Source organism: Planktothrix tepida PCC 9214, assembly GCF_900009145.1.
In the GTDB taxonomy this organism is placed as follows: Bacteria; Cyanobacteriota; Cyanobacteriia; order Cyanobacteriales; family Microcoleaceae; genus Planktothrix; species Planktothrix tepida.
The window spans coordinates 1-115,343 of record NZ_LN889803.1; the positions used below are offsets into that span (position 1 = coordinate 1).

At 38.6% G+C, this 115,343-nt stretch carries 122 protein-coding genes, 1 tRNA gene and 1 pseudogene; 63 read left to right on the forward strand and 61 right to left on the reverse strand.

Annotated features, from left to right (window positions below):
* Positions 1-133: 133 nt before the first annotated feature.
* Complete coding sequence (locus PL9214_RS17720; protein WP_245824284.1) at positions 134-1,045, reverse strand: alpha/beta hydrolase family protein; 912 nt, start codon at positions 1,043-1,045, stop codon at positions 134-136.
* 50 nt (positions 1,046-1,095) lie between these two features.
* Positions 1,096-1,878 (reverse strand): TIGR01548 family HAD-type hydrolase, encoded by a 783-nt coding sequence (locus PL9214_RS17725; protein ID WP_072720108.1) that lies wholly within the window; start codon positions 1,876-1,878, stop codon positions 1,096-1,098.
* A gap of 157 nt (positions 1,879-2,035) precedes the next feature.
* Between PL9214_RS17725 and PL9214_RS17730 the strand changes: the two genes are divergently transcribed.
* Entirely contained in the window at positions 2,036-2,335 is a 300-nt protein-coding gene (locus PL9214_RS17730; RefSeq protein ID WP_072720109.1) for a 30S ribosomal protein PSRP-3, read from the forward strand.
* Positions 2,336-2,548: 213 nt separating this feature from the next.
* Positions 2,549-3,244, forward strand: a complete 696-nt coding sequence (locus PL9214_RS17735; RefSeq protein ID WP_072720110.1) for a Mo-dependent nitrogenase C-terminal domain-containing protein — start codon at positions 2,549-2,551, stop codon at positions 3,242-3,244.
* 401 nt (positions 3,245-3,645) lie between these two features.
* Here PL9214_RS17735 and PL9214_RS17740 read toward each other — a convergent pair whose 3' ends face one another.
* Both PL9214_RS17740 and PL9214_RS17745 read right to left on the reverse strand, forming a co-directional pair.
* Positions 3,646-3,855, reverse strand: a complete 210-nt coding sequence (locus PL9214_RS17740; RefSeq protein WP_072720111.1) for a hypothetical protein — start codon at positions 3,853-3,855, stop codon at positions 3,646-3,648.
* Positions 3,856-3,935: 80 nt separating this feature from the next.
* On the reverse strand, positions 3,936-4,541 hold the full coding sequence (locus PL9214_RS17745; RefSeq protein ID WP_072720112.1) for a superoxide dismutase: 606 nt from the start codon (positions 4,539-4,541) through the stop codon (positions 3,936-3,938).
* A gap of 286 nt (positions 4,542-4,827) precedes the next feature.
* On the opposite strand from PL9214_RS17745, the gene PL9214_RS17750 reads away from it, so the two are divergent.
* Together PL9214_RS17750 and PL9214_RS17760 are read left to right on the forward strand one after the other, a co-directional pair.
* Positions 4,828-7,059: a hybrid sensor histidine kinase/response regulator gene (locus tag PL9214_RS17750; protein WP_437126735.1), complete on the forward strand. Its 2,232-nt coding sequence runs from the start codon at positions 4,828-4,830 to the stop codon at positions 7,057-7,059.
* Between the two features lie 184 nt (positions 7,060-7,243).
* Complete coding sequence (locus PL9214_RS17760; RefSeq protein WP_072720115.1) at positions 7,244-8,620, forward strand: response regulator; 1,377 nt, start codon at positions 7,244-7,246, stop codon at positions 8,618-8,620.
* Between the two features lie 110 nt (positions 8,621-8,730).
* On the opposite strand, the gene PL9214_RS17765 is transcribed toward PL9214_RS17760, so the two are convergent.
* Positions 8,731-10,617, reverse strand: coding sequence for a methyl-accepting chemotaxis protein (locus PL9214_RS17765; protein WP_072720116.1), 1,887 nt, complete (start codon positions 10,615-10,617; stop codon positions 8,731-8,733).
* A 345-nt stretch (positions 10,618-10,962) separates the two neighbouring features.
* Between PL9214_RS17765 and PL9214_RS17770 the strand changes: the two genes are divergently transcribed.
* The 8 genes from PL9214_RS17770 (at position 10,963) to PL9214_RS17805 (ending at position 18,141) form a co-directional block, all read left to right on the forward strand.
* The gene (locus tag PL9214_RS17770) at positions 10,963-13,368 is read left to right on the forward strand and encodes a dynamin family protein (RefSeq protein WP_072720117.1); all 2,406 of its coding nucleotides are present in this window, start codon (positions 10,963-10,965) and stop codon (positions 13,366-13,368) included.
* A 186-nt stretch (positions 13,369-13,554) separates the two neighbouring features.
* A complete protein-coding gene (locus tag PL9214_RS17775) occupies positions 13,555-13,971 on the forward strand; it encodes a KGK domain-containing protein (protein WP_072720118.1) in 417 nt (138 codons plus the stop codon).
* Positions 13,972-14,262: 291 nt separating this feature from the next.
* The gene (locus PL9214_RS17780) at positions 14,263-14,751 is read left to right on the forward strand and encodes a hypothetical protein (RefSeq protein WP_072720119.1); all 489 of its coding nucleotides are present in this window, start codon (positions 14,263-14,265) and stop codon (positions 14,749-14,751) included.
* A gap of 125 nt (positions 14,752-14,876) precedes the next feature.
* Positions 14,877-15,122, forward strand: a complete 246-nt coding sequence (locus PL9214_RS17785; RefSeq protein WP_072720446.1) for an HNH endonuclease — start codon at positions 14,877-14,879, stop codon at positions 15,120-15,122.
* 67 nt (positions 15,123-15,189) lie between these two features.
* Positions 15,190-15,462 carry a hypothetical protein gene (locus tag PL9214_RS17790; protein ID WP_072720120.1) on the forward strand — a complete coding sequence of 91 codons (273 nt, stop codon included), beginning with the start codon at positions 15,190-15,192 and terminating at the stop codon, positions 15,460-15,462.
* Positions 15,463-15,473: 11 nt separating this feature from the next.
* Entirely contained in the window at positions 15,474-15,731 is a 258-nt protein-coding gene (locus PL9214_RS17795) for a cytotoxic translational repressor of toxin-antitoxin stability system (RefSeq protein WP_072720121.1), read from the forward strand.
* A 168-nt stretch (positions 15,732-15,899) separates the two neighbouring features.
* Positions 15,900-17,123 (forward strand): geranylgeranyl reductase, encoded by a 1,224-nt coding sequence (gene chlP, locus PL9214_RS17800; RefSeq protein ID WP_072720122.1) that lies wholly within the window; start codon positions 15,900-15,902, stop codon positions 17,121-17,123.
* Positions 17,124-17,265: 142 nt separating this feature from the next.
* Entirely contained in the window at positions 17,266-18,141 is an 876-nt protein-coding gene (locus PL9214_RS17805; protein ID WP_072720123.1) for a sensor histidine kinase, read from the forward strand.
* 14 nt (positions 18,142-18,155) lie between these two features.
* Here the strand turns inward: PL9214_RS17805 and PL9214_RS17810 are convergent, their stop codons facing one another.
* Both PL9214_RS17810 and PL9214_RS17815 read right to left on the reverse strand, forming a co-directional pair.
* Positions 18,156-18,710, reverse strand: a complete 555-nt coding sequence (locus tag PL9214_RS17810; protein ID WP_072720124.1) for a Uma2 family endonuclease — start codon at positions 18,708-18,710, stop codon at positions 18,156-18,158.
* Positions 18,711-18,794: 84 nt separating this feature from the next.
* Positions 18,795-20,192 carry a helix-turn-helix domain-containing protein gene (locus PL9214_RS17815; RefSeq protein ID WP_072720125.1) on the reverse strand — a complete coding sequence of 466 codons (1,398 nt, stop codon included), beginning with the start codon at positions 20,190-20,192 and terminating at the stop codon, positions 18,795-18,797.
* Positions 20,193-20,610: 418 nt separating this feature from the next.
* Between PL9214_RS17815 and PL9214_RS31365 the strand changes: the two genes are divergently transcribed.
* The 4 genes from PL9214_RS31365 (at position 20,611) to PL9214_RS17835 (ending at position 21,990) form a co-directional block, all read left to right on the forward strand.
* Positions 20,611-20,769: a hypothetical protein gene (locus PL9214_RS31365; protein ID WP_186440395.1), complete on the forward strand. Its 159-nt coding sequence runs from the start codon at positions 20,611-20,613 to the stop codon at positions 20,767-20,769.
* A gap of 96 nt (positions 20,770-20,865) precedes the next feature.
* Positions 20,866-21,267 carry a type IV pilin protein gene (locus PL9214_RS17825; RefSeq protein ID WP_072720127.1) on the forward strand — a complete coding sequence of 134 codons (402 nt, stop codon included), beginning with the start codon at positions 20,866-20,868 and terminating at the stop codon, positions 21,265-21,267.
* Positions 21,268-21,497: 230 nt separating this feature from the next.
* On the forward strand, positions 21,498-21,740 hold the full coding sequence (locus PL9214_RS17830; protein WP_072720128.1) for a DUF4160 domain-containing protein: 243 nt from the start codon (positions 21,498-21,500) through the stop codon (positions 21,738-21,740).
* Complete coding sequence (locus PL9214_RS17835) at positions 21,715-21,990, forward strand: DUF2442 domain-containing protein (protein WP_072720129.1); 276 nt, start codon at positions 21,715-21,717, stop codon at positions 21,988-21,990. Before PL9214_RS17830 ends, PL9214_RS17835 begins: the two co-directional genes overlap by 26 nt.
* 648 nt (positions 21,991-22,638) lie before the next feature.
* Here the strand turns inward: PL9214_RS17835 and PL9214_RS17840 are convergent.
* The 5 genes from PL9214_RS17840 to PL9214_RS17860 form a co-directional block, all read right to left on the reverse strand.
* Positions 22,639-22,935, reverse strand: a complete 297-nt coding sequence (locus PL9214_RS17840) for a type II toxin-antitoxin system RelE/ParE family toxin (protein ID WP_072720130.1) — start codon at positions 22,933-22,935, stop codon at positions 22,639-22,641.
* The gene (locus PL9214_RS17845) at positions 22,932-23,162 is read right to left on the reverse strand and encodes an addiction module protein (RefSeq protein ID WP_072720131.1); all 231 of its coding nucleotides are present in this window, start codon (positions 23,160-23,162) and stop codon (positions 22,932-22,934) included. Before PL9214_RS17845 ends, PL9214_RS17840 begins: the two co-directional genes overlap by 4 nt.
* Positions 23,163-23,294: 132 nt before the next feature.
* Entirely contained in the window at positions 23,295-23,906 is a 612-nt protein-coding gene (locus PL9214_RS17850; protein WP_072720132.1) for a PIN domain-containing protein, read from the reverse strand.
* Entirely contained in the window at positions 23,903-24,526 is a 624-nt protein-coding gene (locus tag PL9214_RS17855) for a hypothetical protein (RefSeq protein WP_222425250.1), read from the reverse strand. The genes PL9214_RS17850 and PL9214_RS17855 overlap by 4 nt, the downstream gene beginning before the upstream one ends.
* Before the next feature lie 37 nt (positions 24,527-24,563).
* Complete coding sequence (locus PL9214_RS17860) at positions 24,564-24,815, reverse strand: UPF0175 family protein (protein WP_072720133.1); 252 nt, start codon at positions 24,813-24,815, stop codon at positions 24,564-24,566.
* 354 nt (positions 24,816-25,169) lie between these two features.
* Here PL9214_RS17860 and PL9214_RS33080 point away from each other — a divergent pair, with 354 nt between their 5' ends.
* On the forward strand, positions 25,170-25,313 hold the full coding sequence (locus PL9214_RS33080) for a hypothetical protein (RefSeq protein WP_367400304.1): 144 nt from the start codon (positions 25,170-25,172) through the stop codon (positions 25,311-25,313).
* Between the two features lie 42 nt (positions 25,314-25,355).
* Here the strand turns inward: PL9214_RS33080 and PL9214_RS17870 are convergent, their stop codons facing one another.
* Positions 25,356-25,610: a DUF433 domain-containing protein gene (locus tag PL9214_RS17870; RefSeq protein WP_367400305.1), complete on the reverse strand. Its 255-nt coding sequence runs from the start codon at positions 25,608-25,610 to the stop codon at positions 25,356-25,358.
* Between the two features lie 740 nt (positions 25,611-26,350).
* On the opposite strand from PL9214_RS17870, the gene PL9214_RS17875 reads away from it, so the two are divergent.
* The 5 genes from PL9214_RS17875 to PL9214_RS17895 all read left to right on the forward strand — a co-directional run bounded on the left by PL9214_RS17875 (position 26,351) and on the right by PL9214_RS17895 (position 32,118).
* Positions 26,351-27,094, forward strand: coding sequence for a LamG domain-containing protein (locus tag PL9214_RS17875; RefSeq protein ID WP_072720134.1), 744 nt, complete (start codon positions 26,351-26,353; stop codon positions 27,092-27,094).
* Between the two features lie 127 nt (positions 27,095-27,221).
* Positions 27,222-28,010 carry a hypothetical protein gene (locus PL9214_RS17880; RefSeq protein WP_072720135.1) on the forward strand — a complete coding sequence of 263 codons (789 nt, stop codon included), beginning with the start codon at positions 27,222-27,224 and terminating at the stop codon, positions 28,008-28,010.
* A gap of 788 nt (positions 28,011-28,798) precedes the next feature.
* Positions 28,799-29,698, forward strand: coding sequence for a LecA/PA-IL family lectin (locus PL9214_RS17885; protein ID WP_072720136.1), 900 nt, complete (start codon positions 28,799-28,801; stop codon positions 29,696-29,698).
* Positions 29,699-29,795: 97 nt separating this feature from the next.
* Positions 29,796-30,875, forward strand: a complete 1,080-nt coding sequence (locus tag PL9214_RS17890) for a LamG domain-containing protein (RefSeq protein WP_072720137.1) — start codon at positions 29,796-29,798, stop codon at positions 30,873-30,875.
* A gap of 136 nt (positions 30,876-31,011) precedes the next feature.
* Positions 31,012-32,118, forward strand: a complete 1,107-nt coding sequence (locus PL9214_RS17895; RefSeq protein ID WP_072720138.1) for a LamG domain-containing protein — start codon at positions 31,012-31,014, stop codon at positions 32,116-32,118.
* Positions 32,119-32,187: 69 nt separating this feature from the next.
* Here PL9214_RS17895 and PL9214_RS17900 read toward each other — a convergent pair whose 3' ends face one another.
* A complete protein-coding gene (locus tag PL9214_RS17900) occupies positions 32,188-32,742 on the reverse strand; it encodes a hypothetical protein (RefSeq protein ID WP_072720139.1) in 555 nt (184 codons plus the stop codon).
* A gap of 126 nt (positions 32,743-32,868) precedes the next feature.
* On the opposite strand from PL9214_RS17900, the gene PL9214_RS17905 reads away from it, so the two are divergent.
* The 3 genes from PL9214_RS17905 to PL9214_RS17915 are packed head-to-tail and all read left to right on the forward strand — an operon-like array spanning position 32,869 to position 36,643.
* Positions 32,869-33,966 carry a polyprenyl synthetase family protein gene (locus PL9214_RS17905; protein ID WP_083580075.1) on the forward strand — a complete coding sequence of 366 codons (1,098 nt, stop codon included), beginning with the start codon at positions 32,869-32,871 and terminating at the stop codon, positions 33,964-33,966.
* 26 nt (positions 33,967-33,992) lie between these two features.
* Positions 33,993-35,579: a hypothetical protein gene (locus PL9214_RS17910; protein ID WP_072720140.1), complete on the forward strand. Its 1,587-nt coding sequence runs from the start codon at positions 33,993-33,995 to the stop codon at positions 35,577-35,579.
* Positions 35,576-36,643, forward strand: a complete 1,068-nt coding sequence (locus PL9214_RS17915) for a hypothetical protein (protein WP_072720141.1) — start codon at positions 35,576-35,578, stop codon at positions 36,641-36,643. Before PL9214_RS17910 ends, PL9214_RS17915 begins: the two co-directional genes overlap by 4 nt.
* 7 nt (positions 36,644-36,650) lie before the next feature.
* Here the strand turns inward: PL9214_RS17915 and PL9214_RS17920 are convergent, their stop codons facing one another.
* Both PL9214_RS17920 and aroA read right to left on the reverse strand, forming a co-directional pair.
* Positions 36,651-37,970: a glycosyltransferase gene (locus PL9214_RS17920; RefSeq protein ID WP_072720142.1), complete on the reverse strand. Its 1,320-nt coding sequence runs from the start codon at positions 37,968-37,970 to the stop codon at positions 36,651-36,653.
* 116 nt (positions 37,971-38,086) lie between these two features.
* Positions 38,087-39,436 (reverse strand): 3-phosphoshikimate 1-carboxyvinyltransferase, encoded by a 1,350-nt coding sequence (gene aroA / locus PL9214_RS17925; RefSeq protein WP_072720143.1) that lies wholly within the window; start codon positions 39,434-39,436, stop codon positions 38,087-38,089.
* A gap of 104 nt (positions 39,437-39,540) precedes the next feature.
* On the opposite strand from aroA, the gene PL9214_RS17930 reads away from it, so the two are divergent.
* Entirely contained in the window at positions 39,541-40,026 is a 486-nt protein-coding gene (locus PL9214_RS17930; protein ID WP_072720144.1) for a hypothetical protein, read from the forward strand.
* 131 nt (positions 40,027-40,157) lie between these two features.
* Here the strand turns inward: PL9214_RS17930 and PL9214_RS17935 are convergent, their stop codons facing one another.
* Positions 40,158-42,476: a dynamin family protein gene (locus PL9214_RS17935; protein WP_072720145.1), complete on the reverse strand. Its 2,319-nt coding sequence runs from the start codon at positions 42,474-42,476 to the stop codon at positions 40,158-40,160.
* 554 nt (positions 42,477-43,030) lie between these two features.
* Here PL9214_RS17935 and PL9214_RS33085 point away from each other — a divergent pair.
* Both PL9214_RS33085 and urtE read left to right on the forward strand, forming a co-directional pair.
* A complete protein-coding gene (locus tag PL9214_RS33085; protein WP_072720146.1) occupies positions 43,031-43,285 on the forward strand; it encodes a WD40 repeat domain-containing protein in 255 nt (84 codons plus the stop codon).
* Positions 43,286-43,441: 156 nt separating this feature from the next.
* A complete protein-coding gene (gene urtE / locus PL9214_RS17945; protein WP_072720449.1) occupies positions 43,442-44,143 on the forward strand; it encodes an urea ABC transporter ATP-binding subunit UrtE in 702 nt (233 codons plus the stop codon).
* 254 nt (positions 44,144-44,397) lie between these two features.
* Here the strand turns inward: urtE and PL9214_RS17950 are convergent, their stop codons facing one another.
* A complete protein-coding gene (locus PL9214_RS17950; RefSeq protein ID WP_072720147.1) occupies positions 44,398-44,718 on the reverse strand; it encodes a DUF433 domain-containing protein in 321 nt (106 codons plus the stop codon).
* A 119-nt stretch (positions 44,719-44,837) separates the two neighbouring features.
* Between PL9214_RS17950 and PL9214_RS17955 the strand changes: the two genes are divergently transcribed.
* From PL9214_RS17955 to PL9214_RS17965, 3 genes are all read left to right on the forward strand, one after another.
* A complete protein-coding gene (locus PL9214_RS17955; RefSeq protein WP_072720148.1) occupies positions 44,838-45,485 on the forward strand; it encodes an ABC transporter ATP-binding protein in 648 nt (215 codons plus the stop codon).
* 22 nt (positions 45,486-45,507) lie between these two features.
* Positions 45,508-46,314: an ABC transporter permease gene (locus PL9214_RS17960; RefSeq protein WP_072720149.1), complete on the forward strand. Its 807-nt coding sequence runs from the start codon at positions 45,508-45,510 to the stop codon at positions 46,312-46,314.
* 150 nt (positions 46,315-46,464) lie between these two features.
* The gene (locus PL9214_RS17965) at positions 46,465-47,811 is read left to right on the forward strand and encodes a glycosyltransferase family 4 protein (RefSeq protein WP_072720150.1); all 1,347 of its coding nucleotides are present in this window, start codon (positions 46,465-46,467) and stop codon (positions 47,809-47,811) included.
* A 249-nt stretch (positions 47,812-48,060) separates the two neighbouring features.
* On the opposite strand, the gene PL9214_RS17970 is transcribed toward PL9214_RS17965, so the two are convergent.
* The 6 genes from PL9214_RS17970 to PL9214_RS17995 form a co-directional block, all read right to left on the reverse strand.
* Entirely contained in the window at positions 48,061-48,804 is a 744-nt protein-coding gene (locus PL9214_RS17970; protein ID WP_072720151.1) for a HEAT repeat domain-containing protein, read from the reverse strand.
* A 108-nt stretch (positions 48,805-48,912) separates the two neighbouring features.
* Positions 48,913-49,386 carry a GNAT family N-acetyltransferase gene (locus PL9214_RS17975; RefSeq protein ID WP_072720152.1) on the reverse strand — a complete coding sequence of 158 codons (474 nt, stop codon included), beginning with the start codon at positions 49,384-49,386 and terminating at the stop codon, positions 48,913-48,915.
* Positions 49,379-49,558 carry a DUF8624 family small hydrophobic protein gene (locus tag PL9214_RS17980; RefSeq protein WP_072720153.1) on the reverse strand — a complete coding sequence of 60 codons (180 nt, stop codon included), beginning with the start codon at positions 49,556-49,558 and terminating at the stop codon, positions 49,379-49,381. Before PL9214_RS17980 ends, PL9214_RS17975 begins: the two co-directional genes overlap by 8 nt.
* 100 nt (positions 49,559-49,658) lie before the next feature.
* Positions 49,659-50,528, reverse strand: a complete 870-nt coding sequence (gene lipA / locus PL9214_RS17985) for a lipoyl synthase (RefSeq protein ID WP_072720154.1) — start codon at positions 50,526-50,528, stop codon at positions 49,659-49,661.
* 111 nt (positions 50,529-50,639) lie between these two features.
* Positions 50,640-50,981 carry a hypothetical protein gene (locus tag PL9214_RS17990; protein WP_072720155.1) on the reverse strand — a complete coding sequence of 114 codons (342 nt, stop codon included), beginning with the start codon at positions 50,979-50,981 and terminating at the stop codon, positions 50,640-50,642.
* A 230-nt stretch (positions 50,982-51,211) separates the two neighbouring features.
* On the reverse strand, positions 51,212-52,117 hold the full coding sequence (locus PL9214_RS17995; RefSeq protein WP_072720156.1) for an MBL fold metallo-hydrolase: 906 nt from the start codon (positions 52,115-52,117) through the stop codon (positions 51,212-51,214).
* A gap of 238 nt (positions 52,118-52,355) precedes the next feature.
* On the opposite strand from PL9214_RS17995, the gene PL9214_RS18000 reads away from it, so the two are divergent.
* Positions 52,356-53,306: a hypothetical protein gene (locus PL9214_RS18000; protein ID WP_072720157.1), complete on the forward strand. Its 951-nt coding sequence runs from the start codon at positions 52,356-52,358 to the stop codon at positions 53,304-53,306.
* On the opposite strand, the gene PL9214_RS18005 is transcribed toward PL9214_RS18000, so the two are convergent.
* Complete coding sequence (locus PL9214_RS18005) at positions 53,248-53,838, reverse strand: hypothetical protein (RefSeq protein WP_139295100.1); 591 nt, start codon at positions 53,836-53,838, stop codon at positions 53,248-53,250. The genes PL9214_RS18000 and PL9214_RS18005 overlap by 59 nt on opposite strands.
* Positions 53,839-54,251: 413 nt before the next feature.
* On the opposite strand from PL9214_RS18005, the gene PL9214_RS18015 reads away from it, so the two are divergent.
* From PL9214_RS18015 to purC, 5 genes are all read left to right on the forward strand, one after another.
* Complete coding sequence (locus tag PL9214_RS18015) at positions 54,252-55,160, forward strand: alpha/beta fold hydrolase (protein ID WP_072720160.1); 909 nt, start codon at positions 54,252-54,254, stop codon at positions 55,158-55,160.
* A gap of 39 nt (positions 55,161-55,199) precedes the next feature.
* Complete coding sequence (locus tag PL9214_RS18020) at positions 55,200-55,385, forward strand: PCP reductase family protein (protein ID WP_072720161.1); 186 nt, start codon at positions 55,200-55,202, stop codon at positions 55,383-55,385.
* A gap of 234 nt (positions 55,386-55,619) precedes the next feature.
* Positions 55,620-56,345: a triose-phosphate isomerase gene (gene tpiA / locus PL9214_RS18025; protein WP_072720450.1), complete on the forward strand. Its 726-nt coding sequence runs from the start codon at positions 55,620-55,622 to the stop codon at positions 56,343-56,345.
* Between the two features lie 160 nt (positions 56,346-56,505).
* On the forward strand, positions 56,506-57,387 hold the full coding sequence (gene folP / locus PL9214_RS18030) for a dihydropteroate synthase (RefSeq protein ID WP_072720451.1): 882 nt from the start codon (positions 56,506-56,508) through the stop codon (positions 57,385-57,387).
* A gap of 96 nt (positions 57,388-57,483) precedes the next feature.
* Positions 57,484-58,215, forward strand: a complete 732-nt coding sequence (purC, locus tag PL9214_RS18035) for a phosphoribosylaminoimidazolesuccinocarboxamide synthase (protein WP_072720162.1) — start codon at positions 57,484-57,486, stop codon at positions 58,213-58,215.
* A gap of 140 nt (positions 58,216-58,355) precedes the next feature.
* On the opposite strand, the gene PL9214_RS18040 is transcribed toward purC, so the two are convergent.
* A complete protein-coding gene (locus PL9214_RS18040) occupies positions 58,356-59,129 on the reverse strand; it encodes a class I SAM-dependent methyltransferase (RefSeq protein ID WP_245824285.1) in 774 nt (257 codons plus the stop codon).
* Between the two features lie 784 nt (positions 59,130-59,913).
* Between PL9214_RS18040 and PL9214_RS18045 the strand changes: the two genes are divergently transcribed.
* From PL9214_RS18045 to PL9214_RS18055, 3 genes are all read left to right on the forward strand, one after another.
* Complete coding sequence (locus PL9214_RS18045) at positions 59,914-61,254, forward strand: bile acid:sodium symporter family protein (RefSeq protein ID WP_186440396.1); 1,341 nt, start codon at positions 59,914-59,916, stop codon at positions 61,252-61,254.
* A gap of 106 nt (positions 61,255-61,360) precedes the next feature.
* The gene (locus PL9214_RS18050; protein WP_072720165.1) at positions 61,361-62,302 is read left to right on the forward strand and encodes a spermine/spermidine synthase domain-containing protein; all 942 of its coding nucleotides are present in this window, start codon (positions 61,361-61,363) and stop codon (positions 62,300-62,302) included.
* Positions 62,303-62,566: 264 nt separating this feature from the next.
* Positions 62,567-63,163 (forward strand): M23 family metallopeptidase, encoded by a 597-nt coding sequence (locus PL9214_RS18055; RefSeq protein ID WP_072720166.1) that lies wholly within the window; start codon positions 62,567-62,569, stop codon positions 63,161-63,163.
* A 243-nt stretch (positions 63,164-63,406) separates the two neighbouring features.
* On the opposite strand, the gene PL9214_RS18060 is transcribed toward PL9214_RS18055, so the two are convergent.
* From PL9214_RS18060 to PL9214_RS32735, 3 genes are all read right to left on the reverse strand, one after another.
* A complete protein-coding gene (locus tag PL9214_RS18060) occupies positions 63,407-63,871 on the reverse strand; it encodes a VOC family protein (protein WP_072720167.1) in 465 nt (154 codons plus the stop codon).
* Positions 63,872-63,875: 4 nt separating this feature from the next.
* On the reverse strand, positions 63,876-64,253 hold the full coding sequence (locus PL9214_RS18065; RefSeq protein WP_083580076.1) for a hypothetical protein: 378 nt from the start codon (positions 64,251-64,253) through the stop codon (positions 63,876-63,878).
* A gap of 207 nt (positions 64,254-64,460) precedes the next feature.
* On the reverse strand, positions 64,461-64,586 hold the full coding sequence (locus PL9214_RS32735) for a hypothetical protein (RefSeq protein WP_281250340.1): 126 nt from the start codon (positions 64,584-64,586) through the stop codon (positions 64,461-64,463).
* A 207-nt stretch (positions 64,587-64,793) separates the two neighbouring features.
* Here PL9214_RS32735 and PL9214_RS18070 point away from each other — a divergent pair, with 207 nt between their 5' ends.
* Entirely contained in the window at positions 64,794-66,263 is a 1,470-nt protein-coding gene (locus tag PL9214_RS18070) for a CIA30 family protein (RefSeq protein WP_072720168.1), read from the forward strand.
* A gap of 161 nt (positions 66,264-66,424) precedes the next feature.
* Positions 66,425-67,312, forward strand: coding sequence for a carbohydrate ABC transporter permease (locus PL9214_RS18075; RefSeq protein ID WP_072720169.1), 888 nt, complete (start codon positions 66,425-66,427; stop codon positions 67,310-67,312).
* Positions 67,313-67,357: 45 nt separating this feature from the next.
* On the opposite strand, the gene PL9214_RS18080 is transcribed toward PL9214_RS18075, so the two are convergent.
* On the reverse strand, positions 67,358-67,744 hold the full coding sequence (locus PL9214_RS18080; protein WP_072720453.1) for a winged helix-turn-helix transcriptional regulator: 387 nt from the start codon (positions 67,742-67,744) through the stop codon (positions 67,358-67,360).
* A gap of 425 nt (positions 67,745-68,169) precedes the next feature.
* Between PL9214_RS18080 and ppsA the strand changes: the two genes are divergently transcribed.
* Positions 68,170-70,713, forward strand: coding sequence for a phosphoenolpyruvate synthase (gene ppsA / locus PL9214_RS18085; RefSeq protein WP_072720170.1), 2,544 nt, complete (start codon positions 68,170-68,172; stop codon positions 70,711-70,713).
* Positions 70,714-70,843: 130 nt separating this feature from the next.
* On the opposite strand, the gene PL9214_RS18090 is transcribed toward ppsA, so the two are convergent.
* The 3 genes from PL9214_RS18090 to PL9214_RS31370 form a co-directional block, all read right to left on the reverse strand.
* Complete coding sequence (locus PL9214_RS18090) at positions 70,844-71,620, reverse strand: RloB family protein (protein ID WP_072720171.1); 777 nt, start codon at positions 71,618-71,620, stop codon at positions 70,844-70,846.
* Between the two features lie 11 nt (positions 71,621-71,631).
* Entirely contained in the window at positions 71,632-73,035 is a 1,404-nt protein-coding gene (locus tag PL9214_RS18095) for an AAA family ATPase (RefSeq protein ID WP_072720172.1), read from the reverse strand.
* A 117-nt stretch (positions 73,036-73,152) separates the two neighbouring features.
* Positions 73,153-73,311 (reverse strand): hypothetical protein, encoded by a 159-nt coding sequence (locus PL9214_RS31370; protein WP_186440397.1) that lies wholly within the window; start codon positions 73,309-73,311, stop codon positions 73,153-73,155.
* 78 nt (positions 73,312-73,389) lie between these two features.
* On the opposite strand from PL9214_RS31370, the gene PL9214_RS18100 reads away from it, so the two are divergent.
* Together PL9214_RS18100 and PL9214_RS18105 are read left to right on the forward strand one after the other, a co-directional pair.
* Positions 73,390-74,322 (forward strand): restriction endonuclease, encoded by a 933-nt coding sequence (locus PL9214_RS18100; protein WP_245824286.1) that lies wholly within the window; start codon positions 73,390-73,392, stop codon positions 74,320-74,322.
* Positions 74,323-74,386: 64 nt separating this feature from the next.
* On the forward strand, positions 74,387-75,604 hold the full coding sequence (locus PL9214_RS18105) for an alpha/beta hydrolase family protein (RefSeq protein ID WP_072720173.1): 1,218 nt from the start codon (positions 74,387-74,389) through the stop codon (positions 75,602-75,604).
* A gap of 29 nt (positions 75,605-75,633) precedes the next feature.
* Here the strand turns inward: PL9214_RS18105 and PL9214_RS18110 are convergent, their stop codons facing one another.
* Positions 75,634-76,449 carry a carbohydrate ABC transporter permease gene (locus PL9214_RS18110; RefSeq protein ID WP_072720174.1) on the reverse strand — a complete coding sequence of 272 codons (816 nt, stop codon included), beginning with the start codon at positions 76,447-76,449 and terminating at the stop codon, positions 75,634-75,636.
* A gap of 277 nt (positions 76,450-76,726) precedes the next feature.
* On the opposite strand from PL9214_RS18110, the gene PL9214_RS18115 reads away from it, so the two are divergent.
* Together PL9214_RS18115 and PL9214_RS18120 are read left to right on the forward strand one after the other, a co-directional pair.
* Positions 76,727-77,422 (forward strand): aldehyde oxygenase (deformylating), encoded by a 696-nt coding sequence (locus tag PL9214_RS18115; RefSeq protein WP_072720175.1) that lies wholly within the window; start codon positions 76,727-76,729, stop codon positions 77,420-77,422.
* A 128-nt stretch (positions 77,423-77,550) separates the two neighbouring features.
* Complete coding sequence (locus PL9214_RS18120) at positions 77,551-78,576, forward strand: long-chain acyl-[acyl-carrier-protein] reductase (protein ID WP_072720176.1); 1,026 nt, start codon at positions 77,551-77,553, stop codon at positions 78,574-78,576.
* Between the two features lie 148 nt (positions 78,577-78,724).
* Here the strand turns inward: PL9214_RS18120 and PL9214_RS18125 are convergent, their stop codons facing one another.
* From PL9214_RS18125 to PL9214_RS18135, 3 genes are all read right to left on the reverse strand, one after another.
* Positions 78,725-79,195, reverse strand: coding sequence for a DNA phosphorothioation-associated protein 4 (locus tag PL9214_RS18125; protein WP_072720177.1), 471 nt, complete (start codon positions 79,193-79,195; stop codon positions 78,725-78,727).
* Between the two features lie 17 nt (positions 79,196-79,212).
* Positions 79,213-79,899, reverse strand: a complete 687-nt coding sequence (locus tag PL9214_RS18130) for a hypothetical protein (RefSeq protein WP_139295102.1) — start codon at positions 79,897-79,899, stop codon at positions 79,213-79,215.
* A gap of 71 nt (positions 79,900-79,970) precedes the next feature.
* Positions 79,971-80,300, reverse strand: a complete 330-nt coding sequence (locus PL9214_RS18135; protein WP_072720179.1) for a nucleoside triphosphate pyrophosphohydrolase — start codon at positions 80,298-80,300, stop codon at positions 79,971-79,973.
* A gap of 241 nt (positions 80,301-80,541) precedes the next feature.
* Between PL9214_RS18135 and PL9214_RS18140 the strand changes: the two genes are divergently transcribed.
* The 4 genes from PL9214_RS18140 to PL9214_RS18155 all read left to right on the forward strand — a co-directional run bounded on the left by PL9214_RS18140 (position 80,542) and on the right by PL9214_RS18155 (position 84,532).
* A complete protein-coding gene (locus tag PL9214_RS18140; protein ID WP_072720180.1) occupies positions 80,542-81,294 on the forward strand; it encodes a class I SAM-dependent methyltransferase in 753 nt (250 codons plus the stop codon).
* 124 nt (positions 81,295-81,418) lie between these two features.
* Positions 81,419-82,867, forward strand: coding sequence for a glutamate--tRNA ligase (gene gltX / locus PL9214_RS18145; RefSeq protein ID WP_072720181.1), 1,449 nt, complete (start codon positions 81,419-81,421; stop codon positions 82,865-82,867).
* 19 nt (positions 82,868-82,886) lie between these two features.
* Positions 82,887-84,017 (forward strand): CAAD domain-containing protein, encoded by a 1,131-nt coding sequence (locus PL9214_RS18150; RefSeq protein ID WP_072720182.1) that lies wholly within the window; start codon positions 82,887-82,889, stop codon positions 84,015-84,017.
* A gap of 17 nt (positions 84,018-84,034) precedes the next feature.
* Positions 84,035-84,532, forward strand: a complete 498-nt coding sequence (locus PL9214_RS18155; RefSeq protein WP_072720183.1) for a hypothetical protein — start codon at positions 84,035-84,037, stop codon at positions 84,530-84,532.
* Between the two features lie 88 nt (positions 84,533-84,620).
* On the opposite strand, the gene PL9214_RS32740 is transcribed toward PL9214_RS18155, so the two are convergent.
* The 13 genes from PL9214_RS32740 to PL9214_RS18215 all read right to left on the reverse strand — a co-directional run bounded on the left by PL9214_RS32740 (position 84,621) and on the right by PL9214_RS18215 (position 96,151).
* Positions 84,621-84,749 carry a hypothetical protein gene (locus tag PL9214_RS32740; RefSeq protein ID WP_281250341.1) on the reverse strand — a complete coding sequence of 43 codons (129 nt, stop codon included), beginning with the start codon at positions 84,747-84,749 and terminating at the stop codon, positions 84,621-84,623.
* A 51-nt stretch (positions 84,750-84,800) separates the two neighbouring features.
* Positions 84,801-85,445, reverse strand: coding sequence for a Uma2 family endonuclease (locus tag PL9214_RS18160; RefSeq protein ID WP_072720184.1), 645 nt, complete (start codon positions 85,443-85,445; stop codon positions 84,801-84,803).
* Between the two features lie 160 nt (positions 85,446-85,605).
* A complete protein-coding gene (locus tag PL9214_RS18165) occupies positions 85,606-87,051 on the reverse strand; it encodes a mechanosensitive ion channel family protein (protein ID WP_072720185.1) in 1,446 nt (481 codons plus the stop codon).
* A gap of 75 nt (positions 87,052-87,126) precedes the next feature.
* Positions 87,127-89,229, reverse strand: coding sequence for an adenylate/guanylate cyclase domain-containing protein (locus PL9214_RS18170; RefSeq protein WP_222425251.1), 2,103 nt, complete (start codon positions 89,227-89,229; stop codon positions 87,127-87,129).
* A gap of 318 nt (positions 89,230-89,547) precedes the next feature.
* Positions 89,548-90,807 (reverse strand): aspartate aminotransferase family protein, encoded by a 1,260-nt coding sequence (locus PL9214_RS18175; RefSeq protein WP_072720187.1) that lies wholly within the window; start codon positions 90,805-90,807, stop codon positions 89,548-89,550.
* Positions 90,808-91,028: 221 nt separating this feature from the next.
* Entirely contained in the window at positions 91,029-91,403 is a 375-nt protein-coding gene (locus PL9214_RS18180; RefSeq protein ID WP_072720188.1) for a hypothetical protein, read from the reverse strand.
* 17 nt (positions 91,404-91,420) lie between these two features.
* Positions 91,421-91,942 carry a crossover junction endodeoxyribonuclease RuvC gene (gene ruvC, locus PL9214_RS18185; protein ID WP_072720189.1) on the reverse strand — a complete coding sequence of 174 codons (522 nt, stop codon included), beginning with the start codon at positions 91,940-91,942 and terminating at the stop codon, positions 91,421-91,423.
* A 132-nt stretch (positions 91,943-92,074) separates the two neighbouring features.
* Positions 92,075-93,166: a magnesium chelatase ATPase subunit I gene (bchI, locus tag PL9214_RS18190; protein WP_072720190.1), complete on the reverse strand. Its 1,092-nt coding sequence runs from the start codon at positions 93,164-93,166 to the stop codon at positions 92,075-92,077.
* A gap of 152 nt (positions 93,167-93,318) precedes the next feature.
* The gene (locus PL9214_RS18195) at positions 93,319-93,528 is read right to left on the reverse strand and encodes a type II toxin-antitoxin system HicB family antitoxin (protein ID WP_072720191.1); all 210 of its coding nucleotides are present in this window, start codon (positions 93,526-93,528) and stop codon (positions 93,319-93,321) included.
* The gene (locus tag PL9214_RS18200; protein ID WP_072720192.1) at positions 93,525-93,743 is read right to left on the reverse strand and encodes a type II toxin-antitoxin system HicA family toxin; all 219 of its coding nucleotides are present in this window, start codon (positions 93,741-93,743) and stop codon (positions 93,525-93,527) included. Before PL9214_RS18200 ends, PL9214_RS18195 begins: the two co-directional genes overlap by 4 nt.
* Before the next feature lie 60 nt (positions 93,744-93,803).
* Positions 93,804-94,202: a helix-turn-helix domain-containing protein gene (locus tag PL9214_RS18205; RefSeq protein WP_072720193.1), complete on the reverse strand. Its 399-nt coding sequence runs from the start codon at positions 94,200-94,202 to the stop codon at positions 93,804-93,806.
* A 116-nt stretch (positions 94,203-94,318) separates the two neighbouring features.
* On the reverse strand, positions 94,319-94,621 hold the full coding sequence (locus PL9214_RS18210; protein WP_072720194.1) for a type II toxin-antitoxin system HigB family toxin: 303 nt from the start codon (positions 94,619-94,621) through the stop codon (positions 94,319-94,321).
* A gap of 300 nt (positions 94,622-94,921) precedes the next feature.
* Positions 94,922-96,151 (reverse strand): molybdopterin molybdotransferase MoeA, encoded by a 1,230-nt coding sequence (locus tag PL9214_RS18215; RefSeq protein ID WP_072720195.1) that lies wholly within the window; start codon positions 96,149-96,151, stop codon positions 94,922-94,924.
* Positions 96,152-96,548: 397 nt separating this feature from the next.
* Between PL9214_RS18215 and PL9214_RS18220 the strand changes: the two genes are divergently transcribed.
* Both PL9214_RS18220 and PL9214_RS18225 read left to right on the forward strand, forming a co-directional pair.
* The gene (locus tag PL9214_RS18220) at positions 96,549-96,812 is read left to right on the forward strand and encodes a hypothetical protein (RefSeq protein ID WP_072720196.1); all 264 of its coding nucleotides are present in this window, start codon (positions 96,549-96,551) and stop codon (positions 96,810-96,812) included.
* 338 nt (positions 96,813-97,150) lie between these two features.
* Positions 97,151-97,294 carry a CAB/ELIP/HLIP family chlorophyll-binding protein gene (locus tag PL9214_RS18225; RefSeq protein ID WP_072720197.1) on the forward strand — a complete coding sequence of 48 codons (144 nt, stop codon included), beginning with the start codon at positions 97,151-97,153 and terminating at the stop codon, positions 97,292-97,294.
* Positions 97,295-97,451: 157 nt separating this feature from the next.
* On the opposite strand, the gene PL9214_RS18230 is transcribed toward PL9214_RS18225, so the two are convergent.
* From PL9214_RS18230 to PL9214_RS18255, 6 genes are all read right to left on the reverse strand, one after another.
* Positions 97,452-97,673 (reverse strand): hypothetical protein, encoded by a 222-nt coding sequence (locus PL9214_RS18230; RefSeq protein ID WP_072720198.1) that lies wholly within the window; start codon positions 97,671-97,673, stop codon positions 97,452-97,454.
* A gap of 177 nt (positions 97,674-97,850) precedes the next feature.
* Positions 97,851-98,234, reverse strand: coding sequence for a response regulator (locus PL9214_RS18235; RefSeq protein ID WP_072720199.1), 384 nt, complete (start codon positions 98,232-98,234; stop codon positions 97,851-97,853).
* Positions 98,235-98,285: 51 nt separating this feature from the next.
* On the reverse strand, positions 98,286-100,277 hold the full coding sequence (locus PL9214_RS18240; protein WP_072720200.1) for a PAS domain S-box protein: 1,992 nt from the start codon (positions 100,275-100,277) through the stop codon (positions 98,286-98,288).
* 83 nt (positions 100,278-100,360) lie between these two features.
* The gene (locus tag PL9214_RS18245; RefSeq protein ID WP_072720201.1) at positions 100,361-102,223 is read right to left on the reverse strand and encodes a response regulator; all 1,863 of its coding nucleotides are present in this window, start codon (positions 102,221-102,223) and stop codon (positions 100,361-100,363) included.
* A gap of 121 nt (positions 102,224-102,344) precedes the next feature.
* Positions 102,345-102,584: a NifU family protein gene (locus PL9214_RS18250; protein WP_072720202.1), complete on the reverse strand. Its 240-nt coding sequence runs from the start codon at positions 102,582-102,584 to the stop codon at positions 102,345-102,347.
* A 113-nt stretch (positions 102,585-102,697) separates the two neighbouring features.
* Positions 102,698-103,348, reverse strand: a complete 651-nt coding sequence (locus PL9214_RS18255; RefSeq protein ID WP_072720203.1) for a DUF3386 domain-containing protein — start codon at positions 103,346-103,348, stop codon at positions 102,698-102,700.
* Between the two features lie 153 nt (positions 103,349-103,501).
* Between PL9214_RS18255 and PL9214_RS18260 the strand changes: the two genes are divergently transcribed.
* Positions 103,502-104,665 (forward strand): IscS subfamily cysteine desulfurase, encoded by a 1,164-nt coding sequence (locus tag PL9214_RS18260; RefSeq protein WP_072720204.1) that lies wholly within the window; start codon positions 103,502-103,504, stop codon positions 104,663-104,665.
* Between the two features lie 49 nt (positions 104,666-104,714).
* On the opposite strand, the gene PL9214_RS18265 is transcribed toward PL9214_RS18260, so the two are convergent.
* Positions 104,715-105,143: a hypothetical protein gene (locus PL9214_RS18265; RefSeq protein WP_072720205.1), complete on the reverse strand. Its 429-nt coding sequence runs from the start codon at positions 105,141-105,143 to the stop codon at positions 104,715-104,717.
* Between the two features lie 349 nt (positions 105,144-105,492).
* Between PL9214_RS18265 and PL9214_RS18270 the strand changes: the two are divergent.
* From PL9214_RS18270 to PL9214_RS18275, 3 genes and pseudogenes are all read left to right on the forward strand, one after another.
* A pseudogene (locus PL9214_RS18270) lies at positions 105,493-105,834 on the forward strand (glycosyltransferase family 2 protein); the annotation flags it as partial.
* A 122-nt stretch (positions 105,835-105,956) separates the two neighbouring features.
* Positions 105,957-106,082: a hypothetical protein gene (locus PL9214_RS30700; RefSeq protein ID WP_139295104.1), complete on the forward strand. Its 126-nt coding sequence runs from the start codon at positions 105,957-105,959 to the stop codon at positions 106,080-106,082.
* Between the two features lie 230 nt (positions 106,083-106,312).
* On the forward strand, positions 106,313-107,395 hold the full coding sequence (locus PL9214_RS18275) for an ATP-dependent 6-phosphofructokinase (protein ID WP_072720206.1): 1,083 nt from the start codon (positions 106,313-106,315) through the stop codon (positions 107,393-107,395).
* Between the two features lie 118 nt (positions 107,396-107,513).
* Here PL9214_RS18275 and PL9214_RS18280 read toward each other — a convergent pair.
* Positions 107,514-107,594, reverse strand: a tRNA-Leu gene (locus PL9214_RS18280).
* A gap of 169 nt (positions 107,595-107,763) precedes the next feature.
* Between PL9214_RS18280 and accC the strand changes: the two genes are divergently transcribed.
* A complete protein-coding gene (accC, locus tag PL9214_RS18285) occupies positions 107,764-109,116 on the forward strand; it encodes an acetyl-CoA carboxylase biotin carboxylase subunit (protein WP_072720207.1) in 1,353 nt (450 codons plus the stop codon).
* Between the two features lie 77 nt (positions 109,117-109,193).
* On the opposite strand, the gene PL9214_RS18290 is transcribed toward accC, so the two are convergent.
* Positions 109,194-109,946: a histidine kinase gene (locus PL9214_RS18290; RefSeq protein WP_072720208.1), complete on the reverse strand. Its 753-nt coding sequence runs from the start codon at positions 109,944-109,946 to the stop codon at positions 109,194-109,196.
* Between the two features lie 578 nt (positions 109,947-110,524).
* Here PL9214_RS18290 and psb35 point away from each other — a divergent pair.
* From psb35 to PL9214_RS18310, 4 genes are all read left to right on the forward strand, one after another.
* Entirely contained in the window at positions 110,525-110,695 is a 171-nt protein-coding gene (gene psb35 / locus PL9214_RS18295) for a photosystem II assembly protein Psb35 (protein ID WP_437126754.1), read from the forward strand.
* 116 nt (positions 110,696-110,811) lie between these two features.
* Positions 110,812-111,162, forward strand: a complete 351-nt coding sequence (locus PL9214_RS18300) for a hypothetical protein (protein WP_245824287.1) — start codon at positions 110,812-110,814, stop codon at positions 111,160-111,162.
* Positions 111,163-111,467: 305 nt separating this feature from the next.
* Positions 111,468-111,677: a hypothetical protein gene (locus tag PL9214_RS18305; protein WP_072720210.1), complete on the forward strand. Its 210-nt coding sequence runs from the start codon at positions 111,468-111,470 to the stop codon at positions 111,675-111,677.
* Positions 111,678-111,780: 103 nt separating this feature from the next.
* Positions 111,781-112,137, forward strand: coding sequence for a hypothetical protein (locus tag PL9214_RS18310; protein ID WP_072720211.1), 357 nt, complete (start codon positions 111,781-111,783; stop codon positions 112,135-112,137).
* A gap of 121 nt (positions 112,138-112,258) precedes the next feature.
* On the opposite strand, the gene mnmE is transcribed toward PL9214_RS18310, so the two are convergent.
* Both mnmE and PL9214_RS18325 read right to left on the reverse strand, forming a co-directional pair.
* Positions 112,259-113,668 carry a tRNA uridine-5-carboxymethylaminomethyl(34) synthesis GTPase MnmE gene (gene mnmE / locus PL9214_RS18315; protein WP_072720212.1) on the reverse strand — a complete coding sequence of 470 codons (1,410 nt, stop codon included), beginning with the start codon at positions 113,666-113,668 and terminating at the stop codon, positions 112,259-112,261.
* Between the two features lie 204 nt (positions 113,669-113,872).
* Positions 113,873-114,754, reverse strand: coding sequence for an alpha/beta fold hydrolase (locus PL9214_RS18325; RefSeq protein WP_072720214.1), 882 nt, complete (start codon positions 114,752-114,754; stop codon positions 113,873-113,875).
* A gap of 147 nt (positions 114,755-114,901) precedes the next feature.
* On the opposite strand from PL9214_RS18325, the gene PL9214_RS18330 reads away from it, so the two are divergent.
* Positions 114,902-115,336 carry a GNAT family N-acetyltransferase gene (locus tag PL9214_RS18330; protein WP_072720215.1) on the forward strand — a complete coding sequence of 145 codons (435 nt, stop codon included), beginning with the start codon at positions 114,902-114,904 and terminating at the stop codon, positions 115,334-115,336.
* Positions 115,337-115,343 lie beyond the last annotated feature (7 nt).

Here is a 115,343-nt window from a genome sequence, read left to right on the forward strand (position 1 = left end):
TGGAGAATGGAGAATGGAGAATGGAGAATGGAGAATGGAGAATGGAGAATGGAGAATGGAGAATGGAGAATGGAAAGGAAAAGACAGGTGTACTTTAGGTTTGAGGATTAATCACGCTGGCGATCACCATAAATCAAATATTTTGTAATTGCTCCAAATTGATTATATCAACAACAGGAGAATGACGATTTAATATAATATCATTATGTCTTTTAAGCAAGATGATCTGAGCTATAAATACCCAAAATAGTTGTGATAGATTACGAGATTTAACATGATTTTTAAGATCTGAAAGTTTGGCTTTTAAAATTATTTTATTTTCGAGTTTATAAACCCAATTCCTTCCCCGTTTAGAAATTTGAAAACAATAACCCGGAAGATAACCGCCTCGATTTGCCCAAAAGGCATAACGTTCTCCTAATGTAAAATAGTGAAAAATGTTATTAATTCCAGCAATTTTTGCTAATTCCGGTGAAATTCCTAATGAATTATAAGTCACCGTTGAGCGAATATAATCTGAATATTTAATCACAATTTGTTGAGCTACTTTTCCTCCTAAACTTTCTCCAATCATATCGGGTTTTTGTCCTTGTTGGGTATGATTTTTTAACCAAGCGATCGCACCTTTTTTTTCAGCCGATTTTAATTGCCCTTCCCAACTAGCAATAAACACATCGGGCGTATCTTCTATAACCCGATAAAAGGGATACCATGACCCATAGCCGCGAATCACTAAAACAGGAGGTTGATTAGCTTTTAAAGGCAGACGACCCTCGGCATAAAACCCGGTTTTTTTATCTTCAAATACTTGATCAATAATATAATCTCCTAAAACCTTTTGTCCGATTTTATGGTTAATATAAATAGACGGAGCATCGGGTTCAAAAAGTCCTTTAACTTGGGGTTTTGCAAATTGTTCATAGAGACGATCCAAACTATGCCGCCCTGTTACTGGATCAATAAAACCCTCTTTCAGAATAGCAGAAGAATTTGAACCTTGATTTTTAGAGAAGAAATTAAACCAATTTTTGATCAGAAATTTCACCGCACGTTAAACCCATTGTGACGCTAATTTTTAATAAAAGGGAAATTAGATTAAGAAATTAATTCCTTAATTTTTGCTGGAGTTAATTCTTCTAACTGATTTAATACAATGGTTGCTCCCGCCTTTTCTAAGTTTTGCTGATACCCTTGACGACGTTCTAAATCAGCTTGTTGAATATGGGGCGGAAGCACCCCAACACCGACCCAAAGACGCTCAGGTTGCAGTTGTTTGGCTTGGGTTACGGTGTATAAATCTGCTACGGTATCTCCAACATAAAGAACGGGAGTGTGTTGATGTTCTTCGGGCTCTAATTCTGCAATGACTTCAAATAATCCTGTTGGGTCAGGTTTCCCCGGAACATCTTCCATCGCCCTTAAAACAATAGAACTTAAATTCAGTTTACCCTGCAAAACATAGAGAGCTTCATCTCGCATCGCCCCACTAAAGAAACCCCAAAGGATCTGATTTTCAGTCAAATTTTTAAAATAATTCGGGGTACAAAGTAAGGGTTCTGAGCAAATATAACCTGTCCATTCTTCGGGGTCTAGCCCTCGATAACGGGACTGGAAAAAATCGATTAGCTGTTGATAATTAAGGGAAATGTCAGTTCTTGTTTTCCCTTGGGCTTCAAAATAACGATAAACTAATTCTTGAGACGCTTCCCAATCATTATTCCAAATTCCCTCAGCTTTGAGATAATCAATATCGGTCAGGGTCGGACGATAGGCGCCGTTTGTAAACTGTTCGACGGTATCAGCAATAGCCCGTCGATAGGAACCTCCCACATCCCGAATGACTCCATCAATATCAAAAACAACAATAGCGGTTTTCATCATTGAGTCCGTTGAGCTTATGTCATGCTCAAGGCTACACCCGAACTGGGTACTCCGGCAAATCTCAATCAAAGTATTGGCGGATTTGGAAAAACATAAGGTATTATAGAGGATTGTAATATTTTTAATTAAGCCTGGGATAGACCTGGAGGTGTAATTGTCAAGGTTCGTACTAAAAGTTCTCTGGCTGGATGAGAATGTTGCGCTGGCGGTGGATCAAGTGGTGGGTAAAGGCACAAGTCCTTTAACCTCTTACTTTTTCTGGCCTCGCAACGATGCTTGGGAACAACTGAAAACAGAAATGGAATCCAAACGTTGGATTTCTGAAGGTGATCAAGTTGAGTTGCTCAATAAAGCAACCGAGGTGATCAATTATTGGCAAGAAGAGGGCAGAAATCGCCCCATGAGCGAAGCCCAAGGCAAATTTCCTGAAGTTATCTTCACCGGGAGTAGCTGATCTCCTTCTCGTTGATTTAATTTTTGATTGTGTGAAGTCTCCAACGCCATAGCGACTGCTGGGCGTTGGTTTTGCATGGATAAAATTTGCTGGGTTCCTTTGAGTTGCAGCTAACATAGAAATAAGCAAAAAAGCTTAGTCTTGTTTTTCCGCATAACCCAACGGAAAATAACAGGGACTGAACCATAGGAGATTTGGCGAAGAGGAAAACCTATGACGAGCACATCTCGAATTTCATACACCACAGAACAAAGTCTGGCGTGGATGCGGGGACTGTTAACCCTGGCTTGGGCGGATGGAAGTTTTGGCGAAGAAGAACATGAGTTAATTGATGCGTTAACCCATGATGAATTAGTCGCGGTCACGGATGTTGATAGTTTAGATCCCATTTCACCGGAGGAATTAGGGGCTGTTTTAGGAACCCATCCTAAACTGGCTGAAAACTTCCTGAGAACGGCGGTAATGGTGGCTTTAGCTGATGGGATTTATTCAATTTGTGAGGATGATTTACTCCATCAATTTTGTCAAGCGTTAAACCTGAAAATAGAAGCCTTAGATACCTTACGCAAAACCTTACAAGATTTATCCCAAATTCAATCGGGGGAGTTAGGGGAAATTTGCATAAGTCACAATAGCCATGATGATCATCATCTGGATGTTCTCTCTCCGGTTAAACATTGGTTAGATGACTTAGAAATTCATGATTCTAAAGTTGCCCATGCGGTGTGTAAATTAATTCCGCCTCAGTGTCCTTTTGAACGAGATCTCACCATATTTGGGCGCAAGATTGTTCATATTCCCCCGATGTGCAAATTGAATCCTTTATATGAACAATTTGTCGGGTTACGTTTCCGGGCGTTGTGTTATTTAGCAGATGAATGTCACGAAGATATCTCTAAATATTGTTAGGAAATAGCCGAAGGGAAAGTTGTATAGCACTACTTGAACAGGGAACAGGGAACAGGGAACAGGGAACAGGGAACAGTAAGCAGTGAATCCTTTTGCTGTATTTAGAAATGTCCTAACTGTAATGCGTAGCACTATAGTAGAGATGCGCTAAAAGCCTTGAAATAAATTTCAGGCTGTAGAGACGCGCCATGTAACCCCCTCTACGTCATCTAAAGATGACTGAAGGCTTGCCTTTCTTAACCCGTTTGAACGGGTTTGAGCTTTTAGCCCGAACTTTAGTTCAGGGCATTATGACTTAAGTAAAGACCAATACATGGCGCGCCTCCACTACATTCAGCAAACTATTCCCTGTTCCCTGTTCCCTGTTCCCTGTTCCCTATTCCCTACCCGAAAAATAGAGTTTAACCAAACACTTCATCTTCTATTCCTAACCACCATTCGCCCAAATTCATTAACTCTTGATGCAGTTGGGCTAACTCTTGAATATACTCTTCGTGGGAAATTTCAGATCGACGCTCTTGAAGCTTTTTTAAGCGCAATTGAACTAATAACCAAGGTTTAGAAATACTATCCGTGCTTTCAATATATCGGGCTAGTTCTTGACTATTCATAACTCGGATTTTAATCCATTAATCGGAAATTATAAACCGGGAATAGGGAAAAAATCATCCCTTCCCCACTCCCAGCTTTTCTATGATGCAGAAGCTAAATTGCTGGCTACAAAGTCCCAATTCACCAAGCTACTCAGGAAGTTGTCAATATAACCCGGTCTAGCGTTTTGGAAGTCGAGATAATAGGCGTGTTCCCAAACATCTAAGGTTAATAACGGAGTCGCCCCATCCACCATTGGGTTAGCCGCATTAGCCGTTTTGGTGACTTTCAGTTTGCCATTTTCCAGCACTAACCAAGCCCAACCACTCCCAAATTGAGTCGCCGCAGCGTTTTTGAATTCTGTTACAAATTTGTCAAACCCACCAAAATCGTGATTAATTTTGTTGGCTAAATCTCCTGTGGGTTCACCCCCCCCACCGGGTTTCATACAATTCCAGAAGAAAGAATGGTTCCACACCTGGGCGGCGTTGTTGAAGATTCCGACTTTGGCGGGGTCATTGGCCGTGGCTTTGATAATTTCTTCTAAGGATTTATTCGCCAGGTCAGTGTCTTTGATCAGATTGTTTAGATTCGTAACATAAGCTGCATGGTGTTTACCATAATGGTAGGAAAAGGTCTGCGCCGACATTTTGCTTCCTTCTAAAGCATCAGGAGCATAAGGTAAAGGCGGAAGTTCAAAAGCCATTGTGTTCTATCCTCTTTAAGTAGGTTCCAGTAACTCTAAACAAATCTTTACATCGTTTTGATTTTATATCAAAAATTACAAAATTTTGCGATTGTGCCTCGGATTTTCTGAGAAAATAGAGTTATCGTTGACTGTTGGCTATTGACGGTGAATGGTTGAGCCACTACTCAAATCTGCTTTGGCTCTTCTCGGCTCTAATATCGTTAAGATTTGTTACATTATTTTTATCCACCCTAATCCAACCTAATTGAGTCCGGCTTCCCCCAGAAACACCATGATTGAAGAGATGAGTAATAGCGAGCAACCGCCATTGGCAATGGATGTCCACCAGTTGCGGGAAGAGCAAGAATTAATTCTGAACCAGATTGATAATGCGATCGCTTTATTTAATTCTTCGCATCATTTAGTTTTATTTAATCAAAAATTAGCTGAAATTTGGGGATTATCTCTCAATTTTTTAACTCAACATCCTCCCTTAGAAAGGATTTGTTCAGAAGTGGTTGCTCAGGGCTATTGGAGTGAACAACAATGTCAGCAACTCACGGCTTGTTTACAGCAAACAGAAATTCCTAATTTATCTTTTTGTATTCAGCAAAGTAACGGCATTTATTTAGAAGTTGAAAGTACCTTAACTTCCCAGGGCGGTCGGTTATTCACGTTTCGAGATGTAACTTATTATCGAAATTCTCAAACCCACTTAAATACAGAAGTTCAGCGATTAAAATTTTTATTAGGGTTAAATGAACGTTTACAAGATTCTGATAATTTACAAGAGGTGGCTCAGTTTGCCTTGAATTATTTAGTTTCCGTTATCAATGCGGCTTTTGGGGATGTGAAAGTCATTTATGGAGAGGGAAGAAATCGCCAAGCTGAAACGATTATGAATCAAATTTCGGGTCAATTTATTGCCACCTATGGAGAACCTGCCATTGCTTTAATGCAGGAAATCTTAAAGGATGGAATTCCCTATGGTCAAGGTTTATTATGGGATGTGGTGGCAACGGGTCAACCTATTTTTGTGCAAAATTATGCTCAACATCCTAAATCCGTTCCTGCATTTCGCTCTCCCGGAATTGGTCAGTTAGGAATTTTCCCCATCCCGGCGACTAATGGAAATATTATTGGGGTTTTAACTTTAGAATCACGGGACTTAAATCGATTTCAACAATATCCTCAACGGGATATGTTAGATGCAGCTTGTCGGACGCTGGGTGCGGCGATTGAACGGACACAAGCACAAACTCGCCTGCGTCAAATTAACGAAGATTTAGAACGAGCTTCTCAACTAAAATCCGAGTTTTTGGCGTCCATGTCTCATGAACTGCGAACTCCCCTCAATAGTATTTTAGGGTTTTCCGACTTACTTAAACGCCAGATTGGAGGGATTTTAAATGAACGGCAACTGCATCACGTTCAACTGATTGAAAAAAGTGGTCAACATCTCTTACAACTGATTAATGATATTCTGGATTTATCCAAAATTGAAGCCGGAAAAACCGAACTTGATTTAACAATTGTCGATGTTCACCGCCTGTGTACTGAAGGCTTAAGAATGATGCAGCCTCGTGCTGACAAAAAACGGTTGGCGATGTCTTTAGAATTAGATTATCGATTCAATCAAGCCTTTTTAGATGAGCGACGGGTGCGACAAATTATTATTAATTTACTGTCTAATGCGGTGAAATTTACACCGGAGGGAGGAAGCATTAAACTCAGTGGATTTTTAGCTTATGGCAGCCAAATTGATCAAGATTATCGACCGGATTGTTCCCCAGTAAATTCCAGTACACCTTATCTTTGTTTAGAAGTAAAAGACTCAGGGATTGGGATTCCAGAAGAACGTTGGCATCTTTTGTTTCGTCCCTTTCAACAAGTAGATTCTTCTTTAACCCGTCGCCATGAAGGAACCGGATTAGGATTAGCATTAGTTAAACGACTGGCAGAGTTACATGGCGGCACGGTTTCCTTCCGTTCAACGGTGAATCAAGGCAGCTTATTTCGGGTGTGGTTGCCTTTAACAGAAATGCGTGAAGAATTCAGTCTGAATCGGCAACCTCAAGCTTTATCTAAAGATCAAAAATCTGATGCTTCTGATAGTTCTAATCTGAATTATCCCAATATTCCTCGAATTTTAGTCGTGGAAGATCAACCCTTTAATCAATTATTAGTTTCTGAAATTTTAGAGTTAGAGGGATATCGAGTTGAATTAATTAGTGATGGTCAAACTATGTTAGAAGCCATTCATTCTCCCCTAGTAACTGAAAAATCCTTACCCGATTTAATTTTAATGGATGTGCAGTTACCAGAGATAGATGGGATAGAACTGATGCGTCAACTTCAAAACCATTCTCTGTGGCAATCTGTTCCGATTATTGCGCTGACAGCAATGGCAATGGCAGGCGACCGAGAACGCTGTTTAGCTGCGGGTGCATCTGCCTATTTAAGTAAACCTTTAGATTTAGACTTAATGCTGTCTCTGGTGAAATCTTTTCTGGGGTCTTCATCGAAGAGGGGATAGACAAAATCTATACAATGACGGATGAAAAGCAGGATTCTGATTCGTTGTAATGATAACATCAGGGTGATGTTCAGAGCGACCAGTTTTTTCTTGAGTTTTGCGGAAACCTAATATTAAAAGTAGGGGCAGCAACCTATCAGCAGGTTGGTTTTTTAAACGTTCAATTTTGATTAAAATTAATCTCATGTCCAACCCATCGCCGTGTATTCTTCTCGTCGATGACGAACCGATGAATCTCCGTTTATTAGAAAACTTACTGGCATCAGCAGGCTATCAAACCCAGTCAGCAACATCGGGAATAGAAGCCATACAGTTAACTCAAACCTGTATTCCTGATTTGGTTTTGTTAGATGTGATGATGCCAGAAATGAACGGATTTGAGGTTTGCCATTATTTTCGACAACAAGAATTCTTAAAAACCATTCCGATTATTTTTTTAACTGCTTTAGATGATGAAGAATCGAAATTGAAAGGAATGGAACAAATGGCAGATGATTATATTACTAAACCGTTTAAGAGTCGATTACTGTTAGCAAAAGTTGCGAATTTGCTTCAGTTACAAGAAATTCGCCAAGCTTCGCACCAGACTTTAATGAAGCGGCGGATTCAAGAAACTACAAAACGTCAACTTTCTGTAGCTTGGCAAATTAATGAAGATTTATCAGAAAAATTTCGTTTATTTGTTCCTGAACAATTTTTAAACCGCATCGCCCCTGAAGGGGTTGAATCGATTCGCTTAGGAAATGTTACCGAAGAAGAATTGACGATTTTATTTTGTGATATTCGAGATTTTACCGCCATTGCAGAATCCCAAAATCCTCAAGAAACCTTTGAATGGTTAAATGCTTTTTTTAATAAAATGAGTGGCTGTATTACCTCCCATCATGGATTTATTGATAAATATTTAGGGGATGCCATCATGGCTGTTTTTGACCGACCTCAATTACAAAGCCAGGATGCACTTAACGCTGCATTAATAATGAAAAAAAGTTTACAAGAATTTAATCATCCTCACTTTAAAAAAAGGCAACATCCGATAAACATTGGGATTGGAATTCATACCGGAAAGGGAATGATTGGGACATTAGGTTCAGAAGAGAGAATGGATTCAACGGTGATTGGAGATGTTGTTAATACCGCTTCTCGATTGGAAGGACTCACGAAAGTCTATGGTTGTACGATTATTGTAAGTCAATCGACTTTAGAACACCTGAATAAAGCAACAACTTGGGTGGAGACCGTTTCGGATTCCTTAGTTACTCAATACCCTGTAACACCTGATTTATTTTATTGGCGGTGGATTGATTGTGTTATCCCTAGAGGGAAACAAAATGCGATTGAAATTTATGAACTTTTGGGAACTCTTTCCTCCGCCTTTTCCACCTCAGAAGTTTTAATTTTATCACAATTTGATCAGGGAATTCAAGCGTGGAAAAACCAAAACTATGAAGAAGCATTAGGATATTTCCAAACCGTTCTACAACATAACCCCAACGATACCATTACCTCTTTATATATTCAACGTTGTCATGAGCAATTAGGGTTAACCGTTTCGAGTTAAAGCAAGATGGGGAAAAAGATTACATAGCACTACACAGTACAGTTAGTACACGTCTAAATCCAGCAAACCCTTTCACTCCTTACTGTTCCCTGTTCCCTGTTCAAATAGCACTATAACACTTCTTTTAAGTTATGAGTTGCATCACTGAGTTTTGCACTTCCGTTTTTAATTTGGTTGACACCGAGAGCCGTTTCATTAGCACCTCGTGTGAGATTATTCATAGCTTGATTAACCTGTTGAATAGCGACGGCTTGCTGTTTAGATGTTAAGGCAATTTGTTGACTACTTTCAACGATTTGTTCCATTGATTTTGACACATCGGAAAAGACTTGAGCCGTTTGGTGAGCGACATGAACCCCAGATTCAACATTTTTTGTTCCTTCTTCAGTCACCACAACTGTTGTTTGAATCATCCGTTGAATATCATTGACTAAGGTATTAATTTTTTGGCTGGATTTTTGACTCGCATCGGAGAGTTTTCTAATTTCAGACGCGACAACAGCAAATCCCTTTCCATGTTCTCCAGCGCGTACCGCTTCAACGGCGGCGTTTAACGCTAACATATTGGTTTGATTTGATAAATCACTGACCACATCAGAAACACTACCAATTTGATGGGTTTGTTCACTTAACTGCACAATTTTTTCAGCAATAGATTCTACTTTGATTTTCAGGGTTTCCATTTCTTGTAACGCTTTTTGAATGGCGACTGTCCCCTGTTCTACCCGAATTAAGGCTTGTTGAGCCCCAAAAACAGCCCCTTCTGCTTGTTGAGAAGATTGTTGAGAGGAAGCACTTAATTCATCCATTGTTACGGTTGTTTCTTGAACTGAAGATAATTGTTGATTGGTAATCCGTTCTTGTTCATTAATTGTGGACACAATCTGACTGGAAAAGGAAGTCACAACCCCGACAACTTCCAAAATAGAATTGACTAATTTCTTTAACAGAATGACTCCCAAAAATACAAAAAATCCCCCAATCAAAAAGGTAACAATTACAGCTATCCGAATAAACTGATTGATGGGTTCTAAAACAACAGATTTGGGTGTTTCATAGACTAAAATAAAAGGATTTTTGCGATTAACTGAATCGGGAAAGATGGTATTATAAGTCATAATTGAGTTAGATATATCTGTAATCAAGCCATTTCCTCCTGATAGCACTTGCTTAACAATAGGTTCTGAAAAATCATTTTTGAGATTATAATTTTTATTTAATTCAAACCCCCACTGTTTTTCGGGAAGGGGATGGCTTAAATAATATCCATCTTGATTAACTACAAAAAATTGTTGTTGCAATTCCGAACTTAAATTATCATTATCAGCAAGCTCAAACAACCGTTCAATTAAAATATTAGCAACTAAAACGCCTCGTTTCTCACCAGCTTGATTATAAATGGGAACTCCATACCGAACAATGGGTTTATAAGGAATTTCAATTTGATCATTCTCTCGACTCAAGTTTATAGGAGAAACATAAACTTGTCCTGGTTTTAAGCTTAAAGTTTCCCGAAAGTATTCTGATGAAGTTCTGTTTTTTAACTCTTTGCTGGGAACCACTATAACTTGACCATTAGCAACTTGGACTCTCACCAGTTCATTTCCATCTTCATCCAGATATCGTAATTGATCATAATAGGGACGATTTCTTAAGAACGAAGAAAAAATAATCGTTAATCGATTTATCCAGTTTTCATAGCTAGATTTATCTTGAGGATCAATCCCTTTGTTTTCCCGGGCTCTAACAATGCCTTGAATCGGGGGAGTTTCACTTAAATATAAAATATCAGATTTGAAATTGCTCATGAAAAGATTGATGGTTTCCCCACTATTTTGTTCCTCATTTTTCATCGAGCGAGCAACGGAATCAATTAGATATTGGCGGGAGTTAATAATATTGAATGAACTGACAGCAAGTACGGGAAAAAGAATACTGGCAATCAATAAATATAAAAACTTGTTTTGGGATTTTCCCGGCCATCGAAAGTTAAACATACGTTTTTTGGAACTGGATATTTTTGAAACCCTTTATGAGAGTATTATATCATAGTTTTCACTAACCTCTAAAAGTTTAAAAATTATTTACATCTGTTCTTATAACTCCCTTTTTTGTTAAACAACAAATGTAATAAAACCCACTTTAAAGCCTCTCTAGCTTAATTAAACATAAATTAATTGTCCAAAAATTAGCTAACAGAAGTTAAAATCAACAAATTACCTCAAAATTTGATAGCCACTTAGACTGAAACTGTAAATTAAAGTAAAGTTTGATACCCAAGCTATCGCTTTTGAGGGATAATCTAAACTGAGATATTTTTTATCTAAATTAGAGTTTTACACATGAATACTCCACTCTCGCCTCAGTGCCAAAATCTACAACATCAGGTTGAAGGCTTAGTCAAACTTCTGCATCAAGAACCGTCCCTGCGACAACAGGATATTACGGCGGTGCGTGCATCTTTGAATAAAGTAATCTCCCCCAAGTTTGAAATTGTGTTTGCGGGGGCGTTTAGTGCTGGAAAATCAATGTTAATTAATGCCCTTTTAGAACGGGAATTATTATATAGTGCAGAGGGACACGCCACCGGAACCGAATGTTATATTGACTATGCTGAACCGGATCAAGAACGGGTGGTTTTAACCTTTTTAAGTGAAGCCGAAATTCGCGAACAAGTCGCGGCTTTATGTCAGCTTTTAGGATTAAGTTCTAATGTTAATATTAATCGCAATGATGTGATTGATTTGCTTTTAGAAGGCTGTGACAAAATTATTCAGCAAGAAGGAGGAGTTAATAAATCTGAACGGGCAAAACAAGCCAAAGCGTTAGATTTATTAATGAAAGGGTTTGTGGAAAACCGCGATCGCATTCACACCCTGAATAATGCGACTTATTCTATGGAACAGTTTAACTTTTCTAACCTCAAAGAAGCTGCCAGTTATGCCCGTCGAGGCAGTAATAGTGCAGTCTTAAAACGGATTGAATACTATTGCTATCATCCCCTATTACAAGATGGAAATGTCATTATTGACACCCCTGGAATTGATGCGCCTGTAGAGAAAGATGCTCAATTAACTTATCAGAAAATTGAGAATCCCGATACCTCGGCGGTGGTCTGTGTTTTAAAACCTGCATCGGCGGGAGAAATGACAATAGAAGAAACGGAACTCTTAGAACGAATTCGTCAAAATCCCAGTATCCGCAATCGCGTTTTTTATGTGTTTAATCGCATTGATGAAACGTGGTATAATGCCCAACTGCGTCAACGATTAGATAACTTAATTTATTCGGATTTTCAGGATACTACCAGAGTCTATAAAACCAGTGGATTATTAGGGTTTTATGGAAGCCAAATTAAATCAACAACGGGACGCGATCGCTTTGGGTTAGATAGTATTTTTGCCGAAAGTATTAAAGGATTTGGGGGAGAAGAAGAAACCCCTCAATTTGTCTATGCTTTTAATAACTATTGTGGCAGTTCCCGCAAACTTCCGATTCAATTCCGAGTCACAATTAACGGGTTTGAATCTCCCAATCAAAACTATGTCAGGATTTTAGCAGATTGGGGACAACCCCTGATTGATCAGTTAATTAAAGATAGCGGAATTGAAGATTTCCGTACCGCCATTACTTACTATTTAACCCAAGAAAAACGTCCCCAACTGTTTAAGAATCTAGCCGATGATTTAGAAGATATTTGTATTCCCCTGCGAAAGTATTACGAATCAATTCAACGGGAATTAGACAGTCAACCGCGTGAAATTGAATCGATGAAAGCCCAGGAATTACAACTGCTGAATCAACAATTGCAAGAAGCCGGACAGGAATTTCGAGATCATATTGCGGAAGAAGTGAATCGAATTATTACCAGTAAATGTGATGGCTTTGAACAGGATTTTAATCAATTACAATCTCGGATGGTGAGGCGTTTAGATGAATTATTGGATAGTTTTTCTGTAAAAGAAGCTTATAGTCGTGCGACCTTCAGCCATCCTCGGAATGCAACTGCGCCGTTATTAGCGGTTTTAGTGGAAGCATTATATTTTTTAGCGAACCAATTAGAGGATATTTTAGTGGAGGCGGTTCAATCTGTAAATGCAGGGTTTTTCCGTCGTTTAGTTGAACGAGTTCGTAAGACCGAATATTATCGCAAACTCAATCGTTTATTAGGAAATGATGGCGGAATAGAACTGCGGTTAAAACGGTTAGAAGAAGAGGTTAATCAAGCGTTAGTTGCGATGGCTAAAACGGAATGCGATCGCTATGTGCGAGAAAGTCCTAAATTCTATGATGAAGGCACATTTTCGATTTATCAATTTCGCCAAACTTTATTACAAACCTCATCCAGTTATGACTGTACAACAATGGTGGATGCAGAACCCGCTATCCGTCAATTGTTGAAGTTAGATTTTGAACCCAAAGTCTCAAAAACCATTAATCAAACCTTCCGCCAAACGGTTAACCAAACCCTGAAAACTCAATTATTACCGATGACGGAAATTCAAGGGGAAGAAATTATGCAGCAATACAGTCAAGCGCGAGTTTATTTAGAGAATACCTTAGCACAGGAAGCGGAGGAGAAAATCAAAACGAATGCTCGATTTCAGTCTGAAGTCAACCAAAAAATTGAGGAATACAATCAATTTGTTTCAGCGATTAATAGTTGTTTACAGTCAATGCAACTATTTGAACATTTATTACCAACCATCTCTAATTCTAAGATTAGTGATGAGCGTTTCGATTTTTAACCTTTAGACTCGTTACCTCTCTAAAAACCCGGTTTCTCGCAGAAACTGGGTTTTTGGAAAGACTGAATTTTAATGTATACTGTCATCAGTAATTTTATGCTCAATACTCTAATATTTTGAGATTGACGAATTAATTTTATAACTCTATAATAAATTTATGGATATTTTATGAGGCTAATAATCAATATGAGCGATGTTGTTAATTCAGAAAATTGTGAAGATTATGAAGTTCTATTGTTTGGAAATCATACTTGTCTTGTTGAAAAACTGAAACAAGATATTGAGTTTGCTTTGAAAAAGTGTGCAAATCGAATTATAGAATTACTTGTTAGTAAACAATCTAATCAATCATTGTATGTGATTAAAGGTGACAGTCGTTATGATTGGCAATGGTTTGAAGAAGGAAAAGAGTGTAAACTTTTAAAGTTAGGGACGAAGGAATGGCAACCCGGAAAAGTTAGAATTAAAGTTACTCTCGAATTTTGTCCCGATGAACCGGAAGAAGTAGAAGTTCAAGAGGAAGAAAAAATAGACGAAATGGATAAAGTAGCAAAATCCTTAGATGATATTCGTCAAAAATTAAACCGAGAAAATAATAGTTAAATAGAAACAGGATTTCTTCATGAGATATCTTAGTTTTACCCTCTATATAGCAAGTCTAAATCAGTTGTATAAACGTCTTAAAATCCTATTCATCATAGGGGCGAGGCGCGCCTAAAGTTTATCAAAAATCACGCTAAAAGCCTTGAAATAAATTTCAGGCTAAAAGCTAAAACCCGTTAAAACGGGTTAATGATCTTAGTTATATTTAGATGACGTAGAGACGTGCCATGGCGCGTCTCTACAGCCCGAAATGCAAGTTCAGGGCATTATGACTTAATTTTAACAAAAACCATGAACAATACAGCCAAAGTATACACCTTATATTTTGCAATTGACGATATTACAACTTCAATGTGCAATATTATTAATAATCGACAAAATTCAAAAAAAGTTAATAGTGATGAACTGTTTAATAAATTCTGGACTAAGGGTAGAAATAAATATTCTGAGTTAAACTATGATCTAGTAGCCGAAATTGGAATAGCTAATTTCAAAGCAGAACAAGAATTTGGCAGAATTGCATCAGCGATAGAAAATGCTTTAGGAAAATTGGAAAATGATCAGAATTGCTACTTTATTTACTGTCTGTGGTTTGCCTTAAATATTGCTATTGTTGAGTATTCTTTTGTCAACCCATCAGTCAACCAACATAACCTATATTTGGAGATAGAAAATCAGTTAAGATTAGCTCATGAGAAATATCTTTTGTCGTCCCAGTCAAGTCTGGAAAAGTGGCAGAATATTGAGGCGATAGTCAAATCAAAGTTGGGAAATTTTTAAAAGAGTTTTCAGTAAGGCTAGAAGATAATTATTTGAGAAAGGGTAAGTATATAAGCTGATTTTTTTATCATAGAACATGATCTATAATAAAAAAATAGAAGCTTGATTACAGGATGGTTAAATTAATGAAACCTACCCCCAGAATTGTCATTCCTCAAGAAGTTAGAAGATATGTATTTTTACGAGATAATTATCAATGTAAAAGCTGTGGTAAAACCGAAAATGAAACCCAACTGACAATGGATCATATTATCCCATTAGCAAAAGGAGGTTCTAACGATATTAGTAATTTACAAACCTTGTGTTCTCAATGTAATCAGAAAAAGAAAGCTGATTTTGATCTTCGTTTCAAGCGAAACTTTACAATTTAAAAATTGCAACTAAAAATGATATAATAGTAGAATTAAACGACCGAGTTAGGGATTTTTAGTTCTACAAATGATAAATCCTCTTAGAAAAAAACTGCATTACTTAGTTGATCAGATCTCCGAAGAAGACTTAGGAAAAGCCTGGAAATCCTTGCAAACCCTATTTTATGATACCTATATGCTCAAAGCGATTCAAGAAGCCAAGGAAACTTTAACACCAGGAGACTCTTTAACCTATGATGAAGCCCTAGAACTGTTGCATTTTGAGTATAGTAGACCCAGTGCCTCCCATTCAGAACATCACCATCCCACCTATCGTCCTATCCCCCAAATGAATGACTGAGTAACCCCATCGTGACGCTTGATGTCCGCTATGGTCGATCTTTTATTCATGACCTAATAAGCTTAGAACCATCCGCTTATTCTAAGGTCTATCATTTTGTCTTTGTTGAATTTAAACAGATTAAAACTCTCAAAGACTTACCCGAACTTAAGCCATTAGGTTCAAGTGCTATTTTTTATCGCTTTACTTTAGAAAATTATTTAATTGGAATAGAAGTAACCGGTCAAATTGTTAAATTCGTCCGAATTCTACCCAAACCCAAGATTTAGAGTAGAAGCAGGGGGAGACAAGCAACCCTCAACCGCCCCTACTTTATTACAAACTGTTAAGGTGTATTGCAAAGCGTCACAACTGACGGGGGAGAAATGGTTTCCAGGTGAGTGTCCGTGATACCATCACAAATTAGTAAAAAGACGAGATAGATTGGGAGAAGACCGTTGACACTACGGGTTGCTGTTGTTGGTTCTGGCCCTGCGGGTTCTTCCGCAGCCGAGACGCTAGTTAAAGCAGGCATTGAAACCTACCTGTTTGAACGGAAGCTGGATAACGCCAAACCCTGTGGTGGGGCGATCCCGCTTTGTATGGTGAGTGAGTTTGACTTACCTGCTCATGTCATTGATCGGCGGGTGAGAAAAATGAAAATGATCTCTCCCTCGAACCGTGAGGTTGATATTTTCATTGAAAAAGAAGACGAATATATTGGAATGTGCCGTCGGGAAATTCTCGATGGGTTTATGCGCGATCGCGCCGTCTCTCTAGGGACAATTTTAATAAATGGTACTGTTCATCAATTAGAAATTCCTAAAACCAGTTCCGAGCCTTATGTGATTCATTATCATGATCATGCAACGGCTGAAGGTGGCGTGGGTACACCCAAAACCCTAGAAGTGGATGTGGTGATCGGGGCGGATGGAGCTAACTCCCGCATTGCTAAAGCCATTGATGCTGGGGATTATAATTATGCGATCGCCTTCCAAGAACGCATCCGTATCCCTGAAGATAAAATGGCCTATTATGAAGATCGGGCGGAAATGTACGTTGGTAACGACGTTTCCCCAGACTTCTACGCCTGGGTATTCCCCAAATATGATCACGTTGCGGTGGGAACTGGAACCATGAAACCCAACCAAGCGCTGATCAAACAATTGCAAGCGGGAATTCGCGCCCGGGCAGCGAGCCGCATCGAAGGCGGTAAGATTATTAAAGTAGAAGCTCACCCCATTCCCGAACATCCCCGTCCTCGTCGGGTTGTGGGACGAGTGGCGTTAGTCGGAGATGCCGCCGGAACAGTTACGAAGTCCTCTGGAGAAGGCATCTATTTCGCCGCCAAGTCAGGGCGGATGTGTGCCGAAACCATTGTGGAACGGAGTAATAGTGGTAAACGCATTCCCACAGAAGCCGATCTGAAGGAATATATCAAACTCTGGGATAAGAAATATGGCATTACTTATCTGGTGTTAGATATTCTGCAACGAGTCTTCTATCGCACGGATGCGACCCGTGAAGCTTTTGTAGAGATGTGTGCGGATAGGGATGTGCAGAAGTTAACTTTTGATAGCTATCTGTACAAAACCGTTGTTCCGGCCAACCCTCTAATTCAGATGAAGATTACAGCAAAAACCCTGGGGAGTTTGTTACGCGGAAGTGCATTAGCGCCGTAATCAGTCATCAGTCATCAGTCATCAGTGTAGAGACGTGCCATGGCGCGTCTCTATCTATGAGTTAAGAGTTAAATGATAACTTCTTTTCTTGACTAATAACTGATAACGGATAGCTGATAACTGATTATAAGGAGAATTTAGTATGAGTTTAACAAACCCGTCAGAAGAACAACTCAATGCGACGGATATTTTGGAATTAGTTCAACAAGAAAAAACAGCTACCTTGAGTCATTTGGTTTCAAGTGTTGTCCATGAAATTAATAATCCGTTAGGGTGTATTGCCGGAAATATTACTTATATTAAAGATTATGTCAAAGATTTATTAAATTTAATTGAACTGTATCAAGAACATTATCCCGATCCTGTTAGTGAAATTGCTGATGAAATTGATGCGATTGATTTAGAGTATTTAACGGAAGATGTGCCGAAATTGTTATCGGCTATGGAAAATGGAGCAGAACGTTTACATCAAATTAGTAATGCTTTACGGACGTTTGGGAGATTTGAAAGCGATCGCCAAGTATTATTTAATATTCACGATGGCATTGATAGTGTATTATTAATGTTAAAAAGTCGGTTTAAAGGAACTAAAATCCGATCCCCCATTGAGGTGATTAAGAACTATGGAGACATCCCGGAAATTAACTGTTATCCCGGACATTTTAATCAAGCTTTATCTTATTTAATTAATTATAGCGTTAATGCTTTAGATGAAAAAGCCAAAGCTCAACCCTCTAATCCTGAATTTAAACCCACAATCACAATTAAAACCAGCTTAACTTCAGATTCTGTTATTTTATCAATTCAAGATAATAGTTTAGGAATACCTGAGAATGATCAAAATACAATTTTTGAAGCGTTATTAATCACAAAACCCGTAGAACAAGGAACTGGAATTGGTTTATCTGTCAGTCGTCAAATTATTGAAGAGCGACATCAAGGTACAATTAAATGTCAGTCAGTATTAGGAATTGGAACAGAATTTATCATCGAACTTCCCAGATCATCAGATTCTTAGACTTAATCCTAATTTCAATTATTAAAGACATCTTCATAAATTTGCGCCATTGTCAGCGTTAACCCCACAGATTCTAAGATTAAATCGTCTTTTTGTCCTAAAATTTGGATTGTCCAATTTCCTTGATCATCTTGACGATAAATTTCCACTTGCATTTGATTTTGGGAGACTAAAACATATTCTTTTAAACTGTCAAGGGTTTGATAGTTCATTAATTTTTCTCGTCTATCCGTAGTTTCTGTCGTTTCTGAAAGAACTTCTATAATTAAACTAGGTTGAGTTTTAAAATATCTATGATTATCTTGGGGGTTACAAGTGACCAGCAAGTCAGGATAATAGAAAATATCGTCTTGAACTTTAACTTTCATATCCGACACAAACACCCGACAAGAACTTCCCCGCAGATGAGGACGCAATAAGGCAAAAATATTTCCTGCAATAATATTATGTTCCTCACTCGCACCCGCCATCGCAAAGACATAGCCACCGACATATTCATGGCGAGTTTGACTGTTAGCTTCGGCGTTTAGATAGTCTTCAACGGTCAATAGGGGTAAAGGCGATCGCATTTTTTATTCCTCGTCATTATCTTTTATAAACATTCTATTAACATTATAGTCAAGATTATAGAAGTTAGGATATACGGAAAGTAACTAAATTGAGTAAAGCTGATCTGTTGTATGAAACTGAATATATGCTTTGAATACAGGATTTAATAGAAATAGCGATCGCCCTCCTCCTTCAACTTTTTCAATTAAATTCCGTCGAATTAATGATTGTATCGCTTGCATAAATTCAGGTTTTGATAATACCAGGTTAGCAGGTTTTTGGGAAATATTGACGGGTTGAGCTTGAGTCGCTAACCAATATATTACTTGTTTTTCTAATTTCGATAAACGGTCTAAGTGAGATTCTAAACCAGGTTCTAAATCTCCTAAATAGATATCATTTTGTTCGGCTAAAAACAGGGAAACACTACCATTAAAGAGTTCAATAATTGTTGAAGCAATAATCTTTAACCATCTAGGATGACCTTGATAGATTGTAATTAATTCTAACCAATTTTCCTGATCAATTAACCCTTTTTCTCGTAAGATTTCGGTTGCTTCTTCCCCTAATCCTTTGAGATTTAAGGTTTGTGCGGAGCTATTTTCTGTTTCTAAATTGGCGATTTCTATGGGTTTTGTCCAACTCAGGAGAATTAAACAACTTTGATGGGGAGATGTAGTAATTTGTTTAAAAAATTTACTATAATCTTCATATCCGGGTAAGTATTGACCTGCTAATTCACCACTTTTTAAAATATCCTGTAGGTCATCAAGAATCACTAAACAGCGAGAGTTACGAAAATAATCAATAACTGTAGATAAGAGGGTTTGTTGAGATTGAGAAAAAAAGTCTTTAAGTTCGGTTTGTAGTGTTGAAAGGGTAGGAATATTATTAAAACTTTTCCAGATAATATAATCAAATTCACTATTAATTTCTTCTATCAGCTTAACCGTTAGCGCACTTTTTCCAATTCCACTTAATCCATAAATGGTAATTAAGCGAGTATGGTCTTCTAATATCCATTGTTTGAGGGTAGTTAATTCTGAGGTGCGATCGTAAAAGGTCGTTAATTCAGGTGCTTCTATTAAATTGATAATTGTTGATTGATTTTGGGTTTGGGATGTTTCTGGGGGAGAGGGAGCTAATCTATTATTCATAATTTCTAGTTGTTGGATATTACTATAGCAAAAATTAATATTACTAACATTTATGAATTCTTTTGTAAAACTTGATGAAGTTATAGAAAAATTAGGTTTTTGTAAGGTACGGCGAAAATTATATTTATTAACTTCTTCACCTAAAGCACTGGAAATATTTTGCCATAGTTCCGAGGCAACATTTCTGACGTGACCTTCGGTACAATGTTCCGCTTCTGCTATTTCGCTATATTTCTGACCATCCAAGGTTCCTTTCAAAATGCTCTCTTGCAGACTATCTATATGTTTACCAGTCTGTGAAAAAAATAGATAATCTGTAAATTCTAATACATCTTTTATGTCCATTGATTTGAGATCGATAGATTTCTATCATATTATCATAAATTCTCTGACATCTGATGACATTGGGATGATAGATGACATTTTTGCTGACTAAATTAGTTACTCATCCTTACATCATGTCAGTTGTCTTTACAATTTTTATGTTGGAGAATAAATAATATTGATTCAAGACTTTATTATTTAAACTAGAGGGAATAACTGATGTCAAAAATAGTAAAACTTAGTAAAATATCGATAGCAGTCTTCGTTGGTAGTTTGGTTCTTGTGTCTCACACTCAGCCAGCTAATGCTGGGTGGTTTACAAAAGACACATACCTGGGTCGTATGACTGTGAGCGACAACCTGGCTTATTGGCGAGCGCAAGGAAGAATCGGTCTATCTACACCTCCTTGGGATCGTAATCAGCTTTGTCAATGGAAGTATGGTCGTGACAATGTATGGGGTAAGGCTGTTAGTTCGTGGGGTTCAGCAAATTGGCAGACAGATTGTTACCGTTGGCGATGGTTTTGGCAGTAATTTTACGGTCATTTTATCGTGGCTTAAATCTTTATGGTTGTTAGGCAGTCACGACATACACTAATATTAATCAGGGACTATTCGTGCCAGCTACAGACCTCCATTTGTAGTAGACACGAATAGCTCTTAGTTAGCTTGAATACTTTAATAAAAGTGATAAATGAAATATATTTTAAAAGTTATTTTTCCGGTTTATCGAAAAAAAAAATCAGGGTTTACCCTAGTGGAATTATTAGTTGTGATTACTATTATAGGTATTCTCGCCACTATTTCTATAAAGACAATGTTTAATTTAATCCATAAGGCTAAACAATCAGAAGCAATTACTTACATCAACACTTGTCAAAAAAAACAGATGGCTTACTATGCTGAAACTACCTTGTTTACAGACTCATTAAAATTACTAGGATTGCCAAATGAAACCAACAATTATATGTATCAGGTAGAAATATATCCTCCCACCCAACCTGAAGACGGTAATCAAACATTAGCGTGTTGTATGGCTGCGGAAAAAGGAGGCAATAGCCAGATGGTGTTGACCTGTGTATCATCCGGTAGCTAGAGAATTTCTTGTTTCATCGTTCTACCTTCTTAAAATACTAATCCTAGAGCGATCGCTTTTATTGATAAAAAAGAAGCGATCGCTCTAAATTATTATGACAGGTTAAGAATTTCCTCATTCCCAGGCTCATGCTTAAGAATATATGATCACTAATGTCTGTTTGTTCAACTGAAATTGACAAAATCAAATCAATATGATTAAATATATTAGGGTAAAAATATCTATAAAAAATGCCAACAGTTTTAAGATTTGAAAGCTATCGCTTTTATTTTTACAGCCATGAACCCAACGAACCTCCCCATATTCACATTGATAGAGATAATCTCTCAGCTAAATTCTGGTTATCGACCGTATCTTTAGCCAAAAATATAGGATTTAATGCTAAAGAGTTAAGAAAAATACAATCCCTTGTGGAAGTCAATCAACAAAAATTTTTAGAGGCATGGTATGAATACTTTGGCAATTCAAACTGATATTCGTGTAAAAAATGTTCTCATCCATGAAGATGCTTTTAGTGTGGAATTAATGGATGGACGCACTCTCACCACTCCCCTAGCTTGGTTTCCTCGACTATTAAAAGCGAACCCAGAACAATTACAAAAATGGGAAATTTGTGGTGGTGGTTATGGGATTCATTGGGAAGAAATAGATGAAGATATTAGTACCGAAGGATTATTACGCGGTGCTGCTGCACCTCAAAATCAAAGGCAATCCCTAGTATAAATTCTATTGTCGCTCATTTCAAGATTCTACCTTAAAATACTAATCCTAGAGCGATCGCTTTTATTTATTTAAAAGAAGCGATCGCTCTCTATTTTAGCTCGTCAGCAGTTTGCTCTGTGCCGAGATGCTAAGTTAATAATTCAAAGTAATTTGTTAGCTAATCAGAAAAAAATGATAATTGTCAAGATATGTTTTTTTGTAGCTTAGAGTGTTGTGACATTATAGGGGACTTCACCTAGCTCCCAGGCTCCTGCCTGGGAATATATTATAGAGGCTCTGCCTCTGGTTTTAGGTGGCAGAGCCACCCGAATATCATTTCTAGGTAGAACCTAGAAACGAGAAAATATTAATCCTAGAGCGATCGCATTTATTGATATAATGAGGAGCTAACGCTAACTAGGGATGAGGAATTAAAATTTATGTGTATCGTCCTTATAATCGCAACAATTGCAGCATTTATAATTAGTCTTATTTCTGCATTGACAATAATGCAGGATAATAGTTGGGATAGTGAAACTCATCGATTATTGTTGTTTGTGGGATTTATTGGAGGAATAATTTTAGTATTGACATATAAAATGATCTTAAGTTGTTAAAGATCGGTAGAACCAGGGAACTAGGAACTAAGTAACTCCTGACTTTAGGCGGCTACTCTCGTTCAGCCCAGTATTGTGTTCTACGCTTCTGATGTGCAACCGCTAAAATCCGAATCCGATCATCTTCTAGGATACGATAAAATAGAGAGTAAGAAAACTTAGGCAAAATTATCCGACGAGCAGAACTTTTAACCTTTGAACCAGCTTCAGGATATAGCATGAGGAAGTTTACTGCCTCTTCTACTTCTTCTAAAAACTCTAACCCAAGCCCAGGTTTTTGTTCCTCGTAATAGGCGGTGGCATCAATTAATTCTTGTTCTGCTAGTGGATGAAATATCACATTTTTCATTGCAGAAGACCACGAATCTTGTGAAACACTTGTTCAGCCGGAATGCCAGTAACTTCGCCGATATCCATTTCGCGATCGCGTCTTTCAGCTTCCTCACCCCAGCTTAATTCAACTTCTGCATCGTTTTCCCTACTTTGTCCCAAGTGTTTTAGGAGCCGCGAGAGCAATATTACTTGAGAGTCTTGTGGAAGTGCAAGAACCTCAGCTTCAAGATTTTCAAGTGTCATAGTATTTAATTATTTTTTGACACACTAATTCTATCATACTTTGGGACAAAAAACTATAGCTCTGATTTTCTAGTTTCAAAATTATACCTTAAAATACTAATCCTAGAGCGATCGCTTTTATTATAAATAAATTTAAGGTAAGAGTTGAGATTGTATAAAACTTAATCCCTGATCAAATTGTGATATCATTCTGCAATTAAAACTATTCAATTCTGCTTTAATTTCTGGTGTATCGAAATCTCTTGAATTACGGTTTAAAAAACAAGCAATTGTTGGTTGATTCTGCTGTAGATGAAACAGAACTGAAGCATAGACTAAGGCATCTTGAGACATTAAAGCATAACGGTTTTCATAAGTTGCTGCTTCACAGAGAATATTCCCATTTAGTGGGATAATATCTGCATGACTCAATAACCTATTTCTATATTTTGCAAATCGTTTTGTTTCTTCCACATCAATTTCAACCAATAAATTAAAAAACTCTCTAATATTATTTTGAATCCGATTTTTATAGGAAACTGTGCGTTCAAGCTGTTTGAATTCCCGATCAAGAGATTGCTGCAAAGCTTTACGATTTCTAGCTTGACGAATTAATTTTTCATGAGGTTCAGCTAAACTATAGGCGGGAATAATTAATGTTGCAGGTTTTTGCTCACTCAGTAACAGAATTCCTTCACAGCTTTTAAACTGTTCTTGCTCGAAAACTAATTCTAGGACAAAATTAGTCTCAACGTAAATATTCACGCAATATCCTCATATTGAAAATAACCCCCTGCTATAGCAGTCCCTAGCCCTGACTCAACTAACCATTGTTGAGATTTATCACCCTCTTTACCAAAAGTTTGAGAATGAATTATTTCTCTTAACCAAGAAGTAACAATCATTTCAAAACTCTGGGGATTGATTTGATCTGCGGTAACTCCAGCCCGTTCAAAGTAAGGTTGAAAAATCAGAGTTGCATCAATAATATAAGAAGGTTCTGCGATCTGTTTTTGATGATTCAGATTAGACCATAAATAGATTGAATCAGTAAAAACTAACATAATGTAAGGGGTTTTTGGGAAATTTTCACTCTCAAAAATTTTCCAGCCTAATTCTATCACCCAAGGGAGTGAAGCATTAGATCGTCGCTTCACTTCAACAATTAATATCAGTTGGTTTTCACGATTATAAACCGATATATCCCAACCAGAACGTCCAGATGGTTTTGATTCTAAATCATTGCGATTAAAGGTAGCAAGTTGAGAGTTTTTTTCAATATTTTCAACCTGAAGTTCTGCTAAAACACGGGTGGCGATCGCATTTTGTTCGTCTTCTGGAAGTTTTTCTAATTCTTCCATAACTTGCTGAAGTAATTTATTCATTTTCATTTCTCCTGTTCTCATTATTGGTGAAGTATTACTAACTACGAGCATAAGTCAAATCATCATCTAATTCTTCTGGTGTGTAGTGTCGTAAAACTCCACGCTCTCCCAAGAGTTGCCCAAATTGATATTTATCCATAACAGCCAGTTCTCGTGCTTTACCAAAGGATAATAGATCCTGACTATAGAGAGCGATCGCTAATTCTTGCCGCAATTCCTGTTCAATACGTTGTTCTGGTAAACGAATTGCTTGCAAAACTGAATCAGAAATTAAAATTTGTAGTCCCATATTCGTTTAAGGTTTATTGAGTTAACACAGAAACTCATCTGCTAATGTCTTGACTTACCGTTTCAGCTAAAGTACCCCACTCTTGATCTGTTGTTTCCTTGCTTCAATATTATACCTTAAAATACTAATCCTAGAGCGATCGCTTTTATTGATCTAAAAGAAGCGATCGCACTTCTTCAAAAACCTCAACTTCACTTTAGGGGATAAAAAGCCGACTTACACCCATATAACTATTAATATTAAGCACAATCTCAATTAGACGCTCAACACAACGTTCTCGATATTCCGAATCATTGAATAATCTATCAGCGTTTCCTATCGTAATCACAGGTTTGGAATAATATCAAGCCAACCTTGATTAGCAATAGAGCCAAAGAAAATCATGGCGTGTCCATTGAGATTATGATCTATCAAAAAAATCATGCTTTAGCCTCACGTTTTGCCTTAGCTGCTCGCAGTTTTTCCCATGCAGCTTCGGTTCCAGGTTGGGGAGGTTGAGCGGCAATTCTAGCAATCAGATCACGATTTTTTTCTTCATAATTATAGTCGTAGTTCTTCAGCTTCTTTAAGAACCATTTGATACTCAGCTTCAACATCAGCGCGATTGGCTTCAATATAAGCTAAAGCTGCGTTAATTTGTGCCTCTGTCAAATCAAATAATCCCCTGATAAATTTAGGTGGATATTGAGCCGTCACATAATCCATAATATCGTAGATAGTGATGCGTGTACCTGCGATTGTTAATCCTCTTTCTGTACGGATAATAGCTGTTCGTTCGTTAGGTACAGTTGTCATACTGATAGTCTCCTAAAAGTTATTTTTATATTACTAACTGATTTAATCACCTACAACAGGAGCTTGAGCGTGGATGATTCTTTGGATAATAAAATCATCCCTCCTGGCATTAATAGGATAATTAGTCTCTCATTTCCAACCCAAGAGAGCTTTAGCCATCTTGTTACCCTGTAAGCTTTTCCACCTTTTCTGCCTATTAGAGAAACTATATATTAAGTTTTGTTAAAATTGAGTCCTATTATTCGCTTTGCTATTTCAATAATCACCTGTTGTTGGTAAACTCTTTAATTAAAGTTTAATTGAAAATCCCCTTCAAAGAGAACACTAAAGTTGAGTGTTTTCCCCTTTGGTTGATGATGTGTTCAAGTCATATCTAAGCTAGAGGGTGCAGATTTTAATCCCAATCATCACACCTTAACCTATCAACACCGGAAAAAGTTATTGATTTTGTGCATCAACCCTAGAGTTGAATCTTGAAGTTTAACGAAAGGGTAAATAACATTATTATTCCAAGTTGGAATCAAAACATTAGGAGTATCAAGCTTTCACATCAGGTTATGGCAGTTGCCAAATCCATGTTTGACAAAAACTGATGGTAAAACCAAGGGCGGTGAAGTTTCTTCCTCCCGGTTCCCTGCTATCAGTCTGTTGTGAAGTCAGCAGTTTTTAGCCGTTGAGATGGCTAAACATTAGGCTGATTAAATTTAAAACTTTTCTTAATATAAGGAGCATTCAGTTTTATGACCAGCACCACAACAGCATCACTACTGTATTTTAATGGTTCCGATGATAAGATTGATGTTGGCTACAACAATGAGTTAAATCCCCAAACTTTCACAATTGAAGCTTGGGCTTTATCCCTCACCTCAAATACAGGAATTGAACGTTCTGTATTAACTTCCCGTCCCGATAGTTATCGGTGGGGGTATATGTTTTATCAAGCTTGTGTTCAAGATAATTGGGAATTATGGCTGTTATCTCCGAATGGCAATTATCAAAAAATTCACGGGCCAAAAGTTCAAGCTAACGTCTGGACTCATTTAGCCGGGACTTTTGATCCCAGTTCATCCGTAGCACGGTTATATATCAATGGTCAGCAAGTCGCTCAAGAAACCGTAGCCTATCAACCCACCGCGCCGACGGGTTATAACAGCCGGAATATCTTACGCATTGGAGCAGGTTCTACCGAGTCGGGGTATTGTGTTGGGGGAACTTATTTCTTTAATGGTTATATTGATGAAGTTCGCATCTGGAATACCGTTCACAGCGCACAAGAAATTCAGGCAAAAATGAATCAGCGCCTCACGGGTCAAGAAGCGAATTTAGTGGCTTATTGGCGGTTAAGCAATATTTCTGGAGCCCAAGTTCCTGACCTCACAGGTCATGGTCATAATGGCAATATTTGTAAAGGTTCGATGGGTGCTAATATTATTAACCCACCCTTTACTCCTCCGTCCACTNGGCTTTTACTGTTCAATGGTTAGCTACTTAAGTTAATTCTCAAACATTAAAAGCGAAGAGTGAGGAAACCCAAAAAAGATTAGATTTCCCATTCTTCTGATTCCTAAAACGCATTTTTCACTTAATTCAGAATACAAGGAGAAGCAGCAAATGGTTGTTGAATTGCAATTCCGCACACTATTAAATGGTCAAACTTTTGGAACCGGAACCTTTAGTTATAACGGACAATATGCACCGGGTACTATTCTACATCAAGGAGATTTAATTTCCTTTACTTATCAGGATGAAATTGTTGGATCATTTGACTTAAGCCACTTAGCAAATTTTGATTTTGTCTATCAAAGCGTTGACACAATTTGCGCTTTTAATATTATTGTCGCATCTGGGGATCGGACGCGATCGCTAACGGCTGGCCCCGCCCAACCTCACCTGACCCGACCCGGAACATCGGCCGATGTCGCTAAACCCCGTTCTCAAGTCGTAGAATTAGAATGGCCGACTCCCAAAACTCCCGCCCCAACTCCCGCCCCAACTCCCGCCCCAACTCCAATTCCCACACCCCCACCCGCTCCACTATTCGGTCAATTTGAAGTGCTGAGTACCTCAGAAATTGGTTATAACTTCACAAATACTTATGGTCGGGATCTGACTGTTTTCTTTACCCCGTCAGGAGAATGGAAACCTGCCTATTTCCTCCCCTACTATACCCCCGCAGGTGCACCTGGTTTTCCCTATCAAGAATATATGGTTTATCCCCAAAATACTTCCTTTGCGCTGTTAGCCATTGACTTAGAAACCAATACGGTTTTAGCCGAAATTACCGGGACAACTCAATTAGTCATTAAAGCCGGACAAACAATTGCTTTCCGCATCAATGATGTGGTGGGTTGTTATGCGGATAATTATGGGGCTTTTACTGTTCAATGGTTAGCCACTTAGGTCAACCCTAATCTAGTTTTTGCACTCTTTCATCTTGTGAAGAAAAAGAAAACTAGAGCGAGGGGATTAAAGTCCAATTTCACAGGAGATTAAATGGCAACACTTTAAAAGAATAATTCCTAATTGATAACGGTTAGTAGGCTCTAGTACAATTCTGTATTAACAAGAGTTATTTTCTTGATAAAGCAGGATAAAATTGTTCTGGAATTTAATTAAAATTCGTAACAATTATTGATTATTTCTCTTAAAGTGTTGGCAACATTTTCGGCTTTATTTAATATAATGAGAAAATCTACTCATCCGATGCGAGCGCTCACCATTAGAACAGTAGAATGTCCCCCTTTTAAAGCAAGCCCATCTACAAGTTCCACTCAACCCTGTTCTGGAACTGTGGAATTAGAATAGTCAACTCAGAAATTCCCCCATTATTCACACCAAAACAACAGAATATATCTTAAAAATAGATCTTTTGTTTTGCTATATATGCAGAAAAAATTTCAATTGAATTGAAATCAATATGAAATCCCATGATGAAGGCTACGGATAATCCCCCCCAACCCCCCTTAAAAAGTAGGGAGATGTGTAGCATACATTTAAGGATTTCATATAAGGTGATTTCTACTGAATTAAAAAATCTGTATAAACCGTTGAACTCTGCCTCAATGAAGTTGTGGTTGATTACTCCGAGAGATGGAGTTTAGCGACGATTAAATAGGAAAGCGCATTCAATTCAATTGTAAGTCTTCGTTCCAGTCTATCCCTTCATCAATTATCAGGAGTAAAAATCGATGTCTGATGCTCAACAATGGCCTTTCCCATTACCCAATACAAAAGATTTAGTCAGTTTGTTGAATTGGCTGTATCTTCAAGGAAAACGGGATTTTCCCTATAGCTATCTGTATGAAGCCAATCTAACCAATGCCAAACTCCCCTCAGTCAATCTTAGCTTTTCCTATTTGTACAAAGCGAATTTGTTAGGCGTTGACTTGATGGCAGCTAACTTAGGTTATAGCTTTTTTGCCTATAGCTACTTAGGCTATGCCAATCTCACCTATGCCTATTTAGGGTATGCCTATTTAGCTTATTCTAACCTCAGTCATGCCAATTTAAGTTTTGCCAATTTGAGTCATTCTGATTTAAGCTTTGCAGATTTAAGTTATGCAGATTTAACCAATGCAGATTTAAGTTATGCGGATTTAAGTTTTGTGAATCTGACGGGCGCGAATCTCACCAATACCAAATTGACGGGTGTAACCATTATGGGAATTACACTCACCAATATTCAATTGGTTAACACCTATTTTGCCCAAACCCAAGTCATTGCGAGTGGCAAATTTGAAGTTCCAGCTAACTCGGAAGATGGCGTCGCATTAATGAATAATAGTAACCGTGATGCCTCCGTTAATATCACGCCATCAGGTTCGTGGAAAAACGGGCCAAATACAGCATCTTTCTCATCGGCAGGAGATGCTTCTTATGCAAAAGCTGGAATGAAACATCCTCAAAATACAGCTTTTTCGCTATTAGCCATTAATCCCATCACAAATATAGTCCAAGAAATTTATACCCCAACAGTCATTGCGATTAAACCGGGCGAATCATTAATTTTCAGAATGAATGATGCCCCTGGAGCTTACGGTAATAACGTTGGCAGTATAACTGTTAATTGGTCAGAAGTTGGTCGCTAATTCAGGCATTATTCAATGGGGGAAATTAGCATTAATTTGTTATTTTCCCCTTGAACAAGGGTAAGTCAGTCTAACTTATCGAAAAGGAATTGAAGATATGACAACCAGTAATTCTCAAACCTCTCTCTTGTGCTTTGATGGTGTTGATGACTGTGTAGAAATTTTACATCAAAACAAATTGAATCCTCTCAATTTCACAGTTGAGGCTTGGGTTTTAAATTTGAATACGGCTCAAACAGATTTCTGTATTCTCTCTTCCAATGTCTCTCGGTGGCCTTATATATATGAGTTTATTCAATACACCAAAGACAATCGCTTACTGTTTGCCCTTTTTAATGGTGCTGGTTATGCCGAGGGACGTTCTATGCCCAACAATGTTTGGACTCATCTTGCAGGAACTTACGATCAAGCTTCTCAGATTTGTGTTTATTATATGAATGGTAAGCAGGTATGTAATAAATCTATTACTAATAGAACCAGACCTTCTAGTACCACTGATGAGATTTTGTACATTGGAACACACTTAGTTAATACGAGTTCCCAGCCTCGGGGACGTTTTTTCAAAGGATACATTGACGAAGTTCGCATCTGGAATATCGTTCGTACTGAACAACAAATTCAAGAAAGCTTTAATAAACCATTAACAGGGAAAGAACCCAATTTAGTCGGATATTGGCGCTTGAGTAATCTTTCTGGGAATAAAGTTCCTGATTTAACTGGGAATGGTTTAGATGGAATTATTTATGGGAATGCTACCTCTCAATTAATTGATCACTCCCCATTTACCACTCCGCAGCCAGAGAAAACAAAAACTTTTGATGTTGATATCAACTCAACCTCTGGTACTCCCTTTAAAAATGATTTTCAACAGGAAGTTAGCTTCAAAATCTCTGCTACAGGAACCTGGAAACCAGCTACTTGGGCTGACTGTACACCTGCCGGATGGCCCGGTTTTGAATATCAAAGTCAAATGAAATATCCAAACAATACTTCCTTTGCTTTGTTAGTTGTTGATGCTGACACTAACACGGTTTTAGCCGAATTAGGAAGCGAAATTACTTTAGTTTTAAAACCCAGTCAAACGATTACCTTTGTCGTCAATGACGTTCCTGTCAATGATGGCTATCAAGATAATACAGGACATCTCAGCATCACTTCTGTTGCACAGATTCCTTGAAATAGCAATCGGTAAAATTAGATAGGGTTTGGTTCTTGGAGCTAGTTAAATTTTAGCTTTTACCCAACTCTTATCTCGGTCTATTGTTGCCTGTGTTAACTCAATTGAACTTAATCTCGTTGGAGTTTATATTATTATGATCACTCACAATCCCAAAAGTCCTCTATTTCGATTTGATGGCAATAAAGACTATGCAGATATTCCCTTTAAAAACGAATTAACCCCACCTAATTTAACCGTTGAACTTTGGGTTTTACAAATAGAAAAGTATAAATATTCGGCGGCGACCCTTCCCCTCATCAGCACGACCGAACAACAAGAGTTAGGATATACCCTTGGGGAATATAATGCAGCCACAGGCTTACAGATGATCTTTCAAGTCGATACTTTGACCGAGCGTTATCCACTGTTTGTAAAAACCCCTTTACCCCTCAATGTTTGGACACATTTTGCAGGGACGTATGACCAGAAATCCCAAATTTCCTGTTTCTATATCAATGGCGAACTCCTGCAAACTTATAATTTCGCAAACACGCACTATAATCCACTTAAACCCCAGACCCCTGCAACTTCTAATATATTGCGACTGGGAGCGCTAGTCAAAAAGTCAAAAGATGGGAAAAATCTTGTATTTTGTGAATTCAATGGATATATGGATGAAGTTCGCATTTGGGATGTCGTTCGTACTCAACAGCAAATTCAGGAAACCATCAATCAAGAATTAACCGGAAAAGAACCTAATTTAGTGGGATATTGGCGGTTTAGTAATCTTTCCGATAATAAAGTTCCTGATTTAACCGGGAAAGGTTTAGATGGGATAATTATTAAGAATGACAATCCTGTCACGCCTATACCCAAAACCCAAACTTTTGAGGCTGACCTCTGCTCACAAGCGGGAGTGAACTTTACTAATACTTTTGCTCAGGAAGTTTCATTCAAAATTTCTGCGTCTGGAACCTGGAAACCCGCGAGTTGGGGTGAGTTAACCCCCGGAGGCTGGCCCGGTTTTGAATATCAAAGTCAAATGAAATATCCAAACAATACTTCCTTTGCTTTGTTAGTCGTTGATGTTGAAACTAAAACGGTTTTAGGTGAATTAGGAAGCGAAATTACTTTAGTCTTAAAACCCAGTCAAACGATTACCTTTGTCGTCAATGACGTTCCTATTTCTGAGGGCTATACTGATGGCTATAAAGATAATACGGGAAATATCAGCATCACTTGTACTGCACTCATTCCCTAAAATTAGGTTTCAGGTTTCAACTCTTGACGGTTAACTGTCAATACCCCTCTTCCCCTCCCGAACCTTTCTCTATTTCAGAGAAACTCGCAGCACATCTTCTGGTATATTTTCAATTAAATAACCGTAGGCAGGATGTTGTTGTTCTAGGGTAGCAGGAATAGGAGAAACAGAGGTAAGCAACCAAATTTCATCAAACTTGTTCCATAAATCTTGTAACTCTGGATGAATGGCACTATCTGCAAAAAGATTCATCACAACTCCATAAATTGCCGTTAAATCTGATAACGTTCCTTGAACATAAATTTGCCCCCGAACAACGGCAGCATCTAACGATAACTTCCCCTGAATAATCGCCCTTAAGGTTTCAGCATCACTGCGAAAATCGTACTGTAGGGGCGAGGCTCCTTCCCCCCTCCTAATGGGTTCAATTTCAACTTGTAATGGTTCACCCCCATGGGCCTGCAATTGTAAAGGAATGCCATCAAGTTCAATGAGGGCGGATTTGTCTGAAACCGCTAGAACAAAGTGATCCCAAGTTGACCCTCCCTGAGTGCGAATTTGGCAGACTAATTCCTCTAACCATTCCTTTAATTGTTGCTGACGTTCTCTCACAAAATCAACCATCTTTAGGAGTTAAAAATGAATTTTATTTAAACCGAAATCTAAAACCAACATAGCATAAAAATTAATCCAGTTAAACCCCAGTAATCCCTATTAGCTATTCAAATAGCAACGACTGAGTAAGAACCAATGTTTGATAAAACAATTATTAATGAAGCCTTACAAAATTCCCGTTCTGCTATTGTCAGTAAAATTCAAGAGTTTGTCAATAGCAAACGTCAAGGTACAGGTGCTTATGAGCCTTTATATGATTTATTAACCGACTATCCCTTTCGAGTGGGAAAAATGCTCAGGCCCACAATTTGTATTAGTGTCGCTCGTGCCGTTGGAGGAATAGGACAATCTGCCTTAGCAACGGCTGCCGCCTTAGAACTTTATCATAATGCTTTTTTGATTCATGATGATATTGAAGATGGCTCAGAATCTCGACGGGGAAAAGAAACCTTACATTCTCGAATTGGAATTCCTCGTGCGATTAATGTTGGAGATGCGACTAATGTTTTAGCGGTGGGTTTATTATTAGAAAATTTATCATCTTTGGGAGTTACAAAAACCTTAAATATTCTCCATGAAATTGAAGTGATGGCACAACAATCCGTTGAAGGACAGGCAATGGAGTTAGATTGGGTAGCTGATAATACTTCCAATCTAACAGATCAAGATTATTTTACCATGTGCGTTAAAAAAACCTGTTGGTATTCCTTCATGACCCCTTGCCGGATTGGGTTTATTGTCGGAAATCCTAATGCTAACGCCAGTGCATTAGTCAAACCTTTAGCCGATTTAACTCGATTTGGAATGCTACTAGGAATTGCTTTTCAAATTCAAGATGATCTGTTAAATTTAATTGGAGAAATGGAAGCTTATGGAAAAGAAATTGGGGGAGATATTTATGAGGGAAAACGAACAGTGATGTTAAATCATGTTATTAGTCATAGTAATCCCGGAGAATCCAAAGAAATTCTTAAAATATTAGCAACTCCCAGAGAAGATAAAACTTCCGATCAAATTGAATTTATTTTGAAATTAATGCAAAAGTATGGCAGTATAGATCATGGTTGGTGTTTAGCTCGTTCTTATGCAAAACAATCCGCAGAACTATTTGAAACCTTGGATTTTCTTGAGGCTGAAACCCCCTTACGTTCAGAGGAAAAATTTATTTCCGAATATCATGACCGACGATTTTTAAAAGAATTGATTAATTATGTAATTTATCGCAATTTATAATTCCCTAAAAATAGGATATTATCATAATGAATTTAGATTTAAAACCCACTTCCGATTTCCCGATTTTAATTGAAGGTCAACCTGGATTAACCGTAATTCTGAAGTTATCCTGTTGTAATGAGCGCTCAGAAAATTTATTAATTCGTCCAATTTTAGAAGATGGATTCACCGATAGCCAACAAGTTGTATCCTGTCATTATCAAGTCAATCCAGCCTATCTTTACTTATTGCCAAAAAAAGCGGAAAATCTAATTTTAACCTTCCAAATTCCTAAAACTATTTCTGATCAAAATTCGGTGAAAATCGGGTTAAGATTTCCAGGGATAGAAGCAGAAGCGATTCCAATTCTAATCACTTTGGTATCCCCTCAACCTAGTTCTGAAACCCTATCGCCAGCTAACTCAATTGAAAAGTCTCTCAAAGTGACCTTTCCTTTTTCTGATCAAAATCTTCTACCCTCAACTCATCTTTCCCCTCAAAAAACAAGTATAATAGGGAAATTTACATCAAGATTAACCGATTTAGATACAATCCCTTCTCGTTGGTTAATCGTTGAAATCTTAACCCTTTTAGCAATCATTGGAGATGATTATTCTCAAACAAAACAAGGAAATAAAACCCTTCAAGACCTTGAAAAAACAGTCTTTTTTCAACAAGGTGCAACAGCATTTAATTCGGGAGGTATTCCTCAATGGATACTCATCACTTTATCTACAATTAAAACCTATTTAGGTCAAAAATTGGTATTAGAACTTTGGGAACAGTGGTTATACAGTTTAGGAGCAACCGATTTAGAACATGAAAAAAATCCAGAAACTATTTTAATGTCTCCCCTGTTCCCTTCCCACTGGATTTCTCAACAAAATAACCAAACAGAACGCTGGTTTTCTAATATTATTTTAGGCTTAAAACAAATTAATCCGTCTTTTTCTGATCAATTAGAAACCTTGATTTCTCAAACCTCAAAATCGCCAAAAAAACCTGCGTTTGGGCTGGGTTTATTGCCGTTTATTAACCCGAAAAATAATCAGGAAACCCCCACGATTACACCGGAAAAAAATATCACTTTAATCACAGGATTATCAAGTTTTGATACCTTACCTGCTCGTTGGCTGGTTGTAGAATTGCTTTTGATAATCGCTGCTCAAGGAAATCAGTATTCAACGGAAAAACTGGGGATAGAATTGAGTTCTAAATTGCAACGTACCCGATTTTTCAAAAATGGGATTCTGGCTTTAGCTTCTGCACAATTTCCCCGGTGGTTAATCGTCACCCATCAAGCCACATCAGCCTTTCATACTGATACCGGAGGAACCTTAGAAACCCAAGGATTAGTTTATTTTTGGGAAAAATGGTTATGGAGTTTAAATTCTCAGCCATTGCCTAATCTTGTGAATTATCATACCTTAACAGAAACCTTAATTCAAAAAAATGGCATGGATGTTGAAAAATGGTTCCTTGATCTGATTCTAGGATTGGGTTTAATCTCACCTAGAATTTCAGCATTTATTCAGACTTTAGCCGAGATAGTGCCTATTATTTCCCCAAAACCAGCAATCATTAAAACCTCGCCAGAAGATATTGTTAATTCTAATCTATCTTTACAACGATGACTTTAGATCCTTCACTGATTAACCAGATTGAATCTTTACGGATTCCTTTAGATAATCCAGAATCTCCTTTAGATTGGAAAGATTGGTATCATTATATTCTGATTCATCCTAAAACCGGGATGCGAATTTTAGTGAATATCACCCTTATGGGTAGACCCCAACGGGGAGAAATTCAAGTCAGTTTGATTATTAATAGTCCCAATTCTTTATTACCCCCTTACCTACAAACAAAGGATTTAATAGCGACCTTCGCTACGGCTGTTGCTATTCCTTGGAAAGCTAATTATGTTGGTTCTCAACCCTTAGAAATTCAAGCAAAAGGAGTTCATTTACAAATTCAGGGAGAACAATCAAAAATTCAAGTTCAGGACAAGCGATCGCAACTTTATATTGAGTTTAAAACTCAAGTTAAAGCCACTCCTTTATTAGTGACTGAAGATGCTAAATTTGGTAATGGTTTTATCGGCTGGGGATTAATTCCTGGGTTAGAAGTTTTAGGCAAATTCGACATTGGTGAAACTCAATTTCACTTAAATTCTGATTGGTTGTGTTATCACGATCGCAATTTTGGGCGTTTTCGTTGGGGAGAAGATATCGGTTGGGAATGGTTTGTAATTTTTGCCCAAACTGAAACTAAAATTCCCCTGACCCTAATCTTAGACTGGAGAACAAATAAAACCCATACTCAAGGCGGTTTACCCTATATTTTTATTTATCAAAATCATCAGTTAAGTAAAATCTTTTTAGGGGAAACATTACGCCTAAATTGGCAGTGGTCAACCGTTCCCTATCAACCTTTACGTTTACCCGGAGTTATGGCATCTTTATTTAGCGATCGCGTCTTAAAAATGCCGCAAAGTTTACAAATTGAAGCTGAAGATGAACAGGATCATTTGTTGTTAAATCTTAACTTTGATGCTACCCTAGAACTGATTGTTCCTGATAATCAATCCCGTCAATATACTTTTATTGAAGAACTCTCAGGAACCGTTGAAACCCACCTAAAAATTAACGAAACCCAATTAATAGCTCAAGGATTTGTTTATGCTGAATATGTGCAGTAAACAGGTTTCAGGTTTCAGGTTTTCTGGTCATCAGATAAGTTTCCAGGACATCAACGGCTTTGCAGTTTCCCTGTTCAGTTTGGATATAGCTGCTGACTTCAGCCACACGGGTAGCATAACTTGGATCACCTAATAACACTTTCAGTTCTGCTAAAACCGTAGACGCTTGATAAAGATGGCGGTCTAATGTTCGCCCAACCCCCATTTGTACAACTCGTGTTGCATTGTCGGGTTGATCATAATGATAAGGAATGACTAACATCGGATGCCCGGCTCGTAAGGCTTCCGCCGTTGTTCCCATACCCCCATGATGGACAATAGCCGCGGCGAATGGAAAAATATCGGCATGGGGTGAGTAGTCAATGGCGATGACTCCTGGGGGTAAACCCAAGGCGTTCAATTGGTGTGCCGCTTTTCCCATCATCAAAACAGCCCGATATCCTAACTTTTGGGCTGCTATCATCCCCTGTTCATAAAAATTCCCTGGAGTTAAAACAGCCGTTGACCCCAAGGTAAATACAATCGGAGGTGGCCCAGCGTGCAAAAACTGTTGGAGTTCTGGGGATAACCCCGACTCAGAATTTTGACGGTAAAAGGGAAAACCCGTAATCTGGGTTTGTGGGGGCCAATCAGGTTGGACACTGGCAAAGGTTTGGGAAAATAAACCCAACACCAGAGGTGCAAATTGTCCTTCGAACAAAGGATCAAATCTGGCTTCTAACCCTAATTCTTCTTGTAATTGTTCCAAAGGCGCACTCCAAAGTTGCATATTGCAGCGAAACAGACGCAGCAAAGAATCCCTAGCCACTACCGCCATTGCTTTTTCATAGCGAGATTGAGTGCTTTTTTCCGGGGGGACATCATAGGCAGACATCAAAACACTGGGAGATAAAATTGTAGAAACCCAGGGAATTCCTGTTTTTTCAGCAACTAAAGAGGCGACTAATGTTAAGGGATGGGTTAAGAGTAAATCTGCTCCTTGTACTGCATTAATTAAGTCAGAATAACTGGTGCGTAAATAGGGCATTAATAAATAATTGATAATGTATTCCATCCCCCGTTGGGAGTCCATCATCATCGATAAAAATTCTATCTCTCCGGGTTCTTGGGGCAAACCATTGGGTCTGAGGAGACAAAACTCTATTCCGGCTGTTTCAATGGTTTTTTGATATTGTTCACAGGTAGCAATGCGGGCGGAATACCCTCGATTTTGCAATTCTTGAGCCAGTGCCATATAGGGATATAAATCTCCTAAAGACCCAAAGGTTGCTAAAACAATTGTTTTTCCTGAACCGTTGGAAGTTTGATGTTTTAATCGTCTGTCCATTAGATTACAGTTATAAATATCAGATTTTTAATCGCACTCAGAAGCCGAGTTTCTGAATCATAATCTCTTAGATAACAACTAGAAACCCGGTTTCTCAAGTTTTGAAACTCTTGATTTTAAACGGTACAAATTTGGCTTAACGTTGCCACAAAATTCGGATAGGAAATTCCTGCGGCTTCCGCTCGGTGAATGGTGGTTTTTCCTTGAGCCGTTAAACCCGCAATTGCTAAACTCATGGCAATTCGATGATCCGTATCGCTATCAACTTCTGTTCCCGTTAACGGGAAACCTCCGGTAATTTCTAAGCCGTCGGAACGTTCAGTAATATTCGCCCCCAGTTGACTCATTTGAGTTGCCATCACGGTAATGCGATCGCTTTCTTTTACCCGTAATTCTTCCGCATCTTTAATAATCGTTTTCCCTTCTGCAAACGCCGCAGCCACCGCTAAAATCGGGATTTCATCAATTAATCTAGGAATAATATCCCCGCCAATTTCACAAGCTTTTAACGTACTATATTTAACTCGAATATCCGCCACAGGTTCCCCCGCAACGACCCGTTGATTTTCTAATTGTAAATTCGCCCCCATTTTTTCTAAAGCTTCTAATATTCCCGTGCGAGTCGGGTTGACTCCAACATTTTCTACTACTAATTCTGACCCCGGAACAATTGCCGCCGCCACTAACCAAAACGCCGCGGAACTAATATCCCCCGGAACTACAACGTGCTGACCGTGCAGTTCTGCTGGCCCATTAACAATCACACTAAAAGTATCAGGTTCAACGGTTAAATTAGCCCCAAAAGCCTTTAACATTCGTTCACTATGATCCCGTGAAAGAGCGGGTTCTGTTACCGTCGTTTCTCCTTCGGTCATTAACGCAGCTAATAGAATACAGGATTTTACCTGCGCCGAAGCAATGGGGGAAAAATAATGAATGGGACGTAAAGCTTGACCTTGAACCGCTAAAGGCGCATAAGACCCCCCTTGACGACCCCAAATATTAGCTCCCATCTGTTGTAAGGGTTTCGTGACACGGGACATGGGACGACGGACTAAGGAACTATCCCCGGTAACAGTAAAAAATTTTCCAGGGTGGGAAGCGAGAATTCCTAACATTAACCGTAGGGTTGTACCGGAATTTCCGGCATCTAAAACTTCAGTGGGTTCTTGAAGATTACCCAGTCCAATGCCTTTGACTTCTACCCGTTCTGAATTTAACTCCGAAATTTCCGCCCCTAAACAAGTAAAACATTGGGCGGTACTACGGGGGTCTGCCCCTAACAATAAGCCTTCAATGGTGGTGACACCTTTTGCTAACGCTCCTAACATTAAGGCTCGATGGGAGATGGACTTATCCCCAGGAATGCGAATTCGTCCTTGTAACGATAAGCCCGATTTTGGGGGTTGTATTGTTAATATTTGCTCAGTTTCTGTATTTTCAGTTGTTACGATAGTCCCTTGCATTTTATGATTTGAGATAAGGTAAGGATTGCCTTAGTTATCCTACCGCTTTCTCGACTCTAACCCAATTAGAAACATCGAGAATTTTATCCTATATGAGATGACTTATGTTAACACACTATCGTGTGCCCGTGAGTCTGTCGTTAGTATCGATAGACTTGCCTATTCGTTCTTTAGTGGAAGGATCGGCAACCCTGTATCAAAAGGATCGAGATCAGTTCCATTTATTGTTACATGAACCTGCATTAGTGGAATGGGAGTCTGATTCTTTTCCCCCAGAGAGGATTATTCCTGCCCAGAAACCCCGTCTATTATGGTTAGAGGTTTCTCCCTATCGGGCGGTGATGACCATGCAGGGTCAGGGAAAATACAGTTATCGTCACCTCTGGCAACAGGGGATGTATGGCTTAAGTCGATATTATCTGCAAACGGATTTACAGGCAATGGCAAGTCAACTCCGTCTGCGGAATTTTACCCGTCAATTAGAATTAGTCGGACATCCTCTACCGGAATATATGCGTTTAGAATACGAACTTTGGTCAGAAAATGTTCAAATGGGTCGTTATGTTTTAAGTTTAGAAATTCATCATTAGGGGGTTTCGGGTTTCGGTGTTCAGGTTTCGGCTGCTGGGGGAAGAGTCCCCTGTAGAGACGCGCCATGGCACGTCTCTACGTGGGTTTTTGTTTTCCGTCAGCTAAAGTTGGTCAAATTTATTGATTTTTGTTAGTCTATTAATTTTTCTACAGCTATTAACTGGTTTTCAACTTTGCTCAACAATTCTTGGCTGTCATTGATTGCAAATTCAAGTTTATCTTTGAGCTCTTTCAAAGGTTCTTCTGATAATTTTTTGGATTCGAGGATTTGCTGCAAAATCGTTGATATTTGATCGATATAATCACTGTAAGAAACATTATTTTCATTTGTAATATATTCTTTAGATAATTGGTTTTTAATATACTGTTTCATTTCAGATTTCCTATCTTCAAAATTATCTTTCATTAACTTAGTAGCTTCTTGAATATACTGTTGCACATCAATGGAATATTTTTCTTGAACAATTGGAATGTTCAATCTCAATAAATTTAGAGGTGAAACAAAAGTATTATGCAATTGACCCCAAATAGAAATTTGTGGCTTAATACCCATGTTTATATTAGACATTCCATCAGGGATTTCATCAGAAGAAAAACCTGGCAATTGCCACTCATCGGTCAGATCCAAATTAAGTGAAAAATTAGTTTGTATTCTTGTACGAACTCGTATTACAGACTCTTGTATTTTTGGTAAATATTTGTTAATCAGTTTAGATAATTCCTCCTCAGTCATTGAAATGTACTCATTAATTTTTTCCTCTTTCTCTGATAGAAGCTTTTCAAAATATTCTTCTGTACACTTTTTTATTCTTTGAGAATATTTATTAGATTCATTCTGACTTGTACACTCTAAAATTTTAGGGTTAATACCAAGAGCCGATATCTTTTTCTCTAAATCGCTAGAGCGAATATTAGGAGCCCAATTTTTGAGTACAACAGAATCCAAGTAATCATTTAAATACTTCAACGGTTCATTGAGTTTTTCTTCTAAAACCTTTTCATTAGTTTCAATCAGGTCTTTTTCGCTTTTAACAAATTTAATATCGTCTTGAATTTGGTTAAAATCTCTATTGAAACCACTCTGCCAACATATCAGATCATTATTGAGATTCTTTAAACGATTTTCACTCCGCTTAAGTGAACTTTTAAGAGAAAGAGGAGCGCTCTTAACTAAAAGTACATTAATGGTATTTTCCAAAAAATCACTGAACCTTGATTTACCCCAGAGCTTTATAGCTTTTTTTTGAAGTGTATCAATTGTTGTATCCTCTAGTTCTTCTTTCCAGTCCATCCCAAAAACTTCTGCCGCTAAAGGTTCAGCCGTTTTTAGTTCAGATATTTTTAGTTCAGATATTGCTTCAGGAGAATATTGTTTAATTTCTTGAATAAAATTAGTAGCACAAAAAGCCCTTCTTCCTGAAACTTCAAAAATTTTATTATTTCTGTTGTTAGAAGAATTTAGATTAAAGCTGGCTATAATTGACTCTCGCAATTGTTCAGAAGTTATTGTGTCATCAGGTTTACGTTGATCGATTTTATTCACTAAAATGTATAGATTATCTTCACCAATAACCTCTACAATCTCTTTAATCTCAGTTCTGATCTGGTTATCAACTTCAGTATTAAAAACTGTATAATCTAAGACAACTAAAACAACTGAACTTTGATTGAGTTGTTTTCTAATCAGTTCCTTTCTAATGTTTTCTTGTGTTTCTCCTATATTGTTTTCTCTGGAATTTGGCCCAGGTGTATCAATGATGACTAAATTACCGAGCCTTTTTGTTATGTTAATTTTTTCATCTTGTATAAAAGGTGTTTCGATACGAGGTAGATCCTTAATTTTACTCCAGATCTGATTAATGCTAGAATCTAATTTGCTACAAAGCCTAACAAAATCATTGATTTCTGTTAGAGATCGTTTAATCTCCTCATATCCTGTAATCTGCTCTAAAAAAGTGAGTTCTCTTTCTTTAACTTTTTCAGCCAAACTTTGTAGGAGTGGATAATCAGCAATTTTATCTAAAGTATCATCCCATCCTAAAAATTCTATTTTATTTCGCAATTTTTCCATTGCAGTATTAAATAAAGATAAAGTACCTTCACTAATCGTTAAAACGGGTTCTGTTAATTCTGCTTTAAACACTATTTCTGTCGGATAAGCTGTCATATCAAGAGTACGACTAGGGAGTAACTCTCTCCCAATCATGGCATTGACTAGAGTAGACTTACCAGCACTGGTTGGCGCAACAATCACAACTCTCAGTTCAAAATTTCTTATGCTTGGAAGTGCCTCATTGATTTGATTCTGAAATTGAATATATTTTTTCTTTTCGCTCTCTATCGTAAATAAATCGCTGGCACTTCCCATTAACTTGCCTGCCTCTTGCAGTGTTTTTACTACATTCTTCTGTAAATCTTGTATAGACGCTGTGAGAGATTGAGCTTCCATATAGTTCCCCTTAATTCGCTTGTTGTCTGGCAAAGAATAGGTTGCTTATCTGTTGTTAGTGCCCCTTAAGCTGGTACTAATATAAGTTTTTTCCATTCCTAACTATACTACAACTCGCTCAAAATTACAATAAAAATAATACTATAGGAAAACCAGAACTCTATCTTTGTTGTGGGAGCGTCCCGGCTCCCTACAATATACAGTTTAAATGTAAAACAGCTTACCTGAGTTGGAAAACCCAACCCCTACAGGATTTTTTTACACATCCTACACGGATTTTTATAGATAATTTAGCACTTAAAAACTACAAAAGGATGGTATTCCTGTGTTTTTATAGATATCATAAGATCTAAAATAGATCTGATAATAATAGTGATTGCTCCTAATTAACACCCGAAGAAAGACAAAGCCTAGAAAACAAGAATGGATCGGTTGAATGAGGGCTTGATTCAGTAGGCTAGACGGATGAAGCGATCAGATTCTCCGCTTATTAATTCTCTAGTTAAAGCTTAATTTGCCAGAAAAATAACGGACTCAACTTCTGAGTATTGGGGATGATCCGATATAATAACTTTCAAGTTTTTTCATCTACTTCTGCCAGGGAATTATTCAGTGTGAGTTGGAGTCCCGACAGCCAAACCATCGCTTCTGGGAGTGATGACAACACTATCAAGTTGTGGTCTTTTGATTTAGATCAATTCATGGTATCGGCTTGTGAGTGGATGAAGGATTATCTGGAGAATAGTTCAAGTGTCAGTGAAAAGGACAGATGTTTGTGTGAGGGGGTGAGAGTGAATCCGCAACCGTGAGAAATTAAGTGATAGTCAGTCTCAATCCGTTGTCTAAATGTATTAAAATCCAATTCATCGTTAGATAAAGTTTTAAGTTTAATCAATCAGGAGAATTTCAAAATGATCGGAGGAACACAAGGGGCGGTGATGGAATCTATTGCACCCCCTAATCTGATGTTACAGGTGTCGGGAGTCAATGTTTATTATGGGGAAAGCCATATTTTACGCGATGTGGATTTAAGCGTTGCACCTGGAGAAATGGTGTGTTTAATTGGACGGAATGGTGTGGGCAAAACCACCCTTTTAAAAAGTATTATGGGGTTACTCAAACCTAAAACAGGGGAGATTTATTTTCAAGGGAAACCCCTGAATAAAGTTTCAACGGATAAACGGGCTAGATTAGGCATTGGTTATGTTCCCCAAGGGCGGGAAGTGATTCCCCGTGTTACGGTGAAAGAAAATCTATTATTAGGGTTAGAAGCATTACCCGAAGGACGAAAAGGAAAACCCGAAATACCTGAAGAAATTTTTGAGTTATTTCCCGTTTTAAAAACCATGTTATCTCGGATGGGAGGAGATTTAAGCGGCGGACAACAACAACAGTTAGCCATCGCAAGGGCGTTAATGGGAAGACCTCAATTATTGGTTTTAGATGAACCCACTGAAGGGATTCAACCCTCGATTATTTTCGAAATTGAAGCCGCAGTTCGACATATTATCGAAACAACGGGAATTTCGGTTTTATTAGTGGAACAACATTTACATTTTGTCCGCCAAGCTGACCGTTATTATGCCATGCAAAAAGGGGGAATTGTTGCTTCGGGTGCTACAAAAGATTTAAGTCAAGAAGTGATTCAACAATTTTTAGCCGTGTAAATGTTGACTCTATAGATAGTCATAATGCCCTGAACTAAAGTTCGGGCTGTAGAGACGTGCCATGGCGCGTCTCTACTTCATCTAAAGATGACTAAGATCATTTTTCATTAACCCGTTTTAACGGGTTTGAGCTTTTAGCCTGAAATTTATTTCAAGGCTTTTGGGGTTATTAACGCTGATTTTTCGTTGGCTATAATCCTTAAAATTCGTTTAATTTCCCAAAAGTTACACAAGAGGGATTATGTTTTTTCTTGTTAATTATTTCTGCGGATAGCTGCCTCAATTTCTTCTGGATGAGTATCAGCATAAATCCAAGCATTGACTAAATTTTCTGCTTTCAAATGAGGAAAATCTTGTAAGATTCGAGCATCAGAAGCACCATTCCGGCGATAATTGATCAATGACCAAACAGGGATACGAGTGTTAGCAATTCTAGCATCCCCACCGCACACCCCAGGAGTTTTTTCAATTCCTTGCCAAACATTACTTAAACTTTGGACTAGCAATTGAATAGCCTGTGCTTTTTCCGCTAGACTTAAGGCCAGCAGTTGAGGTTCTAAGTCTTTTAGAGTCATGTTACTGCCTCCTTTATAATTAGGGTGGATCTAGTTAAGAGTTTAACATCTAGCTTTCCAAATTCCCGTTTTAGTCTGGGTTTTTCCATAAATATCTGTTTAATTTTTAGTTACAGAACATGAGTCAATTATCAGCAATCAACCTCGGTCGTAAAATTAACTCTCGATGGGTTTGGCGTGGGGTAAATTTAGCTTTATCCCCTGGCGTTTGTTTAGGTTTAGTGGGGGCGACAGGAACCGGAAAAACACTCTTATTAAGAACATTAGCGGGGTTAGATCCTATTGATAAGGGTGAAATTAAACTGGGAAATCGCCCTTTAAACCAATGTTATATGCCTCAATATCGTTCTTTTGTGATTTATCTTCATCAACGTCCTATTCTATTAGAAGGAACTGTCGAAACCAACTTAAAAAGCGTTTATAACCTATCAATTCATCGTCAAAAATCTTACAATTCTCAACGAGTAGAAAACTGGTTTTTAGACCTAGGGCGATCGCCTAATTTTCTCCAACAATCGGCTCAAAATTTGTCGGGGGGTGAAACTCAACTGGTTGCTTTAATTCGCGCCTTACAACTTGATCCGTTAGTGTTATTATTAGATGAACCAACGGCATCTTTAGACCCCAGAACAACTGAACAAGTCGAGTCCTTAATTCAACGCTGGTTAACTGAAAACCCTGAACGCGCTTGTATTTGGACAAGCCATGATTCTAAACAATTGCATCGAGTAACTCAAGTTCAACAAGAATTAGTTTCTGTTCATTAATTATATTTCATTTTTTTCTAAAATGTCTAGTTCTTATATTCCAATTAGTTTAGAACAATTAGCCTTATCAGTTTTATTTATTCTGATTAATATTGTCCTATCGTTAGGACTCCAATTAGGTCTAGCGCGAACCTTAGTAATTGCTAGTCTGCGAATGGTGGTGCAGTTATTATTAATTGGATATGTCTTAAATTGGTTGTTTACCTTATCCCATCCTGTCCCGATTATTGCCTTAGCATTGCTGATGACCACTATCGCCGGAATTTCCAGTGTAAATCGCACCTCTCGCAGATTTGCAGGAATTTATTGGCGGAGTTTATTATCGGTTTTTATCTCCTCATTTTTGATTACCAATTTAACAACCCTTGGTATTATTCAGGTTCAACCTTGGTATGATCCGCAATACTTTATTCCCCTCTTAGGAATGGTATTAGGAAATACCTTGACAGGAATTTCTTTAGGATTAGATCGATTCATGGAATCTTTAGTTAATCAACGTCAAAAAATTGAAACCTTATTAGCTTTAGGAGCCACTCGTTGGGAAGCAACCCATGAAGAAGTTCAAGCGGCAGTTAGAACCGGAATGATCCCGATGATTAATTCAATGATGGTGATGGGAATTGTCAGTTTACCGGGTATGATGACGGGGCAAATTTTAGCAGGAGCGAGTCCGTTAGATGCAGTACGATATCAGATTATTATTATCTTTGCGATCGCCTCAGCAACAGCATTAGGAACCTTGGGAGTTGTGTTATTAGCATGGCTTTCTCTGCTAAATTCTTCTCATCAAATTTGTTTAGATCGCTTAATCAAACAAGACATTTACTGATTTAATCTACGCCTTAAGATAGTTTTTTTTAGGGAATTAAACCTCATTATTTATCTCTAATGATAGAGGAAAAATTGCTTTATATATTATTAGATAGAGTGAAAGTTTTTCCAGTTTATAAAACCTTGCAACCCTATCTTAGGAATCATTATGAATACCCTCAAAACCCGCGATGTAAATCAATTACGCCTGTTGATAGTCGCAGATAATATATCGCGGAAAATGGGGGGTGAAGCCGGAAAAAATCTGTATTATTTGCAACTTTTGCAGGAACGGAATGTTGATGTGCATATTATTTGTCATGCACGAGTCCGCGAAGAACTTCAGGAGGAGTTGACAAAAGCAGAGTTTAAAAAAATCCGATTTATTGAAGATAGTCCTTTGCAAAGTAATCTTTGGAAAATAACTCAACACTTACCTCCTCGTATTCAAGTGGGAATGATAGAACAATTGATCCGCCTGAATACTCAACTTCGAGCTAGAAAACTAGCCAAGCAAATCATTCAAGAACACAAGATTAACCTAGTATTTGAACCCTCTCCGATTACCCCAAAAGGCATTAGTTGCCTCTACGATTTAGGTGTACCTGTTGTGATTGGGCCCTTATCAGGAGGATTAGATTTTCCTCCAGCCTTTCAATACATGGATGGGTCAAAAACCCGGACAACAGTTGAGCTTATCAAAGAGTATTCTGAGTTTATTCATCAATTATTGCCAGGAAAACTAAAAGCTGATACTATCATTGTAGCCAATTCCCAAACTAAAGCTGCTTTACCAAAAGGTTGCAAAGGCAAAATTTATGAAGTCATTGAATGTGGAGTGGATTTAGAGATTTGGCAACCTAAAATCTATACTCAGCCTGATCCGAATCAACCGATTCGCTTTATTTATACGGGACGATTTGTAGATTGGAAAGGAGTAGAATTTTTACTCGAAGCCTTTAAAATTGTATCCGAACAAACCTCTGCTGTTTTAGAATTGGTTGGAGATGGAATATTACGACCCCAATTACAAGCCCAAGTTGAACAATTAAACCTTCAAAATAAGGTTCATTTTCACGGTTGGATGAAACGGGAACAGATGGCTACTTTTATCCGTGAGTGTGATATTTTTGTATTGCCTGCGGTACGAGAAGCGGGAGGAAATGTCGTATTAGAAGCGATGGCATCTGCGTTACCTGTTATTGTTGCCAATTGGGCTGGGCCAGCTAAAACAGTACACTCCAGTTGTGGAATTCTCGTAGACCCCTGTTCTAAAGCCGGGTTTATTCAAGGGTTAGCCGATGGGATGCTGCGGTTAGCCAACTCCCCCGAATTGCGGTTTCAAATGGGTCAAGCCGGAATAAAACGGGTGAAACAGCATTATTTTGATTGGGATGCAAAATGCGATCGCATTTTAGAAATATTCCAAGAAACCCTTCATGATTATGGTGCTGTCAGTGAGCAGATCACCCCATTACAACCTACATACAGACCTAAAATTTCTTCAGCGACTTAAGCATTCCCTTGTGAGATGAAATCCTGAAATTAATGCTAGAAAAGGGAACAGGGAACAGGGAACAGGGAACAGGGAAGAGGGAACAGAGGGGAAAAGAAAATAGGGAATAGGAAAAAGTTATTAGCCACCATAGCAATTATGTGTAGCAAACGGGGATAAATGTTAAGAATTTGAGATGATGTCAGTGCGATCAGCATCACCTCAAATTTCTATTCGTTTTAAGTAAAACAATTTCATCCCCAAGAGAAACTATAATAAACCGTCCATTTCTAAGTCTTCAATAATTTGTAATCCTCGCGGATCACCGACTCTTAATAGAGAGGATTTAGCATCATCTTTAACCCCCATATCTGCATCTTCTTCCAACGCTTCAATTAAGGCATCAATCGCCACAGCATAAACGACATTGGAAGGCAGTTCTCGACATAATTGTCCTAACGCCCAAGCACAATTACTTCTAACCGCCGCGATGGGGTCTTGACGCAAAGCTTCAATCATGGGGGGAATGGCTCGGATCACAATCTCATAACCGACTTTCGCCATTTGACCAAGAGAACTTGCCGCCCACAAGCGTACCGCCGGAATATCAGTTTTTAGGGCATCTAGTAAGGGTTCTAAGGCTCTGCGATCGCCACAGGTTCCCAAGGCCCAAACAATTCCTTTACGGACATAACCATTCCAGTCGCGGTTGAGTTGTTCAATTAAAGCTTCAACGGCTTGAGAATTAGAGTTGCGCCCTAAAGCATAGGCGACACTCACCCGCACCAGGGGGCAAGCATCCTGTAATAAATTAATCAAATCAGGAATAGCACGCCCGTCCTGAATTTCGCAAAATGCCCGTGCTGCGATCATCCGCCCTTGGGATTCCGGTGATTTTAACAACAGCAACATTTCCTCTGGATCTGGTTTGGCCACTTCGCCATCATCCAATTGATCCAAAGGACTCTCTAACGGGTCTTGGGTATTGATTACGCTCAGTTCTTCATCCTCCATATCATTAATTTACAACAATTTGTAATCGTTGATGCAATTACTCGCAAGGGAGGGGATCACCAGAGCGCAAAGAAGGTCACAACCCAATCACTCACTCTTAATACGGCTTCAAAGCATCTTCTGCATCAATAAAGATTGAGGTTGATAGCCGAGTTTTTTATAGAGGTTGAGGGCGGGTTGGTTATTCATAAACACTTGCAGGCTAATTTTGCGATCGCCTCGTTGCAGTGCCCACTCTTCCCCTCGCAACACTAACGCCGAACCAATTCCCTGTTTGCGGTGTTCTGGAGCCACATACAATAGAAAAATATGGGCTGTGCGTTCTCCATCTGCTTGATCAATGGCATTCCCTAACCATAAACACCCCACAGGTTCGGAGATTGAACCATCAGGATGTAATTGCTCTACCCACCATAAGGGGGCTTGAGGAGAGAAATACTGCTCAACGGTTTGGGTCAGATGACTTAAATCCTGGTTAGGGAACTGTTCCTTATAGGTACGATAGACAAACTTCAGCAATAATGCCCGATCCAACCGTGATCCTTGACGCAGACTATAACCGGGAATTAGAACCTCAGACACGGGGATTATTAACAGAAGATTGAGTCAATATCGGAGAACCTAGAATGGTACTGATGGGTGCAGGAGCCATCATATCTTCTGGGAGGAAAATTCTCGCACTGACGACAAACAGAGCAAAGAGAAATATTAAAACAACAATCAACGGGGCAATATATTGACGAAAGAAAGCCATATTTAGGATCACTCTGAGAAAACGGATAAACGGTATAGAAGAGATTATTAGGTAGAGATGTAAAATATTTCGTCTCTACCCAGTGTTATCGAAACTTAAACTAACGCGGATATTTTTCCATTAACCCTCGAACTTGTTCTGCGTGGTAGGAACTCCGAGTTAAGGGAGACGCAACAACTTGCAGAAACCCGATAGACTCGCCAAACTCTCGCCAAGCCTTAAATTGTTCTGGTGGAATAAACTCCACTAGGGGCAAATGTTTAGGACTCGGTTGTAGGTATTGACCCAAGGTTAAGATATCACAATCAACAGTCCGTAAGTCCTGCATGGTTTCTCGAACCTCTGCATCGGTTTCACCCAGTCCCACCATAATTCCTGATTTGGTATAAACCTCTGGGGTGAGTTGTCGCGATCGCTTTAATAATTCCAAACTACGTTGATAATCTCCTTGAGGACGAACTCGACGATACAGCCGTTTAATCGTTTCGGTATTATGGTTGAGAACTTCCGGCTTCGCTTGTAAAATCAGTTCCAAAGCGTCCCAATTGCCACACAAATCAGGAATTAACACTTCAATGGTGGTTTGGGGAGATACAGCACGCACTTCTTCAATACACCGGACAAATTGAGACGCACCGCCATCGCTTAGGTCATCCCGGTTAACAGACGTGATCACCACATGATTCAGGTTCATGCGTCGTACTGCTTCCGCTAATCGTTCCGGTTCTGTCGGGTCAAGGGGTTGGGGTTTTTTCTCAAAATCAATATCACAGTAGGGACAGGCACGGGTACAAGCTGGCCCCATAATTAAAAATGTGGCAGTTCCGGCGTTGAAGCATTCTCCAATATTAGGACAGGAGGCTTCTTCACAAACGGTGTTTAAGCCGAGATCCCGCAAAATTCCTTTAACGTTTCCAACGCGCTCCCATTGAGGGGCCTTAACTCGCAACCAGTCTGGCTTGACAACCACGCGCTACCTTTTCCTAATTAACTTACATCTTTATTGATCATTTTAGACGTTTTTCTGTGTGGATATTAAAAACCCCCTGGTGGAATCCAGAGGGTGTTGGTTTATTATTGATTATTTAACAATCTCTTTAAGGAGGGCATCGAATAGCATTTCAGCTACTTTGGATATTAAAGAAGCCCTAGCCTTGCTCCGGTGTTTGCCCTTTGAGATTTTTAGTTCCAGGTATCCCCGCAGCTTTTGACCGAGTTCAGTTCCAAGGAACGGTGAGCGGTTTCGTTCAATGACTCGCAGTGACCATAGGAATAGTTGCTCCCGACAAAGTGCTGAACCTGCCCGCCGGAATTTTTTCTGGTCGCCGGAATCCTCTTCCTTGAAAACTTTACGGTAGCTGTCGAATTCCGGTTGCAGCAGGATGCTTTCTAATTCAATCTCAAGTTTCTTGGCAGCATCCATATAATGACAAAAATGATTTGGAAGTCTTGCTCAACCTCCCGAATATTACGGTGTTCAGTTGCCAAGAAAAAGAAGGTTTTGTTATTCTTAAGTTAGAACTATTAAAGGAATTACACCATTCGTTATGAAGAATATATCTATGTTACTGTAGTAAGTGATTTATCAAATGGTTCGTTATTAGAAGTCATTAATTCTCATAAAAGTTCAGAGATTATCGAATGGTGAAACCCTTACAAATTTCCGGTAACAGCTTGTACTTGTGTAGGATTGATGGCATTCAAGGGAGAACTTAACTGAATTGATAATCCTTCCCGCGCGATTAAACTATTGGGAAACTGTTCGGCAACTTGTTCGCCAATTTTATCCATAAAATCATCATTATGAAGCGGATCATGATGAAAAATGACTAACCGTTTTACCTTGGCGGCTTTAGCGATTTTAACAGCTTCTTGCCAAGTGGAATGTCCCCAACCTACCTTACTGGTTTTTTCGGCATGATATTCTTCATCCGTGTAGGTAGCATCGTAAATTAAAACATCAGCATTCCGAGCTAAAAATAATACATTTTCATCTAAGTGATCGGGAAAATGTTCTGTATCCGAGACATAAGCGGCTGAATAGTTTCGCCAGTTAACTCGATACCCCACCGCTTCACCTGGATGGTTTAATAACGCTGTTTCGACGGTAATTTCATTACTAATATTAATCGAATTGCCTACCGAAATATCGACAAATTTTAAGTCGGCTCCCATAATTTGTAACGGAACGGGAAAATTAGGATGGAGCATTTGATCATTTAAACGATGCTGCACCGTTGAACCATCGGGAGCAATTGTACCATAGATATAAAACGTATTAATTTTAATAAAAGCCGGAACAAAAAAGGGAAATCCTTGGATATGATCCCAATGATAATGAGTAAAAAATAAATGGGCAGTAACCGGCATTTGAGCCAGGAGGGATTGTCCCAGGACTCGTAACCCCGTACCTCCATCAAAAATCAATCGTTCCGTACCCACTCGCATTTCGATACAGGGCGTATTTCCGCCATAGCGCACGGTCTCCGAACCCGGACACGCGATGCTCCCTCTTACTCCCCAAAAATGAACCGTGAATTGGTTTTGTAGATTAGACATAGGTGTTATTACTCGTTGGAGTTAGGCGGTTGAGTGGGTTAGGTTGATTCGGATTAAGTTTTGGTGGAAAAACTTAATTGAAAGCCTCAAAGTTAAGATCCATCCTATCTTAACCGAGGTTGATCTTGTATCAATCCGAAATGATGCGACAGAATGACATAAACTATCGTTAATACCACTCTAATTTTAGATCAAATTTGAGATCACATAATACAATACTTTGGTTTGGATGTTCAGTATGGATAAAGTCAGTAAAACTCTTGATCATCTTCAGCTAATTCGGATTAGCCTATCAACTCAGAGTCAACACGTCCTGCATCAAGTCCAAAGGCTATTATATTCTAGGAATCGGACGGTTATTCCGTCTGAGCATTTTTCCCTGACACCCCCCTTGCAATTCACTCGTCTTGTTAAACCTTGGAAGCGGTTAGGCCAACGTCGGTCTGAACGCTTGAAAACTTGGTTATTCCTGCTAATAGGTTTCGGGATTTGGGGATGGTGGAATAGTAAACTTTTATTTTCAACGGCTTTGGCTGTGGGGGTAATGGCTTGGGTTTACCATCTGCGGGAACTTCCGATTAATTTCCAGGGGTGGAACTGGTATCGACGGTTGGAACCTTCTCAGCGTCAGTTGTTCTTGACGGTTGGTAGTGGGGTCAGTTCTTGTATTTTCTTCTATATTTCTCTATCCCTTTGGACAAGTGCTGAAAGTCCTGAAATGGCTTTAAGTCTAATCGGACAAAATTTAGGGATTTTGGGAATTTTAAGCTTGATTTTGTGGCAATGGTATCAACAAAAATATAATAACGTTCAATCTCAACTGAACCAATGGTTGGGAGATTTAACTCAAGATAATCCCCTGAAACGCTTGATTGCTGTGCATCAAATCACTGATTCCTTTCAGCATTCTCCCCAACGTTCAGGAAATCGACAATTATTATTAGAGGCGCAACGGTGGCAACCTTTACCGACTCTTCAGTCCTTTCAAGGCATTAATCAAACTCATATTGTTGAGTATTTTCAATTAATGTTATACCAAGAAAATGAACCCCTTGTGCGTGAAGCGTTATTAGCAGGGTTACAAATTTTGGAACCCGAAAACCACCGAAGGGATTTTGAGGAATTAAGGGTTAGAATTTCACCTGAAGATGATGTAAAATCAATTGACCATCAAAGGTTTCAAAGATAATTTTGTTAATATTTAATTCGCTTAATTCTAATTGAGCATTAGGGAAATTTAGGGAATCGGTATTGAGATGAGGAGAGACGTTCATCCGGGTTTCTGCTACTTTGTTACCTTCGGCATCATAGGCGAATAAAACGGTAGCGTGAGAACTGGTAATCAGTCCCAAGACTTGCTGAATGGGATATTTAAAGTTAATTTCTAAGACTCCCCCTTTGGGTGCGCCCATAATAACTGTTGTGGCAGGTTTTAAGACAAAAGCGGGATTAGAGGGTTGTAAAGCGATCGCATTATGAAACGTAATTCCCCAATGTTGGAATTGATTTTCAACAACTTCAAAACAATTTAATTCTTCTAAAGCTAATCGAATTTCGGTTGAGGCTTTAACGGTAAATTCTGGATCGATATTTTGGTCTTCTCGTTGAGGATAAACAATAATTTCAGATGAATTAGATTCGCAATCCATAGAAGTTTCTAACTCTAAGGATTGAATAAAATCAACAGCCGGAAAGTCTTCGTCTACCATAAAGTTTTTCATAGTTACCCACAACCAAATAATTGATAGAACAGGGTTATTGAACCATTCTGGTGTCAAACTGCTATCTTTTGGGGGAGTACAACTGGATTGACAGACTGAGATCCTTAAATCAGTTGCCCTTAAAAGATGGGTTTAACCCATGAGGGGTGTCACCCCTCATTATAAACCAGCCCAGACTGTTTGCAAACCCAGATTTAGGATTAACTAGATCCTACAAAGGCTTGGAGGGGAAATCAGGAAAAGAGCAGGGGGAGAAGGGGAGAGGGGGACAAGGGGACAAGGGGACAAGGGGACAAGGGGACAAGGGGACAAGGGGAGAGGGGGAGGGGGAAAAGAGGAGGAGGGGGGAAAGAATCACTGCTGTATTCTGTTTCACCCGACATTCAACGCCGTAATTATTGCAGAGGTCAATTATGTTTGAACCGAATGGATTTGGTCAGCGTTCAATGGTGACATCTTTAGGCAGAATGGTGTATTACACCGCCGAGGGTTCACCTTGGAATTTGAATGAAGTTTCTGCGACATTACCTCCGTTAGTCTTTTTACATGGATTTGGGGGAGGTTCTTCTGCTTATGAATGGTCAAAAGTTTATCCGGCTTTTGTAGATGAATACCGAATTTTAGCCCCGGATTTAATCGGGTGGGGTCGTTCAGAACATCCGGCAAAAACTTATAAAATTGAGGATTATCTCACGACCATTACTGAGTTTTTAGAACAAACCTGTTCACCTCCAGCTACAGTCATTGCTTCTTCTCTAACGGCAGCATTTACAATTCGAGTCGCCATTCAACGTCCCGACTTGTTCAAATCTTTGATTTTAGTAACTCCTTCAGGATTATCGGATTTTGGAGAAAATTATGGACGCACATTGTTCAGCCAAATTGTGAAAACACCCATTTTAGATCGGATTTTGTATTTTACGGGAATTGCCAATAGTGGCGGAATTCAAAGTTTTCTGCAAAGCCGTCAATTTGCTGAACCCAATCGAATTTATCCCGAAATTGTAGACGCTTATTTAAAATCGGCTCAACAACCCAATGCCGAATACGCAGCTTTGTCTTTTGTGGGGGGTGATTTGTGTTTTGATTTATCATTGTATATGACTCAACTGATTACACCAACAGCTATTCTTTGGGGTGAAAAATCCGCTTTTACCAGTCCCGAAACTGGCCAACGGTTAGCTAACTTAAATCCAACGGCGATTAAAGTTTTTCAAAAAATAGATAATGTTGGATTAACTCCCCATTTAGAACTTCCGGCGGTCACGATTGGGGTGATTCGTCAATGTCTAAAAATCCTTGAACCCCTTTCAACCCCATGAGTAAAATAAAGACATGATCCCAAAGTAACTGTTAAGTTTATGTCTAACGCTGATTATTTCGGTGAACTTCAGTGGCTTCCTGAAGCCAAAGCCAAATTGAAAAATATCCCCTATTTTGTTCGGACTCAAGCTAGACAACGGATTGAACAACTAGCCAGAGAAGCAGAACAAGGTATTGTTACCGCAGAACTTGTGGAACAAGCCCGATTGGAATTTGGCCAATAGGGGGGACGGGGAGATGGGGGGACGGGGAGATGGGGAAAAAGGGAGACGGGGGGACGGGGAGACGGGGAGATGGGGAAATTATTAACTTCTGACTCTTTTCTGTGCACTCCGCACTCCGCACTCTACACTCCGCACTCTTGTCTTGACGGTCAAGTTCCGACGATAAAAATGTCCCGTAACGCTTTAAACTGAAGGGTGACATTTTTATTGTGTTTAAGGTTAATTGCATTAGCGGTGAGAAAAGTCATTATTGCGGGTAACTGGAAGATGTTTAAAACCCAAACAGAAGCTCAAGAGTTTCTGCAAGGGTTTACCAGTCATTTAGATGAAACCTCGGAAGACCGGGAAGTGGTACTTTGTGTACCATTTACCACCTTGGGGATGATGTCCAAAAGTTTACATGGGAGTCGAATTCTCCTCGGTGCTCAAAACATACATTGGGAAGATTCTGGAGCTTACACGGGGGAAATTTCTGGCCCGATGTTACTAGAATTTGGCATCCGCTATGTTGTTGTGGGTCACAGTGAACGACGTCAATATTTTGGCGAAACTGATGAAACGGTAAATTGGCGACTCAGAGCGGCTCAACGTCATGGGTTAACGCCAATTTTATGTGTAGGAGAAACGAAACAACAACGAGATGCTGGAGAAACAGAACGTGTGATTTTCTCTCAGTTGGAAAAGGATTTAATCGGGGTTGATCAAAACAATTTAGTGATTGCTTATGAACCGATTTGGGCAATAGGAACCGGGGATACTTGTGAAACCACAGAAGCTAATCGTGTGATTGGTTTAATTCGCAGTAAATTAATCAATCCTAATGTAACCATTCAATATGGTGGCTCTGTCAAACCGGATAATATTGATGATATTATGGCACAGCCAGAAATTGATGGGGCATTAGTAGGAGGGGCAAGTTTACAACCTGAAAGTTTTGCCCGAATTGTTAATTATCAGTAATCAGTTATCAGTCATCAGTTATCAGTTATCAGTTATCAGTTATCAGTCAAAGCGTTTACCCATTAAATTTATATTTTTCCCATTGCAAGAATGCCTATTCCCCATTTCCTTTTCCCCTCTGTTCCCTGTTCCCTGTTCCCTATTCTCTATTATAAAAATTATGACGGCTGTTCTTAACCCTTTAACCCTTAGAGAAACTTGTTTTCAATGGGGGAAGCGAACTTATATTATGGGGGTTTTGAATATTACCCCAGATAGTTTTAGTGATGGGGGAGATTTTAATAGTTTAGAGATGGCTTTCAACCAAGCGCAAAAAATGGTGGAAGCCGGAGTGGATATCATTGATATTGGCGGACAATCTACTCGACCCGGTGCGGAAACTGTTAGTTTAAAGGAAGAATTAAACCGTGTAATTCCCCTGATTCAAGCGATTAGAAAGAGTTCGGATGAACTGTTAGCTAATATTCCCATTTCTGTTGATACAACTTCCTCCCAAGTTGCTCAAGCAGCCGTTCAAGCCGGAGGAGATCTGATTAATGATATTTCGGGTGCAATGTTTGATCCGAAGATGTTGTCGGTGGTGGCTCAATTAAACGTTCCTATTATTTTAATGCACCTTCGAGGAACACCGAAAACGATGCAAACTTTAACGGATTATCAGGATTTAATCGGAGAATTAAGACAATTTTTAGAAGAACGAATTCAAGCTGCTATTCATCAAGGAATCCCTAGAGATTATATTATCATTGATCCGGGAATTGGTTTTGCTAAAACCGGTGTCCAAAATTTAAAAATATTGAGAAATTTAACCCAGTTGCGATCGCTCGATTGTCCCATTTTAGTGGGAACGTCTCGCAAAAGTTTTATTGGTCATCTTTTAAACCAACCTGACCCGAAACAACGGGTTTGGGGAACGGCGGCAACTTGTGTGGCAGCTATTGGGAATTCTGCGGATATTTTACGAGTTCATGACGTTAAAGAAATGGTAGATGTCAGTCGAGTTGCTGATGCCATTTATCGGGTGAGTCTTGAAAAAGAGTAGGAATTATTATCACAGCAAAAGTAGCTATCTCGGTTAAAATTAAGGTAGATCTGATTTATCAATAAGCCGTATTTAACGTTTAAACTCCATATTTCTATGTCTACTCCTGAAAAGCTTTACGAAGGCAAAGCAAAAATTATCTATGCAACGGATGACCCGGAAATCTTACTCGCCTACTTCAAAGATGATGCCACGGCTTTTAATGCCCAAAAACGTGGGACAATTCGAGGCAAAGGGGAAATTAACACCGCTATTTCTAGCCATCTGTTTCAACAGTTAGAAGCTCAAGGCGTTCCCACCCATTATATTGATTGTCCTGCACCTAATGAAATGCGGGTGAAACGGGTAAACATTGTTCCAGTAGAAGTCATTGTTCGGAATATAGCGGCGGGAAGTTTATGTAAACAAACTGGAATTGCTGTTGGGACAGTGATTGAACCGCCAATAGTAGAATTTTGCTATAAAAATGATGAATTAGGTGATCCGTTATTAACTCATGAACGCCTGTTATTAATGAAGTTAGCAACGCCAAAGCAATTAGAACAAATCACCCAGTTATCCTTACTAATTAATCAACTTCTCTCTGACTTTTTTAATGAATGTGGGATTACGTTAGTTGATTTTAAATTAGAATTTGGGATGACCTCGGATGGTCAACTGGTACTGGCCGATGAAATTAGTCCTGATACCTGTCGATTATGGGATCAATCGGAAACAGACCCCGACCGTCGAGTTTTGGATAAAGACCGTTTTCGTCGAGATTTAGGAAATGTTGAATCTGCCTATCAACAAGTTCTTAAACGGGTTTTAGAACATACACCCAACTGATCTTAAAAGGGAGAAGAGGAGAGACAGAGTTCGACTAAGATCACGCCAAAGTGTTAACTGTTGACCCCTGACTCCTCTTTTGATCAACAGTTAACACTTAACCATCAACTTCCCTGTTCTTCAGCAATCGCTAATGGGGTTCACTCCTTATTTTTAGTGGCGACAATGCGAATCCGCTTATAGTCCGCAATCCAAGAGCCATTCTTGAATAATTTGGGGCGCAAGCGAGTTTCGATATCAGTAATAATATTTAGTTGTTTAGAAAGGGGAATCCCCTCAAAGAAATTTCCGGCAAACATCTTCAGCCAATTTCTTAACCCTTTGTCTCCATCATTTAATGGAGTTGGACGTTCCATTAATGTTGCTGACTTGAGTTGAAAGCCTTGTGATTCTAAAAGCATTCCATATTCAGCAATACTCGGAAAATACCAAGGATTTAAGGTTTTGTTTTGAGGATATCCAGCCGCATCTAACGCTGCATAAATTGCGGCAATAATGGTATCAATATTCCCTTTGCCTCCAAATTCTGCAACAAAACGCCCGCCGGGTTTTAAGACACGCCAAACCCCATCCACAACTTTTTCAGGTTGTTGAATCCAATGTAAAACTGCATTCGAGAAAACTGCATCAAACTGTTCAGTCCAGGTTAAGTTAGCTCCATCTGCCACTAAAAAATTTAGACCGGGGTAAGTTTGACTAGCGCGTTTAATCATCGTTGAAGCCTTGTCAATTCCGATCACTTCAGCCCCAGTGTTTGTAATTTTATAGCTCAGATGACCTGTGCCACAACCGAGATCAAGAATCTGCTCTCCTATACGGGGATCAAGCAATTCCAATAGATCTACGGCTAAGTTAGAGACAAAGCTATGATGACTGTCGTAGAGTTTTGCATCCCAATGAGGCACAGGAGCCATAGGAGCATAGTTTACGGTCTTAGTGTTCATTAGGCAGTCAGGCAGAATTTGTTTGTCACTTTTTAGTATGCAACATTCTGTTCATGATTTGCTAAAAATTAAGGAAAGTTTAGACTTATTTCAAGAGGGAGAATTTATACTGACCCCCAAAGGTAGATTCTACCGATAAAAGGGTCTTTTGACCTCCTTGGGATGGGAAAATAGGAATCTTTTTATACCGTCTCTGAACCCTTATTTCATCTAGTTAAAGATAGAGATTTACTCAACCCCTTATTTTACTTTTATAAAAGTCTTTAACAGTCTCAGGAAACGGTTATTACCGAGGGGATAGTTTTTTTTAGGGTTAATTAGAATTGACAAAATAAACTCAATATGATAAAGCTTGCTGTTCACAAATTTGAGTTAAACAAATCTGTCGTAAACACATTTTTACTTTACATAGGGGAAACCCTATTAAGCCCTAAGAAGGATGCAATTTTAAAAGGAAATAGTTTGTAGAAGAAATAGGACAAACTGTCATACTGAGATGAACCTCTTGCGTACTGAATGTGAGGATTTTGGCGTTCTCTTGCTAATAGGGCTGATAATATTAAAGCTATAATCTAACTCCATCAAGGTTTTCAGAATTTATTATCCCGACACTTGTACCAGCAGTTACTTTTGATCCTCAGTACCCAGGACAGCTAAATTTATGTTTTTATGGAAATCCCCTCTTATTTCTAAAAGAGTTTCTCGTCCGGTTTTTCTGATCCGTTTTCTTGCCCTGTTTACACTGATCTTGGCAGTGACCCTGTACTCAGGGACACTCACATCCTCTGCCATTACTCAGAATGCCTATTCTCAGGAATTGATCGCCCAGTCTCCAGCACCAACTTCCGATCAACTGCCCCCAAGTGCGTCGCCTCAGATTCCTACCTCAGATACAGCTTTATTGTTTCAAAATGACCGTTATGTGGTGAGAGTATTTCGAGAAGAAAATAAAGCTTATGTCAATATCTATGACAAGGAAAACAAAACCCTAACCCTTAAAAAAATACCTGTTTCTATTACTCTGGCTAAAAACCCTACAAAAGATCCGATTAAATACGTTGCTGTGATCGGTAATCAACAATATATCGTGTTGATTAGTCCGTTGGGTTCTTCAGAGTTAACTATTGTCAAGGGGGGAACAGTGGTCTATCGCCAAGGAAGTAATCAGGTTGAAGTTGCTCAAAAAGTCCCCGGTGTCTCTGACCAAACTGTATCTGTCAATCCCACCGTTGCCCTGATCAAGACAATATTTATTAATTATGCCAAATTAACCCTCTTTGTTCTGATGTTTTCTATGGCAATTCATTGGAAAATTGAGGATGTCGTCTGGATCTGGAAGCAACCGTCTCTCCTGTTGCGATCGCTACTCTCGGTGTTAATTGCAGTGCCATTATTGGGAGCCTTAACCGTATTCATTCCGGGTTTAACCGTGGCACAACGCATTGGTATTGGGGCAATGATAGCCTGTCCCGGTGCGCCCATGATTCCCTTTAAGAGTATAAAAGCTGGGGGACAGCCAAAGTTTATTGCTAGTTTACAGTTTACGGTGTGCGTTCTAGCCATTGTTAGTATCCCCTTAACGGCTGCTATTCTGAGTCAGTTCTATCCGAATCAAGCCTGGTTATCCCCACAAGACATTGCTAACCAAGTGTTGTTTGCTCAGGTGTTACCCATGGGAATCGGCGTTTTACTGGCTCAATATGTACCCCAGTTAGCAGAAGATTGGGTAGAACCCGTCAACAAAATTGCCAAATTGATGCTTTTGCTGGCTCTAATTATCCTGCTCGCCGTCAGCCTAGAAAAAGTTCTCAATGCCGGATTTATTGCTTACTTGGTAATGGGTTTGCTCTCGATTGCTTCGCTGGTCTGTGGTCATGTTTTGGGTGGGCCGAAACCGGAAACAAGAACAGTTCTAGCTTATGCAACCGCAACTCGGAATGCGGGTTTAGCGGTTCTACTGGTTAGCTTGAATTTCCCCAATTTAGATTTTATCAAAAGTGGCATTATCGATACGCTGATTACCTATGCCTTAATTGCTGCGATTGTTTCCATTCCTTATACAGCTTGGCGTAAACGAACAATGGTTAAGAATTAGAGACAATAAAATTAAGCTTCAGTTAAGGGACATTTAATATTTTGTGGTAGCTCCAGAATGTTCTACCCTAGAACATTGGATCTGTATATTTCCAGGAGAAGTGATTATGTCGGGTAGTGAACTAAAAGCTGATTTTTGGGTAAGCGAGTATATCACACCTTGGGATATTTATGTACATGGAATTACCCAAGTATTAGCGTATAAAAAAACCCCGTATCAAGATATGTATGTTGTGGAAACGGGTGCTTATGGAAAAGCCTTGGTTCTCGATGGTAAATGGCAATCTTGTACGGGAGATGAATTTCTCTATCACGAACCCTTAGTTCATGTCGCTTCGGTCTATCACGGTTCTCCCAAAAAAGTTGCGGTTTTGGGGGGAGGAGAAGGGGCAACGATTCGAGAGGTTTTACGTTGGAAAACTATTGAATGTGTTGCCATGATTGACCTGGATGGAGATGTGGTGGAAGCCTGTAAACAACATCTGCCAGAAATGCACCAAAATGCTTTTGATGATCCCCGCACCCAACTGATTATCGGGGATGCGATTGACTTTTTAGAGCAGACTCAGGAAAAATGGGATATTGTGATTTCGGATTTATCCGATCCCATTGAAGAGGGGCCATCCTTCAAATTATTTACCAAAGAATATTTTGAAAAAATTCAGCAAATTTTAACTCCCGATGGTTATGGGGTGATTCAAGCTGGCCCGGTTTCCCCCAATGAAATGAAACTGCACGTTCGTTTGGTGAATACTCTGAAAACGGTATTTCCCCAGGTTCACTCTTATACCAGTTATATTTCCACCTACGGAAGTCCCTGGAGTTTCATTATCGTTTCTAACCAACCGATTAATACCCGTCCTGACCCCGACACGGTGGATCAACTGTTGCAAGACCAAACCATCGGAGGATTACGGATGTTTGATGGGACAACGATGTTAGGAATGTTACAAGTACCCAAACATTTACGCGATGCGATCGCCTCTGAAACAGAAATTTATACTTTAGCTGAACCTCCGAAATTCTTTGGCAAAGGAGCCAATGCTTAATCAATGATACAAGGAAACAGGAGGGCTCTTCTCGTTGTCCTCCTGTCTCCTGATTCTATTGACGAACTTTAACCAAAATCTAGTACAATACACCCTGAACCCTCGGCAAATGTTCTCAGTGAGCTTAGAACCAGGGAGCATCTGTTGTATAAAGTATTTAAGTTGAGTTTTAGTGAACACCCTGAGATAGTGTTTTTTTGAGTGGAAAAATTAGGCAAAATCCGATTAATAAACCCTTCTTGGTGATTGAGGAGTCAAACCTGAATGACAAAATCTAAATTCTTGCGTCCCCACACACTTCTGTTATTAGCGGGATTAATGGGTGTGAGTTTGGTAGGGTTGGGATGGAAACAACAGTTCGCCAAAGCTCAACCGACTGAAGTAGCAACGGGTTTAAACTGGTCAGGAGCATCGTTTCCCGTTGAAAATTTTCAAGAATATACCTCTCCTTTTGGCTATCGGGGGGAAGGGTTTCACTATGGTTTAGATTTGGCAGCCCCTGAAGGCAGTTATATTCGCAATTGGTGGCAAGGAACGGTTGTGGAAGTGTGGCAAGATGGTCGTTGTGGTAACGGGATTGCCATTCAGTCTGGCCAATGGGAACATATTTATTGTCACGTTCAAGGGACTGTGGAAAAAACCAGTCAAGGAACTTATTTTATTGACCGAGAAGGGGGTATTCAACTTTGGGAAGGTCAGCAAGTTCCTTCGGGGACGAGAATTGCCAGAGTGGGAATGACGGGACGGACAACAGGCCCTCACCTTCATTGGGGTGTCAAATATAGTGGCCGTTGGGTTGATCCCGCTCGTGTGTTACGCTCAATGTACAATCAACAAATTCAACAAGCCAGAGGCAGTTAAGGAGATGGTTTCAGGGACTTAGTGAAGTTTTGTAAAAAAATCGCGTTATGTTTGATACAATAAAATTGTGAGATTTGAAAATTTATACCCGCAGGCAGATTAAGAAAACGGCGTTTAGGTTATTCAAATCGCAACAACAACGGTATTTTTGACACTCCCCCGCCAAGCTATGTACTGGGCTGGGGATTCTTTTTTCAGCGAATCAATTTGCTCTGACAAGACGGATTCTACCAAATTTTGGGGTTAGGATGAAGGATCACAACGTATCTCGATCATAAAACCATCGGGGTCATAGAAATAAATGCCACGTCCAGTGGGTCGGGTGACGGGGCCATGATCAATGAGAATAGAATTTGACTGCAAGACTTCTACCGCTTGCTCAAAAAATTCTGCTGGAATATCAAAGGCTAAATGATTCACACGGGTAAACGCTTTTTTGGGATCAGGATCAGGGGGGTTTAAATCCGGTTCAGCAAATAAATCAATGACTGTCCCGTCAGGGGTAATAAAATTAGCGACTTTTCCCGTTTCAACAAGACCTTTTAAGGTACTGGGAACTTCATCCCCAACTAATTCATGTAACCCTAATATTGTACCATAAAAATCGCGAGATTTTTGTAAGTCAACAACATTTAATGCAAGATGATGAACGCGGCGGAGAAGTCCTGGGGGTAAGATTTTGGGGTATAGGGTTGGCGTAGATTCCATGAATTTAATTGAAGGCTACAGTTTGAATTCTACCCATAATTTTTTGAACCCATAAAACGATTTGTCCAATAATATATCTTAAACTTTTAGGAAATTGAACTGCCCAAATATTAATAATTAAACACGTTGTTCCCAAGAGTAATAAAACATAGGTAGGAATCATCACGACACCAATCATAAACCAGGTGAAAACGTGCAGTACCATCAATCCTGAATATAAACTAGCAAACCCAGAAATTAACAAAATTTGAGATGGAGGACGATTTAAACCGATAAAAATTAGGGTTTGTAAGGTAGCCAGTAAATTAAACGGCACTAAAAAAGCACAAATTCCTAAACAGTTATTTCGAGAGAACTCAGCAATTGTTGTGAAATCCATCATGATCAAAACTCTTCTTTTTCTGCTGTTTGAGATCGGGAATTGAATAATTTTTCTGTTTTGGGCTTCTACACTATAGCGTCTTTATTGAATTTGTGAAATATTCTGTTCCTTTTGATTTTACAGAACCGTCACAATTTCTATCAAATGATTGATGAAATGAGTTTTTGGAGATTAATTTCTGTCCTCCTCCTTAATGTCTATGGTTGACTATTTCTTGTTTTTTAAAGCGGTTGTCCAAAAATTGGTAAACATCATTAAGAAACTACCAATAATAATCAATAAAGCAAGTCCAACGGGGATCGCTGTTTCTAAATCTATACTTTCCATTGTCATTGGCTAAATTTATTCAAGAGATACCTTAACACAGATGTTTATTCTTGGGGAAGGTGAAGCTCGTTATTCTCATTTTGGCTATGTACCCGCTTTAGTTCCCCTTTTCAAAGACCTTGAGCAACTTTGGCTTTCTTCTGTTACCATTAAATTTGTTACATATCTTAATCTATAACACCAGTTCCTTAACAAAATTATACGGAGAAGGCAATGACAGAACCACAAAAAGGACAATGGGATGGGGGTCGGTTCCTGAAAACCCTGGCTTATTTTAAGGTTATTCCCTTTATTGGCAATATTAACTGGATACAAAATTTATTAGGGGGAGGGGCAAAAAAACGGCAAGAAAAACCCAATATTATATTAGTCGTGGGTGCCACGGGGGGAGTGGGAAAACGAGTGGTTCAACGGTTACAACAACAAGGCATTAAAGTGCGTTGTTTAGTTCGGGATGCTAAAAGAGGAAGAACAATCTTAGGAAATTCGGTAGAATTAATTGAAGCAGATTTAACCCTTCCTGAAACCTTAACGCCTGCTGTCTTTCAAGATATTAATGGGATTATTTGTTGTAGTGGTACAAAAGTCCAACCCGTTGAAGGAGATACGCCGAACCGCGAAAAATATTATCAGGGAATTAAGTTTTATATGCCGGAAGTGGTTGATGTACCGGAATTAGTGGAATATAAAGGCATTCAAAATTTAATTAATGCAGTACCTAGAACCCTGAGAAATGCTGGGGATAAAATTTTGTTTGATTTTACCCAACCTGCTGAAGATGTTAAGGAAATTTGGGGGGCATTAGATGATATTGTCATGGGGGGTATTAGTGAAAGTTCGTTAAAGTTAACACCAGATGGCGCATTGTTTACAGGATATGTTTCAACAGCGAATTCTGGGGGGTTTGTTTCCGTGCGAACCCGCAATTTTGAACCTCCTTTAAATTTATATGATTATCAAGGGATTGAATTACGGGTTAAAGGCGATGGAAAACGCTATAAATTTATTATTCGCTGTAATGAAGGTTGGGATAGTGTAGGATATTGTTATTCGTTTGATACGGTGTACAATATTCCTATTACCATTCGGATTCCTTTTGATAAATTAATTCCGGTGTTTCGTGCTAAAACTTTAAATGAAGGAAAACCTTTTAATGCCAGTCAGGTATTTTCCTTACAATTAATGTTGAGTAAATTTGAATATGATGGCGCATTAAATCCCAAATTTGAACCCGGACTTTTTCAATTAGAAATTGAATCGATTAAGGCCTACGGTGGAACCGTTTTACCTCGATTTGTTCAGGTGAGCTCGGCGGGGGTAACTCGTCCAGGAAAACCCGGATTAAATTTAGAAGAAGAACCTCCGGCGGTGCGTTTAAATGAACAATTAGGGGGGATTTTAACCTGGAAATTACGGGGAGAAGAGGTGATTCGTTCTAGTGGTATTCCCTATACAATTATTCGTCCCTGTGCATTAACAGAACAACCCGGAGGTTCTGCGTTAATAGTTGACAAAGGAGACACAATTAAAGGACAAGTCAGTCGAGAGGATATTGCTGAATTATGTATCCAAGCTTTAACTCAACCGAAAGCTTGTAATACGACTTTTGAAGTTAAAGCAGAACTGGATAGTCCAGCATCAAAAAATTGGGATGAGTTATTTTCTCAACTTAAATCTGATTAATAGGGAATAGGGAATGAGTTTCAGGATTTGGTAGAGACGCGCCATGGCGCGTCTCTACCACTGTAATGCGTAGCACTTAAAATCAAATTATATTTTGACATGAAGCTAATAAAGATTTAAACTGCTTCTGGAAACCTAATCTCTTGTCTGTTCCGTACTATATGCTAAAGTTTAAATCCGTTTTAACGCCTTATTTATTTTTATTTCCTGCTTTATTAATGCTGACCTTAACCGTATTTTGGCCAGCGTTACAAGCATTTTATTTAAGTTTGTTTAGTTATGACTTACTTACACCGCCAGAATGGGTCGGGTTAAAGAATTTTCAACAGTTATGGACAGATGAGGTATTTTGGGAAACCTTAAAGAATACCTTGCTTTATTTAATCATCGTTGTTCCGATTTTAGTTTTTGCACCCTTGGCTTTAGCGATTTTAGTGAATCAAAAATTACGCGGAATTAATGGCTTTAGAACCGCCTATTATGTTCCGGTCGTGATTTCAATGGTGGTGGCGGGTATTGCGTGGAAATGGTTATATGCAGAAAATGGGTTTTTAAATCAACTTTTAAATGCTATTTCTTTTCCTCCTATTCCTTGGTTAACCAGTCCCCATGTCGCCTTGTTTAGTGTGATGGCGGTGACGATTTGGAAAGGCTTAGGCTATTATATGGTGATTTATTTAGCAGGATTACAAGGAATTCCATTAGAACTGTATGAAGCCGCAACGATTGACGGTTCTGATGGGTTAAAAAAACATTGGGATATTACCTTACCTTTAATGAAACCTTACATGGTTTTAGTGGGGGTCATTTCAGCAATATCCTCAACGAAAGTGTTTGAAGAAGTGTATATTATGACCCAAGGAGGGCCAAGAAATAGTTCTAAAACGATTGTTTATTATTTGTATGAACAAGGCTTCCAACAATTAGAATTTGGTTATGCTTGTACCATTGGATTAATTTTATTTTTAATCGTTTTAGGATTATCAATTTTACGATTAGGGATTGAACGGTTTAGCGAGACTGTTAACAGCAATAGTCCGTTGCTGTAACAGACTCGGTACTCGGTACCCGACAGCCAACACCCGACACCGATTTTAAAGCTTGATGGAACAGTGACAGGGTTCTTGCTGTAATAATTGTTCTCCAGCTTGTTTTAAAGCTATTAATACAGGTTGCAGTTGTCGGCCTTTATCGGTTAAGGAATATTCAACATGAGGGGGTATTTCTGCATAGACCTTCCTTTCAATAATACCATATTTTTCTAATTCTCGGAGGCGAATTGTCAAGGTTTTCGTACTTATTCCGGGTAAAGCCTCTAAAAATTCATGGGTACGACAATTCCTGATTAGTAACTCCCGCAAAATTGAGACTGACCATTTGCTGCTGATGATTTGCACAATATATTGAATCGGGCAAGTATTTTTATTCTGGGAGCTTGCAGAACCGAAATCTGGTTTTTCGAGACAAGGGGTAACATTCATTTGCAACATTTGTTAACATTAATCCCAAGAGCCTTGAGGATTCAATCTTTTTTAAGAATAGCCTATAATTCCCAGATGGCAACTATCTTTTACTTTTGGTAACTATGTGAGCTAAAGGAACCTATATTGAAATCACGATAGAAAGTAGTACGCTTTGAGATAGAGGGAAAACAAACCCTCAGTTGAGACCGAAAGTTCACACCTAGAGAGAAAAAACGGAAAAAAATCTTAAGAACTGCCAAGTTCACCGATTCAAGATTCAGAAGTTCTAAACATTCATATTGAGTATCGAGTGATTTAGAGCCAGTTAACTCAGAATGTACGGGTAAAAATAAATACATTCTGACCTAAGTTTGAACTTAAATAAACAATAAAGATTGACTGAATTCTAACAAAACAGTCATTCCAATTGGAGGAATTTAAAAATGGTTGACGCTTATGCAACGACGGGAACAGTAAATTCAGAAGCCAAAGAAAAAGCTTTTGTACTTTGGTTTGATGAAGTTGGAATTTCTGATATTCCGTTAGTCGGTGGGAAAAACGCATCTTTGGGCGAAATGATTCAAGAACTCACCCGCCAAGGTGTAAATGTTCCCAATGGATTTGCGACTACTGCTTATGCTTATCGTTATTTTATTGAGTCTGCGGGTTTAGAGAAAAAACTACGAGAACTATTTGCAGACCTCGACGTTGAGGATATGCCGAATTTGCGGCAACGCGGCAAACAAGCTCGTTCATTAATCCTTGACACTCCGTTTCCAGCCGACTTAGAAGAAGCGATTACCAGCGCTTATAAAAAACTTTGTGAACGCTACAGTACAGATGGGGATTTTTGCAACCAATTTGGCGAAGAATATAAGGAAGAATGCAAACGTTATGCCAACGATGTAGACGTTGCTGTTCGTTCCTCCGCGACGGCTGAAGACTTACCCGATGCTAGTTTTGCCGGACAACAAGAAACTTATTTAAACGTTTATGGCGAAGAAGGCGTATTAGAATCCTGCCATAAATGCTTTGCTTCGATTTTCACCGACCGGGCAATTTCCTATCGGACGATTAAAGGCTTTGATCATTTTAACGTAGCTCTCTCCGTTGGTGTACAAAAAATGGTGCGGTCTGACCTCGCCAGTTCTGGGGTGATGTTCTCCATTGATACCGAAACCGGATTCAAAAATGCCGCGTTAGTAACAGCCGCCTATGGGTTAGGAGAAAACGTTGTTCAAGGTGCGGTTAACCCCGATGAATATTTCGTGTTCAAACCGACTTTATTACAAGGCTTCCGTCCAATTTTAGAAAAACGCTTAGGAACTAAAGAACTGAAGATGGTCTATGACATCGGCGGTTCTAAACTGACGAAAAACGTCTCTGTTCCTCAATCTGAGCGGGAAAAATATTGTATTAACGACGATGAAATTCTGCAATTAGCGAAGTGGGCTTGTATTATTGAAAACCACTATTCGCAAGTTCGGGGTACTTACACTCCGATGGATATTGAATGGGCAAAAGATGGTATTACCGGACAATTATTCATCGTCCAAGCTCGTCCTGAAACGGTACAATCGCAAAAATCCGGTTCCGTTCTGAAAAACTTCAAACTCAAAGGAACCAGTAACGTGCTGTCACGGGGTCGCGCCGTGGGCGAAATGATTGGTCAAGGGAAAGCGCGAGTGATTTTGGATGTTCATAAAATTGATGAATTCCAAGCGGGTGAAGTGTTAGTCACCAATAAGACTGACCCCGACTGGGAACCGATTATGAAGAAATCCAGCGCTATTGTTACCAACGCTGGGGGACGGACGTGCCACGCCGCCATTATCGCCCGTGAAATGGGAATTCCAGCCATTGTCGGTTGCGGGGATGCCACCTCTGTGATTAAAAACGGACAAGAAATTACCGTTTCCTGTTCCGAAGGAGAAGAAGGTCGCGTTTATGAAGGCTTAGTTCCCTTTGAAGTTCAAGAAACCGTCCTGGATAATCTGCCGAAAACGCGGACGAAAATTTTAATGAACGTCGGGAACCCGGAAGAAGCCTTTGGCTTATCCAGTATTCCTTGCGATGGTGTGGGGTTAGCGCGGCTTGAGTTTATTATTGCCAACCATATTAAAGCCCACCCGTTAGCATTGTTGAAATTTGACCAACTCGAAGACGAATTAGTCAAACGGGAAATTGCCGACCTGACCAAACTTTATCCCAATAAACCCGACTTCTTTGTGGATAAACTGGCTCATGGTATCGGCATGATTGCGGCGGCGTTCTATCCCAATCCTGTGATTGTACGGATGTCCGACTTCAAGAGCAACGAATATGCCAACTTGTTAGGCGGTCGTCAGTTTGAACCGAAAGAAGAAAACCCGATGATTGGCTGGCGGGGTGCGTCTCGTTACTATGACCCCAACTACCGCGAAGCTTATGGGTTAGAATGTGTCGCCCTGAAACGGGTTCGGGACGAAATGGGCTTAACTAACGTGGTTCCGATGATTCCTTTCTGTCGCACTCCCGATGAAGGTCGCAAAGTGTTAGCGGAAATGGAAAAACACGGTCTGAAACGGGGTGAAAATGGGCTGCAAGTCTATGTGATGTGCGAATTGCCCAGTAACGTGATTTTCGCCGATGAATTCGCCCAAGTGTTTGATGGATTCTCCATTGGGTCTAATGACTTAACCCAATTAACGTTAGGGTTAGACCGTGACTCGGCTTTAGTTGCCCATATCTTCGATGAACGCAACGAAGCTGTCCGGCGGATGGTCACGATTGCCATTAAAGCGGCTAAAAAATATGGTCGCAAGATTGGGATTTGTGGTCAAGCCCCCAGCGATTATCCAGAGTTTGCCCGCTTCTTAGTGGAATTGGGAATTGACTCCATGAGTTTGAACCCCGACTCTGTGATTAAAACGATTCTGGATATTGGCAAAATGGAAGAATCTGGCACGTTGTTAGATGAAGTCATGGACGTTGCCAAAGCCAAATAAATAGTCGTAGAGACGTTGTATACAACGTCTCTACAGGGATAGTTTGCTGAATTTTAAGGATTAAAATAATGAGGGTATGGCGATGCTGTACCCTTTATTTATTGGAGTTCGGAATAAATGGATGGAAGCTTTAATCTAATTGTTCAAATAATTCTGAAAACTGTTCTAAAAGTTTATAAACCATTGTACCGATTCTTTGAGGAAAATCCTCATCAGTAGGCTGGCACTCTCCTAGTTTTCTAGCTCGTTCAATTGCAGCAACTAGATACTTACCTTTAATAAATTCTTTATAGTAATTAGATTTAGATTTATCTGGGTGGATATCATCAAGAACCCTCTTACAAAGTTTAGGTCTACCTTTGATTCCTTCATTTTCAATGGATTCCCTGATTGTAGGTTGTTTGACTTTCCGTTTTTTATTAGTTTTAGATTTTTGGGAATTATTACTTTTCCCCAATTGAGTATCAGCATCTACAAAATGGAGAATTAACCAAAGTTCAAAGCAAGGGTTACTCAATCCCATTTTAAAATTTGTGTTGTCGTGACAGAGTTCTATTAATTGCTGAATTTTAACTTTACGGTTATTATAATCATCTGTATCAATAATCATCCATAATTCATCATACTCTTGGATATCATATTTTTTAACTAGCTCATCATAACATTGCTTTAATTGTGCATAAACAGCAGCAGGAGAAGAGTCTCCAGAATAGGTTTTATCAAGATATTTTAACTTAATATTCTTTCTGTTTAACTGTAAACAGTATTGTTGAATGAGTTCTTTAAAATAAAAATATTCTGTCTTGTCACCTTCTGCTGCAATAACATAAATTTTCCACTTACCATCCTTGCACTCATCTGAAATATCTTGGACTATTCGTTGATAATCATTTCTTTCTCTAGGCATTCGTTTATCCCTTATTTAGCCAAAACTGGTTCTTCATCATTTTTAATCTCTGGGAAAGAATGGATAGCTCCAAACCGACCGTTAATATAACCTTTAGCTAAATCTAAATTTTCTACCTGGGTGTTTGCAAGAGAATAGGCAATTGATTGTCCATGTTTATCTTGTTCAATAAACCAAATTTCATCCTTTCTAAAAAGTTCTTTAATATCCAAAAGAATAGCTTGATGTGTTGTAGCAATTAATTGGCTATTATGCAATTTATCATTTTGATTTTGATTCTCTATTTCAAAATTGAGAAAAATCTCAAATATTTTCCGTGCTAACAATACATGAAGGCTTCTTTCTATTTCATCAATCACAAAAACAGCATCGCCTTGAGACAGTTTAATTAACATTGGGATTAAATCTATAATTCTTTGGGTTCCATCTGATTCTTCTTCAATTTCAAACAAAACTTCTTTTTTATTTTTATCATACTTAATTATAACCAATTTCATAACTTTTAAAGCTTTTGAACCTGGAATAGATCGAATCATTAAACTGCTCCCTTTATTTCTCGATAAAACAAATATTGCATTAGCTGTTTCATCATGATAAGGGAATTCTTCTTGAATCATTTCTTTAACTTCTAGTGGAATTCTCTCATACTTTTCTAAATCAATCTCATTAATATCTACTCTTTCTATTCCTAAATCCAAAGATTGTAATAATTTATTAAATTTTTTAAAAAAACCTTGGTTCAATAATTTTTCATTGTCCTTTAACAGTAACGGAAGTGCAAAAGATTTACTTTCAGGGAATAAAATTGTTAATACCTTTGAGAACCAATTATAAATATTTTCAAAATATGTAATACTCCGCTCTTTAGAATTAGTTAAGAATAATAAATTTTCTCTCGTACTTTTAGATTCATATTTAATTCTGCTTTCTTCTTCACCTTCTATTTTATTAAATAGAGAATGTTTAAAGTTGAATTGATAATCATTACCATTTCTTTCATAAATGCTTTTTTCTTGATTAATACCTATTTCAAATAACCATTCTTCATAAACTTGAGTAGCATCAATGATAAATCCGTAAGCATACTGTTTTTTATCATGTCTAAACTCAAATTCAAACCGAGATGGCTTTTTTAAAGAATCTTGATCACGTTTAAATGGACTAACTTTTATATTTTTATTTTTATCAACACCATCTACAATAAAATCTTGAGCAAATTTCATCGCTTTAATCAAGTTAGATTTACCAGAATTACTAGCTCCATAAATTAAAGAAGTTCTTAATAATCTAATAGATTTTTTGTTATCCTCTTGAACAACATGATCAGGATGATTGTCGTCAGGAGAAGCAATCATCGTAAATTCAGTTCTTTCATTAAAGGATAGAAAATTTTCTACAGTAAACCGAATTAACATTGTTTTATTTTTAATTATATTTAAAGTAAAATCCTAGAGGATTCAACTTTAAATATAAAGATAGCTTATTAGCTCACAAGTGTCAACCCGATTTCCACATTTTGAACAGGGAAACGGTTACTTTTGCTTACGCTGAGGAATTAAGGGAGATTTAGCAGGTTCATAAGATTGTAATTCCTCATCTCCTGTTAGAATTTTGACCTTATAACCTAACTTAAGCTTCAGGATAGATACCGCTAACTTATAATGTAGCGTAGCAGTTTGATCTGATTGCATCAAGCTATAATTTTTCTACAGCCTAATTTTATAGTTGAGAAAAATGTTAAGCTAGATCATATTATTGAAAGTTATTAAATGAGTGCGATCGCAACTTCTCAAACAATGAATCAATCCTTAAATATTCCCTCTCATAACGATTTATTTGAACCCACGATTAAAGCTCTTAAATCTTTAGGAGGGTCAGGAACGGTGCAAGAAATTCATGATCAAGTCTGTCAAATTCAAAGTTTTTCAGAACAACAACAGAGCATTTTACATAAACAAGGGCCACAGACAGAAATTGACTATCGTTTAGGTTGGGTGAGAACTTATTTAAAAGTATATGGAGTTTTAGAAAGTGTAGGACGAGGAGTATGGTCACTCACGGAGAAAGGTAGAAATCTGCAAGTTATTAATCCTAAAGAAATTAATAGATTTGTCAATCAAACAACCCGAAAAAAAACTGAAAAGGTTATTTCTGAATCTGTTGAAGATATTAATTTATTACCACAACCTACAATTGAAACAATAGAATCTATTTCAGATCAGGATCAAATTCCTGCTAATTCAGATATTTGGATAGAAAAATTATTAGAAATTTTACAACAAATTCATCCTGATAGTTTTGAACGGTTATGTCAACGAATTTTAAGAGAATCCGGCTTTATTAAAGTTGAAGTAATCGGAAGAAAAGGAGATGGGGGAATTGATGGAATTGGAGTCTTAAAAATTGCCCTATTGAGTTTTCAAGTCTTCTTTCAATGTAAACGTTATAAAGGTTCTGTTGGCCCTTCTGAAATTCGAGATTTCCGAGGTGCTATGGTAGGAAGAACCGATAAAGGTTTATTTCTAACCACAGGAACTTTTACCAGTTCAGCCAAACAAGAAGCAACCCGTGACGGTGCGCCTGTATTGGATTTAATTGATGGGGAACAACTTTGTCAAATTCTCAAAGATTTGAATTTAGGAGTCGAAACAAAAATGATTGAAGTCGTTGAAATTGATCAAAATTGGTTTAATCATTTATAATTGCTATACTATAGTTAGCAATAATTGTTTTTTGAGTCATTAAACACTTTACCAATTCTCGATTATGCTTGTATTTTTTATTCATGGTGTCGCCACAAGAGATGCTTGCTACTCATCAAATTTACAACAACTGATCAAAACAGAATTTAGTCACCGGGAAGAAAAGAATCCTCATTTTTACGCTGGTTTTTGGGGTTCTGCCTTAACGGATATGGGGAAAATATGGAATGGTATTGATGAAGATTTAGCAGCCGTTAAAAAGAAATATCCTAAAATTGATACTGAAGAGATTTTTCGATATAGACCGTTTAGAGAAGGTTTATTTTCTCAATTTCTGGGAGATTTCTTTACCTATATGAATCTTGATAAGGGTCGAGAAATTCGTAAAACAATCGCGCAACAACTCTATAATTTTATTAAGCAAAATCCTGATGATTCTGAACTTCATATTGTTGCCCATTCGTTAGGAACTGTAATTCTATGGGATGTTTTATTTTCAGATCGATTTTCAGCGAAAGACCCCGCTTTATCGATTCGAGCTATGATTCGAGAATTGGAAAATCAGACAGATGTAAAACTTAAACATCAGGTTAATTTGAAGAGTATCACGATTATGGGTTCGCCCATTTTATTGATTAATATGATGTTAGATGTACGTCCAGAAAAAGTTAATCAATTGGCTCATTCCTATTCTTCTGAACAGCCTTTAAGATGGCTCAATTTAATTCATGCTTCGGACTTAATTGCTTATCCCTTAAAAGCGAGTTTACATTTGGATGAAAATAGTTATCTAAAGTTTGAAGATGAGTATTTATTAGAGGATGTTAACTTAGCTGAAAAAACAGCTAGAAGTTTAGGTCAAAATGAATTAGCAATGGTTTTGGGTTCCAGTGATGCCCATAAGAGTTATTGGAATTGTCCTCAAACTGCTCGATTAATTACTAATAATATTTTGAATCAACGAAAAGTGATTTTTCAAAATTTATTAAAAACCGTAATTCACCATTTATCTCAAGTTAAGGGGATGACCCCTATATCCGACGAAGTTATGGGAATAAAGCTCAATTATCATAGCAAGAATATTCGGAAGGGAGATCTTTATTTGCAATTTCCTGATAAAAGTGGTAAAATTTATTTATATATTAATGCTATTAACGTGCATCATGTTTATGTCTTAGATAGTGATAATGAACTGCAATTCGGTGGCTATGTGGGTTGGATAGATCAAGAAGGGTTAATGGAAAAACTAGAGTTAATCAAGGGTTTGATGATAAACCGTTAATGGATATCATATCGCTTCTAAACTATTGCTTAATTCTTAATCCCAGTTGTGGCAATCCCTCGAATAAATTGTTTTTGCCCGATTAAAAATAATACAATTACAGGAATTGAAGAAATGACAACCGCCGCCATTAATAATTGCCAACTGCTGGTAAATTGTTCTTGAAATTCCGCTAAAACTAACTGCACGGTTTTTAATTGGGGTTTAGTGGTAAATACCAGAGGTTTAAATAAATCATTCCATTCCCCAATAAAGGTAAATAAAAATAACGTCACTAGGGCAGGTTGAGCTAAAGGTAACATGATTTGCCATAAAATCTGCCATCGATTAGCTCCATCTAAAGCCGCAGATTCTTCTAACTCCACCGGAATTGTCAGGAAATATTGACGCAGAAGGAAAATTCCAAAGCCATTCACAGCCGTTGGTAAAATTAAAGCCCAATAGGTATTGAGCAGATGTCCCCACTTCAACACTAAAAAAATCGGAATTACCAATAACTGAAAGGGAATCACCAGCGTTGCCAGAACGAGCAATAATAGAGTTTGTCGTCCGGGGAACTGTAATCGAGCTAAGGCGTATCCGGCTAAAGCCGAAGTGATCACTTGAAATGCCGTTACTCCTAAAGCTACTAACGTCGAATTGGCAAACGCTAACAGAAAGTTCCCTCGATGCCAAGCTTGCTGATAGTTAGCAACGCTGAACTGAGTTTCGCCAACAGCGTTGGGAGTTGAGAAGGAAGTCAGCAACACCACCAATAAGGGTAATAATACAACCCCAGCCCCCATCAACAACAGACCCCAACTCAATCCCACTAATATTTTTTCCCGTTCAATTGCTGTTTTCATAAGCCTGTAATGGGTTCTAATCCTAATGATATCCACTCTCCCTCTTAATTTTGCATCAAAGATCATCCCAGATTGAGAAAAACATCAATCAATTTGAGGGGGAACGATATCCCACGCTGAAAAGACGCGGGTTTTGTGCGAGAATCGCTATAAGCTTAATTAAGTAGTTTCTCAAAAAATCGACTCTCCAACCCTATCTTAAGGTTGCCCCAACAAGGGGTAGGGAGTTTGTAAACTAGCTATAATAACTCATTTGCGATGAGGAGATTGTAAATCTATGCCACAGCTTGAAGCTATTCCAGCGATTGACTTCCAATCGGAAACCTATAAGGATGCTTACAGCCGGATTAATGCCATTGTGATTGAAGGGGAACAGGAAGCTTACGACAATTACATCAAGCTGGGTGAAATGTTACCAGAGCATCAAGAAAATTTAGCGCGTTTGGCTAAAATGGAAATGCGCCATCAGAAAGGGTTTCAATCCTGTGGTCGGAATTTAGCCGTGACACCGGACATGGAATTTGCTCGTGAGTTCTTTTCTTCCTTGCACCAAAATTTTAAGGATGCAGCCACAGAAGGTAAACTGGTCACCTGCTTGCTGATTCAATCTTTAATTATTGAATGCTTTGCGATCGCAGCTTACAACATTTACATCCCCGTTGCGGATGATTTTGCCCGCAAAATTACCGAAGGGGTGGTTAAAGATGAGTATCTGCACCTCAACTTTGGGGAAGAATGGCTAAAAGCGAATTTTGAAGCCTCCAAAGCGGAACTGGAAGAAGCCAACCGCCAAAATCTTCCGATTATTTGGAGAATGCTCAACCAAGTGGCCGATGATGCTCATATTCTGGGCATGGAAAAAGAGGCCTTAGTTGAAGATTTTATGATTGCTTATGGGGAAGCTCTAAGCAATATCGGATTTTCAACCCGCGATATTATGCGGATGTCCGCCTACGGTCTAACCGCAGCCTAAAATACCCTTTGGATTTTAGAGTAAATTGATGGGAGCATTGGCAGACTGGAAGCGGAGAACGGTTGTCCACCAGTCTGCGGCTTCTGACGCTAAAATCTAAAATCTATCTTAAAATCTACAGTTGAATCATGTTTGGTTTAATCGGTCATCTTACAAGCCTAGAACACGCCCAAGCCGTAGCCAGAGATTTAGGATATCCTGAATATGCTGACCAAGGGTTAGATTTTTGGTGTAGCGCCCCGCCTCAAATCGTTGATGATATTAAAGTCACGAGTATTACCGGCCAAATCATTGAAGGTAAATATGTGGAATCTTGCTTTTTACCGGAAATGTTAGCCAGCCGTCGGATTAAATCGGCGACTCGCAAAATCATTAATGCCATGGCTCATGCTCAAAAAAATGGTATTAATATCACGGCTTTAGGGGGATTTTCCTCGATTATTTTTGAAAATTTTAACTTAGAACAAATTAAGGAAGTTCGTAATATTAAGTTAGAGTTTGAACGGTTTACCACGGGAAATACCCACACTGCTTATATTATCTGTCGTCAGGTTGAAAATGAAGCGACAAAGTTAGGGATTAATTTAGCCAAAGCAACCGTTGCGATTTGTGGTGCGACTGGAGATATTGGCAGTGCGGTTTGTCGTTGGCTTAACCGTCTGACAGAAGCCGGAGAATTGTTATTAATTGCCCGTGATAAGGAACGCCTAAATGCTTTACAGGAAGAATTAGGACGGGGAAAAATTATGGGGTTAGAAGAAGCCTTACCTCAAGCCGATATTATTGTTTGGGTTGCCAGTATGCCCAAAGGGGTAGAAATTGACCCGAATACGTTGAAGAAACCTTGTTTGCTAATTGACGGCGGCTATCCTAAGAATTTAGCCACAAAAATTCAACATCCTGAAATTTACATTTTAGATGGTGGAATTGTTGAACACTCCCTTGATATTGACTGGAAAATTATGAAAATTGTCAATATGAAGTTACCCGGTCGTCAACTGTTTGCCTGTTTTGCCGAATCAATGTTATTGGAATTTGAAAAAATTTACACCAATTTTTCTTGGGGTCGAAATCAAATTACGCTGGAAAAAATGGAACACATTGGCAACGTTTCTGTCAAACATGGATTTAAACCTTTAGCTTTACCTTTGTAAGGGGTTGGGACGTTTAAAGCTTTTCAGGTCTTGCTTATCAACTTTTAATCTTAAGGGTTTATAAGCAAGCTAAACTTTTCCCTATAAACAGACACCAATATTAATCATCAATTATCAATAAATTTTCCATCTATCTTAATACAGAAATTTAACCGAGGAAACGACTTAAATCAAATTCACCTTCCGGTTGACATGGGCGATCGCGTTCAGCCATTAAAATTAATAATAATCGATCTGAATAATCAACTGTCCCTCGACATTCCTCTCGTAATATTTCTAACCCGCCATTGGCATATTCTTCAAAAATTAATGCTCGTTGTTCTTCGGCTTCGAGTTCAAAGGGAGATAAAATTTTAGGGTTTTGGGTTTCGGCGATCGCCACTAATTTAATCATAGCATCATATCCCCTGGAAATAAAAACTTCCATTGAAATCGGCCCTGGATCACGTTTAGAAAGTCCATCAACTGGAATTCGTTTTTTTCGTCGTTTTCCTAATAATGCAGCAAAAGCGATAACATCAGCATAGGTTTGAAACGGCCCTGTTTTGCCTTCAATTTCTGTCAGCGACCGCACTAATTCTGCTTTATCTTTCGCAATTCTAATTCGGGTTACTGCCATGACGGTTAGAGTTAAGATTAATCATGAGTTAATAAAGCAGAATCCTGTAATTTTTGTTTGACTTCATCCTTGAGAACCGCCATTTTTTTCTTTTCTCCTTGAATACTTTGAGGAATTCCCAACGCTTTTGCTAAAGATTTTGTTCGGTCTAAGGTTAAACGGTTGATATCGTTTAATTGAGTAATAGAAAAAGACTGTAATAATTTGATCACTCGTTTGCGATTTTCTGATTTTTGTCGAGGCGAAATCGGAAAAGATGGAGGTGAGGTTTCTGTTGAAATCGCAGGACTTTCTACCACTTCAACTGTTAATAGGGTCAAGGGTTTTTCCTCAACAGTGTTACGTTGTTCTAAGATCAGGGAAACTTCTGCTTCCGCTTGGGGAACAATAACAATCGGTTCAACTACGACTGCTGTTTTGGCTATCTCCTCTGCAATTAGGGTAACAACGGGTTCCTCTTCGGAGGTAGAGGGAGAAGATTTTGGAGATAAATTCGATTTCCAATAAGCTTTCCAGAGTTCGCTGGCATAGATCGAAGGATACACCATTGACCACCCAACCAGTTGGGAATAAACAACAGGTAAGGTATAGGAAGCTTTTAACCAGGGTAGGGAATAATAAGTAAACATTAACCGATCTTGAATCAATTGAAATTGACGTTTTCCTGATAATACCGCATTTTTTTGCAAGAGTACATCAGTCAAAACCCAGAATCCTAACCTGTTGTTTTTTCGGATGATTTTTCTGGAATTGAAAGTCAAGAGTCTTTTCAAATTTAGGCGATGGCTTCTGTCCAGAGTAATTTAATTTTGTGTTCAAAGCCTCCTTTTTCTGCCCGTTTATGATCTCGTTCTAATAAAATTCGTTCATTTTCAATCCCGTAACTTTCCATTAAAGCTTCTACTACCTCTAATAAATCTGCTAATTCCTGAACTAATTCCTGATCAGAAGCTTGGACAACTTCTTGAGCTTCTTCCAGAATTTTATCGCGTAAAGCTTGACGATATTCAGTTTCCGATAATGTGGTAATATCACACTGATACCCTGATTTTTGAATCAGTTCAGGAATGCGATCACGCACTAATTTGTTATAGTCTCGACGCAAGGTATAATTCTCCTATAAAATATGGGGGTTTTAGCTCAATGGAACAGGCATCTTGCCTGTCAACCTGTCAAATATTAAATCAAGTATCGGGTGTGGGATTTAAGAAATTAACAATTCCTGATTATTTTCTAGTTCCTAAAACCTAATCTCTCCCACGGGATCTCCAACACCCAAAACCCATTTAAACAATTGCACCCATTCTTTCTAGTTTAACAACAATTTAAATCGAATGTAAACTACTATGAAACCTGTGTATCAATATTTATCCTTTATTATTTGTAGCGTTGCGGTGTTTTTGGGAGGATATTTACTTAACCCCTATGCCACCCTAGCGTTAACGTCTACTCAAGTTACTCCTGTTTACGAATATCGCACTTTACACAATCCTGATGGTATTGGTAAATTTTATTTAGGTCGGGAAATTGCTCAAGTCATGGGTCATGAAGGCGCAGGATGGTTAGAACGCCCCAGCCGAGAAACCTCTGAACGCCCTCAACAAGCGATCGCAGCTTTAAATTTAAAACCGACGGATATTGTGGCAGATATCGGCGCAGGAACCGGATATTTTACCTTTAGAATTAGTTTCTTAGTTCCCCAAGGAAAAGTGTATGCAGTCGATCTACAACCCGAAATGTTAGAGTTAATTAATTTTGTCAAAAATCAGGAAACTATTCAAAATGTAGAACCCATATTAGGAACAGTTGATCATCCTAATTTACCCGAATCTACCCTTGATTTAGTGTTAATGGTGGATGCTTATCATGAATTTCAATATCCCCAAGAAATGATGCAAGGCATTGTAAAAGCCCTTAAACCAGGCGGACGAGTGGTATTATTAGAATATCGAAAAGAAAATCCTTTTATTTTAATTAAGGAACTTCATAAAATGTCAGAAAAACAAGTTAAAAAAGAAATGCAAGCCGTTGGTTTAAACTGGCGAGAAACTAGATCTTTTTTGCCTCAACAACATTTTTTAGTGTTTGAAAAACCTTAACCTTTAACTCGCTTTGGAGAAAATTTTGCGCTGAGAGGACTAAATAATGGTAAAATTATAATATCTGTGTATTTTCACAACCGATGGGGCAATCCTCCCCTGTTAAATTAAAATTGATATTGATATGAGTGTTAGAGTTCGTCTTGCCCCAAGTCCAACCGGGAATTTACATATAGGAACGGCTAGAACTGCGGTGTTTAACTGGTTATTTGCGCGTAACCAAGGAGGTACATTTGTTCTGCGGGTTGAAGATACTGACTTAGAACGGTCTCGCCCTGAATATACTGAAAACATTCTCACGGGGTTAACGTGGTTAGGCTTAACCTGGGATGAAGGGCCATTTTATCAATCTGATCGTTTAGACTTATATCGTCAAGCCATCCAAACCTTATTGGAAAAAGGGTTAGCTTATCGTTGCTATTGTACCCCAGAAGAATTAGATGCCATGCGAGAAGCCCAAAAAGCTAATAACGAAGCGCCTCGCTATGATAACCGTCATCGCCATCTGACTCCCGAACAGCAAGCACAATTTGAAGCCGAAGGTCGTCAAGCGGTAATTCGCTTTAAAATTGATGATGATCGAGAAATTAGTTGGACAGATTTAGTACGCGGAAAAGTCACTTGGAAAGGCAGTGATTTAGGCGGAGATATGGTGATTGCTAGAGCTTCTAATCAAGGTGAAATTGGGCAACCGCTTTATAATTTTGTCGTGGTTGTTGATGATATTGATATGAAAATTACCCAGGTTATTCGGGGTGAAGATCATATTTCTAATACGCCTAAACAAATTTTACTTTATGAAGCGTTAAATGCAGCAACTCCTGAATTTGGTCATACACCATTAATTTTGAATGCTGAGGGGCGTAAGTTATCAAAACGGGATGGCGTTACCTCGATTTCTGATTTTAAAACAATGGGATATACCCCCGAAGCGTTAGCGAATTATATGACGTTATTGGGTTGGACTCCCCCCGATGCAACTCAGGAATTATTTACGTTAGAAGAAGCCGCAAAACACTTTAGTTTTGAACGGGTCAATAAAGCCGGAGCAAAATTTGATTGGGATAAATTGAATTGGATTAATAGCCAATATCTTCATAAAATGCCCATTCCCGAATTAACAGCTTTATTAATTCCCTATTGGCAAGAAGCGGGTTATCAATTTGACCAGAATACAGATCGAGCTTGGTTAGAACAGCTTACGGCATTAATTGGCCCTAGTTTAACCACCTTAAAAGATGCCGTTGAAATGAGTCAATTATTTTTTACCCAAACCGTAGAGTTAGACGAAGAAGCAAAAATGCAATTACAACAAGAAGGTGCGATCGCAATTGTGCAGGCAATTCAGGATAAAATAACCCAACAACGGGATCAACCCTTAACATCAGATGCTGCTAAAGCAATGATTAATAGTGCGATGAAAGAAACAAACGTCAAAAAAGGTTTAGTGATGCGATCGCTCAGAGCAGCTTTGATGGGAACAATGCACGGCCCAGATTTAATTGAATCTTGGTTACTGTTCCATCAAAAAGGGATTGATTTAATTCGTTTTCAAACTGTTTTACAGGGTTAATTTTAACGAGGCAGATATCATGGCAAATTCTCCCAGATCTCGCAAATCATCCGATGCTAAAGGCAATTCTTCCCAATCTAAAAAACCTAAGCCTACCGTGAATTCAACACCCGCCCAAGCATCTGAAGCAGAAACGGGAGCTAATTCCCCCCTATCCCCATCTTCAGAACCTCCGGTTGCTGAAACTCCCGTTGAGGAGTCTGTCACCCCAGCAGAACCCATCACGGATGAAGCAATTGTAGAGCAGGTGCTTGAAGAGTTACCCCCGGTGGAAGAACCGACATCGGAACCTGTAGCCACCGAACATCCGGTTGTGGAAGAACCGACACCGGAACCCGTAGCCACCGAACATCCGGTGGAAGAACCCACATTAGAACCTATAACTGATCAAGCGATAGTGGAACAGGTTCTCGAAGAGTTACCGCTTGTAGACGAACCTACGCCGGAACCTATCGTTGAGGAGCCTGTAGCAGTGGAAGAACCCACACCGGAACCTGTCGTTGAGGAGCCTGTAGCAGTGGAAGAACCCACGCCGGAACCTGTCGTCGAGGAGCCTGTAACTGATGAAACAGTCGTGGAACAGGTTATTGAAGAGTTACCTCCAGTCATTGAACCGACACCGGAACCTGTGACGGATCAAGCGATAGTAGAACAAGTTCTCGAAGAGTTGCCTCCTATCGTTGAACCAGAACTTGCTGAACCTCAACCGCAATGGGCTAATACTTCAGCAACGGAGGTTTTATTCAATGCTGAACCCGTGACAACCCCTGCCACTAAAGTTGAGGTGGTTATTGATTCTCCAACTTCATTCTCTTATGATTCTGTTAACCAATCTATACAACCTATGAAAGAAGAAATTCTCGCGTTTTTATCTCAACTTCCCGAAAATTTAGGAGGTTTCTTTAAGGAATACAAGCGTCCTTTAACCACTGTGGGTTTATTAATTGCCCTCTTAGTTACCTTTAAAATTTTAACGGGATTAGTGGAAATTATTAATGAAATTCCTCTAATTAAACCCACGTTTGAAACCGTTGGTTTGGGATATTCAGCTTGGTTTATTTATCGTTATCTCCTGAAAGCAGAGACTCGTAAGGAACTCAGCACCGATTTTAATACCCTCAAAGAAGAAATTCTGGGTAAAAAATCATAAATAAAACAGTTCCAACAATGACTAATGCAACTCTAAAACACTTAGCATTGGGCGTTGTGATGATGACGGTTGGGGTATTACTGCCTCGTACAGTTCAAGCTCAACCGTTTAACGCCGCATCCACCCCGATGTTTGAAAACATTACCCTAACTCCTCAGTTTAGCCCTGACCCGATGCTAATTCGAGGATTGAGTGGAGGGCCAGCTTTAGCAAAAGATATCGCCGGACGAGAAGACACTCAAACCGGAACTTGTCAGGGTTATGTGGATCAACAACCCGATCACACTTTAATTTTAACCAGTTTTTTTGATTATTTAAAACTCCAAGTCCAAAGTAGTGAAGATACGGTTTTAGTCATTCGCGGGCCTGGAGGAAGTTGGTGTAGCGATGATTCTAAAGATATTAATCCTAGTATTGAAGGTCAATGGTTATCGGGAAAATATGAAATTTGGGTGGGATCTTATAAACCCAATACCTATCACCCCTATGTGATTTCAATTACAGATAAACAATAGTGTCGGCTTAAACCCTTGTCACTCTAACGATTTCTCGGTAGGTACATACCATTTAATTAAATCATAGGTCTTCTGGATAATCGGTAATTCACTCATTGTCTAATCTGGCATAACAGGAAATCTGTTGTTGATGGGGGTCAATTCCTAAAGATTGTATTAAATTATTAAAGATAGAATCCAGGTTATGATCGTCGCCATTGTCGAGAGGATTATTCATGGCTATAATCCAAAATATTTAACTTTTTATTATAACGTAGTCATCATTTATTCAACAAGGAATGAACTGTCTAACAAAACTTCTAAAGGCTTTTAACGTTGCAGTTTCTCCATCGATTAAACTTTGACGAATATATTGAGGAATGATTTCTAAAGGTAGCCAGGGAAAATGTAAACTTTGAGTGACTTGCTGATAAGATTGAGTCGTTTTATCTAAAATAAAAACTTCTAGTTTTCTGCCATTATAACGCCACAGTTCAGGAACTCCAAAGGCTGCATAAATCGGACGTTTATCTAAAGAACTGCTGGTGATATCAATTTCTAAAACTAAATCAGGGGGTGGGTCTGATACTAAATCAATATTCTGTTGATTTCTAACTAACGATTCATTTTCTAAATAATAACAAGAATCCGGTTCTGCACCTTTTAAGACTTCTTCTCTTTTTAATGTTAAAGAACCCATTTTTTTAAGATTTAGGTTTAATTCATCAGCTATAGCCCGAATTAAATCATCAATAAACCGATTATTATTTTCATGTTCTCCTAATGGGGTCATAATTTCTAATACTCCCTGATCATAATATAACCGAGCCGAGCGATTATTTCCTAAATCGGTTAATAAATTGATAAACGTTTTCCAACTTACCTGTTTTAACAGGGTACGTTGTTCCGGTAAAAATAAAGTAGATGTAGTCATTGTGGGTTTACCTCCATCTATTTAGGATAACCTCAAATCAGGGGTTTGGCAATGGCAGAAATTTTAAGGACGTGATAACGCTTATTTTATCTCCGAGGTTATCAACACCATTTTTATTCCTATTCTAACAGATCATGAATAAAATTTAGCCTTCCTGCAATTAAAAACCGGACTGTTTTACTACCTGAATTGCCTTTCTCCGAACTTCTAAAATTTGACCAATCTCACGCGCAAAACTCGGTTGACGTTCAATCATTTGATTAACAACAGTCGAAGGAATAATCATCACTTCTAAATCTTCAATAGCCGTTACAGAAACTGTACTAGGTTCACCGGAAAAAAGAGCCATTTCCCCAAAAAATTCTCCTGCTTTCAGTGACAATACTTCGCATTCAGTTCCCCACGCATCCGGGGTTGTTAAAAGGGCTTTTCCTGAAATAATAATATAGAGATCATTACCTGGATAGCCTTGCTGAATTACTTTTTCTCCTGTACCAAAGTGATGAAGCATAACCCCTTGAGACAGATTATCTAGGTTAGTTTGTTCTTTTTTTAGGGGGACAAATACCGGAATTGATTGTAGGGTTTCAGCAAATTTTTTAGAAGGATCTTCTGCTGGAGAATTCGAGCCACGAACATGATATAACGTCCGAATTGGAAAAGGAATTTTTAAGTTATTGCGTTGGGCTGCATACCAAATTCGAGTCATAAACCGATCTCGAATTTTTTCCAATTCGCTATAGTTTTCAATAAAAAATTTCACTTCATAAGTTACACTAGAATCATCATAACAAAGGGTAAAAATCTGTGGTTCGGGTTCGCTTAAAATTCCCTGAGTTGAAAGGGCTGTACTTTTTAAAACTTGTTTGGCTAAATTGGGTGGATCATTATAGGAAAATCCAATTTGAATGCGTTCTGCATGAAGGCGTAAGGGTTGGCTAAAGTTATGAATGGTTTCTCCACTAATCACTTTATGGGGAATTACAATCATTTCCCGATCAAAGGTTTGTAGGCGAACTGCACGCCAATTAATATCAATAACTTGTCCGACCGTATCTCCTACTTTTAACCAATCTCCAACGGTAAATGGACGCTCAAATAACAGTGCAATTCCTGACATAATACTGCCCAATGTATCTTGAAGGGCTAAAGCAATGACGATGGAACTCACCCCCAATGCGGTTGCTAAACCTGCCAGATCCGCATTCCAAACACTTGATAACGCGATCGCAGTTCCTACCAAAATCAAAAATAGTCGAGAAAGATCAATCAGAAGTTTAGGAAATCTCGCCCGCCAAGTATCAGCTTCTGCTTGTTCAAACAAGATAACATTCAGTAGAGAAAGTGCAGCATGAATCACAAAAACCCATAACAACGTTTGAACTGTTTTGATTAAATTGCTATTAGGATCAAGTTTGAGAACATACTGCATAAACAGCATGAACACCAGCACAGGTAAGACTAAATTTCTGACTACCTGTAACGTTGTTGCTAGAGGTTTACCCCGTCTTTTAAGACGATGAATTATTTCTCCTAAAACGATGATTAAAAAAGGAAACCCTACAGTAAGGATGATTGACCAAATAAATAAATTACTTTGAATCATTGTAAAGTTAATTGATATCAGTTATGGGATAGGAAATAGATATAAGTTTAAATTTGTAATAGCGTATCATCTTATTTATAAAATTCCTAAACCCTCAACTTCTATGGCTGAGTGTTTATTTTTCAATAACCACCCATTCAATTTAGGTTTACCCGTTACTTCTGGCTCAGAGATAGGCTCAAACTGATACAGATCCTGAAGCCGACGATAAACGGTCTGAGATACTAAAATTCTTCCGGGTGGACAGGCATTTTTGAGGGCTGTAGCCCGGTTGATTGTATCACCCCAAACATCAAAAATACAGCGATTTCGACCCACAATTCCCGCAATAATATCTCCAGCGTTAATACCAATTGAAATATTCAAGGATAATCCCCGTTCATGGCTAAATCGACGCACAATAATCAAAATTTCTAAAGCAACATCAAGGGCGCGTTTATCGTGATCCAGATAAGGAATTGAAAGTCCACAAACGGCTAGATAACTATCTCCAATTGTTTTAATTTTTTCCATCCCATATCGTTCAGCAACTTCATCAAATGCAGTGAATAAATCATTTAAAATAGCGACGGATTCATTAGCACTTAAGGAGCTAGATAGTTTAGAAAATCCGGTTAAATCGGAGAACAAAACAGCAACATTTGATACATCTTCAGCCATCTCTTTGTTTCCCCGTTGAAACCGTTTTGCGACTGAAGTAGGAAAAATACTTAACAATAATTCTTCATTTTCTTGATTTTTTTGTTCTACCAGTAAGGTTTGAGCCTGTAGATTCCGTACAATTTGATTGAAGGATTTTGCTAATTCTCCAAATTCATCTTCTGTTTCTAAAGGTACGATCGCATCAAGTTGTCCTGCGGAAATTTTGCGGGTTCCCTTAATCAGTTGATTGATCGGGTTCACAAATAAATTGGCTAAAACCATTGCAATTAATGTTACTAATAACATGAGTAATGTCGCTGAAATTAGAATTTGATTCCGAAAAGAATAAATCGGAGCATACGCTTCTGATATATCTATTTCTGATAAAATTACCCAGTCTAATCCATCAATGCGAAGGGGTGCAAAGGAACTCAAAACCGGAATGTTTCGATAGTCTCTAATAATTCGAGTTCCTTGCTTACCATTTAACGCATCCGCAACGGCTTCTGTTCTTACATATTGTTGTAAAATAGACGTACCATATTGATTAATTCGGTTGATTTCTGTCTCACTCATTCCTAATGATCTCAACGCTTTAGCATAGCCTTTTGGATCTTGTACTAAAAACCTTGAAATGGAACGCATTAAGGTATCTCGTCCGACTAAATAGGTTTCCCCTGTTTGACCTAAACCATCGCTTTCCCAATGCTGATTACCCGTCATCACATTATTAATTTCATTAACCGGAAGTTGAAAAGCTAATACCCCAATTAGCTCAGATTGATTCAAAATAGGAGCCGCGATAAATGCTGCTGGAGCACCATAGGAAGGAGCATAAGCTTGAAAATCAATGATTGTGGCATAATCTCTTGATTGTGATTCTTTTACCTTCTGAAATAGATCAGCGAGATTACTATTTTGATAGGGGCCGTTTTCTAAATTAGTTGTAAAGTCGGTTTCTTTAAAAACGGTATAAACGATATTTCCTTGGGGATCAATCAGGAACATATCGTAATAACCAAACTTCTGAATAATATTGCGAAAAATAGGGTGATAGCGAGCATGAATTTTGCTATATTGGCTTCCATCTTTGGCATAATCTAAGGCATCTTTTTTACTCACTGGATGGGGATTATCAGCGATATAATAATATTGTAAATAGCGCGAAGCGATTGTTTTGGGTAGATAGGATTCTAAAATCGGTGAACCTTCTTCAGTTTGGGTGAGGCGGGGAAGAAATTTGTCACGGTAGTAAGTGATTAATTTGGGGTCAAAACTCTGGGAAATATTAATAGTTTGGAGTTGAGGATAAGCCGTTGCAAATTCTTGCATAGCTGTAATGATTGCTGGATCTTCGCTCAAAGTTTGGGTATGATTGCGAATATTTTTAAAGTAGGATTCAATTTGGTAAGCTTTGGACGCGCGAACACTCGTTAACTGATTAAAAACTCGGTGTGTGAGATTTAATTTTCCACTCCGATACCCTAAATAAGCAGTGACTAAAATTGAACAACTGCTGACGGCTAGCAGCATCATGATCAATTTGGATTTGATACTGACAGAGGTAAGCGATCGCATAATTAAAAAAGTCAAGATAGAGTTTACCTCCATCAATGGAGTATAACCTAAGATTTCAGAACACAATATGTCTTAATCAAAGCTGACCTATTATTATTGTTTTTTTTTAAATTATCAGCAGCACAAGCTACAATTAGAGAAGAAATCAGATGATTCTATTTCTCCGTATCGCTATCTGATTAAAAAGCTAATAAATGATTAAATAGGAAATCAAAAATTATCTGATTATCCCTACCTTCTTTCTCTTCCAGAAAGAAGAATAGGGAATCTATAAAATTAAACTGTTAACTGTTCTAAAGCATTTTCAACTGCTTTTAAGGCTGTATTGACTTCCTCCTCCGTCACAATTAATGGGGGAACAAATCGTAACACTTTCGGGCCAGCCGGAACTAATAATAATCCCGCTTCCATTACCACTTTTACGACTTCTGGAGACGTTAATTCCACATCTTCTTTTAATTCCAAACCATTAATTAAACCCCATCCTCGCACTTCCGCAATTAAATTAGGATATTTTTGAGCAATTTCTGTTAATTTGCTGCGAAGTTGTTCACCTCGTTTTTGTACATTTTCCAGAATATTTTCTCGTTCTAAGGTTTGACAAACTGCCAACGCCACCCCACAAACAAAAGGATTTCCGCCAAAGGTAGACGCATGACTTCCGGGTTCAAACACATCACAGAATGCTTTACACATCATCGCCCCAATGGGAATTCCACCTCCTAAACCCTTGGCTGAGGTGAAAATATCGGGTTCAATTCCTAAGTTTTCATAACCCCATAATTTACCACTGCGACCCATGCCAACTTGGACTTCATCTAAGATTAAAAGGATGCCTTTATCATCACAAATTTGACGAATTTTTTGGAAATATTCAATATCCCCAGGACGCACGCCGCCTTCTCCTTGCAGTGCTTCTAACATAATTGCGGCAACCCGTCGTCCGTCTTTATCAACTTCAGAAATTGTCGCTTCTAAAGCTTCAATATCATTATAAGGAATATAAACAAATCCCGGTACTAACGGACTAAAACCTTTTTGATATTTCGGTTGTCCGGTCGCCGTAATTGTAGCTAAAGTCCGACCATGAAAACTCGCATGGGCTGTTAAAATAACCGGGTCTTCAATATTGAGTTTTTCATGAGCATATTTCCGGGCTAATTTAATCGCACCTTCGTTTGCTTCCGCCCCAGAATTACAGAAAAAAGCTTTATCTGCACAAGAATGATTTGTTAACCATTTGGCTAATTCTCCTTGCACGGGAACATAATATAAATTAGAAACATGGTGCAAAGTTTTAATTTGCTTTGTCACCGCTTCAATTAACGCAGGATGGGCGTGTCCTAGGGTACAAGTTGCAATTCCGGCGACAAAATCTAAGTATTCTTTACCCTGTGTATCCCAAACCCGACACCCTTCTCCCCGCTCTAATGCAATGGGGAAACGGGCGTAAGTATTCATGACATGAGAATTAAAGTCATCAATACTAAAATGATTGGTAACAGGGGGTTCTTTCACTAAGGTTTCTGGACTCACAAATCACTCCTGAATTCGGTTGGTGTTTGATTCTCAATTTTAGGCTAAAATTTCCCGTTTCGGGGTTATTGTGTTAGCCAATATCTAACTTCGTCAGGGTTTATTAATATTTTTTGCCCGTTCGCCTTAAATAGGAGAATAGACTCTCCTAATTTGGAGTTAATATCCTTAATTTGAGACGCAATAGGGTGCGGACGTTGCCATCTCGTCACCCTGGGATATTACAATTTATATTCTAAGGGTTCACAAAATTCATTAATTCCCGATTTTACCGCATAAAGAACAACGGGAGTAATTAATAAGGCAGGACATTGATTTTCTGCAATTAAAGCTTCTACCATCGCTTTAATATTGCCTTGAATTAATTCTTCTCGGAGGTCTTTATTACACAAACTCACGCGATATCGTTTCGCTAACCCATCTAACCAATTTTCCGAAGTATCGGGTAATTGCCCAACATGAATTGCCATTTCTATAGCCGCATCTTCGAGATCTCCTTCACAATCTTCAATTCGATCTAAAGCTTCTAAAGCAACGGAATATTCAGCCAGTTGTGAGCGAAATTGAGCAATTTCTTGAGACGTTAGAATAATCATAACTAACTCGTTAAACTTCAGGAACTTAATTGGTACTGAAACATGATATCAGGATCAAACCAAGCGGTTAGGGCAACGGCTAAAGCATCAGCAGCATCATCAGGTCTAGGAATTTCTGTTAAATTCAGTTCTCGCGCAACTGCTTGCTGAACCTGATATTTATCCGCATTTCCATAGCCCGTTAAAGCTTGTTTAACTTGACCCGGAGTAAACTCAACTAAGGGAATCTGATGTTGAGCTAAGACTAATAATAACACTCCTTTTGCTTGAGCAACAGCAATAGTATTTGCCATGCGATAAAAAAACAGCTTTTCAACAATGGCTAAATCCGGTTTAATGTGGATTAATAACTGATTTACATCATCATAAATAATACATAACCGTTTCCCTAATTCAGTTTTTGCGGGTGTTTTTATTACCCCAAAATCAATTAAAGAAACCGCTTCTTGTTCCTGAGTTTTATCATTAATTTGACATTCAATTGCCCCAAATCCTAATATTGCCAAACCCGGATCAAACCCTAAAATTACTTTTTTCATAAAGCGAGACAACAATAGGACACTGAACGATTCAGGAACACAGCCATCATTAATATCCTAATTGTCCTAGCTACTGCTATAACTCTTACACTGATAACTGATAACTGATAACTGATAACTGATAACTGATTATTATTCTTCCGGTAAACCAAACACTTGACGGAAAACCTTCTGCACTTTAAAACCAGAATCAATCGTTTCTAAAGGATCTTTCCGCAAACGGTGACGTAAACATAAGGTAATTACCCGTTGAATATCATCTAGGGTGACTTCTGTACGTCCTTCAAAGGCGGCTAAAGCTTTTGCAGCCCGGTTTGTAACAATATCTCCCCGTAAGCCATCTACATCTAATTCTGAACAAACTTGGGAAATTTTGACCCGTAAATCATAATCAATTTGCACAGAAGGAAGAAGGGTTTGAGCCTCTACAATTTTATGTTGTAATTGGTGTTGATCGTTAAGATGATTTTGTAAAAAAACTTCAGGATTTTGATCAAAAGAAGTCCGTTCTTCAACAATTTTAACCCGCAAATTCGGCTCTTTTACCGTTCTAATTTCGGCGTGCATTCCAAACCGATCTAATAATTGGGGTCTTAATTCCCCTTCTTCCGGGTTTCCAGAACCCACTAACACAAACCGTGCGGGGTGACGGATGGAAATTCCCTCCCGTTCAACGGTATTCCAGCCACTTGCCGCCGAGTCTAATAACACATCAACCAAGTGATCATCGAGGAGGTTGACTTCATCCACATATAAAATACCCCGGTTAGCTTTGGCTAAAAGTCCCGGTTCAAAAGCTTTTACCCCTTCCGATAACGCTTTTTCAATATCAATCGTACCGCAAACCCGATCCTCTGTAGCCCCCAACGGCAGATCCACCATGGGGACTTTTTTACGGGATACCGGAACATCCTGATGCTGACTCAGGCGTTCCCGGACGTTATCACTCATCAATTCTGCATCGGTGGGATGGCTATTAAACGGGTCATCTGCAATAACTTCAATTTCGGGGAGTAAGTCGGCTAAAGCGCGGATAGTCGTTGATTTTCCCGTCCCGCGATCGCCCATAATCATCACACCACCGATCTTGGGATCGATAATATTTAAAATTAGAGCCAGTTTCATTTCTTCCTGGCCGACAATTGCGGTGAAGGGAAAAACAGGGCGACGAGCCAGGTTGACCGTTGTTGGTGTTAAATTTGGGGTGACGACAGTTGAACTCACAGTTTACTCTCAATTTCTAAATATTACCGTAATTTATTTTTGCACATTCAGGGGACAATGGATTCAGTTATCAGTCAAACTTCAGTCATTAAAAATTATTTCATTTCTATTTCATCTTTTTAAAAATGCTTAAACATCTCTATGAATATCTACTAGACTTGAATTGTCAAAGGCTTCGGAAGTTCTTTTCCTCTCGCCTGATAATCTTCAATTAAAAGTTCTAATACTTCCTGACCACTTTTTAAAGCTTCTTCATAGGTTTCCCCGTGAGTATGAGCATAAGGCCCAAATTCAGGTAAACTCACTACATATTTTTGATCTGCTTCTGACCATTGAATTAAAATACTATATTGAGAGTTCATTGTTCATCCTCCTGTTGTAACCGTTTTAAATCTCTAAGTGCATTTCTAACGTCTCGTTCTTGATAAGGATCTGCATCACTGCCATCTTTACCAGAAAGGGTTAGACTATATTCCAATAAAGAATGATTCCATACGGTATGACTCCCTTTACCGGAACGATATAAAAATCCTGCTTTGAGTAGCATAGCCTTTAATTCTCGAATTTTCTTGGGCACGAATTCATTTTCCTCCTTAAGACAATTTCCTTAACCTAAAATTTTCATCTACTTCCTAATTTAATTTCTAGGGAAGAAAACAGCCGGAGAAACATGAAAAAATTCAGCCAATTCTTCAATATGTCGTCTCGTGAGTTCTCGTTTTCCATTTAAAACATCGGATACAATAGATTCAGTTTTAAAAATTGAAACCAAATCTTTTTGGCGTAAACCATTATCTTCAATTAAACTTTTGAGCAATTCTACCCCATAAATATCAGGAATGGGCTCTTGTTGTTGTTCATATTCATAAACTAAAGCACCTAAGACATTCAAATAATCTTTCTCATCTTGAGTAAGTTTCCCTTTATCTAATAATTGATCGATAACAGTTTGAGTCAATTCTAATTCTTCCTCAGACGTTATGGGACGCGGAGGAAAATTTGCAAGCAATTTAATATAATCATTATAAATTAGCATTTTTAAACAAGTGGAAATTTGAAATTTTGATAGAAGTAGGGCTGAGTTTGCCTTATTTCTATTACCGAATCAGTGGTTAACATCAACAAAATATACTTTTGAATGAGAATTTCAGCTTACTGATACCATTGATCTTGTTGCCATTTGCCTTTATCATATTCTTCATGAGTGAGAATCTGACGAATAAAGACTTTCCTATATTCATAATCTATATAAGCAATTAACCGATAGTTATTTCCCCCAATATCAAAAACCGTAAAGTTACCTACAAAATCTACAGTTCTGAATGTTAAACGCACATCAGCAGTCGTTTTCCACTCAGCTTTTTCAGTAATTTTGTACCAACTTTTTAAAGAAACTTCAGCTTTAGGGTATTTTGTCCAAAACGGTTTAAGTTTTGATTTTGAAATAATGTGCATATTCTATTAAGGTTAAAAAAAATGTTTCCATAGTAAAACCCTCATCAGTAACTCAACAAATTTATCTTAGCAAAATGCGAATAAATTTGCAACCTTGATCTTGAAGTGGTTTCAGAAAACACCAAAAACCTTGACGGACAAAGATTTTAACCTTGTAGAGTCCCTGCACATTGCTTACGCACCCTATAGAAGTGATTGGCAAAAGGCGATTTACCAGGCTTTTAGATATCTGTCAAGTTTCCTTTACTAAAAGTTACAAACTTGAGAGATTAGTGTTAACGTTTAAGCCCTATCCAAAAATTACCGAACTTTCAACACCTGAACAAAATCACCCGCTTTAACTTCAGATTGACCAATAGGTAAAACCGCTAACCCCGTTGTTTGAGCTAGATTAATTAAATTACCTGAAATCTGACTTCCCGGTGCTAATTGAAATTCATATTCACCCTTGACTAATTGTAATTGACCCCAGAAATAAATTTCTCGTTTCCCTCCCCCTTTTAAATTTTGAAGCGATCGCGCTTTCACAAATTCAGGCTGCCAAAATTTCGGTAATAATCCCGATTTTTTCTTGATGACAGGTTGCACAAATCGCCAAAATGTAACTAACGCTGAAACCGGATTTCCAGGTAAACCAAAATATAAACAATGGGGAAAACTCGCAACGGTTAAAGGTTTTCCGGGTTTAATTGCTACGGCTTGGATATGAATAGTTCCGCCTAATTCGGTTAAAATTTCCTCAACATAATCATAATCTCCAACCGAAACTCCCCCCGTTGATAATACAATATCGGCTTTTTCTATGGCGTGAGCGATCGCATTTTTTAACACCTCTCGTTGATCAGGAATAATTCCAAAAGAAATGGGTTCAGCCCCTAAATTTGCCACCACCGTTGCTAACGCATACTGATTAGAATCTACCAACTGTCCTCGCTTCAACGGTTCATCTGGAGTAACTAATTCATCCCCCGTTGATAATAACGCCACCCGTAACCTTCTATAAACAGGAATATGGGTACATTGAGCCGCTGCTAATACTGCAATTTCTGGTGCTTCTAAGGGAATTCCAGGGATTAACAAAGGTTCCCCAGCTTTATAATATGATCCTTGATAGCGGATAAAGGCATGGGGTTCTGGAGTCGATAAAATTTTAACTCGATTTCCCAGGCGTTCTGTGTCTTCTTGAATCACAATCGTATCCGCACCTTTAGGTAAACAAGCTCCTGTAAAAATTCGCGCTGCTTGTCCGGTTTGGATGGTACATTGGGGAGCATATCCGGCTGGAATTTCTTCAATAATTTCTAATTCTTGAGGATGATCTATCGAAGCATTCACCACATCTTCATATCGAACTGCATACCCATCCATTGCAGAATTATCCCAATGGGGAAAATCTAATTGACTAACTAAAGGTTGAGCTAAAACTCGTCCAGAAGCAGTTAATAAACCTACAACTTCTTGATCAGATTCACCATTTAGAGGATGTACTAAATTTAATAGAATTGATTCCGCTTGGTCTACAGGTAACATTCTGTTTTCTCCCGATGATTAAGGCAATATTTTAAAGGATTTTATTGCTATAACTCTGAATATTATCCTATTATAAGAGAATTTACGCCCAGGAAGAGGAGAAAGGGGATGAGGAGATGGATCATCTTCAACCGTCAACATCCAGTAGAAACGGGCGATGGCGTGTCTCTACACCGTCAATTATCAACAGTAAACCCCCCTCTGCTTCACCTTTTCCGTGACACAGATCACAAAAATACACGAAATTGATCATCGTTCTTGCCCGCTAAATATCACTGAAATTAATTACAATATCTATCATAATTAGACCAATCTCAGGTGAACAGCGAATACATAAAGCCAACTTCTGAGTTTTACAATAAAAATTTATAAACTCCCTCGCTTTAATGTAACTCCTATGAAACCAAACCGTAGCAAAAGTATCATTCCTGATCCGCAAGATTGGATTACAGAGCATTATGTGTTGGCAAGTTTTGCCCATACGCTCAGTACGCTTAAGCATCTTTTAGGGGATGAAGAGACTCAAACCAATCATGAAATTTCCTATACTCATGAAGGAGAATTAGTGATTGGTACTGAAACGATCAATCTCTTAAAAGAAAGTTATGGAGATGATCATTGGCGTTATGTCGAAACTTATCTTTCAGCCTGTAAATTTTAAATCAACCCAGATTCCGAATTGAATTTCCAGGGAAAAACACTGCCACAGAAACCTGAAAAAACCTGGCAAATTCTTCTATGTGTCGCTTCATAATATCTCGTTTTCTATTTATAACATCCGATACAATTCATTCTGTTTTAACCATAGAAACCAATCCCTAATCCCCTAATCCCCTGTCCCCCTGTCCCCCTGTCCCCTTGTCCCCCTGTCCCCTCATCCCCTACTTTCCTTCAAATATTTTGGGATTTGTCAAGCTTTCTTAAAGAAACGTTGCAAAATTGCTGAGGTTATGTTAACTTTTATGTAGTTGACTCAAGCAAACAGGAGAGTTATTGATTATGGAAAGCAAAGACACCAAGTTTGGGTTTACAAACTTCGCAGAAACTTGGAATGGCCGTTTAGCCATGTTAGGGTTCGCCATTGGTTTAGCAACGGAATTAATGACAGGCCAAGGAATTCTATCTCAACTCGGCTTAATGTAATTCTTCTAATTTTTTTTACAATACTCAAAGGTTCTGGGATGAATTTCAGAATCCTTGAGGTAAAAATTCTCTAAAAAGCAAGAATCCCTCAAATATGTAGTGTTTGGGGGATTTTTGTTATTGACAATAGATTAATAGTTTACAAACGGAATCAAAATTAACCCAAGTTAATTTCTTCCGGCATATAAAATTTGTACAAGCGCCACAACCCCAGTACAATTAGTAGCTGAATGCTCCAATGTGCAAAGGCAAAACCCCAAATTAAGCAGACAAGCCCACTAACTCCCGCTAAGACAAAAGGGATATCGTTAGAGGTTTGTGTATAAACCCAGATGGAACTTAAAGCAAAGGTCAGAAGCATAAGATAGACTGAGGGCATGGTCTTCACCTCCTAGGTGAGTTGCATATAGTCTCCTGTTAGAAGTACCAGGTGGACTACACTATTAAAGATAAAAGTAAAACATGAAGATCTTGTGAAGGAAATTAAAATAGTGATAGAAGTTTGTGTTTTGTTACAAAAGTTAATAGTTTTCCGAAAAAATCAGGTAGAAAATCTTTAATTCAGAGTCCATCCTAAAATTTTAGCCACCTGTTCTGCCAAAGCCAAAGGTTCAAAGGGTTTCGTAATTAAACCACTGACCCCTAATTCCTTGAACTTGCGTTGGTCAGCAGATTGAACTTTAGCGGTCAGTAAAATAACAGGAATTTCCTGAGTTACGGGGTTAGCTTGTAACTGCTGAAACGTGGCTAACCCATCTAATTCGGGCATCATCACATCCAAAAGAATGGCATCGGGTTGGTGGGTTTGAGCTTGTTGAATGCCTTGACGTCCTGAATTTGCTAAAAGAACCACCCAACCTCCGAGCATTTCTAAACTCAGTTGGGCAATTTCTCGAATATCATCTTCATCGTCAATCAGTAAAATATGTTTTGGGGTCATGGGATAAATCGTGGAAAGAGCAAAAGTTAATATTCACTTAATTTTAACGGGTCAGGCATGAGGGTCTTCTCCTTCCCCCAAAACTGGTAAACGCACAAAAAATGTACTTCCTTTACCCAAGGTGCTTTCAGCCCAGATGTGTCCCCCATGTTGCTGCACAATAGTACGACAAATGGCAAGTCCTAGTCCAGTTCCTCCCTTTTGGCGCGAGTCGGACGCATCTACCTGTTGAAAACGACCAAAAATTGTTTCCAGTTTATCAGCCGGAATACCCCGTCCTTGGTCTTGAACGGCAATTAAAACTTCCTGAGAAGAACGGGAGAGGTTTGAGTGATTTAAGGTAGCATTAAACCAAACATAGCTATCAACATTAGAAAATCGAATGGCATTACTTAATAAATTTGTTAAGATTTGAATAATCCGATCTGGTGCAGCCCATAAACGTACTCCTAGGGGTTGGACTAATACATTTACCCCTGCTTTTTCTGCCATTCCCATCATTTCATTCGTCGCTTGCAGCATTAAATCTGCTAAATTACAGACTTTTTTATCGAGGGTAATTTGTCCCGTTTGCATCCGTTCTAAATCGAGAATATCATTAATTAAACGAACTAAGCGGGTTGTATTTGTAACGGCAATATCAAACATTCGTTTCGCGCGTTCCGGTTGGCTATCTAATAATCCACTGGCTAATAATCCTAAAGCACCATGAATTGAGGTTAAAGGAGTACGAAGTTCATGACTGACAACGGAGATAAATTCATCTTTCATTTTCTCCATCGCTTGCCGTTCCGTAATATCTTTAAAGGTTACCACAGCCCCAATAATTTCTCCTTGATTTTTAATCGGAGTGCTAACATATTCAACGGGAAAAGAGGTTCCATCCTGACACCAAAAAACTTCATTGGTGATATGACGAACTCGACCATCTTGTAAGGTAGAAAAAATTTTAGAACTCAGTTCTGAGGGAGCGGTCTGAAAGGGTTTTCCTTGAGTGATTTTTTGCCAATCAGTCATTAACAGTTCTCTCACTGTATATCCCGTCATTCTAGCTGCTGCCGGATTCACAAAGGTAATTTTTCCTTCTCGATTTAACCCACAAATTCCTTCTCCGGCTGAATCTAAAATTAATTCATTTTGATGACGCAGTTGTTCTAAGGTTTTTTCAATTCTTTTCTGATAACTAATATCACGGGAAATCGTAGAAATTCCCATAATATTTCCTTGATTATCTTTAATCGGAGAAATCGTTAAAGAAACATCTATATGCTGTCCATCTTGGCGAATATGAACCGTTTCATAATGATCAATACTGCCTCCTGATTGAATACTCGCTAGAATTTGAGGCACTTCATTAGACCGTTCAGGTAAAGTTAATAAACCCAATGAATGACCTTTAACTTCCGCTTCAGAATATCCATAAATTTGTTCAGCCCCTTGATTCCAACTAATAATTTTTCCTTCTATTGTTTTGCCAATAATAGCATCTTCTGAGGATTCTACAATGGCTGCTAACCGTTTATAAGTAATTTCCGTTTGTTTCTGTTCCGTAATATTTCGTCCTAAAATCACTAATCCCTTTCGCTCTCCATTGGGATTAAATAAAGGAATTTTAATCACATCAAAAATTTGCCAGGTTCCATCCGGTTTTGGAATAATTTCTTCCTGTTGAGACAACTCTTTTTTCTTCCAAGCTTCTTCATCGGATTCTTGACAGGCTATTAAGGCATCTCGATAAAGGCTTGTTCCTTGCACCTGTTCAACTAATTCCGCTAATTGTATATCGGATTTTCCTTGATAATCTAAGGCATTGAGTTGAAACACGTCTAACATGGCTTGATTCGCTTCTAACCAACGCCCTGAACCATCTTTAAAACAGACTAAATCCGGCATGGCATTAATTAACGTTTTCAAGCGTTCTGAGCTTTCTCGCAAGGCTTCTTCAACTCGTTGACGCTCTTGAATTTCTTCAATTAATCGTTGATTAACGGCTTGCAAGGAAGCAATAAATTGAGTTTCGGTTTGAGAATTGTTATTAATCATTTTGATAAATATTATAATAGTTTTGTAAAACTTAATAACTCAACAATGATTCAGAAAATGCTGATTTAATGAGCTAGAAACAATTAAAATTTTGTGGAGGCTTCTCGTAAGCTTTGAGTTCGCCTTAGTCGGTTTAAAATTCGATTGACTAGAATAGACGCTTCGGTGGTTTTGGTTAAATAATCATCCGCACCGACCATAAACACTTGATGTTTAATTTCTCCATTAGTATGGGCTGTGAGAAAAATTACGGGTAAACTTTTCCAACGCGGATCAGCACGAACAACCTGACAAAGTTCAATTCCATCTAAATAAGGCATTTCAATATCTAATATTAATAAATCGGGGGTAGTGGCTTCCAGAATTTCCCAAAAATGTCGCGGATCTTCAACGGTAACGGTTTGAATTCCCCAGGGTTCAAGGAGGAGTTGAAAAGTCTCTAAAATCTGGGAATCATCATCAACAATTAAAACTTTAGCATTTAAGGTACAGCTTTGACGAAGAACATCCATCATCACTTTAATGATTTGTTCTGAAGTTACAGGTTTTTGTAAAAAGGCTTTTCCCCCAGATTGAGCGACTTTAACCCGTTGACTAAAATTCTTTTGTTCTGTTAAAACAATCACGGGAATAGAGGGGGTTTCTTGGGTCAGTTGGATGAGTAACTCATAGGAATAATAAAAATCAAAATCTAAAAACACGATGGGGGGATGTTGCTTTTCTTGAGATGAGGTTTTGAGGGTGGTAATTAAGGATTGAGCCGTGAGAATTTGGGTTTCAATTCCCAAGTGAAAACTAGCCGTTTGTATAGAATGAATTAAGGATTGATCTTGACTTAAAATCCACACTTGATGACTGGATTTGATCGGGGAAGGTTGAGGCGTTGCTGGGGTTGGAGGCGGAGAATGGGGAGCATTATTTTCAACTTCATGTCGCAGTTTAAAAACTAATTGCCTAAAATGGGGGATTTGTTCAGAACTCAAGGTTTTATATTGACATAATTGTTCAATTTCCCTGGCTAAAACCGAACCTCGTCCTAAACCAAAGGTTCCTAAAGATCCGGCTAGTTTATGGGCTTCTTGTTGGGCTTGTTGTTGCAGATTGGGATCGGTTTTTTCTTGTTGGGCTGCGAGAGAAAATTGTTCTAAAATGGTAATGCGATCGCAAATTTTACCTCGATATCGTTCCCAAATTTGAACAAGGGCTTGATTAAATTTAGGTTGATTTTGAGCTTGTTTTGTACTATTTTTTTTCGGTTCGGGTTGCGGAGGAGACTCTTGTTTGAGACGATATCCTAAACCATAAACGGTTTCAATCAAATTTCCGGGTGCGCCTGCACTTTTTAATTTATTTCTTAATCCTTTAATATGCGCCCGAACTGTATTTTCGGTGGGCGTTTCTTCTAAATCCCAAAGTTTTTCTATAATAATATTTAAACTGAAAACCCGTTGATGATGTTTTAAAAATAGCTCTAATAATCCATATTCTTTTGGGGTTAAATTCAAGGGATTATCTTTATAAGTTACTTCACAGGTATTCACGTTTAGACGAAGTTTTTCCCATTGTAAAATAGCGGTTGGGGTTTGTTGTCTTCGGCGTAATATGGCTCGAATTCTAGCGGATAATTCTTGAATATCAAAGGGTTTAACGACATAATCATCCGCCCCAGCATCAAAGCCTTTGACTTTATCTTCTCGATGGTGATAAGCCGTTAACAGCAGGATGGGAGTGGTAATATTTTGCGATCGCAATTTTTGACACAAACTAATTCCATCTAACTGAGGTAATCCCACATCTAAAATCATTAAATCATAACTTGATTTTTGGGCTTGTTCCCAACCTGAAATTCCATCCATGACCACATCCACAGTGTAAGATTGGTGAACTAAAGCTTCCACCAAAGTCTCAGCTAGATTAGGATCATCTTCTACTAATAAAACACGCATGGAAAGGGCATAGGCTAGGGGATAAGGAGCAGAAAATCTAGGGTTCTATAAAGTTAAAGTTCGTTCAAAGTTCAGAATGGTTAACTCTGGAACTTTGAACATGAAGTTAGGGATGTAACTCTTAAGGAACGGCTACAACTTCAGCAATTTCAGGAATTCTTTCGCGTAAACGTCGTTCAATTCCCATTTTCAAGGTCATAGTCGAACTGGGACAAGACCCACAGGCGCCTTGTAGTCGAAGTTGAACAATCGGGCCATCGATGTCAACGATTTCCACATTTCCCCCATCCGCCATCAGATAAGGGCGTAATTCGTCTAAAACCGTCTCTACGTTATCTTCAGTGAGTGCTAATGTTGTCATGGTTTACCTTTAGTTAATCGTGCAGAAATAGCTGTTGGATAATATAATCCTAGCGTTCTTTGTAGGGAATCGAAACGATAAATTCATCACCGAGGATCGATCACTTCCGGGTATTAAACTCCAACGGGTTCCAGTAGTTTCACCTGGGAATAGTTAAACTCCGTTGTGAGTGGCTGACCCACTTCTTGGGAATGAACGATTTGGCGAGTCATAATGTAATAGTTACCCACTTTCTCAAAGCTATCTTCAAACTCCAGTTCTCGCAGGATTTCTTGAGTTTGAGGGTTACGGAATATGGCACTATAACGATGGGCGATGTAACCTTCTCCAGTGTCTAAACTTTCATGGGTATTAATCACAAATGCCATCCGACCCATAACACGGCTAACCCTAGAAATTTCATGACCGCGAACTGAATAGTTTGAACCCATTGCATCGCCTTCAACAAGAATTTCTACCGCCCCGGTTTCGTCGGTTTTCCCTAAACTAAATTTATTCTTTCCATGAGCTTGTTCAAAGGAAGTTCGCTTGCGATGGGTAATCACATCTCGCAGTTGGGTATAGACACTTTGTTTGACATCTTCGTCTTCAATTCCAGTGACTTCTACACTTAAGTCGGGGTGAATCTGAATCTGACCCGTGTAGACTTCATCTCCCTGTTTAAGTTCAATATCAGCACGATAACCGGGGAAGTTAGCATCCCAAGTATAACGATGTTCGTAGGCAGTCCGAAACAGATCTAAAGCGTTTTGTGGTTCCGTCATAGAATTGTTAGCGAGGAATAGCACTTTATACTCTATTATAGAATATTAAGCGGTTTATGGGTTTAGCAAAAACGAAAATCGATTAAAAATTCATGTTAAACTGAATTAAAAAAATAGAGACTTAAAACCTTTCCCTTATTCTTGAAAACTGCTATGTCTCAACGTCCAATTTATCTGGATTGTAACGCTACAACTCCGATTGATCCTCAAGTTTTAGATGCTATGCTTCCCTATTTTACTGAATACTTTGGCAACGCTGCCAGTATTAATCATATTTACGGTTGGGAAGCAGAAGCTGCCATTAAGCAAGCCAGAGAAATAATTGCCCAAGCGATTCATGCAACTCCTGAAGAAATTGTTTTTACCAGTGGCGCAACAGAATCGAATAATTTAGCTTTAAAAGGGGTGGCTGAAGCTTATTTTAATCAAGGCAGACATATTATTACTACTCTCACTGAACATAACGCAATTCTTGATCCTTGCCATTATTTAGAAACTTTAGGATTTGAAATTACTTATCTTCCTGTAAAACCTGATGGTATCGTGGATATAGCCGAACTCAAAACCGCTATTCGTCCCGATACAATATTAGTTTCAATCATGGCAGCTAATAACGAAATTGGGGTATTGCAACCCTTAGCAGAAATCGGAGAAATTTGCCATACCCAGGGAATTTTATTTCATACAGACGGTGCTCAAGCTGTTGGTAAAATTCCTCTGGATGTTCAACAGATGAATCTGGATTTAATGTCTTTAACCGCCCATAAAATTTATGGGCCAAAAGGCATCGGAGCGTTGTATGTTCGTCGTCGCCATCCGAGGGTTAAATTAGCGGCTCAACTTCATGGTGGCGGACATGAACGAGGAATGCGCTCAGGAACCTTATCTACCCCTCAAATTGTCGGTTTTGCTAAAGCCATTGAACTCGCTTTATCCCAAATCAGATCAGAAAATCAACGGTTAATTCTATTGCGAGAAATCCTTTGTAAAAAATTATCAACCCTAGACGGAATTTATTTAAACGGTCATCCCACCCAACGGTTAGCCGGAAATTTAAATATTAGTGTTGAGGGAGTTGATGGTCAAGCTTTACTATTAGGATTACAATCGATTATGGCAGTTTCTTCTGGTTCCGCTTGTACCTCCACAAAAATTGAACCGTCTCACGTTTTAAAAGCATTAGGTCATAGTGATCAGTTAGCTTATGCTTCAATTCGTTTTGGTTTAGGTCGGTTCACAACAGAATCAGAAATCCATCAAGTTGCAGATTATACTGTTAATACCATTCAATCTTTAAGAAGAATTAAATCTCGTTAGGGATTAGCTGTTAACTGTTAAGTGTCAACAATCAAAATCTCCTCTTCTGCTAATTAGACCCCCGTTGTTCTAACCAACCTAAAACTTCTTCCTCCGAGTTTAAATCATAGGTTTGTCCACTTTTGGGATCATAAATATGCCATTGAATGTCACCCAAAGGATTAGAACTTGTCCAAACATACGGTTCTGATGAAGGATGGAAAAGCTCAGAAAGATTAATCGGTTGATTTAAAAACTGCCAAATCGTTTGAAAAAAATTAAATTTTTCTGTTAAATACGGGTCACAATAATCAAGCTGAAAACAGATGTTGAGATGGGAAACTTTTTGCGTTTCGGATAAATTTTTACTCCAGGAATTGACCAATCCTCTCCATAATTCACCTTTATAGAACGCTGATGTTCCTTTATCGGGTGAAGGTAATAAAACCGTATCCGGGATAAGTTCTAATTGCCGATAAATTTGCCATTGAGTTTTCATACAAGACACTCCACCTTAAGAGGGTTCAGACACCACGCACAATCCCGATCCCTCTGGAAGTGAGTATCAAGCCTGTTTCCCTCGTACTGATACTAAACAAAAAGGTATTGATTCCCTGATCTTCCCCTCCTCTTCTGATTAGAGTTGATGAGCATGGAATACCCCTATAAATACTTTTCTTCTGTATTTATTGTTACAGAAATTTTTAAACTCCTCAAGTACCTGTTAAAGTTTCTTGATAAAATCCTTAACTCCCCTCTCTCCCCTCATCCCCTTGTCCCCTTGTCCCCTTGTCCCCTTGTCCCCTTGTCCCCTTGTCCCCTTGTCCCCTTGTCCCCTTGTCCCCTNAAAATGCCCTGATGCTGTAGGATATCATTGGCATCCAGCTTTTAGTTTAGAGCAATTACCAAAATTAATAGATCGAGAAATTCAACGGGGAAAAATGGGGGTTTTGTTTTATAAAAAACATCCTTCTTTTGAAGTTAAAATGATGATTCAAATGACTCTATTACATCAAATATTATGGGGTTTATTGTCTTTTGGAGGACGTTTAAATGAAAAAACAATGGCAGGATTTTTACAAAATTTAATTAACCAAGGAAAATCACAGTTAGCACTAGAAATAGCCAGGATATTTTTGAATTGGTATAATGTGAAAGCGGTTTTTGCTGCTTATCAGGAGTTGAAATAAAACTCCAGGTTATCCATCACACAGTTTGCTAAACTTGGGGTGTAAATACCAATTTATATAAAATAGTAGTTCTAAAATCAATCAAAGCTTACTATTTAAATGCTGTTGATTGTGCTTTAGAAATGGGTCAATGTTTATCAGAATTAAACCAAAAATGGCAACAACAAAAATTACCTGTGGTGGGAATGCGAATCGGGATTTATACCGGGACTGTCACTGTCGGCAGTTTAGGGGGAAAAAATCGATAAGATATACCTGTTCTAAACACGGATAACGAAAGGTGAAATCACACCCCTAGCCTTTGCAGAGATCCAAATTCCCGTTAAAGCCCTGATTTCAGCAGATTAATAAGTGTTTATACCTGTATTTTCCCCCAGGTTTCTAACCCAAATCTTAAAGATGAGCAAAGATTTATTGATTATTTCCCAATCGGATGTAATCTAAAAATTTGCATCTGTAATCCACAATTCACCAAAATATGGGAGAACAAAAACGCATTGGTATTTTAACCAGTGGGGGAGACTGTGCAGGTTTAAATGCAGCAATTCGGGCTGTGGTATATCGGGCATCTGGAACCTTTGGATGGGAGGTTTTCGGCATTCGAGAAGCCACCCAAGGGTTAATGACTCGTCCCGTGAACAGCGTTCCTCTAACGATTGATAAAATCGATAATATTCTCACCGCCGGGGGGACAATTTTGGGAACTACCAACAAAGGTGATCCCTTTGCCTTTCCCATGGCGGATGGGAGTTTACTGGATCGCTCTGAGGAGATTATTGAAGGGTATCATCTCTTAGGATTAAATGCCTTAATTGGCATTGGAGGAGATGGCAGTTTAGCGATTTTGCGACGCATTGCCCAACAAGGAAATCTTAATTTAATTGGTATTCCTAAAACGATTGATAATGATGTGGGAAGCACGGATTTATCCATTGGTTTTAGTACAGCCGTTGATATTGCCACGGAAGCTTTAGATCGTCTGCATTTTACTGCCGCCAGTCATAGTCGCGTGATGATTTTAGAAGTTATGGGGCGAGATGCAGGACATATTGCCCTTCATGCGGGAATTGCCGGAGGTGCAGATATTATTTTAATTCCTGAAATTCCTTACAGTTTGGATCGAATTTGTCAGCAAATTGCAGAACGACAAAAACAAGGAAAAAACTATTGTTTAGTGGTTGTTGCAGAAGCGGTTAAAACAGAAACGGGAGAACCTGTAACTAATATTAATCGCATGGGACAAGCTCGTTTAGGAGGCATTGGGCAATATTTAGCGGATGAAATTTGCGATCGCAGTGGCGCAGAAACTCGCGTGACAGTTCTGGGTCATATTCAACGAGGGGGAACTCCTTCACCGATTGATCGCATTATTGCTTCTGCTTTTGGGGTCGCAGCCGTTGATTTAATTGCGGAAGACAAATATGATCGAGTGGTGGTTTGGCGAGATCGTCAAGTAGCCAATATTCCAATTTTGGATGCGATCGCTCAATATCGGGCTGTTAATGCTAATGATATCTTAGTCGAAACGGCTCGAAGTATGGGAATTTGTTTAGGAGATTAATTCTGTTTAATTCTCCCTGATTGATTAATCATCTACCTCCCTTTCCCCGCTCCGGGAGGGGGATAGTGATTAATTAAAACCCACATTTCGCAGAGGTAATTCAGAATCAATTTATCAATGCGGATGGCGAGACTCGAACTCGCAAGGGAAGCCCACACGCCCCTCAAACGTGCGCGTATACCAATTCCGCCACATCCGCTTATGAACACTGCCTTGAATTAATTTAGCAGCTAATTTACTAATATAGCACAGCCTCCTAAAAGTGTCACCCTTTTTTCCTACTTTTTTCCCGGATCCCCTCTTCCCGTGATGACCAAAATCCTCTATCCTAACTGAATGGTGAACAGCAACAGCAAGAGCAACAAAAGATGCGATTCTCAAAAATCTTAATTGCCAATCGAGGGGAAATAGCGTTACGGATTCTTCGCACCTGCGAGGAGATGGGTATTGCGACGGTTGCTGTTCATTCAACGGTAGATCGTCACGCCCTTCATGTCCAACTTGCGGATGAAGCGGTTTGTATTGGGGAACCCAGCAGCAGTAAAAGTTATTTGAATATTCCTAATATTATCGCGGCGGCTCTAACTCGCAACGCCACAGCCCTTCATCCCGGCTATGGGTTTTTAGCGGAAAACGCCCGGTTTGCCGAAATTTGTGCCGATCACGAAATTGCTTTTATCGGCCCTACCCCAGATGCGATTCGGTCTATGGGGGACAAATCAACCGCCAAGGAAACGATGCAGCGTGTCGGGGTTCCCACCGTCCCCGGTAGTGACGGACTCCTGAGCGACGAAAAAGAAGCCCTGGTACTAGCCCAAAAAATCGGTTTTCCGGTCATTATTAAAGCTACCGCAGGGGGTGGCGGTCGCGGAATGCGATTAGTCAAGCACGAAGAGGATCTCCCCAAACTCTTCGCGGCTGCCCAAGGGGAAGCAGAAGCCGCCTTTGGAAATCCGGGGGTTTATTTAGAGAAATTTATTGAACGTCCTCGCCATATTGAAATTCAGATTTTGGCTGATAATTATGGCAATGTGATTTATCTGGGAGAACGAGATTGTTCGATTCAACGCCGTCACCAAAAACTATTAGAAGAAGCGCCTAGTCCGGTGATGACTCCAAAACTGCGGCACAAAATGGGAATGGCGGCGGTAAAAGCAGCAAAATCTATTAATTATACCGGGGCGGGAACGGTAGAATTTCTGGTTGATCAATCGGGTAATTTCTATTTTATGGAAATGAATACTCGCATTCAAGTGGAACACCCGGTTACGGAAATGATTACCGGATTAGATTTAATCGCCGAACAAATTCGCATCGCCCAAGGAGAAAAATTATCCTTAACTCAAGATAAAGTTCAACTGCGGGGTCATTCCATTGAATGTCGGATTAATGCAGAAGATCCTGACCATAATTTCCGCCCCCACCCCGGTCGTATTAGTGGCTATTTACCCCCCGGAGGAAATGGGGTCAGAATTGATTCCCATGTCTATACAGACTATGAAATTCCGCCTTATTATGACTCTTTAATTGGGAAATTAATTGTTTGGGGCCCAGACCGTCCGACTGCAATTTTGAGAATGAAACGGGCTTTACGAGAATTTGCCATTACTGGAGTTCCAACAACCATAGGATTTCATCAAAGAATTCTGGAAACTCCTGAATTTTTACGAGGAGAAATTTATACCAATTTTGTTGAACAAATGATGAAACAAGGACAATAAAAATTAGGGTGTATGAGCTTGGCTCACGCACCCCTTTGATAGAGTATTTGTTGCGATAAGGGCGTATCCTTTAAGCGTTAGGTTTCTGAAAAGGATTTCCACAGATCCCGTAAACGTTGTTTAATTTGTTTTTCTTTTTGAGCGATCGCCGTTCCAGCTTCTCCTAATTTCACTTCAAAAGCTTTGCGTTTTTCGTCGAGTTTTCCACTATAGGTTTCGGGTTCATCCTTTGCTTTTTCATACCAAACTTTTGCTTCATCTAAATAATGCTTGATATCCTCATAACGCTGTCCATAGCGTCCGGCTAAGTTAGCATTAATAATGGCTAATTGAGCTTTGAGTTGAGCATAGCGTTTTTGCATTAATGCCACTTCCTCACTATCTTTAATATTGTGAACGGCGGACTCAATGGCTGATTTAATTTGCTCAGACTTACCAGTTCCCACTTCTTGAATATCATCCAAGGCTAAATCAATACTATTTTGTAACTCTTGTTCCTCTTGATCAAGTTGTGTTTCTAATTGTTTCACTTCCGCTTTTGTTTTATTGATGGACTGGCGTTTTTTGCTGCTGATTCCGTCAATTACTCCTTCAATAGAAGCTGTAACATTTTCTTGAATTTCCTCACCTTTTCCTTTGACAGTTTCTAAAACTGTTCCGACTACCTCTTTCACTAAACCTCGAATCTCTTGAGAACCCCCTTTAAATTCTGAACCCATTTCTGAAATTGCAGACTTGACAATTTCACGAATTCGTTCAGCCCGTAATTTGTTCTCAGATTGTGCTTTTTTTAAATCCGATGATAATTTATCTTGAATAGAATCTGACATAGGAATATCCTCAATAATCATTAAATTGCTTCAACAGCTTTTTATCAGCTTGTCTATCACTACTCCTATTCCCTATCATAAAGAAATGCTCAAGGTTCTGCGAGTAAAGTTCTCTACACTCTCGATATCGCAATAGCCGTATTTTTGAGGCTGTATTAATCAATCTCTATAGTAGAGTCAGCGCAAACGTGCTCATTGTCTACAGAATGAACTCGCCCCGGTGTGTCTCTACAGGAGTCATAAGTAGGTCGCTTAACGATGAATAATTTTAGCAATCATTAATTTGTATCTTAAGATAGATGTTTTCTTGATTTTATTTTAATAAAAAATCAGATTAACTGATTGACGCTACAGTTGTAAATCCCCTAACAATGATCTTGATTTGAAATGAATAAATGACCGATCCTCGGTTTCAGATGATATTTCCTCAAATTCTATTTATTTTTCTCTATCTTTGGTAATACATGGCTTTATTTAAAATCAATATAAAGGGAGATGTGTTTAACCTCAGAAAAACAGATACTGGGTTCATTACATTCTGAATCAAGGAGGTTCAAATGGATCTATTCATCTTGGAAATGGGAACAAATACCCCTCATTTCCCGATGTCTGCAACCTTAGTTTTAATTCTGGGGTTTTTAGCAGCCACAACCATTGGTTCTGTAGCTTGGTACAACTCTAAACGTCCTGTTGGTTGGAAGGATAAAGAACGTCCTGACTTTGTTCCTGAAGTGGATACTGACCAATAAAAAAAATGGAATTTCTGGGGGGTTTCAGAATTCATCTGATTGTTAATTTTAAACCCATTCTAAAATCCTGAGTTGTTTTTTAAATCAGTTCAATAAAACTTTTGAGGTCAATAATTATGTCTAAAGAAGAAAAGAAAACTCCTCATATTCTCCACGAAGAAGCAGAACCTAATCCTACTTATGATCGGGGAATTATGCCCGCAGAAGTCGGTGCTAGAATAGACCGAGAACAGGAAAATTTCAAAAAAATTCCTGAACATGAAGAAGGCACTTTAGACACAACTGCTGGTTATACAATGGATCGAGAAGGGTTATTAAATAACTACGCCATTGAACCTGAAATGTATGTCAATGTTCCCGGAGATTTGAAAGAAGAAGAAGAAGCCGATAAAGCTCGTCGGGTTCAAACTTTACATGAAGTGAAAGAAGTGGAAGGGGGCGTTGGGAAAGGTCAGGGTATTATTTAGAGAAATTGGATTAATCCGACTTGAATGCTAACAATATAAACAAAGCCTAGCTCAAAAGCTAGGTTTTTTTATCTATTATATAAATAGAGTATAATTGTTTATTTTTGAGTTTTATAATTCATCTATATATTGATACTTAAAATAGCTTTATAGAAATATCGATTTAGAGTTATATGGAATAATTTAAAAGAATATTTATTCTATAAAAGGATTGATGAATTAGCGAATAGAGCCGAATATATTAGAAGAGTAAAACCGGGTTTAGTCATTAGTCTAAAACCCAAAAAAAGGAAAGGAGGCGACTGATGAAACTCAAAAATAATAGATTTTTGAAGTTAATCGTTTGGATTTTTACAGAAATTCTATTAATTTTTTTAGGACTGGATGATTTAGCAGATTATAGCGAGTTTTTATTTGAAAAGACAGTTTATAAACCCAGAGTTGTCATAGCAGAATTTGGGTTTAATCTAGGATTAAATGAAGTTCAGAATGGAGATGAACACTTCACCTTTTAAAATCTATTTCTTAAGATTTACGCGAATTTATTCCCTAGGATAGAGCTAAAATTCTCTTACTCCTAGAATAATAGGATTAGTAATACATATAAGGAGAATTTCAATGAAATTTCCCTCAATAAACTTTTCTAATTTACGTCCTTTACGCTTTTTAATGGCAGCTTTATTGTTGGCTTTTCTATGGATTGGATCTGCTGTTCCCAGTTGGGCTGGCGTGAGTAGTCCTTCTCAAGGGGAAGATGCTCTTAAGCAAATTCAAAAAGATTCTGAGCAAGTGCTCAGAGGTGGCCCACCTTCCTTAGAAGATGTACAAGCTAAAGCTCAAGAAGGGATTAATGAAGTTCAAGGCGGTGCTGATAAAGAAAAAATGAAAAATCCTGCTAATAGCCAAAGTTCTACTTCTGTAGAAGAGAAAATTAAAGAAGGTATGGATAATATCCGCGATATTTTTAACCCCTAATTTTCTTTAATTACTCACGACGGTATTACTTTCTTCTGGGTTTATTAAGTTCGATTGCTATAGTTATAAAAGTGTTGTTGGGTCTAACAGCACTTTTTTATTATCCTATGGAGGCTATAGATTATTTTCCAATACAAAAACGACTAAAAATTCGATCTAAAACGGATTCTGTTACTTCTTCTCCGGTGACTTCCCCTAAGGCATGAATGGCACCCCGGAGATCAATTGTCCAAAAATCAAAGGGAAGTTGTTGCTGAATCGTTGTTTCCACTTGTTCTAAACATACTTTTGCACGGGTTAACGCAGTGGCTTGACGTTGGTTAATGGCAAACTCTAAATTTGCGGCGTGAATATTTCCACCCTGAACTAAATTTAATATCGCTGTTTCTAAGTCTGGAATTCCTTGATTTAAAGCAGCAGACATAGGAACAATTGCCCGATTCTCTAAATTAAAATATTGAATAGCTTTTGCTTTTAATTCCTCTAGTTTTTGGATGTTAACTTGATCAATTTTATTAATAATTACGATTAAACCTGCTTTTTTAACTTGTTGATAAATTTCTAAATCTGCTTCAGTTAAACCCATTGCAGCATCAAATGTTAATAATACTAAATCGGCTGATCGTGCAGTTTGTCGCGATCGCTCTATGCCAATTTTTTCGACTTGATCTTCTGAGTGGCGAATTCCAGCCGTATCTAACACTTGAATCGGGATTCCTCCCACCACTAATTGAGATTCTACCACATCACGAGTTGTTCCGGGTAAATCCGTAACAATGGCGCGATCGCTTCGACTCCAAGCATTTAATAAACTCGATTTTCCCACATTGGGACGACCGACAATGGCAACTTTTAACCCCGTTCTTAAAAGTTCTCCCGTATCAGCCGTCGCTAAAAATTGAGATAATTCTTCTAAAACGTTATGAATTTGGGCGATAATTTCCGATTCATTTAAGGGCGGTAAATCCTCCTCAAAATCCACCCTAGCTTCAATTTCTGCTAAAATATCTAAACAAGTTGCTCGTAATTCTCGAATAGGATTTGCTAATTTTCCTTGTAATCCGGCTAAAGCCATTTGGGCGGCTGCAATCGATTGAGAACCAACCAATTCCGCCACACTTTCCGCTTGAGTTAAATCTAACCGTCCATTTAAAAAAGCCCGCAGGGTAAATTCCCCTGGTTGGGCTAATCTAGCTCCTAATTCTATACACAATTGCAACACTTGTTGAACCGCAATAATCCCTCCATGACAGTGAAATTCAACCACATCCTCACGGGTATAAGAACGGGGAGATAACATTAATAATAACAACGCTTCATCAATGGTCTTTTGAGTTTGGGGATGGCGAATATAGCCATATAAAATCCGGTGACTTTCCCAAGTTTGTCGTCCTGGGGTATAAAATAACTGTTTAGCAATGGATTGAGATTCTGTTCCCGACATCCGCACAATTCCCACGCTTCCTTGTTGCGGGACAATAGCCGTGGCGATCGCTACAATTGTTCCCCCAGTTGCCAAAAATTCAGCCATTTTTTAATTAATAAAATCCTATAGATCTTTAGATTTTAACGTAAAAGATATTGGGCAATAGGCAATAGGCAATAGATAATTTGACACTCCCCTGCTCCCCTGCTCCCCTTCCCCTTGTCCCCTTGTCCCCTTGTCCCCTTGTCCCCTTGTCCCCTTGTCCCCTTGTCCCCTTGTCCCCTTGTCCCCTCGTCCCCCTCTCCCTCCTCACTCCCCCATTGGTTCTGCATTCAAAAATTCCCAAATATATTGATTAACTAATTCAGGACGTTCTTGTTGTACCCAATGGCTACAATTAGGAATATAACGAATTTGAAAATCTCGGACATATTCTTCTGTCCCATAGGTTAATTCTTGACCCAATGCCAGATCATTTTCCCCCCAAATCATTAAAGTGGGGACATTTAGTAAAGCTTGGGTTTGTTGAGTAGCAAACAAACTGGGAAAAAGATTCCGATAATAATTCACCATTGCCGTTAAAGCTCCCCGTTTAGCAGCCGCATCTTTATAAGCATTTAAGTCAGCTTCACTAAAAGTATTTTTATTAATTACCATCTTGGTAAAAGCTTCACCCACAGTGCGATAATCATCCGCTTGTAACAACAATTCGGGTAAAAGTGGCACTTGAAAGAAAAAAATATACCAACTTTTTAATAATTGTTGAATCGTTCCTAAACCCTGCTTAAACTTTGTGGGATGAGGAAGATTTAAGACAATTAATTTACTTAACATTTGAGGATAACAATAAGCAAAATTCCAGGCAATAAACCCGCCCCAATCATGTCCTACTAATACACATTCTTCGTATCCTAACCCTTCAATTAATCCCTTGACATCTAAAATTAATTCTTTGATAGAATAAGCCGATAATTCTTTGGGTTTATCACTCTCGTTATACCCTCTTAAATCCACGGCAACCACTTTATAAGCTTGAGCAAATTCAGGAATTTGATAACGCCAAGAATACCAAAATTCAGGAAATCCATGTAACATCAGTATCAACGGCCCTTCCCCTTGGGTGACATAATGGAGTTTTACCTTATTTGTGGTGATAAAGTCGCTCGTCCAATTTTCTGCTAAAATTGACATAAATTTCTCCGAGGGTGAATATATAATGATGATAACCTTAGATTTTAAAAAGCTCTATTCTGAGGAAAATTTGTAACCATTCATTCCTGTAGAGATAGGCAATTGTACAGATAATCAAATATTGCATAGGGTTAAATAAAATTATTCATGCTATTAGAAATTAAACCCGTAACAAATTCTGATTTATTAATCTTAAATCAGTTATATACAGAAATTGATGGGGAATCTCCTCTATCTCTATCCCACGTTGAGCAAATCTTTGAGCAAATTCAACAAATTCCCAACTACAATATTTATATTGCATGGCTCAACAGTGAACCTGTAGGTACATTTAGCTTATTATGGATTCCTATGATTTTACATGATAGCAAATCAGCCTTAATTGATGCTGTTGTTGTCACATCTGCCTATAGAAATCAAGGAATTGGGAAAGCGATGATGCAGGAAGCCCTCAAACTCAGCCGCAAGGCGGGATGCTATAAAGTGATGCTTTCCTCCAATATTAAACGCACAGCAGCCCATCAATTCTATGAATCTTTAGGCTTTAAACAACAGGGTTGGAGTTTTAGCTTGGAACTGTAACCCAAAA

Bases quoted from the DNA above. Each gene is read 5' to 3' on its own strand.
- PL9214_RS18115 (WP_072720175.1), top strand. From the start codon at position 76,727: ATGCCACAGCTTGAAGCTATTCCAGCGATTGACTTCCAATCGGAAACC.
- PL9214_RS17765 (WP_072720116.1), bottom strand. From the start codon at position 10,617: ATGTTTAACTTTCGATGGCCGGGAAAATCCCAAAACAAGTTTTTATAT.
- PL9214_RS17870 (WP_367400305.1), bottom strand. From the start codon at position 25,610: ATGACAACTGTACCTAACGAACGAACAGCTATTATCCGTACAGAAAGA.
- PL9214_RS18330 (WP_072720215.1), top strand. From the start codon at position 114,902: ATGCTATTAGAAATTAAACCCGTAACAAATTCTGATTTATTAATCTTA.
- PL9214_RS18160 (WP_072720184.1), bottom strand. From the start codon at position 85,445: ATGACTACATCTACTTTATTTTTACCGGAACAACGTACCCTGTTAAAA.
- PL9214_RS17935 (WP_072720145.1), bottom strand. From the start codon at position 42,476: ATGGAAGCTCAATCTCTCACAGCGTCTATACAAGATTTACAGAAGAAT.
- PL9214_RS18325 (WP_072720214.1), bottom strand. From the start codon at position 114,754: ATGTCAATTTTAGCAGAAAATTGGACGAGCGACTTTATCACCACAAAT.
- gltX (WP_072720181.1), top strand. From the start codon at position 81,419: ATGAGTGTTAGAGTTCGTCTTGCCCCAAGTCCAACCGGGAATTTACAT.
- PL9214_RS18000 (WP_072720157.1), top strand. From the start codon at position 52,356: ATGGATAAAGTCAGTAAAACTCTTGATCATCTTCAGCTAATTCGGATT.
- PL9214_RS17770 (WP_072720117.1), top strand. From the start codon at position 10,963: ATGAATACTCCACTCTCGCCTCAGTGCCAAAATCTACAACATCAGGTT.
- PL9214_RS18080 (WP_072720453.1), bottom strand. From the start codon at position 67,744: ATGAATGTTACCCCTTGTCTCGAAAAACCAGATTTCGGTTCTGCAAGC.
- PL9214_RS18290 (WP_072720208.1), bottom strand. From the start codon at position 109,946: ATGTCAGATTCTATTCAAGATAAATTATCATCGGATTTAAAAAAAGCA.
- PL9214_RS17815 (WP_072720125.1), bottom strand. From the start codon at position 20,192: ATGGACATAAAAGATGTATTAGAATTTACAGATTATCTATTTTTTTCA.
- PL9214_RS17950 (WP_072720147.1), bottom strand. From the start codon at position 44,718: ATGACTCTAAAAGACTTAGAACCTCAACTGCTGGCCTTAAGTCTAGCG.
- accC (WP_072720207.1), top strand. From the start codon at position 107,764: ATGCGATTCTCAAAAATCTTAATTGCCAATCGAGGGGAAATAGCGTTA.
- PL9214_RS17905 (WP_083580075.1), top strand. From the start codon at position 32,869: ATGTTTGATAAAACAATTATTAATGAAGCCTTACAAAATTCCCGTTCT.
- PL9214_RS17920 (WP_072720142.1), bottom strand. From the start codon at position 37,970: ATGGACAGACGATTAAAACATCAAACTTCCAACGGTTCAGGAAAAACA.
- PL9214_RS18260 (WP_072720204.1), top strand. From the start codon at position 103,502: ATGTCTCAACGTCCAATTTATCTGGATTGTAACGCTACAACTCCGATT.
- PL9214_RS17970 (WP_072720151.1), bottom strand. From the start codon at position 48,804: ATGGAGGATGAAGAACTGAGCGTAATCAATACCCAAGACCCGTTAGAG.
- PL9214_RS18310 (WP_072720211.1), top strand. From the start codon at position 111,781: ATGAAATTTCCCTCAATAAACTTTTCTAATTTACGTCCTTTACGCTTT.
- PL9214_RS17740 (WP_072720111.1), bottom strand. From the start codon at position 3,855: ATGAATAGTCAAGAACTAGCCCGATATATTGAAAGCACGGATAGTATT.
- PL9214_RS17910 (WP_072720140.1), top strand. From the start codon at position 33,993: ATGAATTTAGATTTAAAACCCACTTCCGATTTCCCGATTTTAATTGAA.
- PL9214_RS17760 (WP_072720115.1), top strand. From the start codon at position 7,244: ATGTCCAACCCATCGCCGTGTATTCTTCTCGTCGATGACGAACCGATG.
- PL9214_RS18265 (WP_072720205.1), bottom strand. From the start codon at position 105,143: ATGAAAACTCAATGGCAAATTTATCGGCAATTAGAACTTATCCCGGAT.
- PL9214_RS17805 (WP_072720123.1), top strand. From the start codon at position 17,266: ATGAGTTTAACAAACCCGTCAGAAGAACAACTCAATGCGACGGATATT.
- PL9214_RS18155 (WP_072720183.1), top strand. From the start codon at position 84,035: ATGACTAATGCAACTCTAAAACACTTAGCATTGGGCGTTGTGATGATG.
- PL9214_RS18120 (WP_072720176.1), top strand. From the start codon at position 77,551: ATGTTTGGTTTAATCGGTCATCTTACAAGCCTAGAACACGCCCAAGCC.
- urtE (WP_072720449.1), top strand. From the start codon at position 43,442: ATGTTACAGGTGTCGGGAGTCAATGTTTATTATGGGGAAAGCCATATT.
- PL9214_RS18255 (WP_072720203.1), bottom strand. From the start codon at position 103,348: ATGACGGAACCACAAAACGCTTTAGATCTGTTTCGGACTGCCTACGAA.
- ppsA (WP_072720170.1), top strand. From the start codon at position 68,170: ATGGTTGACGCTTATGCAACGACGGGAACAGTAAATTCAGAAGCCAAA.
- PL9214_RS17855 (WP_222425250.1), bottom strand. From the start codon at position 24,526: ATGAATAAATTACTTCAGCAAGTTATGGAAGAATTAGAAAAACTTCCA.
- PL9214_RS18210 (WP_072720194.1), bottom strand. From the start codon at position 94,621: ATGCACATTATTTCAAAATCAAAACTTAAACCGTTTTGGACAAAATAC.
- PL9214_RS18225 (WP_072720197.1), top strand. From the start codon at position 97,151: ATGGAAAGCAAAGACACCAAGTTTGGGTTTACAAACTTCGCAGAAACT.
- PL9214_RS18125 (WP_072720177.1), bottom strand. From the start codon at position 79,195: ATGGCAGTAACCCGAATTAGAATTGCGAAAGATAAAGCAGAATTAGTG.
- PL9214_RS18055 (WP_072720166.1), top strand. From the start codon at position 62,567: ATGACAAAATCTAAATTCTTGCGTCCCCACACACTTCTGTTATTAGCG.
- PL9214_RS17960 (WP_072720149.1), top strand. From the start codon at position 45,508: ATGTCTAGTTCTTATATTCCAATTAGTTTAGAACAATTAGCCTTATCA.
- PL9214_RS18150 (WP_072720182.1), top strand. From the start codon at position 82,887: ATGGCAAATTCTCCCAGATCTCGCAAATCATCCGATGCTAAAGGCAAT.
- PL9214_RS18215 (WP_072720195.1), bottom strand. From the start codon at position 96,151: ATGTTACCTGTAGACCAAGCGGAATCAATTCTATTAAATTTAGTACAT.
- PL9214_RS18195 (WP_072720191.1), bottom strand. From the start codon at position 93,528: ATGAACTCTCAATATAGTATTTTAATTCAATGGTCAGAAGCAGATCAA.
- PL9214_RS17900 (WP_072720139.1), bottom strand. From the start codon at position 32,742: ATGGTTGATTTTGTGAGAGAACGTCAGCAACAATTAAAGGAATGGTTA.
- PL9214_RS18250 (WP_072720202.1), bottom strand. From the start codon at position 102,584: ATGACAACATTAGCACTCACTGAAGATAACGTAGAGACGGTTTTAGAC.
- mnmE (WP_072720212.1), bottom strand. From the start codon at position 113,668: ATGGCTGAATTTTTGGCAACTGGGGGAACAATTGTAGCGATCGCCACG.
- PL9214_RS18020 (WP_072720161.1), top strand. From the start codon at position 55,200: ATGTCTAACGCTGATTATTTCGGTGAACTTCAGTGGCTTCCTGAAGCC.
- PL9214_RS17930 (WP_072720144.1), top strand. From the start codon at position 39,541: ATGTTAACACACTATCGTGTGCCCGTGAGTCTGTCGTTAGTATCGATA.
- PL9214_RS17810 (WP_072720124.1), bottom strand. From the start codon at position 18,710: ATGCGATCGCCTTTACCCCTATTGACCGTTGAAGACTATCTAAACGCC.
- PL9214_RS17840 (WP_072720130.1), bottom strand. From the start codon at position 22,935: ATGAAAAATGTGATATTTCATCCACTAGCAGAACAAGAATTAATTGAT.
- PL9214_RS17965 (WP_072720150.1), top strand. From the start codon at position 46,465: ATGAATACCCTCAAAACCCGCGATGTAAATCAATTACGCCTGTTGATA.
- PL9214_RS18005 (WP_139295100.1), bottom strand. From the start codon at position 53,838: ATGAAAAACTTTATGGTAGACGAAGACTTTCCGGCTGTTGATTTTATT.
- PL9214_RS18245 (WP_072720201.1), bottom strand. From the start codon at position 102,223: ATGCGTGTTTTATTAGTAGAAGATGATCCTAATCTAGCTGAGACTTTG.
- PL9214_RS17775 (WP_072720118.1), top strand. From the start codon at position 13,555: ATGAGCGATGTTGTTAATTCAGAAAATTGTGAAGATTATGAAGTTCTA.
- PL9214_RS18105 (WP_072720173.1), top strand. From the start codon at position 74,387: ATGCTTGTATTTTTTATTCATGGTGTCGCCACAAGAGATGCTTGCTAC.
- PL9214_RS17750 (WP_437126735.1), top strand. From the start codon at position 4,828: ATGAGTAATAGCGAGCAACCGCCATTGGCAATGGATGTCCACCAGTTG.
- PL9214_RS32740 (WP_281250341.1), bottom strand. From the start codon at position 84,749: ATGAATAATCCTCTCGACAATGGCGACGATCATAACCTGGATTCTATC.
- aroA (WP_072720143.1), bottom strand. From the start codon at position 39,436: ATGCAAGGGACTATCGTAACAACTGAAAATACAGAAACTGAGCAAATA.
- PL9214_RS18100 (WP_245824286.1), top strand. From the start codon at position 73,390: ATGAGTGCGATCGCAACTTCTCAAACAATGAATCAATCCTTAAATATT.
- PL9214_RS17780 (WP_072720119.1), top strand. From the start codon at position 14,263: ATGAACAATACAGCCAAAGTATACACCTTATATTTTGCAATTGACGAT.
- PL9214_RS18205 (WP_072720193.1), bottom strand. From the start codon at position 94,202: ATGCTAATTTATAATGATTATATTAAATTGCTTGCAAATTTTCCTCCG.
- PL9214_RS18070 (WP_072720168.1), top strand. From the start codon at position 64,794: ATGACAGAACCACAAAAAGGACAATGGGATGGGGGTCGGTTCCTGAAA.
- PL9214_RS30700 (WP_139295104.1), top strand. From the start codon at position 105,957: ATGGGTCAATGTTTATCAGAATTAAACCAAAAATGGCAACAACAAAAA.
- purC (WP_072720162.1), top strand. From the start codon at position 57,484: ATGTCTACTCCTGAAAAGCTTTACGAAGGCAAAGCAAAAATTATCTAT.
- PL9214_RS18095 (WP_072720172.1), bottom strand. From the start codon at position 73,035: ATGTTAATTCGGTTTACTGTAGAAAATTTTCTATCCTTTAATGAAAGA.
- PL9214_RS17860 (WP_072720133.1), bottom strand. From the start codon at position 24,815: ATGGGACTACAAATTTTAATTTCTGATTCAGTTTTGCAAGCAATTCGT.
- PL9214_RS18015 (WP_072720160.1), top strand. From the start codon at position 54,252: ATGTTTGAACCGAATGGATTTGGTCAGCGTTCAATGGTGACATCTTTA.
- PL9214_RS18040 (WP_245824285.1), bottom strand. From the start codon at position 59,129: ATGGCTCCTGTGCCTCATTGGGATGCAAAACTCTACGACAGTCATCAT.
- PL9214_RS31365 (WP_186440395.1), top strand. From the start codon at position 20,611: ATGGTCGTGACAATGTATGGGGTAAGGCTGTTAGTTCGTGGGGTTCAG.
- PL9214_RS32735 (WP_281250340.1), bottom strand. From the start codon at position 64,586: ATGACAATGGAAAGTATAGATTTAGAAACAGCGATCCCCGTTGGACTT.
- PL9214_RS17830 (WP_072720128.1), top strand. From the start codon at position 21,498: ATGCCAACAGTTTTAAGATTTGAAAGCTATCGCTTTTATTTTTACAGC.
- PL9214_RS18140 (WP_072720180.1), top strand. From the start codon at position 80,542: ATGAAACCTGTGTATCAATATTTATCCTTTATTATTTGTAGCGTTGCG.
- PL9214_RS17785 (WP_072720446.1), top strand. From the start codon at position 14,877: ATGAAACCTACCCCCAGAATTGTCATTCCTCAAGAAGTTAGAAGATAT.
- PL9214_RS17835 (WP_072720129.1), top strand. From the start codon at position 21,715: ATGAATACTTTGGCAATTCAAACTGATATTCGTGTAAAAAATGTTCTC.
- PL9214_RS17735 (WP_072720110.1), top strand. From the start codon at position 2,549: ATGACGAGCACATCTCGAATTTCATACACCACAGAACAAAGTCTGGCG.
- PL9214_RS17845 (WP_072720131.1), bottom strand. From the start codon at position 23,162: ATGACACTTGAAAATCTTGAAGCTGAGGTTCTTGCACTTCCACAAGAC.
- PL9214_RS18275 (WP_072720206.1), top strand. From the start codon at position 106,313: ATGGGAGAACAAAAACGCATTGGTATTTTAACCAGTGGGGGAGACTGT.
- PL9214_RS18165 (WP_072720185.1), bottom strand. From the start codon at position 87,051: ATGATTCAAAGTAATTTATTTATTTGGTCAATCATCCTTACTGTAGGG.
- PL9214_RS17745 (WP_072720112.1), bottom strand. From the start codon at position 4,541: ATGGCTTTTGAACTTCCGCCTTTACCTTATGCTCCTGATGCTTTAGAA.
- PL9214_RS31370 (WP_186440397.1), bottom strand. From the start codon at position 73,311: ATGCAATCAGATCAAACTGCTACGCTACATTATAAGTTAGCGGTATCT.
- PL9214_RS18110 (WP_072720174.1), bottom strand. From the start codon at position 76,449: ATGAAAACAGCAATTGAACGGGAAAAAATATTAGTGGGATTGAGTTGG.
- PL9214_RS17990 (WP_072720155.1), bottom strand. From the start codon at position 50,981: ATGGATGCTGCCAAGAAACTTGAGATTGAATTAGAAAGCATCCTGCTG.
- PL9214_RS18060 (WP_072720167.1), bottom strand. From the start codon at position 63,871: ATGGAATCTACGCCAACCCTATACCCCAAAATCTTACCCCCAGGACTT.
- PL9214_RS18305 (WP_072720210.1), top strand. From the start codon at position 111,468: ATGAAACTCAAAAATAATAGATTTTTGAAGTTAATCGTTTGGATTTTT.
- PL9214_RS18090 (WP_072720171.1), bottom strand. From the start codon at position 71,620: ATGCCTAGAGAAAGAAATGATTATCAACGAATAGTCCAAGATATTTCA.
- PL9214_RS18220 (WP_072720196.1), top strand. From the start codon at position 96,549: ATGAAACCAAACCGTAGCAAAAGTATCATTCCTGATCCGCAAGATTGG.
- PL9214_RS18180 (WP_072720188.1), bottom strand. From the start codon at position 91,403: ATGATTATTCTAACGTCTCAAGAAATTGCTCAATTTCGCTCACAACTG.
- PL9214_RS18075 (WP_072720169.1), top strand. From the start codon at position 66,425: ATGCTAAAGTTTAAATCCGTTTTAACGCCTTATTTATTTTTATTTCCT.
- PL9214_RS17995 (WP_072720156.1), bottom strand. From the start codon at position 52,117: ATGTCTAATCTACAAAACCAATTCACGGTTCATTTTTGGGGAGTAAGA.
- PL9214_RS18170 (WP_222425251.1), bottom strand. From the start codon at position 89,229: ATGATGCTGCTAGCCGTCAGCAGTTGTTCAATTTTAGTCACTGCTTAT.
- PL9214_RS17725 (WP_072720108.1), bottom strand. From the start codon at position 1,878: ATGAAAACCGCTATTGTTGTTTTTGATATTGATGGAGTCATTCGGGAT.
- PL9214_RS18300 (WP_245824287.1), top strand. From the start codon at position 110,812: ATGTCTAAAGAAGAAAAGAAAACTCCTCATATTCTCCACGAAGAAGCA.
- PL9214_RS17955 (WP_072720148.1), top strand. From the start codon at position 44,838: ATGAGTCAATTATCAGCAATCAACCTCGGTCGTAAAATTAACTCTCGA.
- PL9214_RS17890 (WP_072720137.1), top strand. From the start codon at position 29,796: ATGACAACCAGTAATTCTCAAACCTCTCTCTTGTGCTTTGATGGTGTT.
- PL9214_RS18230 (WP_072720198.1), bottom strand. From the start codon at position 97,673: ATGCCCTCAGTCTATCTTATGCTTCTGACCTTTGCTTTAAGTTCCATC.
- psb35 (WP_437126754.1), top strand. From the start codon at position 110,525: ATGGGAACAAATACCCCTCATTTCCCGATGTCTGCAACCTTAGTTTTA.
- PL9214_RS17895 (WP_072720138.1), top strand. From the start codon at position 31,012: ATGATCACTCACAATCCCAAAAGTCCTCTATTTCGATTTGATGGCAAT.
- PL9214_RS33085 (WP_072720146.1), top strand. From the start codon at position 43,031: ATGATCCGATATAATAACTTTCAAGTTTTTTCATCTACTTCTGCCAGG.
- PL9214_RS17915 (WP_072720141.1), top strand. From the start codon at position 35,576: ATGACTTTAGATCCTTCACTGATTAACCAGATTGAATCTTTACGGATT.
- PL9214_RS17885 (WP_072720136.1), top strand. From the start codon at position 28,799: ATGTCTGATGCTCAACAATGGCCTTTCCCATTACCCAATACAAAAGAT.
- PL9214_RS17790 (WP_072720120.1), top strand. From the start codon at position 15,190: ATGATAAATCCTCTTAGAAAAAAACTGCATTACTTAGTTGATCAGATC.
- PL9214_RS18240 (WP_072720200.1), bottom strand. From the start codon at position 100,277: ATGATTAATAACAATTCTCAAACCGAAACTCAATTTATTGCTTCCTTG.
- ruvC (WP_072720189.1), bottom strand. From the start codon at position 91,942: ATGAAAAAAGTAATTTTAGGGTTTGATCCGGGTTTGGCAATATTAGGA.
- PL9214_RS18235 (WP_072720199.1), bottom strand. From the start codon at position 98,234: ATGACCCCAAAACATATTTTACTGATTGACGATGAAGATGATATTCGA.
- PL9214_RS17880 (WP_072720135.1), top strand. From the start codon at position 27,222: ATGGTTGTTGAATTGCAATTCCGCACACTATTAAATGGTCAAACTTTT.
- PL9214_RS18050 (WP_072720165.1), top strand. From the start codon at position 61,361: ATGTCGGGTAGTGAACTAAAAGCTGATTTTTGGGTAAGCGAGTATATC.
- PL9214_RS17980 (WP_072720153.1), bottom strand. From the start codon at position 49,558: ATGGCTTTCTTTCGTCAATATATTGCCCCGTTGATTGTTGTTTTAATA.
- folP (WP_072720451.1), top strand. From the start codon at position 56,506: ATGACGGCTGTTCTTAACCCTTTAACCCTTAGAGAAACTTGTTTTCAA.
- PL9214_RS18065 (WP_083580076.1), bottom strand. From the start codon at position 64,253: ATGATGGATTTCACAACAATTGCTGAGTTCTCTCGAAATAACTGTTTA.
- PL9214_RS17825 (WP_072720127.1), top strand. From the start codon at position 20,866: ATGAAATATATTTTAAAAGTTATTTTTCCGGTTTATCGAAAAAAAAAA.